The sequence below is a fragment of the Amycolatopsis sp. lyj-90 genome, assembly GCF_046549035.1.
Taxonomy (GTDB): Bacteria; Actinomycetota; Actinomycetes; order Mycobacteriales; family Pseudonocardiaceae; genus Amycolatopsis.
The window spans coordinates 726,935-838,756 of the sequence record NZ_JAJPWP010000003.1; the positions used below are offsets into that span (position 1 = coordinate 726,935).

Sequence of the window (111,822 nt, forward strand, 5' to 3'; positions counted from 1 at the left end):
CAACCCGCTCCAGCTCTACCTGCTGTACCCGCTCACCAGCGAGCAGAACACCGTCTCGACCGTGCAGAACACGCTGCTCGTCGGCGGTCTCGTCCTGCTGCTCCTGCTGGCCGGGATCACGAACCTGGTCACCAGGCAGGTGGTCCGGCCGGTCCGGCAGGCCGCCGCGGCGGCCGAAGGATTCGCTGGCGGTGACCTCGATCAACGGCTCGCCGTGCTCGGCGAGGACGATCTGGCCAAACTCGCCGTGTCCTACAACGAGATGGCCGCGAGCATCCAGCGGCAGATCCGCCAGCTGGAGGATTTCGGCGGGCTGCAGCGCCGGTTCACCTCCGACGTCTCGCACGAACTGCGCACCCCGCTGACCACCGTCCGGATGGCCGCCGACGTGCTGCACGCGTCGCGCGAGCAGTTCCCGGCCGGGCTCGCCCGCTCCACCGAACTGCTCGTCGACGAACTCGACCGCTTCGAGGCACTGCTCGGCGACCTGCTGGAGATCAGCAGGCTCGACGCGGGTGTCGAGGAGCTCTCGGCCGAACTGATCGACGTCCGGCCGATCGCGACCAGGGCCGTCGAACAGGTCAGGGTGATCGCGGGCAACGCGGGCAGTTCGGTCGAGCTGATCCTGCGCAACCTGCTGGCCAACGCGGTCGACCACAGCGAAGGGAACCCGGTGGTGCTGACACTGGCGGTCAACGAGACCGCGGTCGCCATCACCGTGCGCGACCGCGGCGTCGGGCTCCGGCCCGGCGAAGCGGAACTGGTGTTCAACCGGTTCTGGCGGGCCGACCCGTCCCGTAACCGCCGCACCGGCGGCACCGGCCTCGGCCTGGCGATCAGCCAGGAAGACGCCCGGCTGCACGGCGGCGTGCTCGACGCGTGGGGCGAGACCGGTCACGGCGCCTGTTTCCGGCTCGTGCTGCCGCGCCAGCAGGACACGCCGATGGGGGAGAGTCCGCTGGTCCTGCCGCCGCCCGATCACAAACCGACCGATCCGCACGGTTCGTCGTCCGGACTGCTCGAAGTCCGCCCGGCGCCCGACGCGATCCTCGCCGAACCCGAGGAGGTCGGCCGATGAAGCGGCTGCTGACCCTGCTCGCGGTGTTCCTGCTGGTCGCCGGCTGCGCGAACATCCCGCTCGAATCCCAGCCCGTCGTCGTCCCCGGGGACAAACCAGGACAGGCGCCGGTGGACGTCCCCGAGCCCGCGGCCGGGATCGACTCGCTGACCGTCACCCGCCAGTTCATCCGCAACTCCGCGACGCCGGGCACGGCGAACGCCGACGCGCGGGTCTACCTGGACGACGAGGCCCGGCGGAACTGGAAGCCGTCGCCGGGGTTGACGATCATCGACAACACCTTCGGCACCGTTTACGACACCTCGTCGCCGACGGCGAACCCGGACGAGCAGGTGGTGAACGTCCGCGGGTTCAAACTCGGCAACCTGAGCCCCGACAGCGCGTTCATCCCGCTCAAGACCGAGTACTCGCAGCAGTTCAAGCTACGGAAGCAGCAGAACGGCCAGTGGCGGATCGTGGACCCGCCACAGGAGCTCGCCGTCACCGACAAGGATTTCGCGACCAACTACTTCCGGGTGCCGATCAGCTTCTACTCGGCCGACTCCGGCACCTTCGTCCCCGATCTCCGGTACGTCGCGGCGAAACCGCAGGCCGGGCTGCCGGGCCGGGTGATGGACCTGGTGCTGCAGGGCCCGTCGGAAGGGTTGAAGGGCGCTGTCCAGGACCTGCTCGGTGACCAGGTCGCCACCGAGACCAACGTGCGCAGCACGGACGACGGGACCCTGGACATCAACCTGACCGGGGTCGGCGGGGCCAGCCTCGCGGACCGGAACCTGATCGCCGCGCAGATCGTGCTCTCCCTGCAAACGGTGACGCTGAGCCGGATCCGGCTGCTCGCCGACGGCAGCGCGCTGGTGCCGGGCAACGAATACTGGCGGGCCAGCGAACTGCTGCCCTACAACACGGAGATCGCCCCCAACTCGGAGCTGAAGGGGCTGATGACCGTGAACGGGCGGGTCCGGTCGCTCGGCGACGGGGCACCGGTCGGCGGCCCGGCGGGCAACGGTGGGTACAAGGTCGTCAGCGCCGCGCAATCCGTCGACGGGAAACGGCTCGCGGTGGTCGAAGAGCGCGACGGCAGGCAGTGGCTCCGGGTCGGCGAACTGGACCGGGACCTCGCTTCGGTGGATCTGTTCGGCGGCAGCCTGAGCCGCCCCACCTGGCGGCCGGTCGCGCGGGGCGGCGGGGCTTCCGGCGAGGTCTGGACGGTCGTCGACCACAACACCGTCGCCAGGGTCACCCTGGCCGCGGACGGCCGCTGGGTGAAGGCCGGTGTAGACGCGACCCAGCTCACCGGGCTCGGCCAGATCACCGAACTGCGCCTCTCGCGTGACGGATCCCGGCTGGCCGCCGTGGTCAACGGGCAGCTGGTGGTCGCGTCGATCGTGCGGACGGCGGACTCGGTGGCGCTGCGCTCGCCGCGGAAGCTGCAGGAACGCGACCTCAAGGACGTCGTCGACGTCGACTGGGCGACCCAGGACCACCTGATCGCCGCGACGTCGTCGAGCACGCTGCCGGTGGTCAAGGTGCCGCTGGACGGGCAGCGGATGGACGCCTTCAACAGCTCGAACCTGACACCGCCGGTCCACGGCGTCACCGCGGCGCCGAGCAGGCAGAACCTGGTCGCGGACGCGGGCGGGCTGTGGGTCGCGTCCGAACTGGGCGAGGTCTGGCGGCCGCAGGCGCACACGGTGACCGACGCGGATCCGTTCTACCCGGGCTGAGTCTCCTGGTCAGGCCTCGTGAGTGGTAAGGACGGTTCTAACCGTCCTTACCACTCACGAGACCCGCCACGGGCCGGCACCTTTGGTCGTACTCCGCTCGCCCTTGCCCTCTCCGGAGGGGGAGCAAGGGACCTTTAGTATCGCTAGCTTTCCTAGCGACGCTAATCGACCTTCTCCTCGATTGCCCTCATGACAGGTCCCCTTAGGACGGAAAGCGTCCAAAGGGGACCTCTCGCGACACATCGGCCCCCGGAACTGTCGGTCCCCGCCGTCACCCTCGACGCCATGTCCAAACTCCTGGATCTCCTCATCCCCGCCCGCTGCGCGTCCTGCGGTGCACCCGGCGCCCCTTGCTGCGCGACCTGTCAGACCGCTTGGGGTTCGCTCAGCGAGATCACCCGCGCCCCGACGGCCGGTCTCGTGCCCGTCTACGCCTTGGCCCGCTACGCCGACGAGGCCCGCCGCCTGATCCTCGCCTACAAGGAACGCGGCCGCCGCGACCTCGCCCCGTCCTTGGGCCGGGCCCTCGCCGAAGCCCTGGTCCACTTGCCCGGGCCGGAGCCGGAACGCTGCCTCGTCCCGGTCCCGTCGAGACGGCACGCCTCGCGGGTCCGAGGCGGCCCGCACGTCCGGCGCATGGCCGAAGAATGCGTAAAAGTGCTGTCAAGTAAAGGAAAACCGGCGACGGTCGCCCCGGTGCTCGAGCTCCGGGCCGGGGTCCGCGACGCCGCGCGGCTCACTCGTGCCGAGCGGGCGGTGAACCTCGACGGCCGCATCCGTCTCGTTGAGGGCGTTCACCCGCACGAGGTCATTCTTCTCGACGACGTGATCACAACCGGAGCGACGGCCGCCGCTTGTACGCGCCTATTGGACATAAGCGGAATTCACGTTTCCGCGGTGGTCGCACTGGCCGCCGCCGGGTGATCACGGGGTCACCTACAAGAGTGATGAATGATCGGGAACGGGAATGGGTACAAGGACGTTGACGGGATATGAGGCAGCTTCCGGGGAACACTCCAACGGCTCGCCACTCCACCGGGGTGGCGGCGGATTCCCTTGGTGGCGTCACCCTCGGCTTTTTCCTGTCCGAAGGCTTGCGCCGTCCGCGTGAAAACAAATCACCGGGACGACGCCCGACAGGCCGGATTGTCCCGCTGGGCACGGTGCCGTCGTCGCGTGCGGTGACGGGGTCTCACGTCCTGATATCCCCCGGCTCGGGGGCTGTTGCTCGGGGCGTGTTGCAGCTAACGTGCAGCGCTATCAGCAATCCCGGCAGGCAGGGAGGTGACCAGCCCATGTCCCTGGCGCCGGAGCCGCGCTGAGTCCGCGCTCGGACATCCGACACGAGACGTCGTGGCCGCATGCCGAGTTCTCTCATCGCCCGCGATCCGGGCTTCGTCCCCGCTTTACCGGCGCCCTAGTGAACACATCTACAGCTCGCAGTCATTTCAGCGAGGGAGGTCGTGTATGGACATCGTCGTTAAGGGCCGCAACGTGGAGGTGCCCGACCACTATCGGGCACTCGTCAGCGAAAAGCTGGCCCGGCTAGAGCGCTACGACAAGAAGGTCATCCGTTACGACGTGGAGCTCTTCCATGAGCCCAATCGCCGGCAGTCGAAGAACTGCCAGCGCGTCGAAATCACCGGGAAGGGCAGGGGCCCCGCCGTACGCGCCGAAGCGTGTGCGGGCGACTTCTACGCAGCGCTGGATTCCGCACTGAACAAGCTCGAGAACCGGTTGCGGAAGACACACGACCGCCGGCGCGTGCACTACGGCCGCAGCCGCCCGGAATCCGTCGCCGAGGCGACTTCGATGGCGGCCGCCGGTGGCATGACCACCGACACCCGACATCTCGCGGGTACCGCTGTACTCGAAGCGCCCGAGGCCGAACCCATGGCCAACGGTTTCGCTGTCGAGAGCGGTGACGACTTCGAGATGCCCCAGCAGCAGCGCTGGGACGACGGGGTGACCGAACACCAGCCCGGTCGCGTCGTCCGCGAGAAGAAGCATGACGCGGTTCCCATGACGGTCGATCAGGCTCTCTACGAGATGGAACTGGTCGGTCACGACTTCTACCTGTTCAACGACTCCGACGCCGGGTGCCCGAGCGTCGTCTACCGGAGGCGAGGCTTCGACTACGGCGTCATCCGGCTGAGTTAGCCGGCCCTCCGACACCCATAAACGCCTACGACGGCGGCCCGCACGCGTTCGGCGTGCGGGCCGTCTTCGGTGTCCGGATCCGGCGGGACCCACCCCGGTCTCGTCAGGTACCGACCGACGGTGCGTGCGCGAACACCGAGGTGTTCCCTACGATGGGGGTCGGACGGCGGTGCGAAACCCGGCGCCGCCGCATACGAGACTGCCCGGGATCGGCTCGGGTGCGATCACAATCAGCTAGTGAGGTCGACCGGATGGTGCTGAACCGCCTGCTCCGCGCGGGCGAGGGCAAGATGGTGAAGCGGCTGCGCAACATCGCCGATCACATCAACACTCTCGAAGACGACGTCAAGGAACTTTCGGACACCGCTCTGCGGGCCAAGACCGACGAGTTCCGTAAGCGGAACGCGGACGGCGAGTCCCTCGACGACCTCCTGCCGGAGGCGTTCGCGGTGGCGAGGGAGGCGGCCTGGCGTGTGCTCGGCCAGCGGCCCTACGACGTCCAGGTGATGGGCGGCGCCGCGCTGCACCTCGGCCAGGTCTCCGAAATGAAGACCGGTGAGGGCAAGACCCTGACCCAGGTGCTCCCCGCCTATCTGAACGCGCTGTCCGGCAAGGGCGTGCACGTCATCACGGTGAACGACTACCTCGCCAAACGTGACGCCGAGTGGATGGGCCGCATCCACCGCTTCCTCGGCCTCGAGGTCGGCATCATCCTGGCCGACCAGGCCCCCGAGGTCCGCCGCCAGCAGTACGCCGCCGACATCACGCACGGCACGAACAACGAGTTCGGCTTCGACTACCTCCGCGACAACATGGCGTGGAGCCTCGAGGACTGCGTACAGCGCGGCCACAACTTCGCGATCGTCGACGAGGTGGACTCCATCCTCATCGACGAGGCCCGGACGCCGCTGATCATCTCCGGCCCGGCCGACCAGTCCTCGCGCTGGTACGTCGAGTTCGCGCGGCTGACCCCGCTGATGAAGGTGGACATCCACTACGAAGTGGACATCCGCAAGCGCACCGTCGGTGTCAGCGAGAAGGGCGTCGCGTTCGTCGAGGACCAACTCGGCATCGACAACCTCTACGAGGCCGCGAACACGCCGCTGGTCGGCTACCTGAACAACGCGCTGAAGGTCAAGGAGCTCTACAAGCGCGACAAGGACTACATCGTCCGTGACGGCGAAGTCCTCATCGTCGACGAGTTCACCGGCCGCATCCTGCACGGCCGCCGCTACAACGAGGGCATGCACCAGGCGATCGAGGCCAAGGAAGGCGTCGAGATCAAGGCCGAGAACCAGACGCTCGCCACGATCACGCTGCAGAACTACTTCCGGCTGTACGACAAGCTGGCGGGGATGACCGGTACCGCCGAGACCGAGGCGGCCGAGTTCCACCAGACCTACAAGCTGGGTGTGGTGCCGATCCCGACCAACAAGCCGATGGTCCGCGCCGACCAGGCCGACCTGATCTACAAGACCGAGCAGTCGAAGTTCGAGGCCGTCGCCGAGGACATCGCCGAGCGGCACGAGAAGGGCCAACCGGTGCTGGTCGGCACCACGAGTGTCGAGAAGTCCGAGCACCTGTCGAAGCTGCTGCTCAAGCTGGGTGTCCCGCACGAGGTCCTCAACGCCAAGCACCACGACCGGGAGGCGCTGATCGTCGCCCGCGCGGGGCGCAAGGGCGCGGTCACGGTCGCCACCAACATGGCGGGCCGCGGTACCGACATCGTGCTCGGCGGCAACCCGGACCTGATCGCCGACGAGGTGCTGCGCGAGCGCGGCCTCGACCCGGTGGAGCACTCCGAGGAGTACGAGGCCGCGTGGCCGAAGGTGCTCGAGGAGATCCAGGCGGAGACCAAGTCCGAGGCCGAGGAGGTCCGCGAGGCGGGCGGGCTGTACGTGCTCGGCACCGAGCGGCACGAGTCCCGCCGGATCGACAACCAGCTCCGCGGTCGTTCCGGCCGTCAGGGCGACCCGGGTGAGTCCCGGTTCTACCTGTCGCTAGGTGACGAGCTCATGCGCCGCTTCAACGCGACGATGGTCGAGCGGGTCATGACCACCATGCGGCTGCCGGACGACGTGCCGATCGAGCACAAGATGGTCTCCAAGGCGATCAAGAGCGCGCAGACGCAGGTCGAGCAGCAGAACATGGAGATCCGCAAGAACGTCCTCAAGTACGACGAGGTCATGAACGAGCAGCGCAAGGTGATCTACGCCGAGCGTCTGCGCGTCCTCGAGGGCGAGGATCTTCGCGAGCAGATCGAGCACATGCTGGTCGACGTCATCAACGCGTACGTCACCGAGGAGACCTCCTCGGGCTACTCCGAGGACTGGGACCACGAGAAGCTGTGGACGGCGCTCAAGACGCTGTACCCGGTCAAGGTCACCTGGGACGACCTCACCGAGGATGACGACCTCGACGCCGAGAAGCTGCGCGAGTCGCTGCTCGAAGACGCCCACCGCGCGTACGACGAGCGCGAGGTCGAAATCGACGGCAAGGTCGGCGAAGGCGCGATGCGCAGCCTGGAGCGTCAGGTCATGCTCACCGTGCTCGACCGCAAGTGGCGTGAGCACCTCTACGAGATGGACTATCTCAAGGAGGGCATCGGCATGCGGGCCCTGGCCCAGCGCGACCCGGTCATCGAGTACCAGCGCGAGGGCTACGACATGTTCCGCGCGATGCTGGAGTCGTTGAAGGAGGAGGCCGTCGGCTTCCTGTTCAACCTCCAGGTCGAGCAGGCCGAGCCCGCCGCCCCGTCGCCGGAGTCCGCGTCCGCGCTGCCCGCCGGTGTCGGCTCCGGGAACGGCCAGGCCGCCAACGGCGACGGACGGCATGCCCGTCCGACGCCTCCGCAGGGTCCGGCGACCGACACCGAATCCGTGCCGTCCGCCTTGCGGGGCAAGGGTCTCGGGGGCGGTTCGCAGTCCGGGCTGACCATGTCGGGCCCGTCCGAGGACGGCGGCGTCGAGTCGCATTCGGACAGTGCCGACAGCGACGGCGGTGACCAGAGCGGAACCCGCCGGGAGCGTCGTGCCGCGCAGCGCGCCTCCCAGAAGAAGGGCAAGAAGGGCCCGCGCCGCTAGACAGTGAACGAGAAGGGGGCCTTCGCCGCACGAGACAGACGCGGCGAAGGCCCCCTTCGTCATGCGGCGAGCCGTAGCGCGGAAACGCGTCGCGGGGGCTTCAACAGGTGGAAACGGGTGCACACCCAGCCCGCCGGTGTCCGCTCGAAGCGCGCGGCCAGGGCGAGGAAGCGCTCGTTCTGTTCGACGGTCGCGCAGGCCTCGATGACGCCGTCCGCCGGGTGGCACAGATGGATCGACTTCGGCCGGTAGCCGCCCGGCGGACGGCGGCGGCCGCGGTCGAGCAGCGCGCTGTGGAGCGCCGGGTCGAGGATCGGCCGCACCTGGACCGCCGGACGGCGCCCGTCGCAGGCTTCGAGGATGGTGGTCAGCAGCCTGCCCACCTGGCGCCCGTCCAGCGTGTCGGGTCCCTGCCCCGGCGGCGGCGTTTCCTCGAACCGTTCGCCGGACAGCGGCAGGTCCAGCGTGAGCTGGTTGTCCGGCTGCGGTACCCGGTGCAGCCGCCGCTCCGGACGGCCGTCGGGACGGCAGGGCGGTTCATACGGTTTCAGTCGTCTCAGTACGTACGAAGTCATGTGATCGTCCCCCTCCGCGGCCCCCTCGGCCGCGCCCAGCAACTAAGGGACCGGCGGTGGACCGAGGCGCGACACGAACCGCCCGAGAGGATGAACCGGGCGGTGATCGCTTGTGTACGGTGGGCCGGTGCTGAAAGGGCTGGTCATCGACTACGTCGGAGTGCTCACGGACGCCGGCGCGGACGAGCTGTACGCCTTCCTGCGGGCCGCCAGGGAGCGCGGCATCAAAACGGCCTTGCTCTCGAACGCTCCCGGGGCGTCGGACGAGGCCAAACGGACGCTGGACCCGTTCTTCGACGCGCTCGTCTTCTCCGGCGAGGTCGGCGTGGCCAAACCCGAGCGCGAGGTCTACCTGCTCACCGCGGGGCTGCTCGGCCTGCCCGCCGAAAGGTGCGTGTTCGTCGACGACGCCGCCCACAACGTCCGCGCCGCGGTGGCGGCCGGGATGGCGGGTGTGCACCACACGTCGGTCGAGGAGACGTTGACCGAGCTCAGCGCGCTGTTCCCTGCGCCTTAGCGCGGCGTACCAGTTCGAACGAGAGCACCGCGGCGGCGGCGGAGACGTTGAGTGATTCGACTTCGCCGGGCATCGGGATCGAAACCCACTCCGTCACCAGCTCGCCGACCTCGGCACCGACGCCGTTCGTCTCCCCGCCCAGCACGAACGCCGCGCGCTGCGGCAGTTCGACGTCGAACACCGAGGAACGTGCCGAAGCGCCCAGCGCGTAGATGCCGTACCCGGCTTCGGTGAGCATCTCGGCCGCTTCGCGCGCACTGCCGCACCGCAGCACCGGCGCGCGGAACGCGACCCCGGCCGAGGCCTTGACCACCATCGGGTCGAGGGCGGCGACCCCGCGCCGCGGCACGACGACACCCTCCAGCCCGGCGGCGGTCGCCGTGCGCAGGATCATCCCGACGTTCGCCGGAGTGGTGATCCCGTCGAGCAGCAGCACCCGCGACGGCGGCCTGCCACCGGACAGCGCCGCGTGCAGCGACCGCATGCGCGGCGCGACGACGTCGGCCAGGACACCCTGGTCCTGCTTGCCGTTCCCGGCGAGCACCTTCACGCGGTGCGCGCTCGCCCGCTGCACCGGCACCCCGGCGGCCTTGGCGGCGCGCTCGATCTCGGCGGCGTTCTGGCCTCGCACGGTGTCGGCGAGAATCACCTTGTCCACCTCGAGCGCCGCGTCGTCCAATGCCTCGAGCACCGGTTTCCGGCCGTACACCGTCAGGAACCGGTCCTTCGGCGAGATCACCGAGTCATCACCCACACCGGCGAGTGTCCCACTATGTAAGGATCGGCTCATGCCCGACCGCCTCTCCGCGCTGGACGCCTCGTTCCTGTACGTGGAAGACCACTCGACCCCGATGCACGTCGGCGGTGTGGCGATCTTCGAACGACCGCGCGACGGCTTCACCTACGAGCAGCTGCTGGACCTGATCGGGCAGCGCCTGGCGTTCCTGCCGCGCTACCGGCAGCGGGTGCTGGAGGTGCCGGGGCATCTCGCCCGCCCGGTGTGGGTCGACGACGTCGACTTCGACCTCAACTACCACGTCCGGCGGTCGGCACTGCCGCAGCCGGGCTCCGAAGGCCAGCTGTTCGATCTCGTGGCGCGGCTGATGTCGCGGCGGCTCGATCCGGGAAGGCCGCTCTGGGAGGCGTACTTCGTCGAGGGGCTCGCGGGGGATCGCGTCGCGCTGGTGACCAAGACGCATCAGTCCGTTGTGGACGGGATCGGCACGATCGAGCTCGGGCAGCTGATCCTCGACGCCACCCCGCAGGAGCCGGAACCGTTCGACGACAACTGGCATCCGCGTCGGGAACCGAGTCGTACCCAGCTGATCCTCGACGCGGTCGCCGAGACGGTGCAGCGGCCGACGGAACTGGTGGAGAACGTCCGCTCCATCGCCCACGACGCCACCGCGATGGCGGGCAAGGTCACCGAAACGGTCGGGGATGTCGCGTCGGCGTTGAAGACCATGGTGAATCCGGCGCCGTCCGGGCCGCTCAACGTCCGCACCTCCGGCGGCCGCATGTTCGCCGTGGTCCGCACGCGGCTGGAGGACTTCCGCAAGGTCCGCGCCGCGCACGGCGGCACGGTGAACGACGTCGTGCTGGCCGCGATCTCCGGCGCGCTGCGGGAATGGTTGCTCTCCCGCGGTTCGAACCTGACCGCGACGACCACCGTGCGCGCGCTGGTGCCGATGGCCGTCCGCGACGCCGAGACGGCCGAGTATTCGACGCCCGCGCTGGTCGGGAACCAGGTCGACGCCTATCTCGTCGATCTCCCGGTCGGTGAGCCGAACGCGGTCCTGCGCTTGCAGCACATCGGCCACGCCATGGCGGATCACCTCGATTCGGGCCGCTCGGTCGCCGCGCGCGGGCTGCTGACGGTCGGCGGCTTCGCGCCGGCGACGCTGCATTCGCTGGGCGCGCGGGCGGCCGGGTCGATGTCGGGGCGCATCTTCAACGTGCTGATCACGAATTCGCCGGGCCCGCAGGTGCCGCTCTACGCGGGACAGGCGAAGATGGTGGAGATGTACCCGGTCATGCCGCTGGTGCGCAATCAGGCGCTGGCGATCGGGGTCACCTCGTATCACGGCGGTGTCTACTTCGGACTGAACGGCGACCGCAAGGCCGTGTCCGATGTGGACCTGCTCGCCGGGATGATCGAGGAATCGTTGGAAGAGCTGAAGGGTGCGCACTGGTGAGGGTCTATCTACCCGGGACGATCGCGATGCTGCGCGACCTCGAAACCGCCGGTGAGTTCCGGGCGCGGAGCGGCACGGGGTTCGCGCTGACCCCGGCGTTGCGGGAGTCCTACGCCAGCGGATCCGACGAAGAACTCGAGTACGCCGCGCTGCTCGACGCCGCCAGGGCGTCGCTCCGGCTGATCGCGGCCGAGGAGAAGCCCGAGCCGCGGCGGGTGGTGATCTCGGCCGACCTCGACGAGGTCACCCTGCGCCCGGATCTCGACGCCGCCGTCGTCCGGCTGGCCGGGCCGGTGAAGCTCGCCGACGTCGCCGCGATCCACGTCGACGCGGCCGAGGCGGCCGAGTCCGTGCAGGCCGCCGCCGCCGTGATCGACCAGGCCGACCTCGGCGACCCGGACGCGGAGTTCACCCTCGGCGACGCCGAAGACCACGAACTCGCCTGGTACGCGCCCCAAGAACTCCCTTTCCTGCTGGAACTCCTGTAACCCACGCGTTTAGTCCTCTGGTTGCGGTCCTTGCGCGTGCAACTACCGCAACTAGAGGACTGAACGCGGGGTGGTCAGAACCCAGGACGGGTTCGGCCCGGGCGCGAGGCGTTTCCCGCTGTCCTGAAGGCCACCTTCGAGACGTTGATCGTCTCAAAGGTGGCCTTCAGGACGTAACGGGCTGCTGGGAGAGTCGCCAGGACCGCGCGCCCTGCATTTAGTCCTCTGGTTGCGGTCCTTGCGCGTGCAACTACCGCAACTAGAGGACTAAACGCGGGGTGGTCAGAACCAGGACGGGCCGGGGACCGGGCGTTCGGGACGCCAGCCGGTCGCCTCGGTGAGCCGCGTCGAGACGACACGCTGCGAACGCGCCAGCACCGCCATCGGCCCCACCCGGTTCGCCAGCCACTTCGGCAGCGCGCGGGCCCGGCGGACCCCGGCCGCGGCCGCCATCGCCTCGCCGAGTTCCCGCTTCCGCACCGGATCCGCGGCCAGGTTGTAGACGCCGCCCGGTGCCCGCAGCGCCGCGATCGCCCCCGCCGCCGCGTCGTCCGGGTGGATCGCCGCGGTCCAGTCGGTCCGGCGGCCGATGATCAGCGGTGAACCGCGCCGCGCGGCCGTCAGCATCATGGTGGTCATCGGGTCGTCCGAGACGAGCAGCCCGATCCGCAACCCGATCGCGGTGCGTCCCTCGTCCGCCAGCTCCGCGATGTTCGCGTGCGCCACCGTCGAAGACGCGATGTGCCCCGTGGGCGCGAGAGGCGCGTCCTCGTCCAGTTCGCCGTCACCGCCGTCGGCGTAGACGAACGAAATCCCTTCCTGCACCACGATTCCCAGTTCGCCGACCCGGCGCACGGCGGCCGCGAGCGTCCGGGTGCCGTCGGTCCGCAGCCGGTCGTTCTCCGCCCAGCCCGCCGACGTCATCGCGCTACGCCCGCCCGGGATCCGGGTCGCGACGTTCACCACCGCGTCGTGCCCGCGCAGCGCCCCGGTCAGGGAATCGACGTCGAACAGCGAACCCGTCACCGGCTTCGCGCCGGTCGCGCTCACGGCCGCGACGCGGTCTTCACCGCGGGCGAGCCCGCTCACCTCGTGGCCTTCGGCCAGCAGACGCCGCACCAGCGGCCGCCCCAGCACCCCGGTCGCCCCGATCACCATCACGCGCATGTCCGTCCTCCTGTTCGCCTTCCCCCTCTGGACGAGACGGGCGCGAGGAACGTGACAGGGTCAGCCCGCCGGGATTTCGCCGATCTCCTCCGGCGGCGGCGCCTGGATGTCCGCCTGCGTGCCCCACTCGCTGTAGCGCGTGACGATCCGGGCCATCGCGGCGTCCGGGACACCCGAAGCGGCGAGGACGGGGGCGAGGTCGAGCACGACCTGCACCGGCTGACGCGCGTCGTCGAGCCAGATCTCCATCGGGATCTTCCCGAGCTTGCCGTTCAGTTCCCCGAGAGCCTCCGCCGACAGCCCGGCGGGCAGATCACCGCCCAGCGCGGCCATGTCGATGTCCAGCCGGTAGTGCTCGGCGGACATACCGTCGAGTTCGGCCCGCCCGGACTCGGTGAGCGTGCCGGCCCGCCGCGCCTGATCGAGCGCGCGGCCCGGATCGTTCTGCTTCGCCAGCTGGTCGATGCTGCCGCCGGCGACTTGCGAGAACGGGTCCGCGCCGTTGGGAGAGACCTTGACCCAGGGCTTCCCGCCGGGAACGTCCTCGCGGGCGCTCTCGGGGACCTTGGCGAAGACGGTCTTGTCGATCAGCCGGAGTTCGAGCGGTTCGCCGAGGAAGTCCGTGGTCATGGCCAGCGCGGCGATCCGGGCCTGCCCCTGGCTCTTCGAGCGCATCGTGCCCGCGGTGACGTCGGTGGCGAACTTCGCGGCCTTGCCGTCGATGGCGGCGGTGACACCGTCGGCGAGCGCGCGGGCGTCGGTGAACGAGACGGTTTCGCCGTCACACGCGCCGAGCAGCGCACCGAGGACGAGGACGACGGCGGGCAGGGCCGTTCTCCGCATGAGGACCTGCTTTCAAAGTCGGGCACTCAAGCGAAACACAGCCGGGGACCTCGCCCCGAACGGGGGAACGGCTCAGCGGCTGTCGCCGATCGCCTCGGGCGGCGGCGCGATGATCACCACGTCGGACGCCCAGCTGTCGTACCTGACCGTGGTCTTGCCGAGGTTGACCCGCACCGGACGCTGCTCGGCGTCCACCCACACCTCGGCGGGGGAACCGCCGAGGTCGAGGACGTAGTGCGTGGTGGCCGTGCCGTTCAGGTCGGCCTGCTCGGACTTGGTGATCTTGCCGGACTTCGAGATCCGGTCGAACGTGCGCGTCGGATCCAGCGTCTCGACGACGTTCGTCATCAGCTCGCCGTTGGCCGCGGACAGCGCGTCCTTGCCATCGGCGGTGATCTTGACCCATTCCTTGTCGGTCTTGAGCTCCTGGACCTGCGCGTCGGACAGGTGGTAGTAGAGGACGCCGTCGGCGAAGATCAGGTCCCGTTTCTCGCCCGCGACCTCGGCGACCATGGAGAACTTGCTGCTCGGTCCCTCGTAGAGCCCGGAACTGGTCACCACGACCTTGCGGCCGTCCTCGGCGGTGGTCTCCAGCGCGATCTTCGACGAGCGGGCCTTCTGCGTGCCCTCGGCGGCGGCCGAAGCCAGCTGCGCCGCGTCCTTGACCGGTGGCGCCGCCGGTTTCTCTTCGCCGGAACAGCCTCCCAGCAGCAGGAGAGCGGTACAGACGGCGGCGAATCCGGTGGCACGCATAGGACTCCCTCGGGTGAATGGTCTGTACCACCACCGTAGTGCCTGGCGCGTGAATTTCCACCGTCCGATTGTCGGGGAGAGCGTGAAGGCCCCCTTCCCGTGGCCGGGGGAAGGGGGCCTTCACGCGCGAGCGGGTACTAGATTCCCTGCTTCATCATTTCCGTGTAGTCGCCGACCTCGGCGGCCGGAGGCGGAACGACGTTCACCGGCGTTCCCCAGTCGCTGTAGGTGTACGTCGACTTGGCCTCGCCGGTCTGTGGCCCTCCCGCCGACTTCACGAACGACGTCATGTCCATGACCATCTTCAGCGGAAGCTGTTCGGCGTTGAGCCAGATCTCGGCCGGGATCCGCAGGTCCTTGCCTTCGAACCGCTTCTCGATTTCCGCGCGTTTGTCCGCGGGGACGTCGTCGCCGAGGAACAGGGCGAGCTGCTTCTTCGCGTCGAACTCGACGAAGTAGTGGTTCACCGGGACGCCGTCCAGCTGGGTCTGCTCCGACCTGATGATGCGGCCGGTCTTTTCGACCAGCTCCAGCTGCTTCGCCGGGTCGCCCATTTCGAACGACCTCTGGATGGCCTTGCCCATGGCCTTCGCCTGGGGATCCTGGCTGTTGAGGTCGAGCTTCCCCCAGTTCTTGTCCGTCTTGGCCCGGGCCTTCTCGGACGGGGGGAGATTGATGAACAGTGTTTGGTCGACCAGGCGCAGGATGCCGGTTTCACCCTCGACGGTCATGTTCGCCTCGATCTTCGAGGCGGGACCGTCGTAGTACGCGAGCAGAGTGCCCGTGACCTTGGAATCCCCGGACGAGGCGTCGATGGTCGTCTTGGACGACTTGGCCTTCCGCGTCCCCTGCTTCGCGGCCTCGACGAGGCCGAGCGCGTCGGTGAACGGGGTGGCCAGCGCGAGCTCGCCACCCTTGTTCTCGGCCGGCGCGCTGGGGCGGGTGCCGCAGCCCGTGACCACGAGGGTCAGGGCCGCGGCCGCCGCGACGAGCTTGAAAGTCGGGCGCATGCTTACTGGCCGGCCTTCTTCATGATCTCCGCCATGTCGCCGACCTGGTCGGCGGGCGGCGCGGTGATGTTCACCGGGACACCCCAGTCGGTGTACTTGACCGTGGTCTTGGCGACGCCGTCGCCGGGGGCGCCCATGGCCTTCACGAACGCGGTCTGGTCCGAGACGACCTGCACCGGCAGCTGGTCGGCGTTGAGCCACAGCTCGGTGGGAATGGTGACGTTCTTGCCCTTGAGCTTCGCGTCGAGCTGCTTCAACGCCTCGGCGGGCAGCGGGATGCCGATGTCGCCCATGATGAGGGCGATGGCCTTCTCGGCCTCGATCTCGATGACGTAGTGGTTGGTCTGCTCGCCGTTCAGCTCGACCTGGTCCGACTTCGTGATCTTTCCCGCTTTCGAGACCTGCTCGAGGATGCGGGACGGGTCGCTGTCCTTGACGGCCTTCGACATCATCTTGCCGAGCAGCTGCGAGATCGGGTCCTGGCCGTCGGCCGCGATCTTCACGTACGCCTTGTCGGTCTTCAGCTCGGCCTTGTCTTCCGCGTCGAGCTTGAAGAACAGCGCGTTGTCGATGAACAGCATGTCGAGCTTCTTGCCGTCGGCGTCCATGATCATCGAGAGCTTGCTGTTCTCGCCGTCGTACAGGCCCTGCCCGGACGCCGTGTTCTTCTGCGCGCCCGCGACGGTCTCCATCGTCATCTTCGACGACTTGGCCTTCTTGGTGCTCTCGCGGGTCAGCGCCGCGAGCTGGATCGGGTCGCCGAGCGGCGACGAAAGCGAGCTCTTCGCTTCGGAAGGAGCAGGGGCAGCCGTGCCCGGCTGCTTCTCGCCACCGCAGGCGGACAGCGCCAGGACGGCGGCCGTGGTGATGGCGGCGAGCATGGTTACGCGCTTCAAGTGGACCCCTCAGAAAAGTTGATCTAATCCGAACGGGTTATCGCGCGCGGGCGAAATTAGTTACCGATCGTCGTCATGTCCAGCTCGGGAGCCCAAAAGGCGGCGCAAAGACTCCAAACGGTCCATGCTTGCGTGACCCTCGGTGACCACGTCGTCGAGCGCGCAGTCCGGATCCGAGGGCGGCCCGAGGTGACCGCAGCCGGAGGGACACTCCTCGGCCGCCGCGGCGAACTCCTCGAACGCGAGCACGATGTCGTCGGCGGTCACGTGCGCGAGGCCGAACGAGCGGATGCCCGGGGTGTCGACCACCCAGCCGCCGCCGGGCAGCGAGAGCGCGACGGCCGCGACGGACGTGTGCCTGCCCTTGCCGACCGCGCTGACCACGCCGGTCGCCAGCCCGGCGTCCGGCACCAGCCGGTTGACCAGGGTGGACTTCCCGACCCCCGAATGCCCGACCAGCGCGGTGACCCGGTCCTTGAGCCGTCCGACCAGTTCGTCCGGGAACTCGTCGTGCCGGGTGACCACGGCGGGGATGTCGAGGCCTGCGTAACCGGCGAGGAGCTCGTCCGGGCTCGCGAGGTCGGCCTTCGTCAGGCAGAGGACCGGCTCGAGGCCGCCCGCGTAGCAGGCGACGAGGCATCGGTCGATGAAGCCGGTGCGCGGCTGGGGATCGGCCAGCGCGGTCACGATCAGCAGTTGCTCGGCGTTGGCGACGACCACCCGTTCGAACGGATCGGTGTCGTCCGCGGTCCGGCGGAGCACGCTGGAGCGTTCATCCACCCGGATGATCCGGGCGAGGGTGTCGGGCTTGCCGCTCACGTCGCCGACGATGCCGACGGTGTCGCCGACGACCACCGAGACCCGGCCCATCTCCCTGGCGCGCATCGCGGTGACGACGCGTTCCGGATCCGAGTCGATCGCGCAGGTCCAGCGCCCGCGGTCCTTCCCGATGACCATCGCCGTGGAGGCGTCGGCGTGCTCGGGACGACGTTTGCTGCGCGGCCTGGTGCCCTTGCCGGGACGGATCCGCACATCGGATTCGTCCAGCTTGCGCCAGTCCTTGCCAGCCAAACCGCCTCCTGCTCTTCGAACACCGCGGAACAATGATCCCATGCTGCTCGCCATCGTCTGCCCGGCGTGTAACGATGACTGTCGATTAGGGAGGTTTTCGCATGTGCGGGCGTTATGCCGCCACCAAGGACCCCGCGGCGCTGATCGACGAGTTCGCCGCGGTGGACCTGACCGAGGGCCGGATCCGGACCGATCACAACGTGGCGCCGACCAAGGACGTCCCGACGGTGGTGCAGCGCCATCCGCGTGACGCCGACGGCGCGGTGCTCGAAGACGAGCCACCCGTCCGGTCGCTGCGGATGATGCGCTGGGGCCTGGTCCCGTTCTGGGCGAAGGACCCCGGAGTGGGCTCGAAGATGATCAACACGCGTGCCGAGACGGCCAAGGAGAAGCCGTCCTTCAAGAAGGCGGTCTCCGCGCGGCGCTGCCTCGTCCCCGCCGACGGCTGGTACGAGTGGCGGCGCGACGGCAAGGAGAAGCAGCCCTTCTTCATGACCGGCCCCGGTGACGGATCGCTGGCGTTCGCCGGGATCTGGGAGACCTGGCGGCCGAAGGACGACCGGGACGCCGACCCGCTGATCACCTTCTCCGTGATCACCACGGACTCGGTCGGCAGGCTCGCCGACATCCACCACCGCATGCCGCTGCTCATGCCGCGCGAGAAGTGGGATACCTGGCTCGACCCCGACCTGCCCGACGTCACCGACCTGCTCGTCCCGCCCTCGGCGGAGCTGGTCGACACGATCGAGCTGCGGCCGGTGTCCAGCCTGGTCAACAACGTCCGCAACAACGGGCCGGAGCTGCTGGACCGGGTCGAACCCGCCGCCGACAGCGCGCTCTTCGATCTGCCGAGCTCATGACGAAACTGGAGATCGACACCGCCTACGGCCCCGCGCGGGCCGAGTTGCACTGCGCCGAGGAGGGTGTCGCGGTGCTGATGCTCGGCCACGGCGCGGGCGGCGGGATCGGCGCGAAGGACCTGGTCGCGGTCACGCGGGCGGCGCAGGCGGCCGGCGTCCACGTCGCGCTCGTCGAGCAGCCGTACCGGGTGGCGGGCCGCCGGGCTCCCGCGCCCGCCACCCAGCTCGACACCGCCTGGCTCACCGTGGCCGACGAGATCTCCGAGCGGTTCGACGATCTCCCGCTCGTGTTCGGCGGCCGGTCCTCCGGGGCCCGCGTCGCCTGCCGGACCGCCGCCGTGGGGCAGGCGGTGGCGGTGCTCTGCCTGGCCTTCCCCGAACATCCGCCGGGGAAGCCGGAGAAGACCCGTCAGGGTGAATTGGACGCCGTCGAGGTCCCGACCCTGGTCGTGCAGGGCGAGCGGGACCCGTTCGGCTTGCCCAAGGCAGGACCGCATCACGAGATCGTGGTGCTCAAGGGTGACCACAACCTCAGCGCAGACCTCGACGGCGTGTCACGCGCGGCTTCCGAGTGGCTCGAGCGTGTTCTGCGGCCGCTCGCCTGAGAACCGTCGCCGGGCGTAGTGCACGGTGACCGCGGCCAGCAGCGGGCCCCAGAGCAGCAGCGGCGCGTAACAGGCGGCCATGACGACGCCGTAGACCGGCGAGTCCTCCCAGCTGCCCGGCGCCATCGACGACCCGGCCTCGTTCCAGCCGGACAACGCCTGGAGGCTCAGCAAGGTCAGAGCGATCGCGCCCGCGGCGGCCGGGACGATCGCGGCGAGCGGCGGGATCGGACGGCCGCGCAGCCCTGGTACCCAGCGCGGCCACACCTCACCCCACGGCCGGACGAGCCCGAGGGTGAGGAACGCGAGTGCCTCGGCGAGGAGGCTCAGCCCGAAGACGTAGGCCGTGCCCCAGCCGGGGATGCCGAATTCCGTCAGGCCTTGCGCGGTGAACCCGACCGGCACGCCGAGGCCCATCGCGATCCGCCACAGCCCGGACGGCAGGGTCGCCAGCAGCGTGGCGTGGGCGGCGAGGTTCGCCCACCTCGGCACGTCGGGCACGGTCTTGGACATGGTGTCGCTCCCCGGGGATCGTCGTTCGCTTGCTGACAACGATTCCGCAGGTGGAGCTCGTGATCTTCCCGCCAGGGACCGAGGCCCTTCCCCCGCGAGGGTGAATCCCCACCCCGCGTTTCGTCCTCTAGTTGCGGTCCTTGCACACGCAACTACCGCAACTAGAGGACGAAACGCGGGACGTCAGCCTGCGATGGGGGCGACGGTGGCGCCGGTGAGGCGCACCAGATCGCCCGGAGCGAGCTCGACCTCCAGGCCGCGGCGTCCCGCCGAGCAGTGCACGGTCTCGAACTTCTCAGCCGACGCGTCGATCACCACCGGGAGCCGGCTCCGGTGCCCGAGCGGCGAGATCCCGCCGAGCACGTACCCCGTCGCGCGCTGCGCGGCCGCGGGGTCGGCCATCTTCGCCTTCTTCCCGCCCGCGGCGGCGGCGAGGGCCTTCAGATCCAGCTGGCCGGTGACCGGGACCACGCCGACGGTCAGCTTCCCGTCGACGTCGGCGACCAGTGTCTTGAACACCCGCGCGGGGTCGAGCCCCAGCGCCTCGACGGCTTCGAGGCCGTACGACTCGGCCCTCGGATCGTGGTCGTAGGCGTGCAGAACGTGCGGCACTTTCTGCTTCGCCAGCAGTGCCGTCGCCGGGGTTCCCTTGCCTGCCATGGCGGGAGTCTACGAGGGCGCCGGGAATGCCCGACCGGGCAACACTGTTGGAACGCACGTGCCCACCACACTGGAAGCTCCCCGAATCCTGATCCCGCGCACGCCGGGCGGCCAGGTGATCCGTCCGCGCGTAAACTCGACGTCGTCTCATGCGCACAAGCGCATCGACGCCGATCGAGAAGGGAACGGTTTGCCGAGCACGCAGAATCCCGCGCCGGACACGGGCACGGACGCCGAAGAGGCGGCCGCGCGGGCCGAGCGCTTCGAGCGGGACGCGATGCCCCTGCTCGACCAGCTGTACTCGGCCGCCATGCGGATGACCCGGAATCCCGCCGACGCCGAGGACCTCGTCCAGGAGACGTACTTGAAGGCGTACGCGGCCTTCGCGTCCTTCAAGGCGGGCACGAACCTCAAGGCGTGGATGTACCGCATCCTCACGAACACCTACATCAACGGCTATCGCAAGCGTCAGCGCCAGCCGGTGCAGCAGCCCACCGAGGAGATCACCGACTGGCAGATCGCCAAGGCGGAGAGTCACACCTCCAGCGGGCTGCGCTCGGCCGAGGTCGAGGCGATGGACAACCTGCCCGACGCCGACGTCAAGGAAGCGCTGCAGAAGCTGCCCGAGGAGTTCCGCCTGGCGGTCTACCTCGCCGACGTCGAAGGCTTCGCGTACAAGGAGATCGCCGAGATCATGGACACGCCCATCGGCACCGTGATGTCCCGGCTGCACCGCGGCCGCGCCCAGCTCCGTGACCTGCTCGCCGACGTCGCCCGCGAGCGGGGCTTCATCCGCGCGGGCAACCGGCAGGAGGTGGCGGGGCGATGAACGACGACTACTGCAGCGGCGCGGACGACAAGGTCAAGTGCGAGGAAGCCCTCGCCGACATCTACCTGCTGCTGGACAAGGAGTGCAGCGCCGAGCGCGACGAGGCACTGCGCAAGCACATCGAAGACTGCCCGCCGTGCCTCGAGGAATACGGCATCGACGAGCACATCAAGCAGCTGCTCGCCCGCAAGTGCGGGGGTGACCACGCGCCGGACGACCTGAAGTCCCGGCTGCGGGCCTCGATCCGCCAGACCGTGCAGACCAAGGGCGCGATCACCATCGAGCGCACCGAGGTCCGGATCGAGCAGACCTTCGAATAACCCGGCTCAAGACACACGAAGGCCCCCGTACCGGATCGGTGCGGGGGCCTTCGCTGTCTGATCGATGATCAGGAGTTGGGCTTCTTGCCGTGGTTCGCGCCGTTCTTCTTACGGTCGCGACGCTTGCGGGCGCGCTTCGACATGTTTCACTCCTCGTCCGAGTGGCCCTCGCGGGGTGGTACGACACCGCTGGGCCAGGGTCAACCTGTTCAGTGTGTCATGCGGCCCTCACCCTGCTTGGATGGGGACGTGTCCACCCTTTCCGATCTGCTCGCGGAGAACACCGGCATGTCCGGTGAAGCCGCGGACCATCTCCAGACCGTGGTCGCCGAATGGCAGCTGCTGGCCGACCTGTCCTTCGCCGACTTCCTGCTCTGGGTCGCCGTCTCGGAGGAGCTCCAGCCCGACGGCGGCGACTACGTCTGCGTCGCGCACGCGCGCCCGACGACCGCGCCGACGGCCCATCCCGAGGACGTCGTCGGCTCCCGGTTCACCGTGGACGAGCATCCGCAGCTCGCCAAGGCGAGCCGCGAGGTGCGGATCTGCCGCGAAGAGGATCCGCACTGGTACCGCGACCTGCCGATGCGCCGCGAGGCCATCCCGGTGGTGTTCGGCGGCACGGTGATCGCCGTCCTCAGCCGCGAGACCAACCTGGCGGCGTCGCGGGTGCCGAGCCCGCTCGAGATCGCCTATCTCGGCAGCGCCGGTGACCTGTGCCAGATGATCGTCGACGGCACCTTCCCCAGCCCGGGGAACCAGACGGACACGCACACCAGCCCCCGCGTCGGCGACGGCCTGATCCGTCTCGACCCGACCGGCACCGTGGTCTTCGCCAGCCCGAACGGGCTGTCGGCCTATCACCGGATGGGGCACGAATCCGACCTCGTCGGTCAGCGTCTCGCGCCGCTGACCAGGTCGCTCATCCGTGACCCGTTCGACGCGACCGAGGTGTCGCACCGCATCATCGAGGCGCTCGACGGCAAGCCCAGCAGCCGGACGGAGGCGGACTCCCGCCGCGGTGCCGTCGTGCTGTTCCGTGCGCTGCCGCTGCGCCCGGCGGGGCAGCCCGCCGGCGCGCTCGTGCTGGTGCGCGACGTCACCGAGGTGAAGCGCCGTGACCGCGCACTCCTCTCGAAGGACGCGACCATCCGCGAGATCCACCACCGGGTGAAGAACAACCTGCAGACCGTGGCCGCGCTGCTGCGGCTCCAGTCGCGCCGGACCTCCAGCGAGGAGGCGCGGCTCGCGCTCGGCGAGTCCGTGCGCCGGGTCTCGTCGATCGCGATGGTGCACGAGGCGCTGTCCATCTCGGTGGACGAGCGGGTCGATCTCGACAAGCTGCTCGACAACGTGCTCCCGATGGTCGGCGAGGTCGCGACGGCCGAGTCCCAGGTCGGGCTTTCGCGCAAGGGCTCGTTCGGCGTCGTCGTCGCCGAGATAGCGACACCGTTGGTGATGGTGCTGGCCGAACTGGTCCAGAACGCCATCGAGCACGCGTTCCCCGGCGGACGGCCGGGCAAGGTCGAACTCGAGGTGGAGCGCTCGGCCCGCTGGCTCGACGTCGTCATCCGCGACAACGGGCGCGGATTGCCGTCGGGTTTTTCCCTGGAACGCAGCGACGGCCTCGGCCTGCAGATCGTGCGGACGCTGGTGGAATCGGAACTGCGCGGATCGCTGTCCCTTCGCGGACTGCGCGGGGAGGCCGAGGAAACCGGCGGTCGCCGGGCGGGCACCGAAGCGGCTTTGCGGATCCCGCTTTCCCGCCGGCTCTGAGTGGCCGTAGTGGACAGTCCTCTTTGATCGTCCTTTGTGGACTGTCTAACCCGGACACGTTTTAGGGCCGGCGCCCGAAGAGAAGATGGCGCCGGCCCTGTAACGGTTCCGCGGGAGGACTTGGAGAAAGTCCGGTGAAGCCGGACCCCCGTGGGGGCGTGTTGGCCTCGCTTGTTAAGCTCAAGTCGGGTAGGTGTCACCTCACAACGCAGGGCCATACAGCCACTGCGCCGCGGGATTCCCGAAGCTTGGGGTGCTACTCGATTTTGGTTACTTCGATGAAGCGTGCTGAGTCTTCTTAAAAACTCAGGCGGAGGTACGCGTGCCGATGTGCGTACGACGGCGCTTCAGGGCCCGTCGCTCGTCCTCGCTCATCCCGCCCCAGACGCCTGCGTCCTGCCCGCTGGCCAAAGCCCAGGCCAGGCAGTCGGAAGCGACGGTGCAGCGGTGGCACACGGATTTCGCCTGAGTTACCTGCGACAGAGCAGGACCGCTGGTTCCCACCGGGAAGAACAGCTCGGGGTCCTCGTCTCGGCAGGCCGCGTCATGGCGCCAGTCCATGTTTCTGAGCTCCTTCATAACGGCGCGGTACTCCGCGCCATAGTCGTCATGGCGGTCGTTTTTTTGGGTGCTTGTGAATGCTTTCACGAAGCACCCGTTTCGACAAGGGTTTTCTGAAGATCGGTGAGTCAGCTCACCCGGCCGAGCGACGCTTCTGACCTGCGGTTTCGTTCCGAAACAGCCTCCCGAAGGGAAGGCCGATGCGGTGAGCGGAGGTTCTGCGTCGATGAGCGGCAGGTTGCACTTTGCCGCAGGCGATCAGTGGTCCGGTGCTCAGACGGTTACTGTCAGTGCTTCCGGAACGCTGAAGAACTCCACTCGCTTCCGCTGGCCGACGAGGTCGCCGTCCACCTGGAAGTTTACCGGTTCAGCAGCGTCGATGCGGATCATCGGCAGGTCATCGTGACGAAGGAGACGTCGTCCGCGTTGGTCGCTCTTCGTGAGCAATGCCTGCCGTACATGCTTGAACACGGTGGGCAATCGCAGACCGCTCAACGCGAAAAGGCCCAATCCGGTGTCGAATGAGCTGCCCGGGTTCAGGTGGACGGGACGGTCCCCCAGGTAACTCCACGGATCGGTGTTCGACACGAAAGCGGTCAGCACTTCGGTGGGCTCTTCACCCGGGATCCGGACCGTGAGGGCCGGACGGCCGAGCGGAGGCCGCAGATGGGACGCCACCGCGGCCCTCAGGTAGAGCCCCGCCGTGGTCTGTTTGCCCCGTCGCTTGGCCACGCGGCCGACGACGTCGGCGTCCCAGCCCATTCCGGCGTTGAAGGTGAACCAATGGCCGTCCGCGAGTCCCAGCCCGACTTTGCGGCTTCGGTCGTTCTCGATGGCGTTGAGGAGCTGGTGCGTCGCTTCCACCGGATCGTGCGCGATCCCCAGCGCGCGGGCGAAGACGTTCGCCGAACCACCCGGCACGACCCCGAGCATGGGGACGTCGCCGATGGCGCCCGGAGCGCCGTCCGAGTCCGCGAGCAGACCATTGACCACTTCGTTGACGGTGCCGTCGCCGCCGTGGGCGACCACCAGGTCGATCCCGTCACGGGCGGCGGACCGCGCCACGGCCATCGCGTGGCCGCGGTAGTCGGTTTCCACCACGTCGAGTTTGACCTGGCTGGCCAGTGCGTGCGCCAGCACGTCACGGCCACCGGCGGTGGTCGAGGTGGCCTGGGGATTCACGACGAGGATGGCACGCACTTCCGCAGGGTAGGTGACGTCCGCCCGAAGAGGGGAGCGTCAGGTGACGCGAAGCTCAGTGCTCCGGGCATCACTGAACACCCGGAGCAGGCCCCTGCTCGTCGTGACAAGTGCACCCGGGCCGACCGCCCGCTCATCGACGACGCCTTCATTTTTTCCGGTCGGCGGCCGGACGAAAACGGCCGACCGGGTGGCATACGATCGAAAGTGCTCACGTACGGTGACCCGCCCTGGTGGAGTGCCGTGTCCGGAAGCCTGGAAGGCTGTTTCGCCGTGTCCATCGCCGACAAGCTCTCGCCCGCGCCCCGTGAAGTCCGCCTCGCCGGCGTCGTCACCGCGCTGCCGGGGCTCGCCCTGATCGTGTTCGCGGTCCTGCTCCTGGTCAACGGCCAGGCCGGACCGGAGAACCTCCTGGCCGAGGTCGCCTATTACCTCGTCCTCGCAGCCGGAACGCTGGCCTGCGCGGCCGGGCTGGTGCTGGGGAAGACCTGGGCGAGGTCGCCCGGGGTGGTCGTCGCGCTGATCCTGGTCGGCGTCGGCTGGTACGGCGCGGGGCCGTCCGGGCAGCCGCTGTGGGGCGTGCCACTGGGCCTGATCGGCGTCGCCGTCATCGTGCTGCTGTTCCGCCGCCCGTCGCGGGCGTGGGCGCTCGGGCTGCGGGAAGGCGAGACCGAGGAAGAAGCCGCCGAACGCGACGGCGCCGCGGGTCGTGCGGCGCGTCGCGAACGCGAGGAGCGGGACTCCTGATCGAGGGGTGAGTCAAAAGTGGCGTGGTCGTGAGTGGCGTTTCGGGTTAGTGCGGACCGGTATTTGCCTACCTGCGTGTGACCAGGGCGAAGGTGAGGTGCGGGAGTCGAGGGGGCGCTCCGGTCTCGGAGCTCGATCAACGGAGGATCGGGGACACTCAACGTCCCCGATCCTCCGTCGATCAAGACCATGCCACCCCCACACCCCCGCGGACGGCAGCCGAGTGGGGAAGATTTGAGACGGTCAACGTCCCAAATCTTCCCCACTCACCCACATCAGGATCCCGTGGGTAGGCAAATATGGGTCCGCTAGAACCCGAAACGCCGCTCACGACCAACCCGACCCCGCTGCGCCTGGCTATCAGATCCCGGCGGCGAGCGCCTTCAGCGGCTCGTCGGTGAGCCGGTCCACGGTCCATTCGTCCATCGGCACCGCGCCGAGCGACTTGTAGAACCCCTGAGCCGGGTTCCAGTTCAGCACCGACCATTCGAGGCGGGCGTAACCACGCTCGACGCAGACCGCCGCGAGCGTGGCCAGCAGCGCCTTGCCGAGGCCGGAGCCGCGCTGCTCGGGGCGGACGTAGAGGTCCTCGAGGTAGATACCGTGCACGCCGCGCCACGTGGAGAAGTTCAGGAACCACAGCGCGTAGCCGACGATCTCGCCGTCGACCTCGGCGACGTGCCCGAACAGGCCCGGAGCCTCGCCGAACAGCGCGACGCGCAGCTGCTCGGGCGTGAGGTGGCATTCGTCCGGGGCGCGTTCGAATTCGGCGAGGTCGTAGACCAGCCGGACCACGGCGTCGATGTCTTCTTCGCGGATCCGCCGGATGCGGTCGTCGCCCATTTCAGTCCTCGGTGGTGGGGAGCAGGTTGAGGTGTTCGATCTGGGGCTCGCCGCGTTCGTCGCCGAGCACCGCGACGCCGGCCGGGTCGAGTCCGAAGTGGACGCCCGCCGTCGAAGGCAGCCCGACCCAGCGCGCGACCAGGACACGGCTGAAGTGCCCGTGGCCGACCAGGATCACGTCACCCTTGCCGAGCGGCTCGCGGACACGGTCGATCAGCTTGTCCGCGCGGGCATTGACGTCCTCCGCGCTTTCGCCGCCGGGGATCGGATGTGACCAGACCGTCCAACCGGGAACGGTTTCGCGGATCACCGGGGTGGTGATGCCCTCGTAGTCGCCGTAATCCCATTCGGACAGCTCTTCGGTGACCTCGTCGACGCGCAGGCCTGCCAGCTCGGCCGTCCGCAGCGCGCGGGTGCGGGGGCTGGAAAGGACGAGGGCGGGGCTGCCGCCGAGCACCGCGCGCAGGGTGCCGCCCGCGGCGCGCGCCTGCCCTTCGCCCGCGGCCGTGAGCGGGATGTCGGTGCGTCCGGTGTGCCGTCCGTTGACGGACCACTCGGTCTGACCGTGCCGGAGAAGGAAGAGCCGATTAGCCACGGTTGCGAATATAGCCTGCGGTCCGGCTATGCTACTGGTGAGTAACATGATGAGGAGACCGTGATGGCGCAGAATCCGACCTACGCGATGTGGAACCGGCTGGCCGGGAAGCCGGTCGGCAAACAGCTGTTCTCGGCGGCGATGTGCCTGCGTGTGCCGTACTTCCGGACGGTGCTCCCGTCGGTGCGCGAACTGCGGCCCGGCCGGTGCGAGGTGACGTCCCCGAAGTGGTGGGGTGTTTACAACCACATCAAGACCTTTCACGCGATCGCGGCGTGCAACCTCGCCGAGATCGCCATGGGCATGCTCGCCGAGGCGACCGTCCCGACGACGCATCGCTGGCTGCCCAAGGGGATGACGGTCTCCTACGTGGCGAAGGCCGAGACCGGCCTGCGGGCCGTCGCCGAACTACCCGAGTTGCCGGAATTCGGCGACGAAGGATTCGAACTCCCGGTGCCGGTGACGATCACGGACACGAACGGCAAGCCCGTCGTGACCGCGACCATCACCATCTGGGTGACCAAGAAGAAGTAAGCGCCCACCTCGCTTCGCGTTTCGTCCTCTGGTTGCGGTCCTTGCGTGTGCAACTACCGCAACTAGAGGACTAAACGCGGGAGTCAGAGGGGCTTGAACTGGACGTAGGTCACCTGCTTGAAGGTGTTCGACCCGCTCGGCGACGGCAGGCCGAGCAAGTGGTCGGCTACTTGCGTCAAGGGTCCGCAGCCGGTCGTGCGCGGAAGGGCGAGCTGGGTGTCGACGACGCCGAACTTCACCGTCTGCGGGTTCTTCGAGATCACCTCGAAGGGCACCGCGGGATCGTCCTTGACCACCGAGTGGAGCGGCGTGTCGAGCGTGCCGATCGTGCATCCCTTGGGCAGCAACGGATGCCGCAGGGCCGCGTACAGGTCCAGTTCGCCGCGGCGTTCGTCGTTCGAGAGGAAGTCCGAGTAACCGCCGTACTTCAGCTGCATGCTCGCCCCGAAGGTGCCGCTGATCCGTGCGGGGGCGTGACGCAGTTCGCCGAACACCTGCGCGAACTTCCCGCCCACCTTGCCTTCGGAGAACGTCAGCCGCATCTCCCCGAGCGGGATCTCGCGGTCGCCGATGGTCAGGACTCCTTGGGAGACAAAGGCTTCGCAGCGCCAGGTGCCGGGGTCGGCGTTGGCGGGCGGGGCGGGGCAGGCGGAGAAGTCGAACTCGGGCAAGGGGGACGACGCCGCGGAGGCGTGGCCGGGCAGGACGACGAGGGCGGCGGCGGAGAGTGCGACAGCGGCCGCGGCGAGAAGGCGTCTCATGACTCGAAAGAGTGGTCCGTCGCGGTCTGGGTCACATCGGGGAAGACCCCCAGGGGATCCCGGAAATCACCTCGTTCGAGTGAAACTTAACGGTGTTTACCCAGCTGACGCGAATCGATTTCGGATTCGGTCTTGAAGGCGCCGCGAGCAGCGGGTGATCATCGGCCCATGTCCCCACTGTCGCGCCGCAAGTTCCTCGGGTTCACCGCACTCAACTCCGCCGCCGCTCTCGGGCTCACCACGATTTCCACCGCGCGGGCCGAAGAAACGGCCCCGGGCTTCTCGACGGCCGTGGTCGTCGGCACCGGCTACGGCGCCGCGGTCACCGCGCTGCGCCTCGGCGAAGCCGGGATTCCCACCGTCATGCTGGAGATGGGCAAACTGTGGAACGAGCCCGGTCCTGACGGCAACGTCTTCTGCGACATGCTCAAGCCGGACAGGCGGGCCATGTGGTTCAAGGACCGCACGCAAGCGCCGCTCGCGTCGTTCCTTTGGCTGGACCTGGCCAACCGGGACATCAAGCGGTACCCCGGTGTCCTCGACAGGGTGAATCACGGTGACATGTCCGTGTACGTCGGACGAGGCGTCGGCGGCGGTTCGCTGGTCAACGGCGCGATGGCCGTGACGCCGAAGCGGTCGTACTTCGAGGAGATCCTGCCCGCCGTCGACGCGGACGAGATGTACGGGACCTACTTCCCCCGGGCCAACCAGGAGCTCGGGGTGAACCACATCGACCAGGACTGGTTCGAAACCTGCCGTTCCTACCGCTACGCGCGGGTTTCCCGGAAGGCGGCGGCGCGGGCGGGGCTCAAGACGGTGTTCGTGCCCAGCGTCTACGACTTCGAGTACATGAAGCGGGAGGAAGCGGGCACGGTGCCACGGTCGGCGCTCGCCTCGGAAGTCATCTACGGCAACAACCACGGCAAGCGTTCCCTCGACAAGACCTACCTCGCGGCCGCGCTGGGCACCGGGAAGGTGACCATCAAGACGCTGCACCAGGCCCGTGGGATCACCCGGCAGACCGACGGCACGTACGTCCTCACCGTGCACGAAACGTCCGAGGACGGCGCGGTCGTGGCGAGGAAACAACTCGGCGCGAAGTACCTCTTCCTCGGCGCCGGCAGCCTCGGTTCGACGGAATTGCTCGTGCGGGCAAGGGAAACCGGGACGCTGCCCGAACTGAACGACGAGGTCGGCCGCGGCTGGGGCACGAACGGCAACGTGATGCTGGGCCGCGCCAACCACGCGTGGGACCTCGGCGGCTCGCTGCAGTCGGGGATGCCCGCGCTCGGCATCGACGCGTGGGACGACCCGGTGAACCCGGTCTTCGCCGAAGTCGCGCCGGTCCCCGCCGGGATCGAGACGTGGCTGAGCCTGTACCTGGCGATCACGAAGAACCCCGAACGCGGCCACTTCACCTACGACGCCGCCAGCGACTCCGCGCGACTCCGGTGGAGCGCCGCGCAGGGGCAGCCGTCGATCGCCGCGGCGAAGTCCTTGTTCGACAAGATCAACCGGGCGAACCGCACGGTCTACCGGAGCGACCTGTTCGGGGACACGCGGTCGTTCGAGAACCGGTTCACCTACCACCCGCTGGGCGGACTGGTGCTGGGCAAGGCCACCGACCTGTACGGCCGGGTCAAGGGCTATCGGAACCTCTACGTGACCGACGGGTCGCTGATCCCGGGCAGCACCGGGGTGAACCCCTTCGTGACGATCACCGCGCTGGCGGAGCGGAACGTGGATCGGGTGCTGCGTGAGGACCTGTCGCGCTGACTCAGCCCTCGGCCCGCAGCTTTTCGTAGTACGCGACGCATTCGTCGTACTTCGGCAGCAACCCCTGCTCCAAGGCTTCCTTCAGATAGGGCGCCTCGGTGTCCTTTTCGGACACCACCGGCTCGATATCCTGCGGCCACGGCAGCGCGAGATCGGCGTCCATCGGGTTGACGCCGTGCTCGCCCGCCGGGTTGTACGGCTCGGAACAGAGGTAGGCCATCACCGTTTTGTCTTCGAGCGCCATGAAAGCGTGACCGAGGCCTTCGGCGATGTAGACCGCTTTGTACTCGGCGCTGTCGAGCAGCACGGACGTCCATTCGCCGAAGGTGGGCGAACCGACGCGGAGGTCGACGATGACGTCCAGCAGCGAACCGCTCGGGCAGTACACGTATTTCGCCTGCCCGGGCGGGGTGTCCGCGAAGTGCAGGCCGCGGACGGCGCCGCGCCGGGAAACGCTGGTGTTGGTCTGTGCCAGGCGAAGCCGATGTCCGACCGCTTCGGCGAACGCCTCCTCCTGGAACGGCGCCACGAACAGACCGCGGTGATCGGGGAATACGCGAGGGGTGAATTCGAAACAGTCGGGGATGCTGAGGCGCCTGGCTTGCATGGCCTCAATGCTAACGAGCCATTCCCAAGCCGGACGGACGTCTTGGGAAACCTCTCCTGAGCTGCGGAAAGCCCGGCCCCTTTGTGACATCAACCGCACCAGAGGGGCACACTGGTCCGTATGCCTGTCACAATGATCTGACCGCTGCGTCCGCGGCCGTCGCCACACCCACGGCACCGATGGCCGAATGGACGCTTCGCCGACAGGCCGGCGCTACCGCGCTGGGCTGCCGTGTCGGAGGACGAGTTACCCCAGGTGGCTGGGCCATGCCCTGTTCGGCCTGCTCACCGGCCAGTTCCCCCGCTCGCAGTCCCAGGAGAAACCCGATGACCTTCGCTCGAATCGAGACTTCGCCGTCCTTAGACACGGCGGAAGCAATGACGGGAACCACGATGACCACGCCAGTGACCGACGCCGAGATCTTCGAAGGACACGAGGGCGGCAAGCTCTCCGTGGCCGCGACGCGCCCGATCTCCTCGCCCCGTGACCTTTCGGTCGCGTACACGCCCGGTGTGGCGAAGGTGAGCCTGGCCATCGCCGAGGACGCGGCCAAGGCGAAGCGGTACACGTGGGCGGACAGGCTGGTCGTGGTGGTCAGCGACGGTACGGCGGTGCTCGGCCTCGGTGACATCGGCGCGAGCGCGTCGCTGCCGGTCATGGAGGGCAAGTCGGTCCTGTTCAAGACCTTCGGCGGCCTCGACTCCATCCCGCTGGTGCTCGACACCACCGACGTCGACGAGATCATCGAGACCCTGGTCCGGCTGCGCCCGTCGTTCGGCGCGGTGAACCTGGAGGACATCTCGGCGCCGCGCTGCTTCGAGCTGGAGGACCGCCTCAAGGAGGCTCTCGACTGCCCGGTCATGCACGACGACCAGCACGGCACGGCGATCGTCACGCTGGCCGCGCTGCGCGGGGCGAACCAGGTCCTCGGCAAGGACATCTCCGGCCAGCGCGTGGTCGTCTCGGGAGCGGGCGCGGCGGGTGTGGCCTGCGCCAGGATCCTGCAGAACGCCGGCGTCGCGGACGTCACCGTGCTCGACTCGCGCGGCATCATCCACGAAGGCCGCGAGGGCCTGAACCCGATCAAGCAGAAGCTCGCCGAAACGACGAACACGAGCGGCCTGCGCGGCGGCCTCGGTGAGGCGCTGAAGGGCGCAGACGTCTTCCTGGGCCTGTCCGGGGCGACCATCGACGAGACCCTGCTGGCAGGCATGTCCGACGACGCGATCGTGTTCGCGCTGTCGAACCCGGACCCGGAGGTCCACCCGGTGGCGGCGTCGCGGTACGCCAAGATCGTGGCGACCGGGCGCAGCGACTTCCCGAACCAGATCAACAACGTGCTGGCGTTCCCCGGCGTCTTCCGCGGCGCGCTGGACTCCGGCGCGCGGGCGATCACCGAGAACATGAAGCTGGCCGCGGCCGACGCGATCTTCTCCGTCGCGCAGGACGACCTCGGACCGGACCGCATCGTCCCGAGCCCGCTGGACCCGCGCGTCGCGCCCGAGGTGGCCGCCGCGGTCGCGAAGGCCGCCGAGGTCGACGGCGTGGTGTGACGGTCCCTTTCACGCTTTCTCAAGTGCTATGAAAGGCCCGTTACTTGCAAATTTTGCAAGTAACGGGCCTTTCATAGCGTCCGGGGGTCGCACATCTCAGCCGGTCGGCAGGGCCAGATCGGCGCCGGAGGCGAGTACGGAGCCGGTCAGCAGTGAGCCGGGCGAGAAGATCGTGCAGTGCACGGTGCGCACGCCGTGCTCCCAGCCGACGCGATCGGGTCCCGCGTAGCTCAGGTAGGCGTCGACTCCGGCCGCGTCGAGCCGCGGGCGGTCCACGTTCTTGGCCATGATCCGCTCGCACCGGGGCAAGGCCTCCGCCTTCAGTTTCTCGTTTCCGGGCCACGGACCGTCCGGCGCGATGAAGGCCCCGATCGCCTCGGTGCTGTGCGCGCCACCGCACGCGGTGAGTTCGACACTGGTGTAGGTGGCGTTGACCTCGGGCTGCTCGAAGCATTCGCCCGGCTTCAAGGTGCGCACCGTGGCGTAGCCGGGCGAAGGGGTCACGCAGCCCGCGCTCGACGGGTTCGCGGTGTAGCGATCCGGGTCCGCCATGGTGTTCCCGAGCAGGGCGACCCAGCCGACGGTCCAGACCCCGGCGGCCGCGAGGCCACCGATCGCCAGACCGCGGCCCGGCCGCTTCCCCGGACCGGTCTGGGCGAGCGCGACGATGCCCAGGATGATCGCGGGCAGCAACGTCAGCGGCAGGCAACCGGTCAGTCCCAGCACGAGCGCGGCTGTCGCCAGGCCGCTGGTCGTGGGGCGCGGCGGAGGGTAGGGGGACCCGTACGGCGGGGCGGGCACGACACCAGTCAGCGGCAGGCCGCGCGGTTCGTTCATGGAGCCGAACCTAGGTACGGCTCGATGAAGTTCCGATGACAGCCGGGAGCGTCAGGCGAGCAGTTCCGCCAGGCGGTGCCGCGGCAGGTCGATCAGCCGCGCGTCCGTCAGCTCCGGCGGCAGGTCCAGCGACACGTTCGCCAGCCGCGCGTGCGCCCGGGTCAGCAGGTCTTCCTGGTGCTCGACGGCGTCCGCGACGACGATGGCGTGCCGGTTGTCCGGGGTGCTCCGCAGCAGCCGCAGCTTGTACTTCGCCCCGACCAGCCGGTTGAGCGCGCCCTGCGCCTCGGCGTTCGTCAGGTCGGGATGCGAGTTCGGGACCAGCAGCGCCAGCCGCCGCGCGTTGGTGCCCAGCAGGGTCCGCAGCAGCCACGGGCCGGGGTCGGCCGAGAGGTCCATCGCGACCGCGTCGCCTTCCGGCCCGGAAACGGACCAGTCGACCGGCCGCGACTCCAGCGCCAGCCCGCCTTCGGTGGCGATTTCGTGCAGTTTGTCCAGCAGCGACGGCTTGGCCGCGCCCGCGGACTCCACCGACTGCGGTCCGTGCGTGTAGATCGCGGCCTTCCCCTTGCCGCCGCGGTTCTTCTTCGACTTCGCGGTCGGCTGGCAGACGTAGAGGTCCGCCGCGCTCCCGATCGCCTGCGCGCCGAAGTACCGGTTGAAGCCCGGCAGGATCGCTTCGAAGGTCAGCCCGAGCGTCGCCAGCGCCCGCTGCACCTGTGCGCCCAGGGCGGGGTGGCGGGGGCTGTAGCCGTAAGCGAGCAGCAAACGCCCGTCCGAGGGTTCGCTGAGCGCCTGGACCCCACGCGCCGCGAAAAGGCCCATTCCTTCGGGGGTGTAAGGCGGATCACTGAACACGAGATCCATCCGCCCGGTCACCGACGGTGGCAGGCCGACGCGCAGATCCGTGTGCAGGGTGCGGATGGATCGCTCGCTGAGCTCGTCGATGTAGGCCAGCACACGATCGTCGAGATCGACGACGGTGAGGTCCGCGTCGGGCCGCAGCGCGCGGACGGCCAGTGAAGTGAGGTCGTGGTCGCCGAGGAACAGCAGCTTCGCGGTGTCGAGGTCGTAGCGCTCGTCCAGCCACAGCGCGCGGTTCAGCACGGTCTCCGGAGTCGCCTGCACGTGGTCGAGCGCGGCCAGCGGAGCCGGGACGTTCTCGACGTAGCTGGTGATGGTCTTCAGCAGGTCAGGATCGGTTTTCCGGTCCTGTGCCCCGAAGCGCGCGTACTTCTCGCGGGCGGCGGGGGTGAGCCGGAGGCGGGACTCGTTCCGCTCGAGGTCGTCGCCGAGCGCGTTCAGGACGTCTTCGACACTCCGGCGCGGCGCGGTGCTGATCCGGATCAGCTCGCCTAGGTCACGCCAATCCGTCCGGAGCAGGGAAATCACCTGATGGAGCGGTCGCACGTGGACACCGTGCGCCGCGAGGACGTCATCGACGGAAGGACTCACGGCCTGCAGCCTAGTGAACCGGCTCCTGGGACACCGTGCCAACAGGGCCGATCTGGGCTACGGTTTTTCGACCAGACATGGGGAGAGACACGTGACTATCGAGTTCCGTGGCGTGACCAAGCGGTATCCGGACGGGACGGTCGCTGTCGACGACCTGAACCTCACCGTGGAGGACGGCACCATCACCGTCTTCGTCGGGCCGTCCGGTTGCGGCAAGACCACGTCGCTCCGGATGATCAACCGCATGGTCGAGCCGACCTCCGGCACCGTGCTGCTCGACGGCAAGGACGTCAGCGACGGCGACCCGGCGCTGCTGCGCCGCGGCATCGGCTACGTCATCCAGCACGCCGGCCTCTTTCCACACAGGACAGTACTGGACAACGTCGCCACCGTGCCGCTGCTGACCGGCTGGGACAAGGCCAAGGCGCGCAAGCGGGCGGCCGAGCTGCTCGAAACCGTCGGCCTGCCCGCGGAACTCGGCAAGCGGTACCCCGCCCAGCTTTCCGGCGGCCAGCAGCAGCGGGTCGGCGTCGCCAGGGCGCTCGCGGCGGATTCGCCGGTGCTGCTGATGGACGAGCCGTTCTCCGCCGTCGACCCGATCGTCCGCGAGGAACTGCAGGACGAGCTGCTGCGCCTGCAGTCGCAGCTGGGCAAGACGATCGTGTTCGTCACCCACGACATCGACGAGGCCGTGCGGCTCGGCGACAAGATCGCCGTGCTTCGCGTCGGCGGTGTGCTCGCGCAGTACGGCACGCCGTCGGACGTGCTGCGGCATCCCGTCGACGACTTCGTCGCGTCGTTCGTGGGCAAGGACCGCGGCTATCGCGGCCTTTCCTTCCTTTCCGCGGAAGGCATCGTCGTCGAAGAGGTCAAGCGGGTCGAGGTCGGCAAGCCGGTCTCCGGGCCGTCCGACGAGTGGCTGGTCGCGGTCAACGCCGACGGGCAGCCGCGCGGCTGGCTGCGCCCCGGGTCCACTGTGGACGGAGAGCTCGCCGAGACCGATCTCGCCGCGGGTGGCTCGCTGTACGTGCAGGGTTCGCCGATCCGCGGCGCGCTCGACGCGGCGCTTTCGTCGCCCGCGAGCCTCGGTGTCGTGGTCGACGCCGAAAACAAGGTCCTCGGCGTGGTCAGAGCCAAGCAAGTCCTCGACGTGATCGAAGCGCTGCCACTGGGTTCCTGATGGGGGACTTCTTCGCGGAACTCGGCCGCTACCTCGCGAGCGCCAACAACCGCTCGCAGTTCTTCGGCGACCTGCTCGACCACGTCTACCTGTCGCTGGTCCCGCTGGTGCTGGGGCTGGTGATCGCGGTACTGGCCGGCTGGCTCGGCCATCGGTTCGCCGCCGCGCGTTCCGTGCTGCTGGTCGTGTCGAACCTGCTGTACACGATCCCGTCGCTCGCGTTGTTCGTGGTGATCCCGGGCATCATCGGCTCGAAGATCCTCGACAGCGTCAACGTCATCGTCGCGCTCACCGTCTACACCGCCGCCCTGCTGGTGCGCCCGGTGCTCGACGCGCTCGACGCCGTCCCGCCGCATGTCGTCGCCGCGGCCACGGCGATCGGCTACAAACCCGCGCGCCGGTTCCTCAGCGTGGAACTGCCGCTTTCGGTGCCGGTGCTCGCGGCGGGCGTCCGGGTGGCCTCGGTCAGCAACATCAGCCTGGTCAGCGTCGGCGCGCTGATCGGCACCGGCGGGCTCGGCGTGCTGTTCACCGACGGCTTCCAGCGTGAGTACTTCTCGCCGATCGTCGTCGGGATCGTCGCGACACTGCTGCTCGCGCTGATCGTCGATCTGGTGCTGGTCCAGCTCCGCAATCTCCTCACACCCTGGGACCGGGTGGCGACAACGGCGGGGGCGAAATGATCGGCGACGTCCTGAACTGGTTCGGCGACCCTGCCCACTGGCAGGGCGCGGAGGGCATTCTCAACCGGCTGCTGCAGCATCTCGGCTACACCTTGCTGGCACTGGTCTTCGCGCTGATCATCGCGATCCCGCTCGGGCTCTACGTCGGGCACACCGGCCGCGGCGCGGTGCTGCTGGTGAGCGGCGGCAACGCGATCCGCGCGCTGCCGACGCTGGGGCTGGTGACCTTCCTGTTCCTGCTCTTCACCGAAAGCGAGATCTCGACGATCATCGGGCTCGTGGTGCTCGCCGTCCCGCCGATCCTCGCCGGGACCTACGCGGGCCTGCAGGCGACCGATCACGGCGTCGTCGACGCGGCGCAGGGCATCGGAATGACCGGCTGGCAACGGTTGTGGAAGGTCGAGGTGCCGATTTCGCTGCCGCTGGTGCTCGGCGGGGTGCGGAACTCGGTGCTGCAACTGGTGGCGACGGCGGCCGTCGCGGCCTACGTCGGGCTCGGTGGACTCGGCCGGTTCCTCCTCGACGGACTGGCCATTTTGGACTATCCCCAGGTGGTCGCGGGCGCGATCCTGACGACCTTGCTCGCCGTGCTGCTGGATCTCGTCCTGGCGGGTGTCCAGCGAGCGCTGGTGCCCAAGGGAGTCCGGCTGGCGCAGGCCGCGAGCGGGAAGAAGGCGAAGGTATGAAGCGGACGGTGACGGCGCTGTTCGCCGGGATCGCACTGGTGGCGGCGGGCTGTGGCAATCCGCTCGCCGGCGGCGCCGAAGGCGGTACGACCGGTGACATCATCATCGGCGCGTCCGACGTCGGGGAAAGTCTTCTGCTGGCCCAGATCTACGCGGGCGCGCTGCGCAACGCGGGTGCGGAGAACGTGACCGTGCGCCCGCCGGTCGGCAGCCGCGAGGTCGTCGTCAAGGCACTGCAGGACAAGTCGCTTTCGGTGGTGCCGGACTACAGCGGGAACCTGTTGCGCTACTTCGACAAGGAGACGCAGGCGACCACCCCGCAGGACGTCTACGCGCAGTTGAAGCAGAAGGTGCCGTCCGGATTCGAGGTGCTAGACCAGGCGCCCGCCGAGGACAAGGACCTTCTGGTGGTGCGCAAGGAACTCGCCGATTCCGGGATCAAGACCTTCTCCGATCTCGGCAAGCGGTGCAAGGAACTCGTCTTCGGCGGTCCCGGCCAGTGGAGCAGCCGCTGGAAGGACAAGATCAAGGCGCTCTACGGCTGCGAGTTCGCCGAGATCCGCACGACCGACACCGGCGGCCCGGTCACGGTCGCCGCGCTGAAGTCCGGCGACATCCAGGTCGCGGACCTGTTCAGCACGTCGTCGACGATCGCCGCGAACGGGTTCGTCCCGCTGGTGGACGACAAGAACATGTTCCCCGCGCAGAACATCGTCCCTCTTGTCGCGAAGGGGACGCTGTCGCCGAAGGAGGTCGAAGCGCTGAACCGGGTTTCGGCGGCGCTCACGACCGATCAGCTGACCGAATTGAACGTCCAGTTCAGCGAGGAGAAGCGCAACCCGCTCGACGTCGCCGAGGAGTTCCTGCGCCGGAACAACCTCCTCGCGCCCTCCTGACTGCCGCGTTTAGTCCTCTAGTTGCGGTAGTTGCGCGTGCAAGTACCGCAACTAGAGGACGAAACGCGGGAAGGGCTAGAGGCGGTCGAACGCGGGCGAGTAGCGGAACTCGCCCCGGAGCCCGGGGGTGTACGCGCGAAGGGTGCGGACCTGGAAGTGCGGCGCCCATTCCGCGACCGGTGGCGTGATCCCGTGCTGTTCGGCGAGGACGAAGCCGAAGCGGGAGTAGTAGTTCGGGTCGCCGAGCAGGACCACCGCGCCGTAGCCGAGCGCGTCCGCCGCGCCGAGCACCGCGTGCACGAGCGCGGAGCCGATGCCGGAGGCGTGGTACTCGGGCAGGACGCCGAGCGGGCCGAGGCCGACCGTCGACTTCTCGTCGGAGCCGAGGCGGGACGGGCTGCAGCAGACGTGCCCGACGACCTTCCCGTCGCGTTCGGCCACGATGGACAGTGCGCCGATCAGATCGCCGTCCTCCCGGAGTTCGTCGACGAGTTTCGCCTCGACCACCGGGACACTGTGTTTCGCGAACGCGGCCAGGTGGACGGCGTGGATCGCCTCGCGGTCGGCCGGGATTTCCTGTCGGAGCTGCATGGGCCCGAGTGTGCTCCATCCGAAGGTAGGATGGAAATCGATTTCCGCCCGCCGAGGTCGCGACTTTAGTAGGCGGCCATCCGTGTGTACTTTCACTCCGCTGAAACGTCCGGTGGGTGGGAAAGCGACCACAAGGTGTGCGGATTCCCCATTCTTCGTGGGCCGTACGGGCGCAAAACGCGACTAAAGGCGGGGGCTGAACGGTGCCCGACCTGCGCCGGAAGACCGCCCATTACTACCGAGATGTCCGTAATGCAAGGTCTTCCTTGGGGTGAATCCGCGACTTAGTCTCAGCCTGCGCTCCTAAGTGGAACGCGCTTCACCTCTGATTCACCCCAACGATCCGGCGGGCTTATTCATGCCCGTGGGTCGACCCTGCCTGGGAGGAATATCTTGAACAATTCCCTGGGAACCTTGAAGAGACGCCTGCCTGTCTTCGGTGTCACTGCGGCCGTCGCCGTGCTCACGGCGCTCGGCGGTACCACCGCCGCGTCGGCGGCCGAGGGTTCGATCGTCAACGCGGGTAGCGCCAAGGCGATCAAGGACAGCTACATCGTCGTACTGAAGGGCGGCTCCTCGGTCGAAGCCGCGGCCAAGAACCTGACGAACCGTCACGGCGGCACGGTCGAGAAGACCTTCGCGTCGTCGGTCCGCGGTTTTTCCGGCGCGCTGACCGAAAAGCAGGCGAAGCGTGTCGCCGCCGACCCCGCGGTGGCCTACGTGGAGCAGAACCAGACCGTCTCGATCTCGGCGGACCAGCTGAACCCGCCCTCGTGGGGCCTGGACCGGGTCGACCAGCAAAGCCTTCCGCTGGACCAGAAGTACAGCTACAGCACCACCGCGTCGAACGTCACCGCGTACGTCGTCGACACCGGCATCCTCACCACGCACCCCGACTTCGGCGGACGCGCGACCCACGGCCGTGACACCGTCGACAACGACAACGACGCCACGGACTGCCAGGGCCACGGCACCCACGTCGCGGGCACCATCGGCGGCACCGCGCACGGTCTGGCCAAGGGCGTCAAGCTCGTCGCCGTCCGCGTGCTGAACTGCTCCGGTTCCGGGACGACCGCCGGTGTCATCGCCGGTGTCGACTGGGTCACCGCGAACGCCGTCAAGCCCGCCGTCGCGAACATGAGCCTCGGCGGCGGCGCTTCGGCGACCCTCGACCAGGCCGTCCAGCGGTCGATCGCGGCGGGCGTCACCTACGGTGTCGCGGCCGGTAACGACTACGGCGCCAACGCGTGCAACACCTCCCCGGCCCGCACGCCCGAGGCGATCACCGTCGGCTCGACCACGAACACCGACGCCAAGTCCGACTTCTCCAACATCGGCACCTGCCTCGACATCTTCGCGCCGGGCAGCGGCATCACGTCGACGTGGCTGAACAACGGCACCAACACCATCAGCGGCACCTCGATGGCGACCCCGCACGTCGTCGGCGCGGCCGCGCTGTACGCCTCGGCCAACCCGACCGCCACGCCCGCCCAGGTCCGTGACGCGCTCGTCAACGCCGGCACCAAGGGCAAGGTGACCAGCCCGGGCACCGGTTCGCCGAACGTCCTGCTCTACACCGGTACCGGCGGTGGCCCCGGCCCCGAGCCCACGCCCTGTGGCACGCAGACCAGCAGCGGCGCCGTCGCCATCCCCGACGCCGGTGCCGCGGTGACCAGCACGGTCACCGTCGCGAACTGCGCCCGCAACGCCTCGGCCACCACCAAGGTCGCGGTGAACATCACCCACACCTACGTCGGTGACCTGGTCATCGACCTGGTCGCGCCGGACGGCACCTCGTACCGCCTGAAGGGTTCGAGCAACGACTCGTCCGACAACATCAACACCACGTACACCGTCAACGCCGCGGCCGAGGCCGCGAACGGCGCCTGGAAGCTGAAGGTGCAGGACGTGTACCGGGTCGACACCGGCACGCTCAACAGCTGGTCGCTGACCCTCTGATCCACCCCTGGAGTACGTGAAGGCCCCCTTCCTCCTGCTGGGAAGGGGGCCTTCCCGTCTCCGGAGGGTGATTCGGCGCCCAGTTGCGGCGTTCGTCCACTAAGGACCTTCCTGAGGCTTTAATCTCTGCGCATGCAGCCCGGACCGCCCTATCAGCAGGGGCCACAGCAGCCGTATCAGCAGGGTTACCCGCAGCAGGGATATCCCGGATACCCGCAGCCCGGGTACGGACCGCCCCCGCCCAAGAAGTCCAACACCGGCCTCATCGTCGGGATCGCCGTCGGCGCGGTGGTGCTGCTCGGCGGTGGCGGGGTCGCGGCCTTCCTGCTGCTCTCCGGCGACTCCGGTTCGTCTTCATCCTCGGCGCCGACTTCGTCCAAGAAGACCGGGCCGCCGGACAAGTACACCTCGATGCCCGGATGCCAGAAGATCGGCGACAGGGTGAGGAACCTGCCCCCGCTCGAACCGCCGAAGGGCGAGGAGCCGGCGAGCACGTCGGCCCAGGACATCGTCTACACGGCGTCTTCGTGCTCCTGGCGTGAATACGGTGCTCCGTCGGCTTTGGTGACGATGTACCTGTCGAAGTCGAAGGAGCCGGGCACGGGCGCCGGCGAGGCATGGGCCAAGGCGGGGTACGACAACGCCATGGACGACGGCGGGGAAGTGATCCCCGGCATGGCGAACGCGACCAAGGCCGGTTACAACGAGATCCGGTCCGACGGGCAGTGCTCGATCAAGTTCTATCAAGGGAACGTCGAAGCACAGATCATCGTGAGTGGCGCCGAGCCCAGCAAACCGATCGACCAGAAGCTGTGCAAGGAGAACGCCCTGAAGGTCGCGAAGGCGACTTCCGAGGCGATCGGCAGCTGAAGGACGCTTTCCCCGCGTAAGACGCAGCGAAGGGGCCCTTCACCGCATGAGATGCGGTGAAGGGCCCCTTCCGCTCGAATCACTCGAATCAGTCGAAGGCCCGCGCGATGAGCGCCTTCTGCTCGACCTCGTGCACCTTGGACGAACCGGCCGACGGCGCGGCCATCGGACGACGCGACACGACGTCCAGGCTGGAGAACACCTCCGGGAGCTTCCGCGGCAGGTTCAGGCCGAAGAACGGCCACGCACCCTGGTTCTCCGGCTCCTCCTGGACCCAGACCGCGGGAGCGCCGTTGTAGCGCTCGAGCGCCGCCAGCAGCTTCTTCTTCGGCAGCGGGTAGTACTGCTCGACGCGCACGATCGCGATGTCGTTCGCCTCGCGCTTCGTCCGCTCCGCCACCAGCTCCCAGTACAGCTTGCCCGAGGTCAGCAGGACCTTGCGCACCTTCGCCGGGTCGACGACGGCGTCGTCGATGACCGACATGAACTTCGTCTGGCCGGTGAAGTCCTCGACCTGCGAGGTCGCGGCCTTGTTGCGCAGCATCGACTTGGGGGTGAAGACCACCAGCGGCCGGTTGACTCCGTCGAGGGCGTGACGGCGGAGGAGGTGGAAGTAGTTCGCCGGGGTGGACGGGACCGAGACGGTCATCGAGCCTTCGGCGCACAGCGAGAGGAAACGCTCGATGCGGCCGGAGGTGTGGTCCGGTCCCTGGCCCTCGTGGCCGTGCGGCAGCAGCAGCACGACATCGGAGAGCTGGCCCCACTTGGCCTCGCCGGAGGAGATGTACTCGTCGATGACGGTCTGCGCGCCGTTGACGAAGTCACCGAACTGCGCTTCCCACATGACCAGCGCTTCGGAGTTGGCCACGGAGTAGCCGTATTCGAAGCCGACCGCCGCGTACTCGGACAGCGCCGAGTCGTAGATCATGACGCGGCCCTGGCCGTCGGCCAGGCTGGCCAGCGGCGAGTACTCCTGGCCGTTCTTGCGGTCGATCAGCACCGAGTGGCGCTGGGTGAAGGTGCCGCGGCGGGAGTCCTGGCCGGACAGCCGCACCAGGCGGCCTTCCATGGCCAGCGAACCGAAGGCGAGCAGCTCACCGAAGGCCCAGTCGATGCCGCCTTCGCGGGACATCTTGTGACGGCGCTCCATGACCGGCTTGACCCGCGGGTGCGGGGTGAAGCCCTCGGGGACGTTGAGGAACGCGTCGCCGATGTGCTCGATGACCTCGCTGGTGGTCGCGGTGGGCACCTTGGCCGGGACCTGCTGCTCCTCCTCGACCGAGGGGCTGGCCTTCGCCACGTGCTTTTCCAGCTCGCGGACCTCGTTGAACACGTGCTCCAGCTGGCTGGAGAAGTCGCGCAACGCGGCCTCGGCCTCTTCGACGGAGATGTCGCCGCGGCCGATCAGCGATTCGGTGTAGGTCTTCCGGACCGAACGCTTCGTGTCGATGATGTCGTACATCGCCGGCTGGGTCATCGAAGGGTCGTCGCCCTCGTTGTGCCCGCGGCGGCGGTAGCAGATCAGGTCGATCACGACGTCCTTGTGGAACGCCTGGCGGTATTCGACGGCCAGCTTGGCCACCCAGTGCGCGGCTTCGGGGTCGTCACCGTTCACGTGGAAGATCGGCGAACCGATCATCTTCGCGACGTCGGTGGCGTACTCGCTCGAACGCGAGTGCTCGGGCGCGGTGGTGAAGCCGACCTGGTTGTTGACGATGACGTGCACGGTGCCGCCGGTGCGGTAACCGCGCAGCAGCGCCAGGTTCAGCGTCTCGGCCACGACACCCTGGCCCGCGAAGGCCGCGTCGCCGTGCATGAGGACCGGGAGGACGGTGAAGCCCTCTCCACCCTTGTCGAGGATGTCCTGCTTCGCGCGGACGATGCCCTCGAGGACCGGGTCGACGGTCTCCAGGTGCGACGGGTTCGCGGTCAGCGACACCCTGGTCTCGCCGTCGCCGAACATGCGGAAGTACTTGCCCTCGGCGCCGAGGTGGTACTTCACGTCACCGGAGCCGTGCGCCTGGCCCGGGTCGAGGTTGCCCTCGAACTCCTGGAAGATCTGCGCGATCGGCTTGCCGACGATGTTGGCGAGCACGTTCAGGCGGCCGCGGTGCGGCATGCCGATGACGACCTCGTCGAGCTCGTGCTCGGCGGCCTTGTCCAGCAGCGTGTCGAGCAGCGGGATCGCCGTCTCGCCGCCCTCGAGGGAGAAGCGCTTCTGGCCGACGTACTTGGTCTGCAGGAAGGTCTCGAACGCCTCGGCGGCGTTGAGCTTCGAGAGCACGTACTTCTGGACCGCGGGGTCCGGCTTCTCGTGCGGGACCTCGACGCGGTCCTGGATCCAGCGGCGCTCCTCGGGGTCGAGGATGTGCGTGTACTCGATGCCGACGGTGCGGCAGTAGGAGTTGCGCAGGACGCCGAGGATGTCGCGCAGCTTCATCCGCTCCTGGCCGGCGAAACCGCCGACCGGGAACTCGCGGTCCAGGTCCCACAGGGTCAGGCCGTGGGAGAGGACGTCGAGGTCGGCGTGGCTGCGCTGCCGGTAGTTCAGCGGGTCGGTGTCGGCCATCAGGTGACCGCGCATGCGGAAGGCGTCGATCAGCTCGATCACGCGCGCGGTCTTGTCGACCGGGCCGTCCGGGATGTCGGCGACCCAGCGGATCGGCTCGTACGGCAGGCGCAGGCTGGTGAAGACGTCGTCGTAGAAGCCGTCTTCGCCGAGCAGCAGCTCGTGGATCCGCTTGAGGAACTCGCCGGACTCCGCGCCCTGGATGATGCGGTGGTCGTAGGTCGAGGTCAGCGTCATGATCTTGGACACGCCGAGGTCGACCAGGGCCTTCTCGCTGGTGCCCTCGAAGTGCGCCGGGTACTGCATGGCGCCGACGCCGATGATCGCGCCCTGGCCCGCCTGCAGCCGCGGCACCGAGTGGTTGGTGCCGATGCCGCCGGGGTTGGTCAGCGAGATCGTGGTGCCGGCGAAGTCGTCGGCCGTCAGCTTGCCGTTGCGGGCCTTCTTGACGATCTCCTCGTAGGCCTGCCAGAACTGCATGAAGGTCATGTTCTCGGTGGCCTTGATGGAGGCCACGACGAGCGTGCGGGAGCCTTCCTTGCCCTTCATGTCGATCGCGAGACCGAAGTTCACGTGCTCCGGCGTGATCGCGAACGGCTTCCCGTCGATCAGCTGGTAGTGCCGGTTCAGGTTCGGGAAGTTCTTCAGCGCACGGACCATCGCGTAGCCGATGAGGTGCGTGAAGGAGATCTTGCCGCCGCGCGTGCGCTTGAGGTGGTTGTTGATGACGATGCGGTTGTCCGCCATCAGCTTCGCCGGGACGGCGCGCACACTCGTCGCCGTCGGCACGGACAGCGAGGCGTCCATGTTCTTCGCGATGGCCGCCGCGGCGCCGCGGAGCTGCTTCGACTCCGGCTCGGCGTCCTTCTCGGCGGGCTTGGCGGGCGCCTTCGCGGCGGCCTTGGGGGCCGCGGCCTTCGGAGCGGGCTTCGCGGCCGGCTTCGCCTCGGTCTTCGGAGCCGCCTTCGCCGGGGCGGTCTGCTTCGCGGTGGACTCGGCGTTGCGGACCGTCTGCGGCGACGGCGCGGAGGCCTGGCCGTTGGTGCCCGAGCCGTCCTTGGCGGTCTCCGCGGAGGTCTGACGGACGTCGTCAGCCTTCGTCTGCGCGGCCTGCGTTGGCTTGAAGTCCGCGAAGAAGTCGTGCCAGGCGGCATCGACTGAGGTGGGGTCGGCGAGGAACTGGTCGTACATTTCCTCGACAACCCACTCGTTGGGGCCGAATTGTGACGCAGGGCTGCTGCTGGACACGGCTTGGACTCGCCTCTATCCGTCTCGAGATCTTGAACACCGCTGATGCGCCTACCAGGCTAACCCCCTCGGTGGCGGTCGTGTGATGGAACTGGCCTGTGTGAGGCGTGGCGCACTAGGCGATGGGTCACTGTCTCGATCAAGAGATCGAAACCGAAGCACTCGGCCGACCGGGTCGCGGCCGTTCGGGGGAGCGGGGGACCTTTGGTGTCGCTTCACCGTCTGTGCAGGTCAGGTCACTGTTTGGTCGGTAAAGGTTGGTGAGGTGGTCGTGCCGGGACAGCCTGGAGTTCACGTCGGCGGGTTTTGCTGGGCGGAGGATGCGGCCGGTGTCGTGCCGGCCGCCGATCGCCCACGAGGGTGGTGGCAGGCGATGTGGCTGGACGAGTGTCCGTCGTTCTGGGACGAGGGACGTGTGCGCCCGTTGGTCACCGAGTCCGGCAAGGTCGTGCTGATGTGCGACTCGTGCTCCGCGGTGTGGCCGACGCTCTCCGACTTCAAGGAGATGGAGCACGTCGAACCCGACGAGCCGGACTGGGCGGTGACGGCCGGGGTGCACGTCCGGCCCGGGACCTTCCGGTGGGCCTCGGAACGGGACCTGGAGGTCGCCGGGATGAGCGGCCTCGCCTGGCACGCCTAGGCGGGGTACGGGCGCTCCGCCGGTAGCAGCGCTTCGGCGTCGTCGATGCGATTCGCCGCGACGAGGGCGCCGATCTCGCGCATGGTCGAGGTGACGTCGGTGACCGCGGTGATCCATTTGTCGACATAGCGATCGACGGCCTCGCCGCTCAACCCCATCTGGAGCGAACGGTGCTTCAGCGGGTCGAGGCGGATGCCGCGTTCCGGGTCCCACTGGACGCGGACCGGGCTGGTCTTGACTTCGCGCCGCCACGTCTCCCGATCGGGATGGAGGTCCCAGTCGTAGTGGCTGAGCGCCGCGTGCCCGAGCGCCCAGGCGAAGCCCTCGCGAGTGAGGTCGAGGGCGAGCACGCGTTCCTGGCCGGGCTTGGCCGCCCAGCCGCAGCGGTACGCCATCCACAGGAAGGACGGCTTGATCCAGGTCATCCGTTCGCGTTTGAACGGCGGCACGAAGGTGCCCGCCTCGAGGGCGGCGTCCGCGATGGCCGGTGAATACGCCTGATAGACGCGGATCGTGGTTTCGGTGTGGACGGCGCGGATCTGCCGCGCCGGGATTTCTTCGTTCATTTGCCGTGATGGTGACAGACGTCGCTGTTCGCGCGCGACCGAAATTCCTTTGCCGTCGGGGATGCGTGCGGCATTGCTGCGCAAGGGATCGCGACGGATCGTGGTCGACGAGACCGCCTATCGGTGGAACATCCGGCGGAAGCCGACCTTTTCGCAAGAAGACGGTTGTTTCCTGTCGTACGCGGTGGAACTCGAAGACGCCCGGAGCGCAGTTCCAGCTGGATCTCGCTGCCGCTTAAGGCTCGTGAGTGGTAAGGACGGTTAGAACCGTCCTTACCACTCACGAGAACTCAGCCCAGGGCCCACAGGCGCGCGTAGTGGCCGCCCGCCGCGACGAGTTCCGGATGCGTGCCCTGTTCGACGATCCGGCCGTGGTCCAGGACGACGATCCGGTCCGCCTTGGCGGCGGTGGCGAGGCGGTGCGCGACCACGAACGTCGTGCGGCGGCGCGCGAGTTGTTCGGTCGCGCGCAGGACGGCGGCTTCGGTGGACGGGTCGAGAGCCGCGGTCGCCTCGTCGAGCAGGAGGACGTCCGGGTCCACGAGTTCGGCGCGGGCGAGAGCGACGAGTTGCCGTTGTCCGGCCGAAAGCGACCGTCCGCGTTCACCGACGGGCTGGTGGAAACCGGCGGGGAGCGCGGCGACACCGTCGAGCGCGCCGACGGACCGGACCGCTTCCTCGACCTCCGCGTCCGTCGCGGAAGGCCTGCCGTAGCGCACATTGTCCGCGACGGTTCCCGAGAACAGATGCGCTTCCTGGGGTACCACGCCCATTCGCGTGCGCAGCGCGGCCAGGTCGTACTCGCGGATGTCGGTGCCGTCGATCCTGACCACGCCGCCCGTCGCGTCGTAGAACCGCGCGACGAGCTTCACGGCCGTCGACTTCCCGGCACCCGTCGCCCCGACCAGTGCGACGGTCTCGCCGGGCGCGACCTCCAGTGAAAGCTGCGTCAGGGCGGGCTCATCCGTTGCCGTGTAAGCGAAATCGACGTCCTTGAACGAGACTTCGCCCCGCAGCCGCTCCGGGACCGCGACCGGTTTCTCCGCCTCCGGAACGGAAGTCGGCGTGCGCAGCAGATCGCCGATGCGCGACAGCCCGACCCGCGCCTGCTGATAGCCGTCGAACACCGAAGAAAGTTGCTGGATCGGCGAGAAGAACTGGCCCAGGTACAAGAGGAACGCCACCAGCACACCGGCCGACAGCGTGCCCGCCGCGACCCGGTTCGCGCCGACGATCAGCACGACCACCTCCGCCAGCCCGGAAAGCATCGCGGCGAAAGGGAAGTAGGTCGCGACGAGGCGCTGGGCGCGCAGCCGCGAACGCCGGTACTCGTCGCTGCGGGAAGCGAACTTCTCCGCCGTCCGCTCCTCACGCGTGTACGCCTGCGCGACCCGCAGCCCGTTCACGTTCTCCTGCATGTCCGCGTTGACGACGCTGACGCGTTCCCGCGCTTCGGTGTACGCCTTGGACGAGGCGCGGCGGAAGAACACCGTCGCCACGACGAGGATCGGCAGCACCGCGAGCGCGTACGCCGCCAGCCCGATGTCGGTGATCATCAGCGCCGCCGCGATCCCGACCAGCGTCAGCGCGCTCACCACGGCCTGTGCGACACCGGTTTGCAGGAACGTCGAGAGCGCGTCGACGTCGGTCGTCATCCGGGTCATGATCTTCCCGGACAGCTCGCGTTCGTAGAAGTCGAGCCCGAGTCGTTGGAGATGGGCGTAACTGCGCACGCGCAGCGAGTACAGCACCGTTTCGCCGACCCGCGCGGTCATCTTGGTCTGGAGGTAGATCACCAGCCAGTCCGCGAGGATCACCAGCGCGCCGATCCCGGCGGTCAGCCAGATCACCGCCTCCGCTCCGGCGCGCACCCCGTTGTCGATGCCCTGCTGGTACAGCGCGGGCATCGCGATGGTGGCCAGCGCGTCCGCCGCGACCAGCCCGATCACCACGGCGAGCGGACCGCGTACCGGTTTCAGCAGGCGGCCGAGGCGGAACTTCGGCTCGGGCGCGGTGACGTCGGTGCCCGGCAGCCGGGGGACGTCCGTGGCGGGCGGCAGTTTCCGGACGCCTTCGAGGAGCTCGCCGGTCGGCGGCAGGTCGACGTCCCACTCGCCGCCGGTGCCCTTGCGCTCGCCCGCCAGTTCGTCGGACTTGTCCTGCTCCGGCCACAGGGCGGGGGTGATTCCCGAGGGGCCGCAGTCGAGGCCCTCGCAGCGATGCGGTTCCTCGACGTCGTCACCCGGCCCCGCGACGAGCTCGCGGAACAGCGGGCAGCGCGCCAGCAGTTCTTCCTCGGTGCCGATGTCGACGACGTGGCCCTTGTCCAGCACGGCGATCCGGTCGGCGAGGGCGAGGGTGGAGCGGCGGTGCGCGATCAGCAGGGTCGTGCGGCTCGCGGTGACCGAGCGCAGGGTGTCGTGGATCGCCGCTTCGGTGACCGTGTCGATGGCGGAGGTCGCGTCGTCGAGGACCAGCACACGCGGATCGGTCATAAGCGCCCTGGCCAGGCCGAGCCGTTGACGCTGCCCGCCCGACAACGTGAGGCCGCGCTCGCCGACGAGCGTTTCGTAGCCCTCGGGGAGGCGCTGGATGAACTCGTCCGCTTCCGCCGCCCGCGCGGCCGCGCGGATCTCCTCGTCGCTCGCGTCCGGCCTGCCGTAGGCGATGTTGTCGCGCACCGACGAGGAGAAGAGGAACGCCTCCTCGAAGACCACGCCGATCGTGCTGCGCAGGTCGTGCTGCCGGACGTCGCGGACGTCGAGGCCGCCGACCTGGACCGAACCGCTGTGCACGTCGTAGAACCGGGGCAGCAGCAGGGAGATCGTCGACTTGCCCGAACCGGCGGTGCCGACCAGTGCGAGTGTTTCGCCGGGAAGGGCTTCCAGAGTGAGACCGTCGAGCACGGGATCCGACCGCGTGTAGCCGAAGGAGACGTCCTCCAGCCGGACGCCGAGCGGGCCTTCGGGCAGCGGCCGCGCGTCCGGGCTGTCGACGACGTCCGGCTGCGCGTCGATCAGTTCGTTGACCCGTTCCGCGCCCGCCCTGGTCAGCTGGGCCTGGACGACGAGGCTCGAGATCATCCTCGCCGGGCCGATCAGGATGGAGAGGTAGGTCGCGAACGCCAGGAACGTGCCCAGGCTGACCTCGCCCTTCAACGCGAGGGCGCCGCCGACAGCCAGCACCGCGACCTGACCCGCCGCGGGCAGCGCCGCCGTCGTGGCCGTCGGCAAAGAGGAAAGCCGCGCGGCGCGCATGCGTTCGGCGAAGAGCTTTTTCGCCGTCTTCTCCAGCTTCGCGACTTCGCGCGCCTCCTGGCCGAAGCCCTTCACGACGCGCACGCCGGTGACGGTCTCCTCGACCTGCTGCGCGACGTCGGCCGCGCGCTGCTGGGCCGCCCAGGTCGCGGGGAAGAGCCGCTTCCGGCTCACCGCCATGATGATCGCGATCGCCGGGGCGACCACCATCGCGATGAGGGTCAGCGTCGGCGACATCCACAGCATCGCGCCGAGGGACAGCAGCGCGAAGATCACCGAACCCGCCGAGAGCGGCACCTGCATCAGGACCGACGTGACCAGCTGCAGATCCGAGATCGCGCGCGAGGCGACCTGCCCGGTGCGCAACGCGTCCTGCTTGCCGCCGTCGAGCCGGGAGACCGCGTTGAACACCTGGCGGCGCAGATCGTGCTGGACGTCGAGCGCCAGCCGTCCGCCGACGTACCGGCGGGCGAAGGCGTTGCCGAAGGTCAGCACCTGCAACACCGCCATGACGGCGGCGAGCACGCCGAGACGGGAGGTGTCACCCGCGACGGCGCCGTCGAGCGCCTCCCGGATCAGCAGCGGACCGGCGGCCTGCAGCCCGACGCCGATGATCGCCGCGCCCAGCGACAGGACGACGAGCCACGGGTGTTTCCAGCACGAAGCGGCCAGGCGTCGGATCCAGCCCCCGGTGGACACCGGGGCCGTCTCACGTACCGGACTGGCTTGACGCGGGCGAGGTGGAGCAGTAGTCACCCCGCCAGCCTATGCGGCGCGACCGACAGGATCGGCCGGTTCTGGGGAGAGCCTGGTGACATGAAAGGCCCGTTACTTGCAAATTTTGCAAGTAACGGGCCTTTCATGTCGTGCTTTGGCGAAGACCTACGTGATGTCCTTCTTCTGGTTCACGGCCCAGCCGGCGAGGAAGAAGACCATCGTCCAGCCGAAGAAGATGAGCGCCGAGGCCCACCACGAGAAGGCACCGGGGGCGCCGGCCGCGTACTGCAGCGCCCACGCCGTCTCGTCCTGCAGGCCGGGCACCTTCACACCGGCGGCGCCGAAGGCCTCCGCGCCGATGGCGCCCACGATGCCGTTGACCGTGCCGTTCGGCAGGACCCCGCCGAGCCACGTGATGTCCCAGGCACCGAAGGACACGAACACCAGGACGTTCTCGACCACGAGCATCCAGATGGTCAGCGTGATGATGCTGCCGATCACGCTGCGCCAGACCGCGCCGACCCCGATGCCGAACAGGGTCGCCAGGATCGTCGCGAGGACACCGGCGCCGAGCACGCCCAGCCACTGGCCCGCCGTCGGCAGGCGCGCGCTGTCGACCGTGATCACGGTGCCGAGGCTCGCCGCGCCCACGATGATCACGCCGTAGATCGCGCCCCAGGCGACGTAGGTGATCATCTTCGCGCTCAACGCCGAAACCCGGTTCGGGGCGGTGAGGAACGTCGTGGTGATCGTCTTCTTCGTGTACTCGCCGGCGAGGGCGAAGACACCGAAGATGATCGGGATCATCGTGCCGATGTTGATGCCGTGCCCGAGGGCGAGCAGGCCGACGGGCAGTTCGCCGGTCGAGATGCCGAGCGCTTCGGTCAGTTCACGAGTGTCCGAGCGGCCGAGGAAGTCGCTGAAGTCGTTCGTGACCATGCCCCAGAACAGGGCGAACGCGAAAGCGAAGACCACCGCGGGGATCATCAGCGCCCACCACGCCTTGAGCGTGAGCGTCTTGCGGAACTCCGCCTTGATCAGGTTGCCCATCAGCCCTGGCCTCCCCAGCCCTCGTTCTGGCCCTGCTGCTGCGCCTGCTGCTGAGGCGGCGCCTGCTGGTACTGCTGTTGCTGCGGCGGCTGACCCTGCTGCTGGAACTGCTGCTGCGGCGGTGCGAATCCGGGAGCCGGGGTGTTCGGCGGCGCGAAACCGGGCGGCGGCGTGTTCTGTGGCGCGTAGCCGGGCGGCGGCCCCTGATACCCGGGCGGCGGGCCCTGGTAACCCGGAGGCGGACCCTGGTAGCCCGGCGGCGGGCCCTGCTGGAAACCGGGCTGCGGCGCCGCGTACTGGCCCTGGGTCAGCTGGAAGAACATCCGCTCGAGATCCGCGGTCTCCTCCTGCATGCCGTAGACCGCGATGCTCGCCTTGGCGGAGATGTCACCGATCTGCTGCACCGTCGCACCGGAGACCGCGACCCGGCCGTCCGGCATCGGCGAGACCTGCGTGATGCCCGCTTCCTGCAGCGCGGCGACGAGACCGTTCGCGTCGGCGGACTGCACCAGCACGCGGGACTGGTTGCTCTTGCGCAACTGGTCCAGCGAGCCGTTGTAGCGCGTCATGCCCTGGCTGATGATCACGACCTGGTCGATCGTCTGCTCCACCTCGTTCAGGAGGTGACTCGAGACCAGCACCGTGCGCCCCTCACGCGCGTACGCGCGCAGGAAGTTCCGGAGCCACAGGATGCCTTCGGGGTCGAGGCCGTTCGTCGGCTCGTCCAGTACCAGCACCTGCGGGTTCCCCAGCAACGCCGTCGCCAGCGCCAGCCGCTGCCGCATGCCGAGCGAGAACCCGCCCGCCTTGCGGTCGGCCGCCGACGACAGGCCGACCAGGCCCAGCACCTCGTCCACCCGCTGATCCGGCATCCCGATCGCCGCCGAGTACACGCGCAGGTGATTCCGCGCCGTGCGTCCCGGGTGGAAGCCCTCGTTCTCCAGCACCGAACCGACGACCCGTGCCGGATTGCCCAGCTGGTCGTGCGGGCGCCCGTTGATGGTCGCCGTGCCGTTCGTGGGCGTCACCAGCCCGAGCAGCATCCGGAGCGTCGTGGTCTTCCCGGCCCCGTTGGGTCCCAGGAACCCGGTCACCGAACCCGGCTCCACCGTGAAGCTTAGATTCTGGACCGCGTTGACCGCACCGAACTGCTTGCTCAAATTCTGCACCGCGATGCGGCCACTGCCGTCGTGCATACCGTCCCCTTTTGTTGACGAAGGCCGATCACGCGACATCCTGCCTCACCCGGTGAGTCCGCACCCGCGGAAGGGGTCAATCCGCCGAAAGCGACCTTCGTCACGTTCGGCGCGGTGACGACTCCGTCCCTCAGCGCACCCGTCGCTGGGCCGAATGGCCGCTGACTACCGGTTATGCGGTCCAGAGCGCGGAAATTCACCGACCGTTGAGGCGGTTCGTGAAGAAATATTTCCGAAGACATGGCAACCCCATGCAGCGCGACGGCGACTTATTACCTACGATGTAGGAGGCGGCCCGCTCCCAATGACCCCCAGGTTGGTTGAGCGGGCCGCCGTTATGTCTGGGTCCCGAGGTTCTCCGAAGTACATGAAGGCCCCCTTCCTGTCGCTAGGCGCAAGGAAGGGGGCCTTCATGTACTTCGAAAAGGAGCGAGGGACCTTTGCACTGGGGTGACAAAGGTCCCTCGCGTGGGAGTGTGGCTTGGGGGTCAGGCCAGGACGGCGGCCAGATCCGTGGCGGGCAGGCCGTGTGCGGCCGCGACCGGGGCGTTCGTCAGGGCGCCCGCGTGCGTGTTGAGGCCCTTCGCGAGCGAAGCGTCCGCCTGCAGCGCCTTCTGCCAGCCGAACTCCGCCAGCTGGACGGCGTACGGCAGCGTCACATTGGTCAGCCCGTAGGTCGACGTGCGCGGGACGGCGCCCGGCATGTTCGCGACGCAGTAGAACACCGACTCGTGGACCTTGTAGGTCGGCTCGTCGTGCGTGGTCGGCCGCGAGTCGGCGAAGCAGCCGCCCTGGTCGATCGCGATGTCCACCAGCACACTGCCCGGGCGCATCCGCGAAACGAGGTCGTTCGAGACCAGCTTCGGCGCCTTCGCGCCGGGCACGAGCACCGCGCCGATGACCATGTCGGCCTCCAGCACGGACTGCTCGACCGACAGCGCGTTCGAGGTCACCGTGCGGATGCGGCCGCCGAAGTCGTTGTCGATCTGGCGGAGGCGGTCGACGTTGGTGTCGAGGATCTCGACGTCCGAGCCGAGGCCGAGCGCGACCCGCGCCGCGTTGATCCCGGCGACACCGCCGCCGATCACGACCACGCGCGCCGGGTGGACACCGGGGATGCCGCCGGGCAGCACGCCGCGGCCACCGCTCGGCTTCATCAGGGAGAACGCGCCCACCTGCGGCGCCAGCCGACCGGCGACCTCGGACATCGGCGCGAGCAGCGGCAGCGCGCGGTTCGGGGTCTGCACCGTCTCGTACGCGATCGCGGTGGTGCCCGCGGCCAGCAGCGCGTCGGTCAGCGGCCGGTCCGCGGCGATGTGCAGGTAGGTGAACAGCACCTGGTCGGCGCGCAGCCGCGGGTACTCCTCGGCGATCGGCTCCTTGACCTTGAGCACGAGCTCGCCCTCGGACCAGGTCTCCTCCGCCGTCGCGAGGATCTTCGCGCCCGCGGCGAGGTACTCCTCGTCGGTGATGGACGAGCCGAGGCCGGCGCCGGTCTCGACGAAGACGTCGTGGCCGCGCCCGGTCAGTTCGTGCACGCCCGCCGGGGTGAGCGCCACGCGGTACTCATGCCTCTTGATTTCACGGGGGACGGCGATACGCACGGGACTGCCTCCTGCGGCGGGTTGAGAACAAAGGTGCTGCCACTCACGGTGAGCCACCCGGACGGCGGTGTCATCGTGCGCACAGGACAATGTTGAGCACCGATCATGGTTTTTCGGGCACAACCACTTGACCTCCAGTCAACTGGAGCTTGCACCTTGGGTCACATGAGAGCCGTGTGGTTGAAAGAGTTCGGCGGGCCCGAAGTGCTCGTCGCGGGTGACGCCCCCGATCCGGTGCCCGCAGCGGGCCAGGCCCTGGTCGAGGTGGCGTTCGCCAACATCACGTTCGTCGAGACCCAGTTCCGCGCCGGCGGAGGCGGGCCGTTCCGCGCCGAGCTGCCGATGATCCCGGGCAACGGCGTCGGCGGTGTGATCAGCGCGGTCGGCGAAGGGGTCGACCTCGGTCTGGTCGGCAAGCGGGTCGTGACCTCGACCGGGGGCTCCGGGGCGTACGCGCAGCGGGTCGCGGTCGCCGCCGATTCCGTCTTCGAGGTGCCGGACGGGCTGGCCCTCGACGCCGCGGTGGCGATCCTCGCCGACGGCCGCACGGCGACGGCGCTGGTGACCGCCGCGCGCGTCCGGCCGGGGGAGCGCGTGCTGGTCGAAGCCGCGGCGGGCGGAGTCGGCGGACTGGTCGTGCAGCTCGCGAAGGCCGCGGGGGCGGTGGTCGTCGGCGCGGCCGGTGGCCCGGCGAAGACCGAGCACGTCCGGGAACGCGGCGCCGACCTGGCGGTCGACTACCTCGAGCCGGACTGGGCGGCGAAGGCAGGCGAGGTCGACGTCGTGTTCGACGGTGTCGGCGGCGAGGTCGGGAAGACGTCGTTCGGGCTGCTGAAGCCCGGCGGCCGGATGCTGATCTACGGGCTCTCGAGTGGCTCGTGGACCGAGGTGTCCGAAGAGGACGCGGCCGCGCGCGGGGTCACGGTGATCCGGGACATCGGCGGCCAGGCGGAGATGCGGGCGTTCACCGGGTCCGCGCTCGCCGAGGCCGCCGCCGGGCGGCTGGAACCCCTGATCGGTCAACGGTTCCCGCTCGAACGGGCGGCGGACGCGCACGCGGTGATGCAGTCGCGTGGCGCTCTCGGCAAGACGTTGCTCGAGGTCTGACGTTCGACGTCCCACGTGGACGGCGGCCGCTGAGCCGGTATCTCGGGGCCGACGAGTGCAAATGGGATGCGCGATTTCGTTCTTACCTGCACGATGATCCCGAGGTGAAAGGGACCGTCTGGGTCCGGACGGTGCCGAAGCGATTCGCCGCCGAAGACCTCGGTTATCGGGTATGACGTACGGCCGCGTTCGCTGGGGGTGAGCGCGGCCGTGCAACCTGCGAAACGGTAAATGCAGCACGATCGAGTCAAGATGTTGATCTTACTGGCCGGTAAGCTGCCATTCTGTTGCGCATGACAAATCAGGACTGGCGGCGGGAGCGGCGTGTCCGCACCGTCGACACCGAAGGCAATCCGGCTGATGTCATCGTGGGTCTGGTCGAAACTCCCGGGCATGGCTACGAAGCCGCCCTGCGGGTCGACGGTGGCCCCGGTGTGCTTCTGCCGCTTTACCCCGGTGCGGATCTGCTCGCCGCGGTGCGGCAGACCATTGAGGACGGATATCGCGCCAGCGCGCACTAGCCGTCCGGATGTCAGGAAAGGGTCTTTCAAGACGACAGCGCTGATCAAAGCGCGTCCTGAAAGACCCTTTCATGACGTCTGCTCAAGATTTTGTCGCACTACAAAGTGTTCGTTAGTGAACATTCTTCAGTCGAATGCCGATCAGCTCCAGCGCAGGGAAACGAGCTGCGTGATCAACGCCAGCCGGACGTCGGGATCGTCGAGATCCAACGGGACGAGGTCGAGCAGCCGCCGCAGGCGATACCGCAGGGTGTTCGGATGGATTCGAAGTTCCTTCGCGGCCGCGCGCGGGTCGCCGGGATGCCTGAGCCACTGGTAGAGCGTGTCGACGTAGCCGCTCTCGTGGGCTTCGTCGTGCGCGCGCAACAAGCCGAGCGGGCCCAGTTCGGCGACCTTCGCCGTGCTGGCCGCGGTCGCTCCCCGGTGCAGCGAAAGCTCCGTCCACGCCTCGTCGAAGACCACGACGCGACCGGGTACGAGCTTCGCGCGCAGCAGGCCCAATGCCTCGTCGGCCTGGACGCGGGACGTCGCGAGCTCGCCGATTTCGCAGGCGGATCCCGCGGCCGCCCGGGGTGTCCCGCCCTTCCTCGACGCGGGCAGGGCTTCCAGTGCGGCCCGGAGTTCGCTCCAGCCGTCGCCGTCCGGGACGACGGCGTAGAGCACGCCGCCGAGTTCGGTGGCCACCGGCCGCCTGCCGACACCCTGTGAGATCCGTTCGAGCAGGGCGAGCCGCAGCCCCTCGTCGTCGCGGCCGTCGCCGCCGGAAACCTCGATGACGACGACGCGGTGCGGCTCCTCGGACAGGTCGAGTTCCGCGATCGCCTTGCGCGGGCTGGCCTTCCCTTCGAGCACGGCGCGCAGGAGTTCGGCCGAGACCCGGCGTTGGGAATCGGTGTGCGCGCGACGGCGCAGCAGGTGCAGGGCGACGACGGGCGCCGCGTCGGCGAAGGCGGCCGCGCGTTCGTCGGAGACCGGGCCCGCGACGACCGCCCACATCGACCCCAGCAGTTCGCCGCCCATCCGGATCGGCACGATGAGCCGGGGCAGCGTGCCGTCGCGTTGCGCGGGCACGAAGATCGTTTGCCGCCCACGGGAAAGCTCGCGGAACACCCCTCGTGACCGGAATCGCGCGAGCACGTCGTCGGGGATGCGGCGGCCCATGATCGTGGACACGCGCGCCGAGTCGGTCAGATCCTGCCTCGCCGAGTAGGCGAGCACCCGCGAGTTGGTGTCCTCGATGGTCACGGGCGCGTCGACCACCGAAGCGACGGCGTCCGCGAGGCGGAACAGGTCACCGGACCCGGGTCCGCCACCGTCCTCCAGGGCGTCGGACTCGTCGGCCAGCGCGTCGAGGACGGTCCTGAGCAGCCAGACGAGCTGAGCCCACGACGTCGCCGGGCGCACTTCGATCAACGCGATGTCCGCCGTTTTCGCCGCCCGCTTGACCGAGGGTTTCGCCGCGAGCGGCGGTTTCAGCAGGACGGCGGCCGCACCTTTGGCCGCGCTGTGCTTGACGAGTTCCGCGGCTTCGGAGGTTTCGGTGATCGCGACGCCGAGGACGAGGTCCCCCGCGGCGAGGGTGTTGCCGGGTTCGGCGATGACGACGTCGCCGACGGCGGGGGATTCATCGGGGACCTGGAGCGCGTGCAGCAGTGTCGGCCCGACCCGGTCGACAACGCTACGCACAGAAACCATGGTGTGATTGTCCAGTAGGTGGGAGCCGAATACACCTCAGACCTCGGGTGGGGTCCTGGCGTCGATGTCCTCGGGAGTGAACCGCTCCCGTTTGGTCGTCAGCGCCCAGCGGTGCCCGTCGGGATCGACGATCCGGCCGTAGCGTTCGCCGAAGAACATTTCCTCGACCGGCGCCTCCACCCGGGCACCCGCGAACACCGCGCGCCGGACGAGGTCGTCGGGATCGTCGGTCTCCAAGGTCAGCAGCATCGGCGTGCCGCCGAGGGTCGACGGCGCGAGGGCGTCCAGCGCCGGGATCTCCTGGCTCACCAGCAGCCGCGCGTCACCGACGGCGAGTTCCACGAACAGCACGACCCCGTCCGGCAGCACGTTGCGGAACAGCTCCACGGCGCCGAACACCTTGCCGTAGAAGGAGATCGACGTGTCGACGTGCTTGACGAACAGATGCGGCACCAGGCCGAGCGCCCGGCTCACGCCGACTCCGCGCGCTTCAACAGCCCAGCCTGGCCCGCCACTGCGACGAGCCTGCTCAGGAACTCCGCCTCCCGGGCGGCGACTTCCCGGCCGGCGCGGGTCAGCCGGTAGTAGCGGCGGCGCGAGTCGTGCGGCTGGTCCTCGCTCGCGTCCGGAGCCTCCTCGACCAGGCCGTCGGCGACGAGCCGGGCCAGCGTCCGGTACAGCGTGCCGGGCCCGAGTTGAGCGGTCCCGCCGCTCAACTCGTCGACGAAACCCATGATCGCGTAGCCGTGCGCGCGGCCGCCTTTGCCGTTCGCGAGTGCCAGCAGGGTCTGGAACGCCGCGGGGGTGAGCTGCGGGTTGCCGTCGGCCATCGGGGAAGCATACACTCCGATATCGTTATATCCATGATGGATACAAAGGGAGCCGGGCATGCCGATTCAAGGTGTCCACAAGATCGTCGTCGGGGTACGGGACCAGGAACGGGCGAAGAAGTTCTGGTCCGAGGTCGTCGGCTTCGAGATCACCACCGATGTGCCGTACGACGACAAGGGGAACAGGTGGGTCGAGGTCACTTCCCCCGATCGTGTGACGGCACTTGTCCTGAGCACCGCCCCGGAGGACCTCGAACGCTTCGCGGTGCGGGACGAACTCCCGACGGCCAACTTCTTCTTTTATGCCGACGACATCGAAAAGACCTGCGAGGAGCTCACGGCGAAGGGCGTCGAGTTCCCGGCGCGTCCGGAGAAGCAGCCCTGGGGCTGGTGGGCGATGTTCACCGATTCGGAGGGCAACAGGTTCGCTCTTCAGGAGCGGAATCCCACCTCCTGAGAGTGGTTGGGTGCTCCGTTCGGCGGAGCTAGCTTCGGTGACCACAGCCGAAACCCTTGAACCGCTAGGAGAATCGCGATGAGCGCGGACGGATGGTCGTTCGAGACCAAGCAGATCCACGCGGGCGCGGCGCCGGACACCGCCACCGGCGCGCGGGCGACCCCGATCTACCAGACCACCTCGTACGTGTTCCGTGACAGCCAGCACGGCGCCGATCTCTTCAGTCTCGCCGAGCCCGGCAACATCTACACGCGGATCAACAACCCCACGCAGGACGTCCTGGAGCAGCGGCTCGCCGCGCTCGAGGGCGGTGTCGCGGCGCTGGCGTTCGCCTCCGGGACCGCGGCGACGACGGCGGCCATCCTCAACCTCGCGAACGCGGGCGACCACTTCGTCTCCAGCCCGTCGCTCTACGGCGGTACCTACAACCTCTTCCACTACACGCTGCCGAAGCTGGGCATCGAGGTTTCGTTCGTCGAGGACCAGGACGACATCGAGCAGTGGAAGGCGGCTGTCCGGCCCAACACCAAGCTGTTCTTCGCCGAGACGCTGGCCAACCCCGGCAGCAACGTCCTCGACATCCGGAAGGTCGCCGACGCCGCGCACGACGCCGGTGTCCCGCTGGTCGTGGACAACACCGTGCCGACCCCGTACCTCGTCCGCCCGATCGAACACGGCGCCGACATCGTGGTCCACTCGGCGACCAAGTACCTCGGCGGTCACGGCACCACGGTCGCCGGTGTGCTGGTCGACGGCGGCACCTTCGACTTCGGCAAGGACCCGGCGCGGTTCCCCGGTTTCAACGAGGCCGACCCGAGCTATCACGGTCTCAAGTACTGGGAGGCGCTCGGCCCCGGCGCGTACGCCGCCAAGGCCCGCGTCCAGATCCTGCGCGACACCGGTGCCGCGATCGCGCCGCTGAACAGCTTCCTGATCCTGCAAGGGATCGAGACGCTGTCGCTGCGGCTGGAGCGGCACGTCTCCAACGCGCAGGCGCTGGCCGAATGGCTGGAACAGCGCGACGAGGTCGAAAAGGTGTACTACGCGGGCCTGCCGTCGAGCCCGTTCCACGAGGCCGCGAAGAAGTACCTGCCGAAGGGCGCCGGCGCGGTGCTTTCGTTCGACCTGCGGGGCGGTGTCGACGCCGGACGGGCCTTTGTGGACGGTACGGAACTGCACAGCCAGCTGGTCAACATCGGCGACGTGCGCAGCCTGATCGTGCACCCCGCTTCGACGACGCACAGCCAGCTCACGCCCGAGGAGCAGGTCTCCAGCGGGGTGACGCCGGGCCTCGTGCGGCTCGCCGTCGGCCTGGAAGGGATCGAGGACCTCAAGGCCGACCTCGAGGCCGGATTCCGGGCGGCCAAGGCGGCCCTGTGACCCAGGCTCCGGATCTCCCTCCCGCCACCGGTGCGTGGCGGGAGGGGGATCCACCCGGCCGCCGCCGGTTCGTCACCGGCGTCCAGTCGCTCGAAACCGGGCCGGAGATCCCGTTCACCCTCGCCTACGAGACTTGGGGGACGCTGAATTCCGGCGCCTCCAACGCGATCCTGGTCGAGCACGCGCTCACCGGGGACAGTCACGCCGTCGGCCCGGCGGAGGACGGCCACGTCAGCCCGGGCTGGTGGGACGGCTTGATCGGCCCCGGCAAGGCCGTCGACACGGACGCTTTCTTCGTCGTGGCCCCGAACGTGCTCGGCGGCTGCCAGGGCTCGACCGGTCCGTCTTCGCCGCATCCGGACGGAAGTCCTTGGGGCAGCAGGTTTCCCGCCGTGACCGTCCGGGACCAGGTGGCCGCCGAGGCCGTCCTCGCCGACGCGCTGGGCATCGGCCGGTGGGCCGCGGTGCTCGGCGGTTCCATGGGCGGGATGCGCGCGCTGGAATGGGCGGTGAGCGAGCCGGACAGGGTCGCGTCGCTGCTCGTCCTCGCGTCGACGGCGCGGGCTTCGGCGGACCAGATCGCCTGGGCCGCGCCGCAACTGCACGCCATCCGGTCCGATCCGGGCTGGCACGGCGGCGACTACCACGACGTCCCCGGTGGCGGCCCCCACGCGGGCCTCGGCATCGCCCGCCGGATCGCGCACGTCACCTATCGCAGCGAAGGTGAACTGTCGCAACGGTTCGGCCGCCGCCATCAGGACGACGAGGACCCGTTGCGCGGCGGCCGGTTCGCCGTCGAGTCCTATTTGGATCATCACGCGGGGAAACTGTCCCGCCGGTTCGACGCCGGCAGCTACGTCGTGCTCACCGAATCGATGAACACCCACGACGTCGGCCGCGGGCGGGGCGGCGTCGAGAACGCGCTCGGCCGGATCACCGCGCGCACGGTCGCCGCGGGGGTGGACAGCGACCGGCTTTACCCGTTGTACCAGTCGCAGGCGATCGCGGACGGGGTCGCCGGGGCGGAGTTCGCCGTCATCGGCTCGCCCTACGGGCACGACTCGTTCCTGATCGAAACCGAGCAGATCGCCCGGCTGGTGAAGCTGCTTCTCGGCTAGGCCAGGTGTCTTTCGCCGCGTCCGGTGCTGAGCGGCCGTGTCGGGAGTGGACAGTCGGAGCCCGGATCCGGCGTCGACCGACCTGGCCGACGTCTAGTCCGCCACGGCGTCGGAGATCCAGGGCGCGACCGGCAGATCCCGGTCCAGGCATTCCGCCGACAGCCGGATCGTCCAGCGCAGCGCCTGCAACACCAGGCTGTCGACCTCGTCCGGCGCGGCGTTGGCGAGCGCGATCTCGACCTGTTCCTGTGCGGCCTCGCTGTTGCCGTGCACCTCGGCCAGCAGGGTGCGCACGGCGGTCCGCACGGGAGGATCCGCCTGATCGATCGAGACCTCTTCACCGTCCTCGTCGAACACCTGCACCTTGACCGGCGCACTGCCGCCGTCGCCGAGCGTCGACACCATGGCGCTGCATTCGCCGAAGAGCATCATCACGAGCTCTTTGGTCTCTTCGGACCGGGCTTGCGGCTCGACGGCCGTCGGCGTGAGCTCGTCGAGCGCCTCGGCGTCCTCCCCGAGGCTGATCGCCACGAGCGCACGCTGCGCCTTTTCGACGAGCCTCCGCTCGTACTCGCTCCTGTCCGGCTCCACGTGCCTATCAAACACCAGAGGACGGAAAAGTGGGGATAGACCGAAACCCGGACGTGGTCACTTCGCGGCGTGCAGTGCACCCAGCGCGAGACGGCAGAGCATTTCGGCCAGTTCGCTGTCACCGAGATGGCGGTTGTACGGCGTCGAGTTGATCAACCCGAAGACCGCGTGCGCCGCCGAGCGCGCCTGGCGCTCGCCGATCCCGGGGACGGCGTCGCTGATCGCGCGCACCCAGACCTCGACGTACTGACGCTGCATCGCGCGGACCTGTTTGCGGTCACTGTCGGTGAGATTGGCGAGGTTCCGCTCCTGGACGGTGATCAACGCGGGATGCGCGAGCGCGAAGTCCACGTGAAAATTCACCAGTGCTTCGAGAACCTCACCCGGCTCGTCCCGCTGGCTCGCCCTGGCCGTCCCACCGTCGAGGAGGTAGCGGCTGATCGAGTTCAGCATCTCGCCGAGAATGGCGTCCTTACTGCGGAAATGCCGGTACAGGGCCGGGCCGGAGATGCCGACCGCGGCGCCGATGTCATCGATGCCGACACCGTGGAAACCGTGGTGGGCGAAGAGTTCGGCGGCGGCGGCCATGATCTGTTCGCGCCTGTTCGCCTTCTCGCCGTTCACGAGTGGGGTGGGGTTCGCCGGCATCTGGCCATATTAGGGCCGTGTGTTAGCGAGCGCTAACACGCGGCCGTACTTCCAGCCTGGGCCAAGCGGGTTACCTGGGGAAATGACCCTTTTGTGTCGAGCTACCACCTGGTAATGCTGTGTCTCGTTAACTTGTCACGAAGGAGTGACCATGGCCGTCCCTGCTCGGATCAAAGCGCTTTCCTTCACTCGATCGGTTGCGGCCCTGGGGGTCGCTGTCCTTGCCACGTTCGGGCTCGCCGGTACCGCTCAAGCGGCGACCAACTACGTGGCGCTCGGTGACTCGTACTCGTCCGGCGTCGGTGCCGGCAGTTACGGGAACTCGGGCGACTGCATGCGCAGTGCCAACTCCTATCCCCAGCTGTGGGCCAACGCCCACGCCGGGACCTCGTTCAAGTTCGTCGCGTGCTCGGGGGCGCGCACCGGCGACGTGCTGAGCCAGGCCGCGAACGTCACCTCCAGCACCACGCTGGTCACCGTGTCGGTCGGCGGCAACGACGCCGGGTTCGCCGACGTCATGACCACCTGCACCACCGGCAGCGACCAGACCTGCATCAACCGGGTCAACACCGCGAAGAACTACGTCAACAACACGCTGCCGGGGCTGTTGAACAACGTCTACAGCACGATCAAGTCGAAGGCGCCCGGCGCGAAGCTGGTCGTCCTCGGGTACCCGCGCTTCTACACGGTGCCGGGTTCGTGCTCGGTGGGGCTGAGCGACACCAAGCGCTCCGCGATCAACTCGGGCTCCGACGCGCTGGCGTCGGTGCTCTCGGCCCGTGCCTCCGCGCACGGTGCGAAGTTCGTCGACGTGCGGGGTGCCTTCACCGGGCACAACATCTGCTCGTCGGCCAACGACTACCTGCACAGTCTCACCTGGCCGATCGTGAACTCGTACCACCCGACGGCCACCGGCCAGCGCGGTGGCTACTACAACCCGCTGGTCTCCGCGATCGGCTGACGTTTTGCGCGTGAAGGCCCCCTTCCCTCGGCTGGTCATCTAAAACCAGGGCCGAGGGAAGGGGGCCTTCACGCGCATACGGGGTGCGGTGGACAAGTGAGGTTAGTGGCCGTTAACCTACGGGGGCGAGTTAACGACGGCTAACTTGGCGACGAGGAGCCATGGACACACCCGTACTGAGCACTTCCGCCGACCCCGGCAGCGACGAATACGCCCGCAGCGTCACCTCCCACGCCGAACTGGTCGAGGACCTGCACAAGCGTCTCGACGCGGCCCGGCTCGGAGGCCCGGAGAAGTCCCGCACCCGGCACGTCGAACGGGGGAAACTCCTGCCGCGCGACCGGGTCGACACCCTCCTCGACCCGGGGTCGCCGTTCCTGGAACTGTCCCCGCTGGCCGCCACCGGACTGTACGACGACGAGGCGCCGTCGGCCGGGATCATCACCGGGATCGGGCGGGTCTCGGGCCGCGAATGCGTGATCGTCGCCAACGACGCCACGGTCAAGGGCGGCACCTACTACCCGATGACCGTCAAGAAGCACCTGCGCGCCCAAGAGGTCGCGCTGCACAACAACCTGCCGTGCGTCTACCTGGTGGACTCCGGCGGCGCTTTCCTGCCGAGGCAGGACGAGGTCTTCCCGGATCGTGAACACTTCGGCCGGATCTTCTTCAACCAGGCGACCATGTCCGCGCGCGGCATCCCGCAGATCGCGGCGGTGCTCGGCTCCTGCACCGCGGGTGGCGCGTACGTCCCGGCGATGAGCGACGAAGCGGTCATCGTGCGGAACCAGGGCACGATCTTCCTCGGCGGCCCGCCGCTGGTGAAGGCCGCGACCGGCGAGGTCGTCACGGCCGAGGAACTCGGCGGCGGCGACGTCCACTCGCGTCAGTCCGGCGTCACCGACCATCTGGCCGAGGACGACGCGGACGCCCTGCGCATCGTTCGCTCGATCGTGTCTACTTTGGGGCCGCGCGCGCCGCGCCCGTGGGACGTCCTCCCGACCGAGGCCCCGGTCGCCGACCCGAACGAGCTGTACGGCGTCGTCCCGACCGACCCGCGCGTGCCCTACGACGTCCGCGAGGTCATCGCGCGGATCGTCGACGGCAGCCGGTTCGGCGAGTTCAAGAAGGAGTACGGCTCGACGCTGGTCACCGGGTTCGCCCGGATCCACGGCCACCCCGTCGGCATCATCGCGAACAACGGCGTGCTGTTCGCCGAGTCCGCGATGAAGGGCGCGCACTTCATCGAGCTGTGCGACAAACGCTCGATCCCGCTGCTGTTCCTGCAGAACATCACCGGTTTCATGGTCGGCAAGGCCTACGAGGCCGGCGGCATCGCCAAGCACGGCGCGAAGATGGTCACCGCGGTGGCCTGCGCGCGGGTGCCGAAGCTGACCGTCGTCATCGGCGGCTCGTTCGGCGCGGGCAACTATTCGATGTGCGGCCGCGCGTACTCGCCCCGGTTCTTGTGGATGTGGCCGAACGCGCGGATCTCGGTGATGGGCGGTGAGCAGGCGGCGTCGGTGCTTTCGACCGTCCGCCGTGACGCCATCGAGTCCCGCGGCGGCGAATGGTCCACGGAGGACGAAGAGGCCTTCAAGGACCCGATCCGCGAGCAGTACGAGGCGCAGGGCAGCCCGTACTACTCGACGGCGCGGCTGTGGGACGACGGCGTGATCGACCCGGCGGACACCCGCACGGTGCTCGGCCTCGCGCTGTCCGCGACGGCCAACGCGCCACTTTCCGATGTCAACTACGGCGTTTTCCGGATGTGAGCATGTTCGACACGGTTCTGGTCGCCAACCGCGGGGAGATCGCCGTCCGCGTGATCCGTTCGCTGCGGGGTCTCGGCATCCGCTCGGTCGCGGTGTACAGCGACGCCGACGCCGATGCCAAGCACGTCCGCGAGGCGCACACCGCGGTCCGCATCGGCCCCGCCGAGGCGGCGAAAAGCTATCTGTCCATCCCGGCGATCGTCCAGGCGGCGCTCGACACGGGCGCGCAGGCGGTGCACCCCGGCTACGGTTTCCTCGCGGAAAACGCGGAGTTCGCCCGTGCCTGCGCGAAAGCCGGGCTGGTCTTCATCGGCCCGCCGGTCGAGGCGATCGACGCCATGGGCGACAAGATCCGCGCCAAGGCGACGGTGTCCAAGGCAGGCGTCCCGGTGGTACCCGGCGCGTCCGATGTGGACATTCCCGAGGGCGGTTTCACCGCCGCCGCGGAGAAGGTCGGCTACCCCCTGCTGATCAAGCCGTCCGCCGGTGGTGGCGGCAAGGGCATGCGGCTGGTGAACGCGACGGCCGAACTGGACGCCGCCGTGGAGTCCGCTCGCCGTGAGGCCAAGGGTTCCTTCGGTGACGACACCCTGCTGATCGAGCGGTTCGTCACCACGCCGCGCCACATCGAGATCCAGGTGCTCGCCGACACCCACGGCAACGTGATCCACCTCGGCGAACGCGAGTGCAGCCTGCAGCGGCGGCACCAGAAGATCATCGAAGAAGCCCCGTCGGTCCTGCTGGACGAGGCGACGCGCGCGAAGATGGGCGCGTCCGCGGTCGAGGCCGCCCGGTCTGTCGGCTACGTGGGCGCGGGAACGGTCGAGTTCATCGTGTCGGCCAAGGCACCCGACGAGTTCTTCTTCATGGAGATGAACACGCGGCTGCAGGTCGAGCATCCGGTGACCGAACTGGTGACCGGGCTCGATCTCGTCGAGTGGCAGGTCAAGATCGCCGCGGGCGACGTGCTCACCGTGTCGCAGGACGACGTCCGGCTGGACGGCCACGCTGTCGAAGCCCGTGTCTACGCCGAGGATCCCGCTCGGGGCTTCATTCCCACCGGCGGGACCGTGCTCGCGGTCCACGAACCGTCCGGCGAGGGCGTGCGCGTCGACTCGTGGATGAGCGAGGGCGCGGTCATCGGCTCGAACTACGACCCGATGCTGGCCAAGGTCATCGCCTGGGGACCGGACCGCGCGGCCGCGCTGCACCGGCTCGATCTGGCGCTCGCCGACACCGCGCTGCTCGGCCTCGGCACGAACGTCGCGTTCCTGCGCGGGCTCCTCGCCGACGGCGACGTCCGCGACGGCAAGCTCGACACCGGCCTCGTCGACCGGCAACTGTCCACTTTGGTCTCCGAAGAGGTACCGCCGGAGTTCTTCGTGGCCGCCGCGCTCGACAGGCTGCTTTCCTTGCAGCCGCAGGGATCGGTCATCGATCCCTGGGACGCTCCCGACGGCTGGCGGCTCGGCGCGTCCGGCGGGATCGACTTCGCTTTGAAGTCGGGAAGTTCCGAAGCCGTCGTCCGGGTGCAGGGCACTCCGGCGAACGCGCTCGTCAGCGTCGACGGCGCCGAGGCCGTGCGGGTCTCCGCACGGCGCGAGGGCGACCTGCTGGAAGTCCGGCACCCCACCGGTTTCCATCGTTACCGGCACGCCGCCGGCCGCGGGAAGACCGTCTGGCTTGCGCGGGACGGCCACAGCTTCGCGATCGGTGAGCGGGAAAGGCTGCGGTCGGCCGCCGGTGCCGCGGGCGGCGCCGGACCGGTCACCAGCCCGATGCCCGGCACCGTGCTCGTGGTCAAGGTCGCCGCGGGCGACGTCGTGAGCGCGGGAACGCCGCTCGTGGTCGTCGAGGCGATGAAGATGGAGCACACGATCACCGCGCCGATCGACGGCGTGGTCAGCGAACTCCCCGTCCGGGCGGGCCAACAGGTCGCGCTGGACGAAACCGTAGCCGTTGTGACACCCCAAAAGGATGGCCAATGATCGACTTTCGGCTGGATGACGAGTACGAGGCGCTGCGCAAGACGGTCGAGGAATTCGCGCGCTCCGAGGTCGCCCCGGTCATCGGCGACCTGTACGAACGGGAGGAGTTCCCGTACGAGATCGTCGCGAAGATGGCCGAGATGGGCCTGTTCGGGCTGCCCTTCCCCGAGGAGTACGGCGGCATGGGCGGCGACTACTTCGCGCTGTGCCTGACGCTGGAAGAACTGGCGCGCGTCGACTCGTCGGTCGCGATCACCGTCGAGGCCGGGGTTTCCCTGGGCGCTATGCCGATCTACCGGTTCGGCACCCAGGAACAGAAGGAAAAGTGGCTCCCCGAGCTGTGCGCCGGCACCGCGCTCGGCGCTTTCGGGCTCACCGAACCCGGTGGCGGCTCGGACGCGGGCGCCACCCGCACGCGGGCGAAACTCGACGGCGACACCTGGGTGATCAACGGCAGCAAGTCGTTCATCACCAACTCCGGTACCGACATCACGAAGCTGGTCACGGTCACCGCCGTCACCGATGTGAAGGAGAACGGGCGCAAGGAGATCTCGGCGATCATCGTCCCGTCCGGCACCCCGGGCTTCGCGGTGGCGCCGAAGTACTCCAAGGTCGGCTGGAACTGCTCGGACACCCACGAGCTCTCGTTCGACGACGTCCGCGTCCCGGCCGAGAACCTCGTCGGCGAACGCGGCCGCGGGTACGCCCAGTTCCTGTCCATTTTGGACGAAGGCCGGGTCGCGATCGCCGCGCTGAGCGTCGGGCTCGCGCAGGGCTGTGTCGACGAATGCCTGCGGTACGTCAAGGAGCGCGAGGCGTTCGGGCACAAGATCGGCGAGTACCAGGCGATCCAGTTCAAGGTCGCCGACATGGAGGTGCGCACGCACACCGCGCGGCTGGCGTACTACGCGGCGGCGTCGAAGATGCTGCGCGGTGAGCCGTTCAAGAAGGAGGCGTCGATCGCGAAGCTCGTCGCGTCGAACGCCGCCATGGACAACGCGCGTGAGGCGACGCAGATCTTCGGCGGGTACGGCTTCATGAACGAGTTCCCGGTGAGCCGGTTCTACCGGGACGCGAAGATCCTGGAGATCGGTGAAGGGACCTCGGAGGTGCAGCGGATGCTGATCGCGCGGCACCTCGGCGTCGCCTGACGATCCCTGACGCCAGAACCGCGCGTCCTCACGATGTTGTAGAACGGAAGGATGAACGATTTCATCATCCGGCAGGGTGGTTCTGGGGACTTTCCAGCGTTGCTGAACATGTTCGACGAGGCTGTCGCGTGGCTGGTCGAACGGGGCAGCGAGTGCCAGTGGGGGACCGAGCCGTGGTCCACGATCCCGAAGCGGATCGAACGGGTGCGCGGGATCGCGGACGGGCCGGGCCTGTACGTCGCCGAGGTCGGCGGCGAGGCGGCGGGGGCGATCGTCCTCGGTGACCGGTTCCCGCACGTCCCGCCGGTCGACGAACCCGAGATCTACGTCGGCCTGCTGCTGACCTCGCGCCGGTTCGCCGGTCACCGGGTCGGCTCGCGGCTCGTCGAGTTCGCGCTGGCCGAGGCGCGGGAGCGCGGGATCGGCCTGGTGCGGGTCGACTGCTGGGCCGGTGGCGACGGTGACCTGCAGCGTTACTACGAGAGCCAAGGTTTCAAGCCGACCGAGCGCTTCGACGTCAACGGCTGGATCGGCCAGGTCTTCGAGCAGCGGCCGCCGATTTAGGCTCGGGAGCGCAGCTCCTCCGTTGAGGGTGGTGGCGGGGGCATGGATGGATGGCTTTTTCGCGGCTTCGGGTGCACCATAGTTGACACATTGCCAACAGTGCCCCGGACAGCGGAGTCGCAGAGGAGCCCCCATGGCCAAGCGTGAACGTTCCCTCGCAGGCAAGGTCGTCGTGATCACCGGAGCGGCGCAGGGCATCGGGGCGAGTACCGCGAAGGCGCTGGCCGGGCTCGGCGCCAAGGTGGTCATCGGCGACCTCGACCAGGTCCTCGCGGAGAAGACCGCGGCCGCACTGGGCGCGGAGGCGCTGCCGCTCGACGTCACCGACACGAAGGGCTTCACCGAGTTCCTCGACGAGGTCGAGCGGCGCGTCGGCCCGATCGACGTGCTGATCAACAACGCGGGCATCATGCCGCTCGCGCCGCTCGACGAAGAGGACGACGCGGCCACGCGGCGGCTGCTCGAGATCAACCTGCACGCCGTCATCCACGGCACCCGGGAGGCGGTCAAGCGCATGCGCCCGCGTGGCACCGGCCACATCGTCAACATCGCTTCGATGGCCGGTAAGGCCGGATTCCCCGGTGCCGCCACCTACTGCGCCACGAAACACGCCGTCGTCGGTTTGTCGGAATCGGTGCATCTGGAATTGCACGGAACGGGCGTGCTGGTCTCGTGCGTGATGCCCGCCGTGGTGCGCACGGAGCTGGCCAGCGGGCTCGGCGAGGCGAAGTTCTTCAAATCGGTCCAGCCGGAAGATGTGGCGTACGCCATTGTCGATGCCTTGCGACGTCCCAAATTCGACGTCTTCGTTCCCGCATCGCTGGACGCCATGGGCAGGATCACACGACTGCTTCCGCGCCGCTTCGGAGAAGGACTCCTTCGCGCCCTGGGCGGCGACAAGATTTTGTCCTCCGCAACGCATTCCAGTGCTCGCGCGGAGTACGAATCGCGTGCCGCGAGGAGTGCCCCGGCGGCCGAAAAGGGGGCCGGTTCTTAGCTCGGACGGCCTAACAACCGTCCGAAGTGGACGGCCTGGGGCGGCGACGGTGTTGAGTAGTGCGCCCGTACGCGGCAAGATTGCCCATTACCGCGTTCATCCCTCCAGGAGGCACCTCATGGCAACACCCCCGGCACGGCTCGCCGCCGCCGCGTCGAACGTCGTCGGGAAGGTGCTGAACGGTGGTGTCGCCGATCTCCGCCCGGTGCCGCGGGTCCTGATCGACCAGGGCCCCAACCGTTCGGTGTACCGGCTGACGAACGGCAAGGCCCCGGCGTCCGGCCCGCCCGTGCTGCTGGTGCCGCCGCTCGCCGCGCCCGCGCTGTGCTTCGACCTGCGCCGCGGCTGCAGCCTCGCCGAGCACTTGGTCGACGAAGGCCGCAACACCTACCTGGTCGATTACGGCAACGTCGCGTTCTCCGACCGGCGCCTGGGCATCGAGCACTGGATCGACGAGGTCCTCCCGCGCGCGATCCGCAAGGTCAGCGAGGACGCGGGCGGCCAGCCCGTCCACGTCATCGCCTGGTGCCTCGGCGGGATCTTCTCCTTGCTGACCGCGGCCGACCAGCCCGACCTGCCGATCGAGTCGATCGCGACCATCGCGTCGCCGTTCGACTTCACCGCGATCCCGCTGATCGCCCCGTTCCGCCCGCTGGTGGACCTCACCGGCGGTCACCTGCTGACCCCGATCTACCGCGTGCTCGGCGGCGCACCGTCCTATTTGGTCAGCCGGGTCTTCCGCGCGACCGGGATCAGCAAGGAGATCACCAAACCGCTGGCCATCCTGAAGAATCTCGATGACCGGGACTACCTCGCGCAGATCGAGGCCGTCGACCATTTCATGGACAACATGATCGCCTACCCCGGGCGCACGTTCGGCCAGATCTACCACCGGTTCTTCCGCGCCAACGACCTCGCCGAGGGCACCGTCGACCTCAACGGCCGCATCATCGCGCTTTCCGGCGTCAAGGTGCCGACCCTGGTCATCGCCGGGCAGAACGACACGATCGCCCCGCGCGCGGCCGTCGAACGGCTCACCGGCCTCCTGGACAACTCGCCTTCGGTGACCTTCAAGACCGCGCCAGGCGGGCACCTGGGCGTCCTCACCGGCCGGAAGGCCCGCGGGACCACGTGGCGCTATCTCGACCGCTTCCTCGACGAACAGGCCGGCTGAGCCTCAGTCGGCGAGGTCGTCGCTCCTGCGCTGGTTCATGGCGCTGCGCAACGACTGGCGTGGCGCGATCATGTCGACCATTTCGGTGATCTGGAGCCAGGCTTCGGTGATCTCGGCGGTCGCGCGGTCGCGTTGCAGGACGATCGTGGACAGCACCAGCGCCGTCATCCCGACAGTGGCGTCGAAGGCCTGTACGTGCAGCATGCGGGGGACGAGCGCGTACGAACCGTAGGGGCCTAGCCCGCGCACGGCGGCGAAGATCGTGAGAGTGCAGACGCACAAGGAGCACAGCATCGCCCCTGCCTGCCGGAAACGCAGCGCGGCCCAGACGAGCACCGGGAAGACCAGGAACAGCTTGGCCGGGGTGGTGGACGAGAGGAGCGCCGTGCCGGTGCCCACGATCGCCAACGCGATCGCTTCGCCCCAGCGCGCCGGGGAGACTCGCGTCGGCAGCCGGAACCTCGGCACCAGGAGCAACAGGGGAGTGACCGTCAGGACGCCCATCGCGTCGCCGGTCCACCACACGAGCGCCGTGGACCAGAAGTCCCCGGCGACCAGCGCGCCGTCGAGGACCAGGACGCCGGTGCCCAGCACGGCGCTGACGGCCGTGCCTCCGATCGCCCCGATCGTCACCAGGAGGACGGCGTCGGGAAGCCGGTCGAGCTGGGTGCGGAAACCCAGCCGCCGCATCACCGCGTAGGCCAGCATCGGGCCGATCGTGTTGCCCGCGGAGATCGCGATGACGGTGGCGAGTGAAGGCCCGATGGCGATGTTCGTCAGGAGGGCGCCGAGGAAGATCCCCGGCCAGAACCGCGGCCCCAGCAACATCGGCACCGCCAGCGCGACCCCGGCCGCCGGCCACAGCGGTGAGATCTGTTCCCGCACGATCGCCCACTGGATGCCGATCTGGCCGGTCGCGAAGTAGCAGATCGTGACGCCGAGGACGATGAGGCACCACTGTGCGGCAGGGGGGAACTGTCGAGCGGCGAGTCTCATCGCGACTCCGGCCTTGGCGGGCGGGGAAGGTACGAGAGTACCTCCGCCCGGACGTCGGGGCGGTTCACTTGATGGTGTTGTCGTGATGATGGAGTTTGTTGGGAATAAACAGGAAAGGGGCCCGTGCAGCTGCACGGGCCCCTTCACGGCACTTCGGGCGCTACTTGAGCTCGGAGCTCGTCTTGCCCAGGATCCGGCGAGCCACGATCAGCTGCTGGATCTGCTGTGTCCCCTCGAAAATGTCGAGGATCTTCGCGTCCCGGCTCCACTTCTCCAGCAACGATTCCTCGGTGTAGCCCAAGGTTCCGGCGAGCTCGACACACTTCAGCGTGATCTCGACGACCGAGCGGCCCGCCTTCGCCTTGGCCATCGAGGCCTGCAGCGAGTTCGGCTTGCGGTTGTCGGCCATCCACGCCGATTCCATGGTCAGCAGGTACGCCGCTTCGTAGTCGGCTTCCAGCTGCAGGAACGTGGCCGCAGCCGCGTGCTGGCTGTGGACGGGCTTGTCGTAGTCGATGGTCACCCCGGCGTCCGTGAGGATCTTCCGGGTCTCCTCCAGCGCGGCGCGGGCGACGCCGATGGCCATGGCGGCGACCAGCGGACGGGTGTTGTCGAAGGTCTGCATGACCCCGGCGAAACCCTTGGCGGTGTCGATCTCCGGCGTGCCGAGGAGGTTTTCCACGGGCACACGGACGTTCTCGAAGCGCAGCACGGCGGTGTCGGAGGCGCGGATGCCGAGTTTGTGCTCGACGCGCACCACCTCGAAACCGGGCGTGCCCTTCTCGACGACGAACGACTTGATCGCCGCGCGGCCCTTCGTCTTGTCCAGAGTGGCCCAGACGACGACGGCGTCGGCGCGCTCGCCCGCGGTCACGAAGATCTTCTCTCCGTTGATCACGTACTCGTCGCCGTCGAGGCGCGCGGTGGCGGTGATCGCGGCCGAGTCCGAGCCGCAGTCCGGTTCGGTGATCGCCATCGCGGCCCACAGCCCGGAGAACTTCTTGAGCTGTTCGTCCGTGGCGACCGAGCCGATCGCGGCGTTCCCGAGGCCCTGACGCGGCATCGACAGGAGCAGACCGACGTCGCCCCAGCACATCTCGATCGTGCCGAGCACGATGTTCAGGTTGGACCCGTTGCGGTTGCCCGGCTTCTCGTTCTTTTCGGACCGGCGGACACCCGCCGCGCCCGCGCCGCCCTCGCCGGAGGAGTTCAGCCCGTCCAGCAGCGCGGCGAACATGTCGAGCTCGGCGGGATAGGTGTGCTCGGCGCGGTCGTACTTGCGCGAGATCGGCCGGAACACCTCGGCCGCGGCCTGGTACGCCTGGTTGATCAGGGTGCCGGCCTTCTTCGGAACCTCAAGGTTGATCATGATTGCCTTTCGAAAGTCCTAGAGGAGGACGGCGCCTTCCATCACGCCGATCGCGCGGAGATCGCGGTACCAGCGTTCGACCGGGTGTTCCTTGACGAAGCCGTGCCCGCCGAGCAGCTGCACCCCGGCGCTGCCGATCTGCATTCCCTTGTCGGCGGCCAGTTTCCGGGCCAGCGCGACCTCGCGGGCGTACGGCTTGCCCTGTTCGGCGCGAGCGGCGGCGCGGAGCGCGACCAGCCGTAGTCCTTCCAGCTCGATGGCGATGTCGGCCACCGAGAACGCGACGGCCTGCCGGTGACTCACCGGTTCGCCGAACGCCTTGCGCTCGTTGACGTAAGGCACCACGTAGTCGAGGACTGCCTTCGCGGTACCGGCGGCCAGCGCGGCCCAGCCGAGGCGCGAGAGCCGGACGACCTCGGTGAAGACCTCGGCCTTGCCGCCGCCGAGCAGTGCTCCGGCGGGCAGGGCGACCTTCTCCAGGTGCAGCTTCCCGGTCGCCGCGCCGCGCAGGCCCATTGCCGGTTCGGTCTCGATGGTGACGCCCGCATTGGACGACTCGACGAGGAACAGCGCCGGGCCGCGACCTTCGAGGTCGGCCGAGACGATGAACAGCTCGGCGTCCGCGGCACGCGGGACCAGCGACTTCACGCCGTCGAGCTGGTAGCCCTTCGGAGTGCGGCGGGCCTTGGTGGCGGGCTTGAACGGGTCGAACAAGGCCGTCCGCTCCTGCAGCGCGAGCGCCGCGGCCGGGACGTTCTCGCCGACGAACGCGGGCAGGTAGTCCGCCTGCTGCTGCTCGTCGCCGTAGGACACCAGCGCGGTGCTGACCGCGGACGGCGCGAGTACCGCGACCGCCAGCCCGAGGTCGCCGTGCGCGAGGGCCTCGGCGACCAGCGCGTTCGTGACGACCGACCGTTCGGTGCCGATGCCGCCCAGCTCCTCGGGGATGCCGACGAGCGAAATGCCGAGTTCTGCGGCGCGGCTCAGCAGGCCTTCGGGGGCCTGGAGCTTCGCGTCGGCGTCGGCCGCGGCGGGCCGCAGCTGTTCGGCCGCGAACTCCGTCACGGTCTCGACGATGAGCTGCTGGTCCTCACTCGGGGTGAGGTCGAACAGTCCCGTGTCCTCGGCCGGCGCGAGCCGCGCGGGCTTGCCGAGCTTCTGGGCGGACTTGAACGTCCGTCCCGCCGCGCCCGCGACCCGGAAGCCGTTGCGCGTCCCGGCACTGACCAGGTTCTGCACGGGCTTCCGAAGTCCGGCCCGTTCAATGACCTTGCTCCCGGCCAGCCGGGTGAGCGCGGACAGGCCGAAGCCCATCGCGTCTCGTTTCCTAGGCGCACCCACGGTGAGTCTCCCTGCCTCGCTTACCTACTCGTGAGTAGGTTAACTCCCTCGGGGCGGATGCGCTACTACGGGGGAGGCGAACGTCACGCTCGTGAGTGATTTGGGTGGTGAGGGCGCCCGGATTGCTCACGAGGGGAAGGGGTGGGGCGGCTGTGGCGATCACGAAGGTAGTGAAGGCCTCCATCGCTACTCTCAAGGTAGGCAAGGGGTCCTTCACGGCCTGGCCCCTTCAGCCCCGGTCCGGCGTCTCAGCCATCAGCCGCACCCGGGCCGCGCCCGCCCGCTCGAACAGGACCAGCCCCACCGCCGCCGCGGCCACGACACCCACGAGCGCGATCGCCGGCACCAGTTCCAGCAACGGCGTCGCCGCCAGCAGGACGACCGCGAGCACCAGCCGCCGCACGTTCCACGAGCCGAGGTTCCGCCGCCGCAGCCCGCTCAGCGCGATCAGGTACAGCGCCAGCCCGCCGGTGAGCGCCCAGATCGGCGTCCCGTGCAGGCCGTCGGAAAGGCTGTGGTGTTCGGTGTCGGACACGTACAGCAGCGACTTCTTCAGTCCCAGCGCCACGAGCACGATCCCGGCGATGAGCGGGAGGTGCAGGAACGTGTAGGTGTCCGTTCCGATCCGCACCCGCTCCACGCCTTCCGCGCGTTTGAGGTTGTGCTCGGATACGTGCGCGACGACGGCGAAGTACATCCACCACATCGCCGATGCCAGCGTCAGCCCGAAAACGGCGGCCAGCGTGATCGGCCACGACATCGGGTACGAGCTGATCCCGATGCCGATCGCCACGATCGACTCGCCGAGCGCGATGATCACGATCAGCCCGAACCGCTCGGCGAAGTGGCCCGGCTGGTGCAGCCGCCAGTCCGAGGAGCGCGTCCGGAAGACGTTGACGTAGTCCGCCAGCATCGCGACGCCCCAGATGCCGAGCTGCACCCAGCCGGAGAAGAACGCCGCGACGGTCAGCAACGCCACGCTCGGCAGCAGTCCGACGAACATCTTCAGGACCACCTTGCGCAGGCCCGGATCCGTCCGCGCGGCGCCGAAGTACGCGACCAGGTGCAGCAGCCGCACGACGAAGTAGCAGCCGACGAACATCAGAGGCGCGTACAGGCCGCCGGGCAGATCGGTGAACGCCTCCGGGATGGTCAGCGAGACGAGGAACATCGTCCCCATCGCGGCGAACATCGCCAGCTGGGCGATGCCCCGGTCGACGTGCAGGGTGTTGGCCAGCCAGGCGTAGGCGCACCAGCACCACCACAGGACGGCGATCATGGCCACCCCCTGCCCGATGCCGAGCGGGCTGAGGTGATCGGCCATCAGCTGCGTGGTCTGGGTGATGGCGTAGACGAAGACCAGATCGAAGAAGAGCTCCAGCGGGGAGACCTTGTGGTCTTCGTCCCGGGTCACCAGATGCAAGGGCACGCGCACATCGTGCCCTTCACTCCTTTGCAGTACACGCGAGTTTGCTCAGAGCTGACTTTCAGACGCCGAGAACCGCGTGCATCAGCGTCGTCAGCTCGGCCTCGATGTTCGGGCGGCCGTTGACCCGGCGGGTGCGCGCGAGGTCGTTCGCGATGGTCAGCGCCGCGTGAACGGTGATCTTCACTTCACGCAGGCTCAGTTCCGGGCGGACTTCCGAAGCCAGCGCGATCCAGCGCGCGACGTAGTCCCGCTGGACCCGGAGCAGGTCCGCCTTGTCGCGTTCCGGCAACTCCATGGGACTGCCGGAGAACGACACCAGCAGCTCGGGAGTGTGCAGCAGGGTGTGCACATAGGACGCCGCCAGCCTGCGCAGCGCGTCGCGTTCGTCGTCGGTCCGCAGCGCGCGTTCCGCGGCAAGCGCCAGTCTGTCGGCCGCGCGGTGCCCGATCGCCACCATCAGCGCGGCCTTGCTGGGGAAATGCCGGTACACGCTGGGCCCGGCGATACCGGCGGCCGCGCCGATCTCCTCCATGCTGACCGCGCGGAAGCCGCGTTGCCCGAACAGCTCGGTCGCGGCCGCGAGGATCTGCTCGCGCCGGGACGGCTCGCCGAGCGCGATCGACGGCGTCTCGGGGGACGGCTCGGCGGGCTCGGGCAGTGTGACATGCAGCACCGACTCCGCCAGCTGCACCAGGATCTGCGCGAAGCGTTTCTTCGCCACGGACGTGTGATGGACGGACACGCTGCCGAAGATGCTCAGCCCCGCCCAGCACAGCAGCTCGGCGTCGTCGGCGGTCAGTTCGGGACGCAGCGCGAGCAGCGCCTTGGACCACGCGGCGAGCACCGCGCCCGACCGGCGGCGGATCTCACGGCGTCCCTCTTTCGGCAGATGCCTGCCCTCCCAGCGCCACAGCGCGGCGACCTCGCGCCGCTCCACGGCCTGTGCGGCGAGGGTGCTCAAAAGGGCGTTGACCTGGGCGGGGACCGGTGTGTCGAGGTCGGCGAGCGTGTCGAGAGTGGCCGTCTCCATGTCGTCGATGCCGGACAGCACGACGTAGGACAGCACCGCCTGCTTGTCCGCGAAATGGCGGTACAGCGCGGGCCCGGTGATCCCGGCCGCGGCGGCGATGTCGTTGATGCCGACGCCGTGGAACCCGCGGGCGCGAAACAGCTCCGCGGCGAGGCCGGCCAGCTGGGCCTTGCGGTCGCGCGGTCGGGCTGAACGCTCGGTCGGGTGATCCATAGGTGAACCCACGATAGCGTGGGTTGCGTGCATCGCAACCCATTGACACCATGGGGTTATCGCGGTTTATGTTAATGACGATTAGCATGGCTACTGGCCGGTACGATCCGGCTGTGTTCATCCTTGATACAGCGCCGTACGCGGAGGAGTTTTTCTGTGAGTGAGGCCTACATCTACGAGGCGATCCGTACGCCTCGCGGCAAGAACAAGGGCGGTGCCCTCCACGGCACCAAGCCGGTCGATCTCGTGGTCGGCCTCATCGAGGAACTGAAGGTCCGGCACCCGAACCTCGACCCCGCCGTGATCGACGACATCGTCCTCGGTGTGGTGTCCCCGGTCGGCGAGCAGGGCGCCGTGATCGCGCGCACCGCCGCGCTGAACGCGGGCCTTCCCGAAACGGTCGCGGGCGTACAGCTGAACCGCTTCTGCGCCTCCGGCCTCGAAGCCACCAACACCGCCGCGCAGAAGGTGCGCTCCGGCTGGGACCAGCTGATCATCGCCGGTGGCGTCGAGTCGATGTCGCGCGTGCCGATGGGCTCCGACGGCGGCGCGCTGTTCATGGACCCCGCCACCGCGTACGACAACTACATCGTCCCGCAGGGCACCGGCGCAGACCTGATCGCGACCATCGAGGGCTTCTCCCGCGAGGACGTCGACGCGTGGGCCGTGCGTTCGCAGGAGAAGGCCGAAGCGGCCTGGTCCGGCGGCTACTTCGCGAAGTCCGTCGTCCCGGTGAAGGACATCAACGGCGTCACGATCCTCGACCACGACGAGCACCGTCGCCCGGGCACCACCGTCGAGGGCCTCGGCAAGCTCAAGCCCGCCTTCGCCGGAATCGGTGAGCTGGGCGGCTTCGACGCCGTCGCGCTGCAGAAGTACCACTCGGTCGAGCGCATCAACCATGTCCACACCGGCGGCAACTCGTCCGGCATCGTGGACGGCGCCGCGGTGGTGCTGGTCGGCAACGAGCAGATCGGCAAGGACTTCGGCCTGACCCCGCGCGCCCGCATCGTGGCGACCGCGACCGTCGGCTCCGAGCCCACGATCATGCTCACCGGCCCGACCCCGGCCACCGAGAAGGTCCTCAAGATCGCCGGCCTCACCCCGGACGACATCGACCTGTGGGAGCTGAACGAGGCCTTCGCCTCGGTCGTCCTCAAGTGGATCAAGGACCTGCACCTCGACGAGGAGAAGGTCAACGTCAATGGCGGCGCCATCGCGATGGGGCACCCGCTGGGCGCCACCGGCGCGATGCTGGTCGGCACCGTCGTGGACGAGCTGGAGCGTCGTCAGGCGCGCCGCGCCCTGGTCACCCTGTGCATCGGCGGCGGCATGGGCGTCGCGACCATCATCGAGCGGGTCTGAGGAAGAGACAATGACTGAAGCGAAGACCATCCGCTGGGAGCAGGACGCCGACGGCATCGTCGTGCTCACCCTGGACGACCCGAAGCAGTCCGCCAACACGATGAACGCCGACTTCCGCGAGTCGCTCGGCGTAGTCGTCGATCGCCTTGAGGCGGAGAAGGACACCATCACCGGTGTCGTCCTCACCTCGGCCAAGAAGACCTTCTTCGCCGGTGGCGACCTCAACGACCTGATCAAGGCCAAGCCGGAGAACGCGGCCGAGATCACCGAGAGCAGCGCCCTGATGAAGGGCCAGATGCGACGGCTCGAGCAGCTGGGCAAGCCGGTCGTGGCCGCCATCAACGGCGCCGCGCTCGGCGGTGGCCTCGAAATCGCGCTCGCGACGCACCACCGCATCGCGGCCGACGTCAAGGGCAGCCAGATCGGTCTCCCCGAGGTCACCCTCGGCCTGCTCCCCGGCGGCGGTGGCGTGGTCCGCACCGTGCGCCTGCTGGGCATCCAGAGCGCGTTGCTGAACGTCCTGCTGCAGGGCCAGCGGCACCGCCCGGCCAAGGCCAAGGAACTCGGCCTCGTGCACGAGCTCGTCGGCACCGTCGAGGAACTGGTCCCGGCCGCGAAGGCGTGGATCAAGGCCAACCCCGAGGGCGGCGTGCAGCCGTGGGACGTCAAGGGCTACAAGATCCCGGGCGGCACCCCGTCGAACCCGGGCTTCGCGGCGAACCTGCCCGCGTTCCCGGCGAACCTGCGCAAGCAGATCAAGGGCGCGAACATGCCCGCCCCGCGGGCGATCCTGGCCGCGGCCATCGAGGGTTCGACGGTCGACTTCGACACCGCGATCACCGTCGAGACCCGCTACTTCATCAGCCTCGCCACCGGCCAGGTCTCGAAGAACATGACGAAGGCGTTCTTCTTCGACCTCCAGAGCATCAACTCCGGCGGTTCGCGGCCGGACGGCTTCGAGAAGTACACGGCCAAGAAGGTCGGCGTCGTCGGCGCGGGCATGATGGGCGCCGCGATCGCGTACGTCTCGGCGAAGGCCGGTATCGACGTCGTGCTCAAGGACGTCACCCTCGAAGGCGCCGAAAAGGGCAAGGGCTACGCGGTCAAGCTCGAGGAGAAGGCTCTCTCCCGCGGCAAGACCACGCAGGAGAAGTCCGACGCGCTGCTCGCCAAGATCAAGCCGACCGACAAGGCGGAGGACTTCGCCGGCGTCGACTTCGTGATCGAGGCCGTCTTCGAGAGCGTCGAGCTGAAGCACAAGGTCTTCAAGGAGATCGAGGGCTTCGTCAACCCGGACGCCGTACTGGGCTCGAACACCTCCACGCTGCCGATCACCTCGCTCGCCGAGGGCGTCCAGCGGACCGAGGACTTCATCGGGATCCACTTCTTCTCGCCGGTGGACAAGATGCCGCTGGTCGAGATCATCTGCGGTGAGAAGACCTCGCCCGCCACGCTGGCGAAGGTCTTCGACTACACGCTGCAGATCAAGAAGACCCCGATCGTCGTCAACGACAGCCGCGGCTTCTTCACCTCGCGCGTCATCGGCACGTTCATCAACGAGGCCGTCGCCGCGCTGGGCGAGGGTGTCGAGCCCGCGTCGATCGAGCAGGCCGGTTCGCAGGCCGGTTACCCGGCCCCGCCGCTGCAGCTGATGGACGAACTGACCCTGACGCTGCCGCGCAAGATCCGCAAGGAGACGCGCGAAGCGATCGAGGCCGCCGGCGGCACCTGGAACGGGCACGCGTCCGAGGGTGTCATCGACCGGATGGTGGAGGAATTCGACCGCAAGGGCCGCTCCACCGGCTCGGGCTTCTACGACTACGACGAGGCGGGCAAGCGGACCGGTCTCTGGCCGGGCCTGCGCGACGCGTTCAAGTCGGGCAGCGCCGAGGTTCCCTTCGAGGACCTCAAGGAGCGCATGCTGTTCGCCGAGGCGCTCGAGACCGTGAAGTGCTTCGACGAGGGTGTGCTCACCACCATCGCCGACGCCAACATCGGTTCGATCTTCGGCATCGGCTTCCCGGCGTGGACCGGCGGTGTCATCCAGTACATCAACCAGTACGAGGGTGGCCTGCAGGGCTTCGTCGACCGCTCGCGCCAGCTGGCCGAGCGCTACGGCGACCACTTCACCCCGCCCGCTTCGCTGGTCGAGAAGGCCGCGAAGGGCGAGATCTACGAGTAGGCCCCTTCTCCGTCTCGGCTGAGTGACATGAAAGGCCCGTTACTTGCAAATTTTGCAAGTAACGGGCCTTTCCTAGCGTCCCTGGGGGTCAGCGTGACGAAGGCTCGAGCGCCACGTGAGGCAGTCGCCGGTCCAGCCACCGCGGCAGCCACCAGGCGCGCTCCCCGAGCAGCCGCATCACCGCGGGCACCACGAGACAACGGATCACGAACGCGTCCACCAGCACCGCCACCGCCAGCCCGAGGCCGAACTGCGCCAGCATCCGGTCGGGGTTGAGCAGGAACGCGCCGAACACCAGGATCATGATCACCGCCGCCGCCGTGATCACCCCGCCGGTGGAGGCGAGCCCTTCGCGGACGGCGTGCCGCGCGTCGCCGGTGCGCCGCCATTCCTCGTGCATCCGGGACACCAGGAACACCTCGTAGTCCATGGAAAGCCCGAACACGATCGCGAAGATCAGCACGGGCACGAACGCCTCGATCGGCCCCGGTTGCGCTCCGAACAAGCCGTCGCCGAACACCGCCGTCATCACACCGAGCGCGGCGCCGATGCTCAACAGGTTCAGCACGGCCGCCTTGAGCGGGATCAGGATCGACCGGAAGACCACCATCAGCAGCAGTGCCGACAATCCGACGACCACCAGCACGAACAGCGGCAACCGGTCGCCGACGGCGTCCGCGAAGTCCACCGCCGCCGCGACCGAGCCGCCGACGAGGTACTTGCCGGGCAGGCTCGGCAGCACCTCGGTCCGCAGCCGCTCGACCAGGTCACCGGTCGCCTCGTCCTGCGGCGACGATGTGGGAAAGGCGAGGACCGTCGTGACACCCTGCCCCATCGGCGGCGTCGCCTTGGCGATACCTGGGGTGGCCTCGAGTTTCCGTTGCAGCGCGACGCCGTCGCCGTTCTCCGTGACGATGATCAGCGGTTCGCTGAAGCCCGGGCCGAAACCTTCCGACATCAGGTCGTAGGCCTTGCGCGTGGTCGAAGTCTCGGGATTCGTGCCCGCGTCGGCGAATCCGAGGCGCATGCCGAGTGCCGGCAGCGAAAGTCCGACGAGGACGAGCAGGCCGATCGCGAGCGGGACCATCGGCCGCCGCTGGACCGCGTCGCCGAGTTTGCCCCAGGCCTTGCCGTGTTCCCGTTTCGCGGCGTGCTTGCGGATGCCCTTTTCCAGTCGACGGCCGAAAAGTGAGAGCAGCGCGGGCAACAGGGTGACCGACGCGAGCATCGTCACCAGGACGGTCAGCGCCACCGCGAGAGCGACTCCCCGCAGGGAACCGAGACCGAGCGCGAGCAGGCCGAGCAGGGCGATGATCACCGTTCCGCCGGCGAACAGCACCGACCGGCCGGCGGTGTCGAGTGCGCGCCGCGCCGCTTGTTCGCGGTCGAGGCCGCCGAGTATTTCGCTGCGGTAGCGGGAAAAGATCAGCAGCGCGTAGTCGACGCCGACACCGAACCCGACCAGCATCATCAGCGGCGCCGTGTAGCCGGCGATGTCGACGAACCGGCTGACCAGCACGATCACGCCGAGCGTGCTGCCGACGGCGAAGATCGCCGTGATCACCGGGAGCCCGGCGGCGAGGATCGAGCGGAACAGGAAGACGAGGACCACCAGCGCGGCCAGCAGCCCGACGCCCTCGGACGGCCCTCCGCTCTCATCGGTCCGTTCGATCGGCTCACCGCCGAGTTCGACCTGGAGCCCGGCCGATTCCGCCTTCTTCGCGGTGTCGGCGACGCGCACGATGTCGTCGTACGGCAGGTCGTTCGACTCCAGGTCGAAAGCGATGGCGGCGTAACCGATCGTTCCCTCGCGCGAGATCGCGGACGGGTCGTCGAACGGACTCGTCACCGATTTGACGTGGGGCTGGTTCCGGACTTCGGCGAGCATCGAGTCGATCGGGCCGCGGGCGGTGGCCAGTCCGGTGCCGGTCTTGAAGACGATTTCGGCCGTCGCGCCGGTCCGGGCGGGAGCCTGTGCCTTGAACAGGTCCATGATCTGCTGGGATTCGGTGCCCGGCAGGGAATGGTCGTCGTGGTAGGCGCTGCCCGCCACCTGTGAGCTCAGGGTGACGCCGAGAAGGGTGAGCAGCCAGAGCGAAACGGCGAGCCAGCGATGGCGCTGTGACCAGCCCGCCAGCCTCGAAAGGCCGCCCCCAGGCCGCCTTTCGGAAAGCGTAATGGTGTCCATGGCGGAAAGCATCGGCTTTTCCGCGCCGCAGGGCGTCGGGCTCCGGCGGGCACTCCGGCCACAACTTCTGGGTACCCCTAAGGCGCTTCCCGTACTACCGGAGTTGTGTTCACGGGGTCAACCAGCGAGGGGTGACCATGCCCGATTCGTAGGCGAGCACGACGAGTTGCGCGCGATCGCGGACGTCCACCTTGGTCATGATCCGGCTGACATGCGTTTTCGCCGTGGCAGGGCTGAGCACGAGTTCCTTCGCGATCTCGTCATTGGACAGACCGGCCGCGACCAGGCTCATCACCTCGCGTTCGCGTTCGGTGAGCCGGTTCAGCACCGGCGACGGCCCCGGCCGCGCCACCCGTCCCGCGAACTCGGAGATCAGGCGGCGGGTGATCGACGGCGCGAGCAGCGCGTCGCCCCTCGCGACCACCCGGACGCCGTGGATCAGTTCCTCCGGTTCGGTGTCCTTGACCAGGAATCCGCTGGCCCCGGCGCGCAGGGCGCCGTACACGTCCTCGTCGAGGTCGAAGGTGGTGAGGATGACGACCTTGACCCCGGCCAGCGCCGGATCTTCGAGCAGATGCCGGGTCGCGGTGAGCCCGTCCATCACCGGCATGCGGATGTCCATCAGGACCACGTCCGGCTTGTGCTCGCGCGCGGCTTCGAGGGACTCCCGCCCGTCGGCGGCTTCCGCGACGACCGTGATGTCGGCCTCGCCGTCCAAAATGGACTTGAACCCGGCGCGGACCAGCCGTTGGTCGTCGACGAGCAGGACCCGGATCATCGCGCCGCCCGCAGGGGGAGCCGGGCACGGACGCGGAAGCCGCCGTCCTCGCGCGCGGCCGCGGCGAATTCGCCCCCGAGCGCTTCGGCTCGTTCGGCCATCCCGCGGATCCCGTTGCCGGGCCTCGCGGCACCGCCCCGGCCGTCGTCGTCGATCTGCACGGACACATCATGGTCGGTGTACCCGATCCGGACCACGACGGTGTCCGCCGCGGCGTGCCGAGCGACGTTGGTCAGCGCCTCCTGGACGACGCGGAAGGCGGCGTGCTCGACGTCGGGCGGCAGATCCCTTGCCGTGCCGTCGATCTCGGTCCGGACGGTCAGCCCGTGCGCGCCCGCCGACTCGGCCAGTTCGGCGACCCTCGCCAGACTCGGCGTGTCCGCCTGCCTCAGCATGCCGAGGGTGGCGCGGAGTTCGCGCAACGCGTCCTTGCTGGTCTGTTTGATCGTGACCAGCGCTTCCTCGGATTTCACCGGATCCTTGCCGTGCAGCGCGGCACCCGCCTGGACGTTGATGAGCGCGAGGTTGTGGCCGAGGACGTCGTGCAGTTCGCGCGCGATCCGGAGGCGTTCGTCGGTGGCCCTTCGCCGTGCTTCGGACTCCTTGGTGCGCTCGGCTTCGCGGCGGTAGTACGTCACCGCTCCGACCGCTACCAGCGCGATGAACCAGCCCGCCATCAGCAGGAAGGCGAAGTTGTCCACCTGACGCGATGCGCCTGCCCTCGCCTCGCCGAACGCGACGCCGCCCATCGAAGCCGCCGCGACGACCGCCGCGCTGCGGATCCGCCCGGTCGAGGCGTTGTTGTAGAGCGCGAAGGCGAACGCGAGCAGCACGAATCCGTCGGGATCGGTGTACGGGTAGTAGATCGCGCAGCACACCGCGGTGAAGATCGCGACGGGGAGCGGGTGGCGGCGGCGCAGGAACAGCGCGGCGCAGGCGAGTATCACGCAGGCCCAGCCGATCACGGCGTTGCGCGGCTGTTCCGCGCTCGCGCCGAGCGAGACCGCGACGGAACTCGCGAGCACCGCGACGGTGATCGCGAGTTCTGCCATGTACCGCCGCAGGATCGCCACACCACGAGAGTAGCGCGCACCGACCCGATTGACAAAATGGATTTTTACGTTCAAGATGATTTTCGTGATGAAGGATGTGGCGTACCTGGAGCGGCTGGATCAGGCGGAGGCGTTGCTGAAGCCCCAGCGCGTGGACGTCCTGCGGCAACTGGCGGAGCCGCGATCCTGCACCGAGGTGGCGACGGTGCTGGGCCAGACTCCGCAACGGGTCTACTACCACGTGAAAAAGCTGGTGGAAGCCGATCTCGTCACGCAGGTGTCGGAGCGCAGGGTGCGCGGCATCAGCGAGGGCGTGTATCAGGCGAGCGCGCGTTCGTACTGGTTGTCACCGGGCCTGGTCGGCCGGATCGGCCCGCGAGCGGTGCGTGACGAACTGAGCCTCGGCTATCTGCTGGACCTCATGGAGGAGGTCCAGGCGGACGTCGCCGCGCTCGACAGGACCGCGCCGGAACTGCCGTCGATCGGCGTCTCCGGCGAGATCCGGGTGGAGCCGGAGCGCCGCCAGGAGTTCCTCGACGAACTGAAGACGACTTTGCAGGATCTGTTCACCCGCTACGGCGGAGCGGAAGGCGACGCCTTCAAGCTCGCCGTGGCCTGTTACCCGAAAGGAGAGGCCCATGACTGAACCGGCGAGCTTCCAGGTGCGCGTGCGCGCGCCGATCGACGAGGTCTGGCACGCACTGACCGACCCCGGGGCACTGCGCGCGTGGTTTTCCGAACACGCGGAAGTCGACCTGCCGTCCCGCTACGAGTTCTGGGGTCGCTACACACCGGACGGCGAGGTCCCGCGTCAGAGGCTGTTGCTGGCCGAGGACAACGTTCTGCGGTTCGCCTGGACCGTCGACGGTACGGAGACCGTCGTCGAACTCAAGCTGGCGGAAGACGGAGACGGAACCTCTTTGTCGTACAGCCAGACCGGCCTGCCGGACTTCGCCGAGCTGATGGCGGACTCGGACTCGCCGCTCGGCATGATGCACACGTTCTGGGCGCTGGCGGTCGCGAACCTGGTCGACCACGTCGAAGGACGTCCGATCACCGCCCGCTGCGATCTCACCTCACCGGTGATGCGGGAAGAAGTGCGCATCGGCGCGTCGCGGCCGGAGGTCTACCGCTCGATCACCGATCCCACCGAGTTCACACGTTGGTTCGGCGCGCGGATCGAAGCCGAGATGCGCGTCGGCGGACGCTGGGCGATGGGCTCGCTGGAGCAGGACCCGGATCCGGCGAAGATCGTCGATCTGGTGCCCGACGGGAGGATGACGCTCGCGTACGAGGAAGGCATCGTGACGTCCTGGGAACTCGAGGACTCCGGCGGTGGTACCAAGCTGACGTTCGTCCAAAGTGGATTCTCCGGCGAGAAGCCGCCGTATGGCTCCTGGATGGGCTGGCTCAGCGGCTTGGCCGAGCTCCGCCGGTTCCACGAGGTCGACATGTGGCTCCCGATCTGGGTCGACGTCCACCTGGACGGAATGCCCGAAGGGCTCATCGCGCTGGACGGGAAGTAGGAGGATCCGATGTTGCTCGAAGGCCGGAACGCGATCGTCTACGGGGCGGCCGGCGGAATCCGGTCGGCGGGCGGGAAAGCCGGGACCGCGCAGTTCGACGCGCTCGGCGAAGCGGCCATCGACGAACACGCCACTGGTCGAGATGTCGTTGGCGGACTTCGAAAGCCCGGTCCGGGCGGCGTCCTTGGAGGATGTCGCCCGGGGTCGCCGCCTTCGCCGACTCGGAGCACGCGCGCAGCATGACGGCGACGGCACTGAACATCAGTTGCGGCACGATGGTCGACTGACCTCTCTTCGGCGGTAACACCGGCGAACGATCTCCCGACTACGCGGCACCACCACGTGCCAGGGAGGCCGTTATGCCGAAGAGAACGACGAAACTGGGCATGGCACTGGCGATCGGGCTTCTGGTCGCCGGGGGCTGTGGGGTGGAGACCGTGCCCGCCGGGCGGGTCACGCCGAAGACCGGCTCGGTGTCGACATCCTCGACGTTCTCGATGCCGCCGACGCCGACCAGCAGCTGGGCCCCGCCCACGAGCACGGCTGTGCCGACACCGACACCGACACCGACGCCGGCGCCCCAGCAGTTCGTCCCGCCGACCACGGCCGCGGTCGAGGTGCCGAAGCAGGTCGAGCCGCCGCCGTCGAAGGCGCGCCCGAAGACGACACCCACGGCGAAGGCGCCGAACCTGGCGGAGTGCGGAAGCGACTACTACCGCAACACCGACGGCGTCTGCGTCCACCGGCCGGCGACCGGACCGGGAGCGGCCGACGGCGCGACGGCCCTGTGCAAGGACGGTTCCTATAGCTACAGCCAGAATCGCCGCGGAACCTGTTCCGGGCACGGTGGGGTCCGCACCTGGTTGTGATCCCGTCGGTCAACCATTCACGACAGAGGGAGGTGCTGTGTAAGGTCGGATCATGGGATGCGAATGGTGAAACCGGCCGGCCGGGCACCTTCGCCCCGGGTCTTCGTCGTCGTGCTCGCCACCTGCGGGCTGGTGGCCTCGTTCATGCAGACGCTCGTCGTCCCGCTGATCCCGTCGTTTCCCCGGCTGCTCAACGCGACCCCGTCCGACGCGTCGTGGGTGGTGACGGTGACCCTGGTCGCCGGTGCCGTGGTGATGCCGGTGAGCGGAAGGCTCGGCGATCTGTACGGCAAACGCCGGTTGCTGCTGATCAGCCTGGGCTTCCTGGTCGCCGGTTCGGTGGTCTCCGCGCTGACCAGCTCGCTCGCGCTGATGGTCGTCGGCCGTGGCCTGCAGGGCTGCGCGATGGGCGCGATCCCGCTGGGGATCAGCATCATGCGCGACGAACTCGCGCCCGAACGCGTCGGCTCGGCGATCTCGGTGATGAGTTCGACGCTGGGCGTCGGCGGCGCCATCGGGCTTCCCGTATCGGCGCTGGTCGCGCAGAACGCGGACTGGCACGTCCTCTTCTGGGCGTCGGCGGGGCTCGGGCTCGTCTGTGGCCTGCTGATCCTGTTCGTGGTGCCGGAGTCGCCGGTGAAGACACCCGCGCCGTTCGACTACCTCGGCGCACTGGGGCTGACAGCCGGGCTGGTCTGCCTGCTGTTGCCGATCGTCAAGGGCGGCGAATGGGGCTGGGGCAGTGGCCGCACGCTCGGCTTCGCCGGAACCGCGGTCGCGATCCTGCTGGTCTGGGGCGCCTATCAGCTGCGGCGCCGCGATCCGCTGGTGGACCTGCGGGTCTCCGCGCGGCGCCCGGTGCTGTTCACCAACCTCGCGTCGATCATGATCGGGTTCGCGCTGTACTCGATGGCGTTGTCGTTCCCGCAGTTGCTGCAGGCGCCCGCCTCGACCGGCTACGGCCTCGGCTTGACGATGGTGCAGGCCGGGCTCTGCCTGGCGCCGAACGGGCTGGTCATGTTCATGCTGTCGCCGGTTTCGGCCCGGCTCATCGAGCGCTACGGCCCGCGGACGACACTGATGACCGGCGCCGTCACCATCGCGATCGGGTACATCTTCGCGACCGTGTTGATGGACAACGCTTTCGAGCTGATCACGGCGTCGATCATCATCGGTGGCGGCGTCGGCATCGCCTACGCGGCCATGCCCGCGCTGATCATGGGCTCGGTCCCGGTCACCGAAACCGCGTCCGCGAACGGCTTGAACTCGCTGATGCGCTCCGTCGGCACGTCGACGTCCAGCGCGGTGATGGCGACCATGCTCGCGTCGCTGGCGATCACCGTCGGCGGGGTTTCCGTTCCGTCCGCGACCGGGTTCCGGCTGAGCTTCGCGGTCGCCGCCGGTGCGGCACTCCTGGGTCTCGCCTTGACCGCCTTCGTCCCGAAACAACGCCAACCCGAACCGCTGGTCGCCTCGGTCCACTAGCCCCATGTGCAAGGAAAGTCCCCTTCATGGCGAAATTCGCCATGAAGGGGACTTTCCTCGCACACCCTCAGAACAGGGTCGGAACGATCGCGTCGATCAGGTGCGGACCCGGCTCGGCGAGCGCGCGCTGGAACTGCTCGGCCAGCTCCTCCGCGGTCGTCGCCCGGGTCGCCGGGACACCCAGGCCCTCGGCGATCTTGACGAAGTCCATGTCCGGCCGCGAAAGGTCGAGCAGTTCGTTCGCCTTGGGACCGCTGGCGTCCGCGCCGACGCGCTGCAACTCCAGCCGCAGGATCGCGTACGCGCGGTTGTTCAGCAGGACCGTCGTGACGTTGAGGTTCTCCCGCGCCTGCGTCCACAACGCCGAAATCGTGTACAGCGCGCTGCCGTCGGACTGCAGGTTGATCACCGGACGGTCCGGCGCGGCGACGGCCGCCCCGGTCGCGACGGGCATGCCGTAGCCGATCGCGCCACCGGTCAGGGTCAGCACGTCGTGCCGCGGCGCACCCGCGGTGGCGGCGGGCAGCAGCAGACCGGAGGTGTTCGCCTCGTCCGCGATGATCGCGCGCTCCGGCAGCAGCGCGCCGATCACCTCGACCCAGTTCTGCGGCGTCAGCGGGCCGGACGGCAGTGCGGGCCGGGCGGCTTCCTGCAGCACCGGCTCCGTCTCGGCGGCGACCAAGGCCGCGACGTCGTTCAACGCGCGCGGGACGTCCTGCCCGACTTCGGCCAGCACATGGACCTGCGCGCCTTCGGGCACCAGGTTGCTCGCCTTGCCGGGATAGGCGAAGAACGACACCGGAGCCTTCGTCCCGGCGACGATCACGTGCTTGATCCCGTCGAGCTGGTACGCGACCTGCTCGGCGAGGTAGCCCAGCCGTTCGATCGTCGGCAGGCCTTCGCCGCGCTCGAGCCGGGAGGGGAACGTCTCGACGAACGCCTTCACCCCGGTCGCGGTGGCGATCCTGCTGGTCGCCAGCAGCCCGGCCTCGCGGCAGCCGCTGCCGCCGACGAGCAGCGCGACCGGTTCACCGCTCGCCAGGATCTCGGCGATGTTCTTCACCGTCGTCGCGTCGACGGCCTGCGGGATCCGCGGCGGGATGGGCGCGCACGTCTCGCCGCCCTCGCCCCAGGACGCGTCGGCCGGGAGGATCAGGGTCGCGATCTGCCCGGGCGCGTCCTGCGACGCCGCGACGGCCGCCGCGGCGTCGGCGCCGACGTCCTTCGTGTGCTCGGAGCGGCGGACCCAGCCTTCGAGGGAACCGGCGACGGCTTCGATGTCCGATTCGAGCGGGGCGTCGTACTGCTTGTGGTAGGTCGCGTGATCGCCGATCACGTTGACGATCGGGGTGTGCGCGCGGCGCGCGTTGTGCAGGTTCGCCAGCCCGTTGCCGAGGCCGGGGCCGAGGTGCAGCAGCGTCGCGGCCGGCTTGTCGGCGATGCGCGCGTACCCGTCCGCGGCGCCGGTGACGACGCCTTCGAACAGGCCGAGCACGCCGCGCATCTCGGGCACGGTGTCGAGCGCGGCCACGAAGTGCATCTCCGAGGTGCCCGGATTCGAAAAGCACACATCGACGCCACTGTCGACGAGCGTGCGGATCAGGGACTGGGCGCCGTTCATCTCACTCACTTTCAAGCCCTCTCAGCAAAAAGAACACCGGGGTTGAGGATCCCGGCCGGGTCGAAGCTTTCCTTGATCCGGCGCATCAGCGCGATCTTCGCCGGGTCCTCCAGGTCGAGGAAGTAGCCGGATTTGGCCTGCCCGAGGCCGTGTTCGCCGGAGATCGCGCCGCCGAGTTCCATGCCGAGCGCGAAGATGTCGGTCAGCAGTTGCTTCCGCTTCTCCAGGTCCTTGCAGAAGATGGCGAGGTGGACGTTGCCGTCGCCGGCGTGCCCGCAGCCGAGTGCGCCCGCCTCGCGCGACAGCGCCATTTCCCTGGCCCTGCGCAGGAACTCGGGCATCGCGGACCTCGGGACCACCACGTCGATGACGTCGTCGGCCCCGGCCGCCTTGGCCGTCCAGAACGCCTTCTCACGGGCCTCGATGAGCTTGCGCGCCGAATTGCCCTCGAGCACGTAGACGTCCATCGCCCCGACGTCGGCCAGCAGTCCGCCGAGCTCTTCGATGTCGGCGTGCAGCCGATCGTTGTCGCGGTTTTCCAGCGCCACCACGAGATACGCCTGCGCGGAGTCGCGGATGGCGTCCGGAACGCCGAGGCTGAGCTTCTCGTTGTAGCTGATCGCGGCGAGCGTCAGGTTGTCGATGTATTCGAGGATGTGCGGCGCGAGCCCGCTGGAGATGATCTTCGGGACGACGGTCATCACCTCGTCGAAGGTCTCGAACGGGGCGAACACCGTGGCGCCGTGCGGCAGGCGCGGGTACAGCTTCACGATGACCTCGGTCGCGATCGCGAGGGTGCCTTCCGAGCCGATGATCAGCTGGGTCAGGTCGTACCCGGTCGACACCTTCGAGGTCTTGCCGCCGGTCCGGATGATCTCGCCGGTCGGCAGCACGGCCTGCAGGCCCACGACGTTGTGCCGCGTGACGCCGTACTTGACCGCGCGCATCCCGCCCGCGTTCGTGCCGACGTTGCCGCCGACGCTCGCGCTCAGTTCGCCAGGGTAAACGGTGTAGCCGAGTCCGGCCGCCGTGGTCTTTTCGTCCAAATCGGACAACGTGACACCCGGCTGGACGACGGCGACGTGGTTCTCCGTGTCGATCTCCAGTACCGCGTTCATGCGTTCGAAAGAGATCACCAGACTGTCTTCGCGCGGTGTGGCACCGCCCGAAAGCCCGGTGCCCGATCCTCTCGCGGTGACCGGCACACCGTGTTCACCCGCCGCCTTGAGCAGCTCCGCGACCTCCTCGGCGGTTTCCGGTTTCGCCAGGAAGGCGGGCCGCCGCGGAGAGGTGGTCAATGCCTCGTCGTGTGCGTAGTCCTCGGGGATCGCTTCGCCTGCCAGCAAATTCGTGTCCCCGACGATCTCGGCGAACCGTGCCGCAACATCGCCCATCGACTGCCCTTCCTCACGCGTCTTTGCCTGGTTACCGAAGCGTAGTACGTCGTGGGCGACGATGGCCATGAATCATTTTCATGTTTGCTGTCCGGCTGTCACAACCTCACGACAACCTCACTCGGTTACCCATGTCGCAACGGGCCGCGGCGGCCCGCCGGAAGGGGTGGACGCTCGATGGGACCAAGGATGAAACGGATCGCGACGCTGGGGGCGGCGTTCGCGATCACGTTCGGGTTCGCGGCACCGGTGGCCGAAGGCGGGGAAGCGGGCTGCACGGCACCCGTGGTGAACGTCAGCGGGGTCAGCCAGGCCGAGGGAACGAGCGCCGGGTACACCACCCTTCTCTTCACCGTTTCCCTCGACGACGGCGGCTGCGCGCCGCAAGGCTCGGTCGACTACCGGACGATCGAGGGCAACGGCTCGCCGGTCGATCCGGCGTTCACCGCCAAGGAGGGCGTCGACTACCAGCCGGTCACCGGCACGCTGACCTGGTCCGGGAGGACGGATCCGCAGACCGTCGCGGTCAAGGTCCGCGCCGATTCACTCGTCGAGAACGACGAAATGTTCTCCCTCCGGCTCTACGGCGAGAAGGGCCTGCGGATCGGGCACAGCGTCGGCGTCGCCTGGGTGGCCGACGACGACGCGGCCAAGACGTCGCCGGTGGGGACGACCCAGGAAGGTGAGATCTGCTGGTCGATCCCGCCCAACTTCTCGCAGGGAACCACCTGCAAGGTCCCGCTCGTGCTCTCCCGGCCGTGGGCCGGACCGCTCACGGTCCGCTATCGCACCGAGGGCTCCGGCCACGTCCCGGTGAAGGACGGTGTCGTCACCTTCCAGCGCGGCGAGACGAGGGGATACGCCGAATTCACGCTCCTGCCCGGTCAACCGGGGAAGGCGCGGGTCGAGTTCTTCGAGCCGTCGCAGGGCAGGCTCGTGTACGCGACCTCGACCGTGGTGATCACCCCCGCCCGGTGACGAGGTCGGCGTCGGCCGTCGCGTTCGCCCGCCGGTACAGCTCGATCGCTCGAGCCCAGTGGGCGGCCGCGGCGGCCGTGTCGCCGCACCTCGCTTCGAGGTCACCGAGGTCGCGGTGCAGGTGAGCCTCCTCGTACGGATCCGGGACCCCCGCCCGGACCGCGAGGCCGCGCTCGAGGTTCTCCCGCGCCGCGACCAGGTCGCCGAGCCCCAGGTGGGCCCGGCCGAGCCGGTCGAGTGCCGCCGCCTCACTGTGCCGGTTCCCGACGTCCCGGCTGATCAGCAGCGCCTGGTCGAAATCGTCGCGGGCGGCCGGGTAGTCGCGGCGGGCGAGATGGACCTGGCCGGCGTGCAGCAGCGATTCCCACTCCTGCCATCGGTCGCCGATCGCCCGTGACGCCGCCAGCGCCTTGCCGAGATGTTCCAGCGCGACTTCGTGATCGCCGAGTTCCTCGTAGGCCTCACCGAGCGTGTCCAGCGTGGCGGCTTCCAGCCGGGCGTTGCCCAGCTCACGGAACGTCTCCAACGCGGCCGTCAGTGGGCTGAGACCGTCCATCGGCTGGCCGCGGCGGATGTAGGCGTGGCCGAGGTTGCGCTGCGACAGCGCGCGCCCGAGCCGATTGCCCGCCGACGTGCACCGCTCCACCGCCAGCTGATACGCGGTGATCGCCTCGTCGAACCGGCGCAAGGCGGCGTAGGCGTTCGCGGTGTTGTTGTAGATATGGCCTTCGCCTTCGAGATCACCCGCCGCACGGGCGGCCTTCAACGCGCGGGCGTTGGTTTCGAGCGCGTCGGTGAGCCTGCGGGTCATGAAGTAGGCCGCGCCCAGCGCGCGCAGCATTTCCGCCTCGGCCAAGGGATCGTCGAGTTCGGCGGCCGCGGCCGCTCCTTCACGGCAGAGCCCGATCCGCTCGTTCCAGCCACCGGTGGTGTCGTAGAAGCTGGTGAGCAGGTAGGTGAGCTGCCAGGCGGCGGTGTTGCGGCCGTGTTCACGCGCGAACCGCACCACCGGCAGCAGATTCGCTCGTTCGGCGCCCAGGAAGGCGAGCGCCGCACGTCTTTCGGCCGGGAACGGCCGCTCCGGGGGAGGGTGACGCAGTGCCGGGGTGACCAGATCGCGGTTCGGGTCGATGATCCTGTTCGCCTCCGCGGCGACGTGCAGGTACCAGTCGATCAGCCGGTCCGCCGCCTCGGCGCGGCTCGCCGTCGTCTCGTCGGCGCGGGCGCACGCGACGGCGAATTCGCGGATCAGGTCGTGGAGGCGATAGCGGTCCGGGCCCGCCGGGGTGATCAGGTGCGCGGCGGACAACGCGGCGACCGCGGTCCGGCCCGCTTCGGCGGGCACCCCGCACAGCGCGCTCCCGAGCGCCGAGCTGAACGACGTCCCCGGGGTCGTTCCCGACAGCCGGAACAGTTGTGCCGCGGCGTGGTCCAACGGCAGGTAGGCGCTCGCGAGGACGGTTTTGACGGTCCGGGAATCTCCTTGCACCGCAAGGGTTTCCAGTCGTCCGACGCCGGTCAGCTCGCGGGTGAGCTCCGCGATCGGCCGGTTCGGTTCACCGGTCAGGCGCGCGGCGGCGATCCGCAGCGCCAGCGGCATCCCGTCGCAGAGCCGCGCCAGCCGCGCCGCCTGCCCGGGCTCGCGGCTTACCCGATCGGCGCCCAGCACCTGGGTGAGCAGGGCCATCGATTCCGGGTCGGCCAGCGCGTCGAGGGCGAACACGCGGACGGCGTGCCTGCTGCCGAGCGCGGCCAGGGTCTGCCTGCTGGTCACGATCAGCATCGCCTTCGTCGTCCCCGGGACGAGCGGAAGGATCTGGTCGACGCTGCCCGCGTTGTCGGCGACGATCAGGCAACGCCTGCCGTGCAGCAGCGAGCGGTAGAGCGCCGCGCGTTCGGCCGTCGCGTCGGGCAGCCGGTCGTCGGGGAGGCCGAGCCCGCGCGACAGATGGGCGAGCGCGTCGCCCGGTGACACCGCTTCGTGCGGGTCGTGCCCGGCGAGGTCGAGGAAGAGCTGACCGTCGGGGAAGCGGTCCGCGATGCGGTGCGCCCATTGCACGGCGAGCGCGGACTTGCCCATCCCGGCCGCGCCGGAGATGACCACGACCGGCGGCTCGGCTTCTTCGAGGAGCAGGTCCAAGGAGGCGAGTTCCTGCTGCCGTCCGGTGAAGTGCCCGACACGGGCGGGGAGTTGCGCGGGTGCCGTGCCCCGCGCGGGCGCGTCGAGTTCGGGCGCGCGGCGCAGGATCGCGGTATGCAGTTCGACCAGTTCCGGTCCGGGGTCGACACCGAACTCGTCGGCCAACCCCCGGCGTACGGCCTGGAACGTCTCCAAGGCTTCGGCGTGCCTTCCGCAGCGGTGCAAGGCGAGCATGTGCAGCGCGGCGAGCCGTTCGCGGTACGGCTGCCCCGCCCGCAGCCGCGGAAGTTCCCGGAGGACCTCCTCGTGTTCCCCGAGTTCGAGCTCGGCGTCCCAGAGTTCTTCCCAAGCGGACAGCCGCAATTCCTGGAGCCGCTCGACCTCGCGCGGCCCCCAGCCGTCGAGTTCGGCGTCCGCGAAGGCTTCGCCGCGCCAGAGCCGCAACGCCTCGCGCAAGGCCGCCACCGCCTGGCCGGGATTGCTCCGTTTGGCGGCACGGAGCTCTTCTTCGAAGCGGAGAGCGTCGACTGAGGACGGTGCGACCGTCAGGACGTACCCGGGTTTGCGGGTCAGCAGGACCGGCGGGAAGCCGCAGTCCTCCAGCGCCTGCCGGATCCTGGCGACGTGGCTGTGCAGGGTCTTCACCGCGGTGCGGGGCGGATCCTCACCCCAGAGCACGTCGACCAGCCGGGGGATCGGGACGACCGAGCCCGCGTGCAGCGCGAGCACGCCGAGCACGGCTCGCTGGCGGGCGCCGTGCAACTCCGCCCGCCCGGTGGGGCCGATCGCTTCGACCGCGCCCAGCACCCGTAATTCCCCTGGCCCGGGCACGCTGCTCCCTCCGGCATGTGATCTCGGTGAGCGTATCCGGGCGAAGACTCACCGAAATCGGCCAATTAGGGCACACGATCTCTACAACCCCGCCACAACCGGCCTGACCGACGGTCAATGGGTCGAATGTTTCGCCCAAGGAGGGAAACATGATCAGCAGGAACCCGCGACGCCGTCGAACCTTGATCGCCGCGGCCGCAGTGGCCGTCGCGACCTTGTTCGCAGGTGTGGCACCGGCGGTGCAGGCCGCACCGGAGGCACGCAGTGACGTCTTCATCCGGGACAACGGATCCGATTACGGTTACGAGGACTCGTCCGGCTCGCTCTACTCCAGCCCCGACATCCGGGTGTGTTTCTCGGCGACGGTCCTCTGCGCCACCGATGACCCGATCGTCCAGGGTGGCAACGCCTACATCCACGTCACGCTGAACCGCCCCGGCCCGTACGGTGACGCATACGAGAAGGGAAACCTGCAGGTCTGGTACACCAAGCAGGGCACCGTGGCCCAGTGGCCGAACCAGTGGAACTACATCGGCTCGAAGCTCGACGTGGACGTGCCCTACGGCACCAAGACGGTCGTCATCCCGTGGAAGGTCCCGATCGGCTCGCACTTCTGCCTGCTGGCCCGGTGGCTCTCGCCGACCGACCTGCCGACGGAAGGTGTCAGCACTTCCCTCAACACACGGAAGAACAACAACATCGCCTGGCACAACGTGAACGCGGTCCCGTTCAAGATCAAGGTGCCGGTGATCCGGCCGATCGTGTTCGGCTGGCACGGTCCTGACCCCACGGCGGTCGGTGACATCGTCTTCACCCAGCCGGGCAAGCCGTTCACCGGCCCGGGACGGATCACCATCGACCTCGGCCCCGACCTCGCCGCGCGGTGGCGGGCAGGCGGCGCGAAGGGTGAGGGCATCGAACGGGTCGGCGAGACCGAACTGGCCATCGTGAACCCGCAGCGGGCCCGGATCAGCGGGCTGGCGTTCAAGGCGGGCGAACAGATCGACGCACGGCTGAACTTCACCGCCGGCGCCGAGGCGGCCGGTGGGCAGTACACCGTGCACGTGACCCAGGTCGACCAGCGCGGCGAAGAGGTCGGTGGCGTCGAATACCGGCTCGCGGCCGAACGGCAGTAAGCCAGGGAGGGGTGCCGGCCCGTGGGCGGCGAGGGTGGGGAACCCTCGTCGCCCACGGGTTTTCACGCGCGTGCGAACGAAAGCGTCTCGCCCTCGACACCTCGCAGCCAGAGGTCTTGCGCCGCTTCGGCCATTTCGGCCAGTCCCTCTTCGATCGTCGCGAACACGTTGCCGGGCACCCAGCCCGCGTCGCCGTTGATCAGCAGGTTGTTGCGGCCGTAGAAGATCGCGAGGTCCGTCGCGCCCTGGTCGCTGTGGGCCTCACTGTCTTCGTCGTAGCCGTACGCCGGGTTGCCGATCTCCCACGCCTCGAACCCGAAGTACACGACATCCCCCGGAATCGGGGTCACCGTGGGGTTTTCGCGGCCCGGCTTCGGTTCGGCGAAAGGCGGCACGAGGGTGTAGACCTCGTTGCGCGCGTACTTCGCGTGGTAGGCCGAACCGCTCTGCGGCAACGCGTCCCACACCGCGCGGCAGGTCCGCGGGGCTTCGGCGTCGAGCAGCCGGGCGCGGCAGGACACCCCGCGCTTGTCGAGGGTGATCGTGATGTAGCGGGCCATCACTCGACCCCCGCCACGACGTCACCCCAGATCCGCAGCGCCTCGTCGACCTGTTCGGTGTCGACGACCAACGGCGGGACCATCCGGACGACGTTCATGTACGCCCCACAGGTCAGCAGCAGCAACCCGTTGGCGGAAGCGGCTTTCTGGGCCGCCTGTGCCTTCGCGGTGTCCGGCTCGCCGTCCGGCGTGGTGAACTCGGAACCGACCAGCAGCCCCAGCCCGCGGACGTCGCCGATCGACGGCGACTTGTCCGCTATCACCCGCACGCCTTCGAGCAGCTGGCGTCCGCGTTCGGCGGCGTTCTCGACCAGGCCCTCCCGCTCGATCACTTCGAGCGTGGCGACAGCCGCCGCGCAGGCCACCGCGTTTCCGCCGTACGTCCCGCCTTGCGAACCGGGGAGCGCCTTCGCCATCAACTCTTCCGACGCGGCGATGCCCGAGATCGGGAACCCGCTCGCGAGTCCCTTCGCGATGAGCACGATGTCCGGGCTCACCCCGAAGTGGTCGTGCCCCCAGAACTTGCCCGTCCGCCCGAAGCCGGTCTGGATCTCGTCCATCACCAGCAGGATCCCGTGCCTGTCGGCGCGCTCCCGCAGCCCGGCCAGGAACTCGGGGTTCGCCGGGACGTAGCCGCCTTCACCGAGCACCGGCTCGATGAAGAACGCGGCCGTCTCGTTCGGCGCGCAGACCGTCGCGAACAGGTAGTCGAGCTCGCGGAGGGCGAACTTCGTCGCGGTCTCCTCGTCCCAGCCGTAGTGGAAGGCGTAGGGGAAGGGCGCGACGTGCACACCGGACATGAGCGGCGAGATCCCGGCGCTGAACCGGGTCCCCGACGTCGTCATGGTCGCCGCCGCGACGGTCCGGCCGTGGAAACCACCCTGGAAGACGATGACGTTGGGCCGCTTGGTCGCCTGCCGCGACAGCCGGAGTGCCGCTTCGACCGCCTCACTGCCCGAGTTCGAGTAGAAGAGGGAATTCAGTCCTTCCGGGAGGACACCGCCCAGCTTCTCGGTCAGTTCCAGCATCGGCTTGTGCATGACCGTCGTGTACTGCCCGTGGATGAGTTTGCCGATCTGCTCCCGCGCGGCGCTCACCACGTGCGGGTGACAGTGGCCGGTGCTGGTCACGCCGATACCGGCGGTGAAGTCCAGGTGACGTTTGCCATCGGTGTCGTAGAGGTACACCCCTTCACCGTGGTCGACCACGACCGGCGTTGCCTGCTTGAGCAGCGGTGATAGCTGGGCCATGGGCTGCGCTCCTAGGTCGGCTGAGCTGTTGTCGATTGTTGACAATATCCATAGCATGGCGTTCGGGACAACATGGAGGAGCGTTGGGATGAGCTCGATCAGTGAGGCCGGCGTAGTCAAGGCGGTCGACAAGGAACTGTTCATCGGCGGCAAGTGGGTGCCCGCCGCGGGTGGGAAGACCTTCCCCGTTCTCGACCCCTCGACAGGCGAAGCCCTGTGCGAGGTGGCCGACGCGTCACCGGCGGACGGTGTCAGCGCACTCGACGCCGCCGTCGCCGCGCAGGCCGACTGGGCGACCGTCGCCCCGCGCGAACGCGGCGAGATCCTGCGCCGCGCGTACGACCTGCTCATCAAGCGCGCCGACGAACTCGCGCTGCTGATGACCCTCGAGATGGGCAAGCCGCTCGCGGAGTCCAAGGGCGAGATCACCTACGCGGCCGAGTTCTTCCGCTGGTTCGCGGAGGAGGCCGTCCGGATCGACGGTGGCTACGCCGTCGCGCCCAACGGGGCGGGCCGGTTCCTGGTGACGAAGCAGCCCGTCGGGCCGTGCCTGCTGATCACGCCGTGGAACTTCCCCATGGCGATGGGCACCCGCAAGATCGGGCCCGCGGTCGCGGCAGGCTGCACGATGATCATCAAGCCCGCTGCTCAAACCCCCCTTTCGATGCTGGCCCTCGCGGCGATCCTCGCCGAGGCGGGATTGCCGGAAGGCGTGCTGAACGTGCTCACGACGTCGGACTCCGGCGGCGTGATGGAGCCGCTGATCCGGGACGGCCGTGCCCGGAAGCTGTCCTTCACCGGCTCGACCGGTGTCGGGCGGAAGCTGCTGGAACAGTGCGCGGACAAGGTGCTCCGCACCTCGATGGAACTCGGCGGCAACGCCCCCTTCCTGGTCTTCGAAGACGCCGACCTCGACGCGGCGATCGACGGCGCGATGACCGCGAAGATGCGCAACATCGGTGAGGCCTGCACGGCCGCCAACCGCTTCTACGTCCAGCGAGGCATCGTCGACGAGTTCTCCCGGCGCCTGACCGAGCGCATGGAGGCCCTGCCCATGGGACGCGGCACCGAGGAAGGTGTCGTCGTCGGCCCGCTCATCGACAAGGCCGCCGTCGAGAAGGTGAGCAGCCTGGTCTCCGACGCCACCGGGCGAGGGGCGCGCGTCCTCACCGGTGGGTCTACTGTGGACGGTCCGGGAAACTTCTACCAGGCCACGGTGCTCACCGACGTGCCCAAGGACGCCAGGCTCGCCGCGGAAGAGATCTTCGGTCCGGTCGCCCCGATCACCGCGTTCGACAGTGAGGACGAGGCCATCGCGGCGGCGAACGACACCGAATTCGGTCTGGTTTCCTATGTGTACACCTCCGATCTCAAGCGGGCGTTGCGGGTTTCGGAACGATTGGAAGCCGGCATGATCGGCCTCAACCAGGGCTTGGTCTCGAACCCGGCGGCGCCGTTCGGCGGGATCAAGCAGTCCGGACTCGGCCGTGAAGGCGGCACCGTCGGTATCGACGAGTTCCTCGAGACCAAGTACATCGCGGTGGCTCTGTGACCTCTCAAGCAGCGACATCTCAAACGGGGAACTCTTACCGGATCGCCAGCATCCCCGGCGACGGGATCGGCGTCGACGTCACGATCGAGGCCCGCAAGGTGCTCGACCGTGCGGCAGAGTCACACGGTTTCTCCTTGTCCTGGAAGGAATTCGACTGGAGCTGTGAGCGGTACACCAAAACCGGCGCGATGATGCCGGACGACGGTATCGAGCAGCTTTCCCGGTTCGACGGGATCTTCCTCGGCGCTGTCGGTTTCCCGGGTGTCCCGGATCATGTGTCGTTGTGGGGCCTCCTCATTCCGGTGCGGCGCGCGTTCACCCAGTACGTCAACCTCCGGCCGGTCCGGTTGCTGCCGGGGACGACGTCGGCACTGGCGGGCCGGAGCGCCGAAGAACTGGAGATGGTGATCGTCCGGGAGAACTCCGAGGGTGAATACTCGGAGATCGGCGGCAGGCACAACCGTGGCCTGCCGAACGAGTTCGTCTTACAGGAATCCGTGTTCACGCGGGTCGGGGTGGAGCGGATCATCCGCTACGCCTTCGAACTGGCGAAGACGCGGACGGGCCGGGTCTGCTCGGCCACGAAATCCAACGGGCTCATTCACTCGATGCCGTTCTGGGACGAGATCTTCTTCGAAATCGCTTCGGACTATCCGGACGTCCGAGCCGAACAGTGCCACGTCGACGCGCTCGCCGCGCGGATGGTCCAAGCACCGGACCGGCTCGACGTCGTGGTCGCTTCCAATCTCTTCGGCGACATCCTGAGCGACCTGGCGGCGGCCGTGACGGGCGGGCTCGGAATGGCGCCTTCGGGCAACATCAATCCCACCGGCGAGTTCCCTTCCATGTTCGAAGCGGTGCACGGCAGCGCTCCCGACATCGCCGGACAGGGCATCGCGAATCCGGTGGCGCAGATCCTGGCGGGTGCGATGCTGCTCGACCATCTCGGGGAAACCGCCGCGGCACAAGACATTCACGCTGCGGTGGAGAAGGTTCTCGAGGAAGGGACCGTGCAGACCCCTGACCTCGGCGGGAAGTCCACCACCGCCGAACTCGGGTCCGCGGTGGTCGCCGCTCTATCTTGAACCATCCGCATAGAGGCGTGTCAAGTCCGGGATGTCATGAACGGTCCGTTCATGACATTCCGGAGTGATTCGGTCGCCTGAGCGACGCGATGTGAAGTACGTGAAGGCCCCCTTCCTTGCGCTAGGCGCAGTGAAGGGGGCCTTCACGTACTTATCGGGAGGTAAGGCAAAGGTGCCGTGATGGCAGCCCGGGCTCAGGTCGGTCGAGACGTTGCTCCACGCTGCGGGCAGTGGCCGCGGTGCGCTTCCCGTGTCCTGAAGGCCACCTTTGGGGCGATCAATGTCTCAAAGGTGGCCTTCAGGGCAGCTCGGCGGCGGGTAGTGGGTACGTGCCGGTCGACGGATCAAAGCCAGGTGAAGATGCGGGCCTGGCGTCGCATGGGGGTGTGTGGAAATAGGGACAGCCGTGCGGGACCGTGTGGATTTTGGGACATCTGACGTCCCAAAATCCACACAGCGAGGAGGCGCGGTCCGGTAGCGGGACCGGTGACGGCACCGCGCTCGAACACGACACCTTTGCCTGGGGAATTCAAGTCGGCAAACACGTCGAAATTCGCGAAGTTCCCTGTCTCGCAACGGAAAACCAGGACGGAAAGGCCTCCGTATCGTACGGGCGATCACCCAGGTCGCGAGTTTTTGTCGGTGCCCCGGTGCACGGTGTCGATCATCGGATTCGACGACTGGAGGAGTGCCGATGTGCTGGCATTGCGACAACCCCGGGAAGACCCGCGACGACTACCTCACCGAGGAGGTCCGCCCGCTGATCCGGAAGTACGGCTGGATGGTGCAGACCGTCGAGCGGGGAGCCGCTCAACCCGGCTTCGCGTATACGGTCGGGCTCACCGACGCCGGGCTGCCGGAGCTCGTCGTCACCGGCTTGCGGGAGCGAAGATCGGGGCAGCTGCTGAACTATTTCGCCCAGCAGGTGGTCCGGTCGGGTCCGCCGGATTCCGGCGAGGTGCTGCCCGCGGCGGTGGGATGGCCCGCGCTCGAGGTCGTTCCGCTGAGCTCGCCGTCGGCGCACCTGCTCACCGCCGTCCTCTTGTACGGCGCCGATTTCCGTGCCCTGCAACTGGTCTACGAGGACGAGCACGGCAATTGGCCATGGGACAGGGAGTTTCGCGGCGGGACGGGCGGGCAGCCGGTGCTGGGGGCGCGTGGCCGTGGCTGAATCCCTAAGGCACCGCGGGAGCTTCGCCCTCTCGCAGGCTGGTCCCCGGGGCCAGCCGTTGCACCGCGTCCTCCATGTGGGCTTCCAACAGGGACAGCGCTGTCTCTTCGTCGCCCGCGCGCAGGGCCTCGATGATCCGCGTGTGCTCGGTGACCCGCTCTTCGACTCGCTGATAGGTCCCCTGCAGTGCGGTGAGGCACATCCGGGTCTCGATCAGCAAGGTCCGCGCCATGCGCACGAGCCGCTTGCTGCCGGAAGCGGCGATCAGCGCCTCGTGGAAACGGAGGTCCGCCCAGGAGAGCGCGGTCGGATCGTCGTCGTCGGCGGCGACGGCCATGGCGCCCACGGCCTGTTCGAGTTCGGTGGCGACCTTCTCCCGGTCACCGCGCAGGGCTCGCAGCATCGCGGCGCGCTCGATGGCCGAGCGCGCCGAGTAGATGTCGTAGACGTCGCCGGGTTCGAGGTCGATCACGAACAGGCCGCGGTGGCGCTCGCTGCGCAGGAGCCCCTCGGAGACGAGATGCTGCATCGCCTCTCGCAGCGGCCCCCGCGAGACTTGGAACCGGGAGGCCAGATCGGTTTCGCCGAGCTGGGTGCCGGGAGGGAGGGCGCCGGTCATGATCGCGTCCCGCAGCTGGCGCGCGATGATCCCGGCGGTCGATTCCCGGCTGACCGGCTCGATATCCGGCAAGGACATGGTTCAGTTGCCTCTCTTGCCGAACAGCGCGCCCAGTGTGCGGACGAGCGGGGACTTCCCGGTGAGCCGCAGGCCCTCCCAGACGGTGACCTGGTTGGCGGTCAGCACCGGCTTGCGGAGCCTGATCTCGAGTGTGTTGATCTCGCCGAGCGTCCGCATGGCGGTGTCGGGGACCAGCAGTGCGTCAGCGGCCGGATGGTCGCGGCTCACCGCGAGTTCGACGACGGCTTCCGGGCTGAGTTCCCCGACCTCGGCGGCGGTGTCGATGTCGGCGCTGCCCATCGAGACCACTTCGATCCCGCCGGCGTCGAGGAACTCGACGAACAGCCGGGCGACGTCGTCCGGATAGCTGGCGGCGACAGCGACCCGCCGGACGCCGAGGGCCCGGGCGGCGTGGACGAAGGCGAAGGAGGTGCTCGACGCCGGGACGCCGGCGACGGCGGCCAGCCGGTCGGCCTGGTCACGGGCGCCTTCCCAGCCGTAGACGAAGCTGCCGCTGGTGCACGCCCACACCACCGCGTCCGGTTCGTGTTTGGCCAGCAGCGCGGCACCGTCGGCGAGCCGGCTCTCGCTGCCGAGGTCCAGCAGCTCGGGTACGGCGTGCAGATCGGTCCCGTAGATGTGCTCGACCGGCAGTTTGATCCCGGCCATGTCCCCGCCGAGGAGCTGTTCCGCGAGCGGGTAGTCGTCCTCGGCCGCGTGATCGGGGTAGATGAATCCGATCGTGGTCGTCTCGGACGGCGGCTCAGGTGGGGTGAGCGGCGAGATGGACACGGGACCTCCGGAGGCAGATTGTCGACAATCGTAGGGGAAGAGGTCAATCGACCTCGCGGAGCCACTTGCCGGGGCCGACGATCGGCAGGTTCATCCGCCGGAGGCAGGCCCACATCGTGAGCTGGTTCGCGGTGAGGACGGGTTTGCCGAGCGCGCTTTCGAGCGGCTCGATCAGATCGTAGGTGGGGAGGTTGGTGCAGCTGACGAAGATGGCGTCCGCGTCGGCGTGGTCGGCGGCGAGGATGCGCTCGGCGATGGTCCGGTAGCTGACCTTCCAGATGCCGCCGCCCAGGCCGAGGTGGTCGCTCGAGACGGTGCGCACGTGGAGTTCGGCCAGGAAGTCGTGCAGCTTCCCGGTCAGGTCGCCGTCGTAGGGCGTCAGCACCGAGACCCGGTGGAGGTCGAGCTGGTGCAGGACCTCGGCCAGTGCCCCGGAGGTGGTGACGGCGTCCGGCGCGCCCGCGTCGCAGATGGCCTTGGTCAAGGAGCGTTCGTAGTCCACACCGTTGACGAAACTTCCGGAGGTGCACAGATAGGCGACGACTTCGGGCTCCACGTGGAGCACGTCTCTCGTGGCGGCGGCGAGATGCCTGCTGTCGCTGACGAGCTGGGCCATCTCCATGCTGACGGGCACGGGTTCGTACGGCGTCCGCGCCAGATGGAGGGAGACCTCCATGGGCACCCAGCGCCACAGCTCGCGTTCCAGGGCGAGGTCGAAGGGAGCGATCACGCCGATGCCGCGCTGCGCCAACGGGCCTTCGAACTCCAACAAGTCGAAATCCAAGTTTCAGCCTCCGGAGAACTTCTGCTGCCACAGGTCCGGTGCTCCGGGGGTCGTTCCTCGGATTGTTGACAATCATACGAGCCACTTTTACGGTGTCAACGTGAAACCCTCGGAGACCCCTGTGCTGGCGGTGCTCTGCGGAGACGCACGCCCACCGGACATGCGCGCTATCGAAGCCGAAGCGGTGGTTCGTTACACCGACGAGGCAGGGCTGGCCGATGCGTTGTCCGGAGCCGACGCGCTCTTCGTCTACGACTTCCTTTCGACCGCCGTCCCCGGTGCCTGGCACGCGGCCGACGGACTGCGCTGGCTGCACATCGCCAGCGCGGGAGTCGACCCGGTGCTCTTCCCCGGGCTGCAGGCGAGCGACGTCGTGCTCACCAACTCGCGCGGGGTGTTCGACGGGGCGATAGCCGAGTACGTCCTCGGGGTCGTCCTCGCGTTCGCCAAGGACTTCGTCCGGTCGTGGGACCTGCAGCGGCGGAAGCAGTGGAAGCATCGTGAGAGTGAGCGGATCTCCGGACGCCGGGTCCTGGTGGTCGGCACCGGGCCGATCGGCCGGTCGATCGCGCGGTCGCTGCGGGCGGCCGGGATGTCGGTGGCCGGCGTCGGCCGTCGCCCCCGGGAAGACGATCCCGATTTCGGCGACGTGTACTCCTCCTCGGACCTGGCCCGTCATCTCCCCGAGGCGGACTACGTCGTCGCGGTCGCCCCGCTGACCGAGCAGACGAAGGGCATGTTCGACGCCGAGGCCTTCGCCGCGATGAAGCCCGGCGCGCGGTTCGTCAACGTCGGCCGCGGGGAGCTGGTCGTCACCTCCGACCTGGTCGGCGCGCTGCGGGACGGCCCGCTCGGCGGTGCGGCTCTCGACGTCTTCGACACCGAGCCGCTGCCCGCCGAAAGTCCTTTGTGGAGTATGGAGAACGTGCTGATCTCGCCGCATATGTCGGGCGACTTCGTCGGCTGGCGCACTACTCTGGTAGAGGTGTTCGCGGACAACTTCCGTCGCTGGCGGGCGGGGGAGCCACTGCGCAATGTCGTGGACAAGCAGCTCGGATACGTGCCGTCGGAGACGCTTCGTCAAGGGTTAGGGGCCGGATGAACGACACCAAGTTGACCGCGAGCGAGCTCGTCGCCGCTTATGCCACCGGAGAGCTTTCACCGGTCGAAGCCACCCAGAACGCGTTGCGCATCATCGAAGAACGCGACGGCGAGACCAACGCCTACTGCCTCGTCGACGCCGATGGCGCGCTCGAACAGGCGAAAGCCTCCGAGATCCGCTGGCGGGACGGTAACCCGATCGGCTGGCTCGACGGTGTCCCGGCCTCGATCAAGGACATGTTCCTGACGCAGGGCTGGCCGACGTTGCGCGGTTCGCGGTGCATCGACCCGGACCAGCCGTGGGACGTCGACAGCCCGGTCACCGCGCGACTGCGTGAGAACGGCTTGGTGCTGCTGGGAAAGACCACGACGCCGGAACTCGCTTGGAAGGGCGTCACCGACAACACGCTGACCGGGATCACCCGCAACCCGCACGATCCGTCGACGACGGCGGGCGGATCCAGCGGCGGGAGTGCCGCGGCCGTCGCGGCCGGAATGGGCGAACTTTCCGTCGGTACCGACGGCGGTGGCTCGATCCGGATTCCGGCTTCGTTCTGCGGAATCGTCGGCCTCAAGCCGACACACGGCCGGATCCCGCTGTTCCCGGCGAGCCCGTTCGGCCCGCTGTCGCACGCGGGCCCGATGGCGCGTTCGGTCGACGACACCGCGCTGCTCCTCGATGTCCTCGCCTTGCCCGACCACCGCGACCCGGCCGCGCTCGCCCCGCCCGTCTCGACCTTCCGTGAAGCGGTGCGCCGGGACGTGCGCGGGCTGAACGCCGCCTATTCGCCGACGCTCGGCTATGTCGACGTCGATCCGGAGATCGCGGAGATCGTCAAGTCGGCGGTTCAGTCGCTGAGCGACGCGGGCTTGCACATCGAGGAGACAGACCCCGGCTTCAGCGACCCCAAGCCCGCCTTCGACATCCTGTGGTCGACGGGCGCGGCCAAGTGGCTGGACACCTTCCCCGCCGGTTCGGACGCGATGGTCGATCCCGGGCTGCGGAAGGTGTGGGAACTCGGCAAGACCTTCTCGGCGAGCGACTACCTCGGCGCCAACGCCGAGCGGGCCGCGCTGGGCATCCTGATGGGCGAGTTCCACACGCGGCACGACGTGCTCATCACGCCGACCCTCCCGATCGCCGCCTTCGAGGCCGGGCACGAGGTTCCTCCGGGCAGCGGGCTGAGCGGCTGGCCGGACTGGACGCCGTTCACCTACCCGTTCAACATGACCCAGCAGCCCGCCATCAGCGTGCCGGCCGGTCGCACCTCGCGCGGCCTCCCGGTCGGCCTGCAGATCATCGGCCCGCGGCACTCCGACGACCTGGTGCTCGCGGTCGCGAAACTCCTCGAAGAGGTCCGTCCCTGGCCGTGACCAGCGGAAAGAGAGCAAGGGACCTTTGCTATCGCCGGTGAGGGTCAGGGTTGCGCGGCGTGGGTCTTACGCACCAGGCCGCGCACCTGGCCACTGCACAGCGCGAGGCAGGTGGCGGCCACGACCAGCGCGGCGCAGGCGATCAGGGTCGTGCTGACCCCGAAGTGCTGCGCCGCAGGTCCCGCGGCCATCTGGCCGAGCGGCAAGGCGATGAAGGAACCGAGCATGTCGTAGGAGTAGACGCGCGCGAGTTTGTCCTCGGGCACGTTCTCCTGCAGCGAGACGTCCCAGGCCACCACGAACTGCTCGATCGCCATGCCGGAGACGAACATGGCCGCCAGCAACAGCGGCAACCACGGTGCCTGGCCGAGAAGGATCAACGGCGGCGCTTCGAAAAGGATCACCGCGACACCGACGAACAGCGCGCGCCGCGGTTGCCATCGGGCCACGAGGATCCCGCCGACGAGCGAGCCGATCGTCTGCGCCGCGATGGCGAATCCCCAGCCGGAGCGCCCGAAGGTGCCGTCGGCGACGAGGGGGCCGAGCACCGCGATCCCGCCGGCGATGACGGCGTTCACCACCATGAACTGCACGACCACGACCCACACCCAGGTCCGTGACCGGAACTCGCGCCAGCCTTCGGCGAGTTCCGCCAGCGGACGGCTGCCGGGGATCCGTTCCCGGCGGTTGAGGCGGATCCGCCGATAGGACAGGGCGGAGCCCAGGAACAGCAGCGCGTTCCCGCCGAGCGCCCAGCCGGGGCCGACCGCGGTGACCAGGACACCGCCGAGTCCGGCGCCGGCGATCCGGCCGGAGTTCGAAAGCAGCCTGCCCAGCGCGTTGGCCGGCGCCAGCAGGGTGGCGGGCACGGTCAACGGGGTGAGCGACGCCGAGGCGGGCGCGGAGATCGCGGCCACCGCGCCGTTGACCAAGCTCAGCCCGACCAGCAGCGGGATCGAAGCGAATCCACAAAGGATACTCGCGGCGATCGTCGCCTGGGTCAGCGTGGCGGCGAGTTCGGTGCCCTGCAGGATCACCGATCGCGGCAACCGGTCGGCCAGCACCCCGCCGAACAGCAGCAACACGACACTGGCCACCGACCGCGCGCCCACGACGATGCCGATGTCGACGGCCGAACCGGTCAGGTCGATCACCGCGAACGCCAGTGCGAGCGGGGCGACGGCGTTGCCGAACTCCCCGAACGTGCGGCCGCCGATCAGCCAGCGGAAGTTGTGATGGCGCAGGGGCTCGCGCAGCGAAGTCACGATCGCGTCATTTCGAACAGCGAAACCGTCGCGCTGACCGGGATCGTGCCCTGGGTACGAGGCGGTCGCGCGGCCGAGTGGAGGAGTTTGCTCAGCTCGTGAGCGTGTTCGACCGCCTTTTCCCAGGTCTCGCGGTCGACCCAGATCTCCGCGTCGGTCGTCGAACCCCGTTGACCGGCGGCGCGGAATTCGCCGCGCCGCTTGAGTTCTTCGGCCATCGCCGCGATGAGGATCTGGTCCTCCTGCGGATTCGTCGACGCGAACCGACCGCCGGACTCCGGATCGTGCCGGTAGCGTTTCGCCAGCCCGCCCCGGATCCGGACCTCCTCGGCGACGTCGAGCAGGCCGGCCTCGTGCAGCCGCCGCAGGTGATAGCTGATATTCGCTTGTGTCTCACCGAGTTCGCGCGCGGCTTCGGCCGCACTCATCGCGACACCGGTCAAAAGCGACAGAATGCGCAGCCGCACGGGATGGGCCAGCACGCGCAGCCCGTCGAGGCTGGGGGACTCGGACATGAGGGTGAGTATCGACTGCCGGGACGCCAACCGTCAAACAGTTATTTGGGGGTTTCGTTGGCCGGGAGATCCGGTGCGATGGTCCGATGTCTGTGCTCTGCTGGAGGTATGCGTACGACGACATTGGGCAGGAGCGGCCTCGAGGTTTCGAGGATCGCCTTCGGCACCTGGCAGCTCGGCGGGGACTGGGGATCGTTCGACGAGGACGCGGCGATCGCCGCGATCCACCACGCCCGCGAACTCGGTGTCGATTTCTTCGACACCGCTCAGGCCTACGGTTTCGGGAAGTCCGAGGCCATGCTCGGGAACGCGTTGCGCGAGGAACTCAAGCGCGACCGCGACAGCCTCGTCATCGCCACGAAAGGCGGCATCAAGCCGCGTTCCGACCGTCCGCGCGACTCCCGGCGCGAGTGGCTGACACAGGGGATCGAGGACAGTCTCCGCTTCCTCGATGTCGACCACATCGATCTCTACCAGATCCACTGGCCCGATTCCGACGCTCCGGCGGAGGAGACCGCGGGGATCCTGCAGGAGTTCGTCGACGCCGGGAAGATCCGGCACATCGGTGTCTCGAACTACGACGCCGCCGGTCTGGCCGACTTCGACAAGACCCGCCCGATCGAAACCCTCCAGTCGCCGTACCACCTGTTCCGCCGCGACATCGAGACCGATCCTCTGCCGTACGCGCGGGAGAACGACATCGGCGTGCTCGTGTACAGCCCGCTGGGCAGCGGCCTGCTGACCGGGGCCTTCACGCCGGAGACGACGTTCGAGAAGACCGACTGGCGCTCGCGCTCGTCGGCGTTCACCGGGGAGACCTTCCGTCGCAACCTCGCCATCGTCGACAAGCTCGAGGAATTCGCCGCGGACAAGGGGATCTCTGTCAGTCAGCTCGCGATCGCGTGGACGCTCGCCCAGCCGGGCGTGCACGTCGCGATCGTCGGCGCGCGCAAGGCGGCCAACATCGAAGCCAGTCTCGCCGCGGCCGACATCGACCTGACCGCGGACGAGCTCGTGGAGATCGATCGCCTCACCGCCGACGCAGTTCCCGTTTCGGGCGCCAGTCCCGAGGGCGTCGCTTAGAGCTTGAACTCAGTGCCGTCCAAGGGAAGCGAGGCGCCGCCGTCCAGGACGGCGGCGTGCTCCGGCGAGGACGGGTCGACGACGGGGTTCGTGTTGTTCAGATGGGTGTACGCCCACCGGGGACCGGGCCGGAGCTTCGCGAGACTGCCGGTGATCGGCAGATGCCCCATCGCCAGCTGGGCGCCGTCGCCGATCTCGGCCGCCGTGGCGCCCGACATCTCGTCCGGCGCGTAGAAGGTCCCGTCCAGGAGAACCAGGCTCGCGCCCTCGGTGAAGGCGTCGAACCCGTCCGGCCAGCTCTTCAGGCAAGGCGCGTACACGAACACCCCGCCGGTCTGGACGTCTTCGATCCGGTACGCCACCACCCACGGACCGTCCTCAGTGGATGAACGCGCGTACTTCGGCTTCTTGTCACTGACGGGAAGCGCGCTCACGCGGAGTCCGTCGATGGCGATCTCCGAGTTCGGCAGCCAGTCCCAGCCGCCGTAGCCGTCGATGATCGACCGCGCGGGGAACTGCTCCGACAGCGCGCCGAGCACCGCCTCCGGCGCCCACACCGGCAGCCCGCCGGCCTCCCGCAGCAGGAGCAGACCGAGCGAATGATCGAGCTCGGCATCGGTGAGCAGCACGCCGCGCAGCGGGATCTCCCTCGGCCCGGGACCGGCACGAAGCGGTGGCGTGGTGAGGATCTGCGCGCGGATGTCCGGAGACGCGTTGAGCAGGTACCAGCCTTCGCCGTCCGCGCTCACCGCGACACAGTCCTGGGTCCGGGGCGGTGCGTCCGAAGTGCACAGTGCGCAGGCGCAGTTCCATTGCGGGAAGCCGCCTCCCGCCGCGGTGCCGAGCAGGATCACCCTCATCGCGGCGCCCTCATCACGAGCTCGTCCGTTTTCGGGGGCGTGGCGAGGATGAGATCGACGACGTCGCGACGCGGCGAACGCGAGCACACCGGGTCCGTCGCGGCCGCGTCGCCGGTGAGCTGGAACGCTTGACACCGGCAGCCGCCGAAGTCGATCGAGCGCCTGTCGCAGGTGCCGCAGGTGTCCGGCATCCAGTCCTCGCCGCGATAGGCGTTGAAGGAACCGGATTCGTACCAGATCCACGCCAGCGGCTTGTCTCGCACGTTGTCGAACGTCAGGGTCTCGATCGCGGTCGACGCGGGGCACGGCAGCACGTTCCCGTCGGGCGCCACGGTCAGCTGCCGCGCGCCCCAGCCGTACATGCACGGCTTCGGGTACTGCTCGTAGTAGTCGGCGACGACGTAGATGATCTCCATGCTGCCGCGCAGCCGTTCGGTGGCCGCGCGCACGATCGGCTCGGCCTCGTCGAGTTGCCGCCTGGTCGGCATCAGGGCGTCGCGGTTCCGCAGGGCCCAGCCGTAGTACTGCGTGTTGGCCAGTTCGAGCCGGTCCGCGCCCATCTGCTCGGCC

Annotated in this window: 101 protein-coding genes (2 of these 101 only partly in view); 50 read left to right on the top strand and 51 right to left on the bottom strand. The window is 68.6% G+C overall.

Annotated elements, in window-relative coordinates:
* The 5 genes from mtrB to secA all read left to right on the top strand — a co-directional run.
* Nucleotides 1-1,078, top strand: the 3' portion of a protein-coding gene (gene mtrB / locus ACLJPX_RS14980; RefSeq protein ID WP_410600757.1) for an MtrAB system histidine kinase MtrB. 551 nt of this gene lie to the left of the window's left edge; 1,078 of the gene's 1,629 nt are visible here — the last part of the coding sequence; the start codon falls outside the window, past its left edge; it ends in the stop codon at nt 1,076-1,078.
* Nucleotides 1,075-2,802: an LpqB family beta-propeller domain-containing protein gene (locus ACLJPX_RS14985; protein WP_410600593.1), complete on the top strand. Its 1,728-nt coding sequence runs from the start codon at nt 1,075-1,077 to the stop codon at nt 2,800-2,802. Before mtrB ends, ACLJPX_RS14985 begins: the two co-directional genes overlap by 4 nt.
* 285 nt (nt 2,803-3,087) lie before the next feature.
* Nucleotides 3,088-3,726 carry a ComF family protein gene (locus ACLJPX_RS14990; RefSeq protein ID WP_410600594.1) on the top strand — a complete coding sequence of 213 codons (639 nt, stop codon included), beginning with the start codon at nt 3,088-3,090 and terminating at the stop codon, nt 3,724-3,726.
* Between the two features lie 543 nt (nt 3,727-4,269).
* Nucleotides 4,270-4,962, top strand: coding sequence for a ribosome hibernation-promoting factor, HPF/YfiA family (gene hpf, locus ACLJPX_RS14995; RefSeq protein WP_101610435.1), 693 nt, complete (start codon nt 4,270-4,272; stop codon nt 4,960-4,962).
* Nucleotides 4,963-5,213: 251 nt separating this feature from the next.
* The gene (gene secA, locus ACLJPX_RS15000; protein ID WP_410600595.1) at nt 5,214-8,045 is read left to right on the top strand and encodes a preprotein translocase subunit SecA; all 2,832 of its coding nucleotides are present in this window, start codon (nt 5,214-5,216) and stop codon (nt 8,043-8,045) included.
* 59 nt (nt 8,046-8,104) lie between these two features.
* Here the strand turns inward: secA and ACLJPX_RS15005 are convergent, their stop codons facing one another.
* Nucleotides 8,105-8,620, bottom strand: a complete 516-nt coding sequence (locus ACLJPX_RS15005) for an Rv3235 family protein (RefSeq protein ID WP_101610432.1) — start codon at nt 8,618-8,620, stop codon at nt 8,105-8,107.
* Between the two features lie 112 nt (nt 8,621-8,732).
* Between ACLJPX_RS15005 and ACLJPX_RS15010 the strand changes: the two genes are divergently transcribed.
* Nucleotides 8,733-9,137: an HAD family hydrolase gene (locus ACLJPX_RS15010; RefSeq protein ID WP_410600596.1), complete on the top strand. Its 405-nt coding sequence runs from the start codon at nt 8,733-8,735 to the stop codon at nt 9,135-9,137.
* On the opposite strand, the gene ACLJPX_RS15015 is transcribed toward ACLJPX_RS15010, so the two are convergent.
* Nucleotides 9,112-9,891, bottom strand: coding sequence for a TrmH family RNA methyltransferase (locus ACLJPX_RS15015; RefSeq protein ID WP_410600597.1), 780 nt, complete (start codon nt 9,889-9,891; stop codon nt 9,112-9,114). The two genes, ACLJPX_RS15010 and ACLJPX_RS15015, sit on opposite strands and share 26 nt — an antisense overlap.
* Before the next feature lie 34 nt (nt 9,892-9,925).
* Between ACLJPX_RS15015 and ACLJPX_RS15020 the strand changes: the two genes are divergently transcribed.
* Together ACLJPX_RS15020 and ACLJPX_RS15025 are read left to right on the top strand one after the other, a co-directional pair.
* The gene (locus ACLJPX_RS15020; protein WP_410600598.1) at nt 9,926-11,332 is read left to right on the top strand and encodes a WS/DGAT/MGAT family O-acyltransferase; all 1,407 of its coding nucleotides are present in this window, start codon (nt 9,926-9,928) and stop codon (nt 11,330-11,332) included.
* A complete protein-coding gene (locus ACLJPX_RS15025) occupies nt 11,329-11,820 on the top strand; it encodes a DUF6912 family protein (protein ID WP_101610425.1) in 492 nt (163 codons plus the stop codon). Before ACLJPX_RS15020 ends, ACLJPX_RS15025 begins: the two co-directional genes overlap by 4 nt.
* A gap of 282 nt (nt 11,821-12,102) precedes the next feature.
* Here the strand turns inward: ACLJPX_RS15025 and ACLJPX_RS15030 are convergent, their stop codons facing one another.
* From ACLJPX_RS15030 to rsgA, 6 genes are all read right to left on the bottom strand, one after another.
* Nucleotides 12,103-12,987, bottom strand: coding sequence for an NAD-dependent epimerase/dehydratase family protein (locus tag ACLJPX_RS15030; RefSeq protein ID WP_410600599.1), 885 nt, complete (start codon nt 12,985-12,987; stop codon nt 12,103-12,105).
* Nucleotides 12,988-13,047: 60 nt separating this feature from the next.
* Nucleotides 13,048-13,830 (bottom strand): hypothetical protein, encoded by a 783-nt coding sequence (locus tag ACLJPX_RS15035; protein ID WP_410600600.1) that lies wholly within the window; start codon nt 13,828-13,830, stop codon nt 13,048-13,050.
* A gap of 72 nt (nt 13,831-13,902) precedes the next feature.
* Nucleotides 13,903-14,583 (bottom strand): hypothetical protein, encoded by a 681-nt coding sequence (locus ACLJPX_RS15040; protein WP_410600601.1) that lies wholly within the window; start codon nt 14,581-14,583, stop codon nt 13,903-13,905.
* A gap of 137 nt (nt 14,584-14,720) precedes the next feature.
* Complete coding sequence (locus tag ACLJPX_RS15045) at nt 14,721-15,593, bottom strand: hypothetical protein (protein WP_410600602.1); 873 nt, start codon at nt 15,591-15,593, stop codon at nt 14,721-14,723.
* Nucleotides 15,594-15,595: 2 nt separating this feature from the next.
* Nucleotides 15,596-16,489, bottom strand: coding sequence for a hypothetical protein (locus tag ACLJPX_RS15050; RefSeq protein ID WP_410600603.1), 894 nt, complete (start codon nt 16,487-16,489; stop codon nt 15,596-15,598).
* Between the two features lie 60 nt (nt 16,490-16,549).
* Nucleotides 16,550-17,560, bottom strand: a complete 1,011-nt coding sequence (gene rsgA / locus ACLJPX_RS15055; RefSeq protein WP_410600604.1) for a ribosome small subunit-dependent GTPase A — start codon at nt 17,558-17,560, stop codon at nt 16,550-16,552.
* Nucleotides 17,561-17,661: 101 nt separating this feature from the next.
* Here rsgA and ACLJPX_RS15060 point away from each other — a divergent pair, with 101 nt between their 5' ends.
* Nucleotides 17,662-18,420, top strand: a complete 759-nt coding sequence (locus tag ACLJPX_RS15060) for an SOS response-associated peptidase (RefSeq protein WP_101610413.1) — start codon at nt 17,662-17,664, stop codon at nt 18,418-18,420.
* On the top strand, nt 18,417-19,025 hold the full coding sequence (locus tag ACLJPX_RS15065) for an alpha/beta family hydrolase (protein WP_101610412.1): 609 nt from the start codon (nt 18,417-18,419) through the stop codon (nt 19,023-19,025). Before ACLJPX_RS15060 ends, ACLJPX_RS15065 begins: the two co-directional genes overlap by 4 nt.
* Here the strand turns inward: ACLJPX_RS15065 and ACLJPX_RS15070 are convergent.
* Both ACLJPX_RS15070 and ybaK read right to left on the bottom strand, forming a co-directional pair.
* The gene (locus ACLJPX_RS15070; RefSeq protein ID WP_410600605.1) at nt 18,975-19,538 is read right to left on the bottom strand and encodes a hypothetical protein; all 564 of its coding nucleotides are present in this window, start codon (nt 19,536-19,538) and stop codon (nt 18,975-18,977) included. The two genes, ACLJPX_RS15065 and ACLJPX_RS15070, sit on opposite strands and share 51 nt — an antisense overlap.
* Nucleotides 19,539-19,721: 183 nt before the next feature.
* Nucleotides 19,722-20,198 (bottom strand): Cys-tRNA(Pro) deacylase, encoded by a 477-nt coding sequence (ybaK, locus tag ACLJPX_RS15075; RefSeq protein WP_410600606.1) that lies wholly within the window; start codon nt 20,196-20,198, stop codon nt 19,722-19,724.
* A gap of 190 nt (nt 20,199-20,388) precedes the next feature.
* Here ybaK and ACLJPX_RS15080 point away from each other — a divergent pair, with 190 nt between their 5' ends.
* Together ACLJPX_RS15080 and rsrA are read left to right on the top strand one after the other, a co-directional pair.
* On the top strand, nt 20,389-21,027 hold the full coding sequence (locus tag ACLJPX_RS15080; RefSeq protein ID WP_101613491.1) for a sigma-70 family RNA polymerase sigma factor: 639 nt from the start codon (nt 20,389-20,391) through the stop codon (nt 21,025-21,027).
* Nucleotides 21,024-21,347, top strand: coding sequence for a mycothiol system anti-sigma-R factor (gene rsrA, locus ACLJPX_RS15085; protein WP_101610408.1), 324 nt, complete (start codon nt 21,024-21,026; stop codon nt 21,345-21,347). Before ACLJPX_RS15080 ends, rsrA begins: the two co-directional genes overlap by 4 nt.
* Before the next feature lie 68 nt (nt 21,348-21,415).
* Here rsrA and ACLJPX_RS15090 read toward each other — a convergent pair whose 3' ends face one another.
* Nucleotides 21,416-21,490 carry a 50S ribosomal protein bL37 gene (locus tag ACLJPX_RS15090; RefSeq protein WP_369299112.1) on the bottom strand — a complete coding sequence of 25 codons (75 nt, stop codon included), beginning with the start codon at nt 21,488-21,490 and terminating at the stop codon, nt 21,416-21,418.
* A gap of 106 nt (nt 21,491-21,596) precedes the next feature.
* Here ACLJPX_RS15090 and ACLJPX_RS15095 point away from each other — a divergent pair, with 106 nt between their 5' ends.
* Nucleotides 21,597-23,120 (top strand): sensor histidine kinase, encoded by a 1,524-nt coding sequence (locus ACLJPX_RS15095; protein ID WP_410600607.1) that lies wholly within the window; start codon nt 21,597-21,599, stop codon nt 23,118-23,120.
* Nucleotides 23,121-23,426: 306 nt separating this feature from the next.
* Here the strand turns inward: ACLJPX_RS15095 and ACLJPX_RS15100 are convergent, their stop codons facing one another.
* Nucleotides 23,427-23,681: a WhiB family transcriptional regulator gene (locus ACLJPX_RS15100; RefSeq protein ID WP_026466945.1), complete on the bottom strand. Its 255-nt coding sequence runs from the start codon at nt 23,679-23,681 to the stop codon at nt 23,427-23,429.
* 273 nt (nt 23,682-23,954) lie between these two features.
* Nucleotides 23,955-24,881, bottom strand: coding sequence for a diacylglycerol/lipid kinase family protein (locus ACLJPX_RS15105; RefSeq protein ID WP_410600608.1), 927 nt, complete (start codon nt 24,879-24,881; stop codon nt 23,955-23,957).
* A gap of 243 nt (nt 24,882-25,124) precedes the next feature.
* Between ACLJPX_RS15105 and ACLJPX_RS15110 the strand changes: the two genes are divergently transcribed.
* Entirely contained in the window at nt 25,125-25,628 is a 504-nt protein-coding gene (locus tag ACLJPX_RS15110) for a hypothetical protein (protein ID WP_410600609.1), read from the top strand.
* Nucleotides 25,629-25,988: 360 nt separating this feature from the next.
* Here ACLJPX_RS15110 and ACLJPX_RS15115 read toward each other — a convergent pair whose 3' ends face one another.
* Nucleotides 25,989-26,471 carry a GNAT family N-acetyltransferase gene (locus ACLJPX_RS15115; protein WP_410600610.1) on the bottom strand — a complete coding sequence of 161 codons (483 nt, stop codon included), beginning with the start codon at nt 26,469-26,471 and terminating at the stop codon, nt 25,989-25,991.
* Nucleotide 26,472: 1 nt separating this feature from the next.
* Complete coding sequence (locus ACLJPX_RS15120) at nt 26,473-27,066, bottom strand: acid phosphatase (protein ID WP_410600611.1); 594 nt, start codon at nt 27,064-27,066, stop codon at nt 26,473-26,475.
* A gap of 63 nt (nt 27,067-27,129) precedes the next feature.
* Here ACLJPX_RS15120 and ACLJPX_RS15125 point away from each other — a divergent pair, with 63 nt between their 5' ends.
* Nucleotides 27,130-27,600, top strand: a complete 471-nt coding sequence (locus ACLJPX_RS15125; RefSeq protein WP_101610400.1) for a hotdog fold domain-containing protein — start codon at nt 27,130-27,132, stop codon at nt 27,598-27,600.
* A gap of 83 nt (nt 27,601-27,683) precedes the next feature.
* Here ACLJPX_RS15125 and ACLJPX_RS15130 read toward each other — a convergent pair whose 3' ends face one another.
* Nucleotides 27,684-28,361 (bottom strand): hypothetical protein, encoded by a 678-nt coding sequence (locus ACLJPX_RS15130; protein WP_410600612.1) that lies wholly within the window; start codon nt 28,359-28,361, stop codon nt 27,684-27,686.
* A 168-nt stretch (nt 28,362-28,529) separates the two neighbouring features.
* Between ACLJPX_RS15130 and ACLJPX_RS15135 the strand changes: the two genes are divergently transcribed.
* The gene (locus ACLJPX_RS15135) at nt 28,530-30,137 is read left to right on the top strand and encodes a GMC oxidoreductase (RefSeq protein ID WP_410600613.1); all 1,608 of its coding nucleotides are present in this window, start codon (nt 28,530-28,532) and stop codon (nt 30,135-30,137) included.
* 1 nt (nt 30,138) lies between these two features.
* Here the strand turns inward: ACLJPX_RS15135 and rfbC are convergent, their stop codons facing one another.
* Nucleotides 30,139-30,744, bottom strand: coding sequence for a dTDP-4-dehydrorhamnose 3,5-epimerase (gene rfbC / locus ACLJPX_RS15140; RefSeq protein ID WP_410600614.1), 606 nt, complete (start codon nt 30,742-30,744; stop codon nt 30,139-30,141).
* Nucleotides 30,745-31,121: 377 nt separating this feature from the next.
* Here rfbC and ACLJPX_RS15145 point away from each other — a divergent pair, with 377 nt between their 5' ends.
* On the top strand, nt 31,122-32,297 hold the full coding sequence (locus tag ACLJPX_RS15145; protein WP_410600615.1) for an NADP-dependent malic enzyme: 1,176 nt from the start codon (nt 31,122-31,124) through the stop codon (nt 32,295-32,297).
* Between the two features lie 96 nt (nt 32,298-32,393).
* On the opposite strand, the gene ACLJPX_RS15150 is transcribed toward ACLJPX_RS15145, so the two are convergent.
* Together ACLJPX_RS15150 and ACLJPX_RS15155 are read right to left on the bottom strand one after the other, a co-directional pair.
* Nucleotides 32,394-33,134: a septum formation family protein gene (locus tag ACLJPX_RS15150; RefSeq protein WP_410600616.1), complete on the bottom strand. Its 741-nt coding sequence runs from the start codon at nt 33,132-33,134 to the stop codon at nt 32,394-32,396.
* A gap of 51 nt (nt 33,135-33,185) precedes the next feature.
* Nucleotides 33,186-34,589 (bottom strand): bis-aminopropyl spermidine synthase family protein, encoded by a 1,404-nt coding sequence (locus ACLJPX_RS15155; RefSeq protein ID WP_101610394.1) that lies wholly within the window; start codon nt 34,587-34,589, stop codon nt 33,186-33,188.
* A 91-nt stretch (nt 34,590-34,680) separates the two neighbouring features.
* On the opposite strand from ACLJPX_RS15155, the gene ACLJPX_RS15160 reads away from it, so the two are divergent.
* From ACLJPX_RS15160 to ACLJPX_RS15175, 4 genes are read left to right on the top strand one after another with little or no spacing between them, the layout of a single operon-like run.
* Complete coding sequence (locus tag ACLJPX_RS15160; protein WP_410600617.1) at nt 34,681-35,769, top strand: ABC transporter ATP-binding protein; 1,089 nt, start codon at nt 34,681-34,683, stop codon at nt 35,767-35,769.
* Entirely contained in the window at nt 35,769-36,452 is a 684-nt protein-coding gene (locus ACLJPX_RS15165; RefSeq protein WP_410600618.1) for an ABC transporter permease, read from the top strand. The genes ACLJPX_RS15160 and ACLJPX_RS15165 overlap by 1 nt, the downstream gene beginning before the upstream one ends.
* Nucleotides 36,449-37,138: an ABC transporter permease gene (locus tag ACLJPX_RS15170; RefSeq protein ID WP_410600619.1), complete on the top strand. Its 690-nt coding sequence runs from the start codon at nt 36,449-36,451 to the stop codon at nt 37,136-37,138. The genes ACLJPX_RS15165 and ACLJPX_RS15170 overlap by 4 nt, the downstream gene beginning before the upstream one ends.
* On the top strand, nt 37,135-38,034 hold the full coding sequence (locus ACLJPX_RS15175; RefSeq protein WP_410600620.1) for an ABC transporter substrate-binding protein: 900 nt from the start codon (nt 37,135-37,137) through the stop codon (nt 38,032-38,034). The genes ACLJPX_RS15170 and ACLJPX_RS15175 overlap by 4 nt, the downstream gene beginning before the upstream one ends.
* A gap of 75 nt (nt 38,035-38,109) precedes the next feature.
* Here the strand turns inward: ACLJPX_RS15175 and ACLJPX_RS15180 are convergent, their stop codons facing one another.
* On the bottom strand, nt 38,110-38,625 hold the full coding sequence (locus ACLJPX_RS15180; RefSeq protein ID WP_410600621.1) for a GNAT family N-acetyltransferase: 516 nt from the start codon (nt 38,623-38,625) through the stop codon (nt 38,110-38,112).
* Nucleotides 38,626-39,018: 393 nt separating this feature from the next.
* Between ACLJPX_RS15180 and ACLJPX_RS15185 the strand changes: the two genes are divergently transcribed.
* Nucleotides 39,019-40,584 carry a S8 family peptidase gene (locus ACLJPX_RS15185; protein ID WP_410600622.1) on the top strand — a complete coding sequence of 522 codons (1,566 nt, stop codon included), beginning with the start codon at nt 39,019-39,021 and terminating at the stop codon, nt 40,582-40,584.
* Between the two features lie 132 nt (nt 40,585-40,716).
* Nucleotides 40,717-41,454: a hypothetical protein gene (locus ACLJPX_RS15190; RefSeq protein ID WP_410600623.1), complete on the top strand. Its 738-nt coding sequence runs from the start codon at nt 40,717-40,719 to the stop codon at nt 41,452-41,454.
* Between the two features lie 88 nt (nt 41,455-41,542).
* Here the strand turns inward: ACLJPX_RS15190 and ACLJPX_RS15195 are convergent, their stop codons facing one another.
* Nucleotides 41,543-45,271: a multifunctional oxoglutarate decarboxylase/oxoglutarate dehydrogenase thiamine pyrophosphate-binding subunit/dihydrolipoyllysine-residue succinyltransferase subunit gene (locus ACLJPX_RS15195; protein ID WP_410600624.1), complete on the bottom strand. Its 3,729-nt coding sequence runs from the start codon at nt 45,269-45,271 to the stop codon at nt 41,543-41,545.
* Between the two features lie 373 nt (nt 45,272-45,644).
* Here ACLJPX_RS15195 and ACLJPX_RS15200 point away from each other — a divergent pair, with 373 nt between their 5' ends.
* Complete coding sequence (locus tag ACLJPX_RS15200; RefSeq protein ID WP_101610384.1) at nt 45,645-45,911, top strand: hypothetical protein; 267 nt, start codon at nt 45,645-45,647, stop codon at nt 45,909-45,911.
* Here ACLJPX_RS15200 and ACLJPX_RS15205 read toward each other — a convergent pair.
* The 5 genes from ACLJPX_RS15205 to ald form a co-directional block, all read right to left on the bottom strand.
* Complete coding sequence (locus ACLJPX_RS15205; RefSeq protein WP_410600625.1) at nt 45,908-46,477, bottom strand: DUF4291 domain-containing protein; 570 nt, start codon at nt 46,475-46,477, stop codon at nt 45,908-45,910. The two genes, ACLJPX_RS15200 and ACLJPX_RS15205, sit on opposite strands and share 4 nt — an antisense overlap.
* A gap of 290 nt (nt 46,478-46,767) precedes the next feature.
* Nucleotides 46,768-50,433: an ABC transporter ATP-binding protein gene (locus ACLJPX_RS15210; protein ID WP_410600626.1), complete on the bottom strand. Its 3,666-nt coding sequence runs from the start codon at nt 50,431-50,433 to the stop codon at nt 46,768-46,770.
* A gap of 183 nt (nt 50,434-50,616) precedes the next feature.
* A complete protein-coding gene (locus ACLJPX_RS15215; protein ID WP_101610381.1) occupies nt 50,617-51,501 on the bottom strand; it encodes an ABC transporter permease subunit in 885 nt (294 codons plus the stop codon).
* Entirely contained in the window at nt 51,501-52,697 is a 1,197-nt protein-coding gene (locus tag ACLJPX_RS15220; RefSeq protein ID WP_101610380.1) for an ABC transporter ATP-binding protein, read from the bottom strand. Before ACLJPX_RS15220 ends, ACLJPX_RS15215 begins: the two co-directional genes overlap by 1 nt.
* 488 nt (nt 52,698-53,185) lie before the next feature.
* Complete coding sequence (gene ald, locus ACLJPX_RS15225; RefSeq protein ID WP_101610379.1) at nt 53,186-54,301, bottom strand: alanine dehydrogenase; 1,116 nt, start codon at nt 54,299-54,301, stop codon at nt 53,186-53,188.
* A gap of 165 nt (nt 54,302-54,466) precedes the next feature.
* On the opposite strand from ald, the gene ACLJPX_RS15230 reads away from it, so the two are divergent.
* Nucleotides 54,467-55,408 carry a zinc-binding dehydrogenase gene (locus ACLJPX_RS15230; RefSeq protein WP_410600627.1) on the top strand — a complete coding sequence of 314 codons (942 nt, stop codon included), beginning with the start codon at nt 54,467-54,469 and terminating at the stop codon, nt 55,406-55,408.
* A gap of 293 nt (nt 55,409-55,701) precedes the next feature.
* Entirely contained in the window at nt 55,702-55,929 is a 228-nt protein-coding gene (locus tag ACLJPX_RS15235) for a hypothetical protein (RefSeq protein ID WP_007033850.1), read from the top strand.
* Between the two features lie 141 nt (nt 55,930-56,070).
* Here ACLJPX_RS15235 and ACLJPX_RS15240 read toward each other — a convergent pair whose 3' ends face one another.
* The 3 genes from ACLJPX_RS15240 to ACLJPX_RS15250 are packed head-to-tail and all read right to left on the bottom strand — an operon-like array spanning nt 56,071 to nt 58,454.
* Entirely contained in the window at nt 56,071-57,624 is a 1,554-nt protein-coding gene (locus ACLJPX_RS15240; protein WP_410600628.1) for a PucR family transcriptional regulator, read from the bottom strand.
* A 36-nt stretch (nt 57,625-57,660) separates the two neighbouring features.
* On the bottom strand, nt 57,661-58,098 hold the full coding sequence (locus ACLJPX_RS15245; RefSeq protein WP_101610375.1) for a VOC family protein: 438 nt from the start codon (nt 58,096-58,098) through the stop codon (nt 57,661-57,663).
* Nucleotides 58,095-58,454: a PadR family transcriptional regulator gene (locus tag ACLJPX_RS15250; protein WP_101610374.1), complete on the bottom strand. Its 360-nt coding sequence runs from the start codon at nt 58,452-58,454 to the stop codon at nt 58,095-58,097. Before ACLJPX_RS15250 ends, ACLJPX_RS15245 begins: the two co-directional genes overlap by 4 nt.
* 58 nt (nt 58,455-58,512) lie before the next feature.
* Between ACLJPX_RS15250 and ACLJPX_RS15255 the strand changes: the two genes are divergently transcribed.
* The 3 genes from ACLJPX_RS15255 (at nt 58,513) to ACLJPX_RS15265 (ending at nt 61,409) form a co-directional block, all read left to right on the top strand.
* Complete coding sequence (locus ACLJPX_RS15255) at nt 58,513-58,911, top strand: VOC family protein (protein ID WP_410600629.1); 399 nt, start codon at nt 58,513-58,515, stop codon at nt 58,909-58,911.
* A gap of 78 nt (nt 58,912-58,989) precedes the next feature.
* Nucleotides 58,990-60,291, top strand: a complete 1,302-nt coding sequence (locus ACLJPX_RS15260) for a bifunctional o-acetylhomoserine/o-acetylserine sulfhydrylase (RefSeq protein WP_101610372.1) — start codon at nt 58,990-58,992, stop codon at nt 60,289-60,291.
* Nucleotides 60,288-61,409 (top strand): homoserine O-acetyltransferase, encoded by a 1,122-nt coding sequence (locus ACLJPX_RS15265; RefSeq protein ID WP_410600630.1) that lies wholly within the window; start codon nt 60,288-60,290, stop codon nt 61,407-61,409. Before ACLJPX_RS15260 ends, ACLJPX_RS15265 begins: the two co-directional genes overlap by 4 nt.
* Before the next feature lie 93 nt (nt 61,410-61,502).
* Here ACLJPX_RS15265 and ACLJPX_RS15270 read toward each other — a convergent pair whose 3' ends face one another.
* Nucleotides 61,503-62,000, bottom strand: coding sequence for a hypothetical protein (locus tag ACLJPX_RS15270; protein WP_034309225.1), 498 nt, complete (start codon nt 61,998-62,000; stop codon nt 61,503-61,505).
* 57 nt (nt 62,001-62,057) lie between these two features.
* Entirely contained in the window at nt 62,058-62,648 is a 591-nt protein-coding gene (locus ACLJPX_RS15275; protein WP_167406015.1) for a TetR/AcrR family transcriptional regulator, read from the bottom strand.
* 151 nt (nt 62,649-62,799) lie between these two features.
* Here ACLJPX_RS15275 and ACLJPX_RS15280 point away from each other — a divergent pair, with 151 nt between their 5' ends.
* The 7 genes from ACLJPX_RS15280 to ACLJPX_RS15310 all read left to right on the top strand — a co-directional run bounded on the left by ACLJPX_RS15280 (nt 62,800) and on the right by ACLJPX_RS15310 (nt 71,258).
* Nucleotides 62,800-63,609 (top strand): SGNH/GDSL hydrolase family protein, encoded by an 810-nt coding sequence (locus tag ACLJPX_RS15280; RefSeq protein ID WP_101610369.1) that lies wholly within the window; start codon nt 62,800-62,802, stop codon nt 63,607-63,609.
* Nucleotides 63,610-63,770: 161 nt separating this feature from the next.
* Entirely contained in the window at nt 63,771-65,384 is a 1,614-nt protein-coding gene (locus ACLJPX_RS15285; RefSeq protein ID WP_410600631.1) for a carboxyl transferase domain-containing protein, read from the top strand.
* A 2-nt stretch (nt 65,385-65,386) separates the two neighbouring features.
* Nucleotides 65,387-67,372, top strand: a complete 1,986-nt coding sequence (locus tag ACLJPX_RS15290) for a biotin carboxylase N-terminal domain-containing protein (protein ID WP_410600632.1) — start codon at nt 65,387-65,389, stop codon at nt 67,370-67,372.
* Nucleotides 67,369-68,523: an acyl-CoA dehydrogenase family protein gene (locus ACLJPX_RS15295; RefSeq protein ID WP_410600633.1), complete on the top strand. Its 1,155-nt coding sequence runs from the start codon at nt 67,369-67,371 to the stop codon at nt 68,521-68,523. The genes ACLJPX_RS15290 and ACLJPX_RS15295 overlap by 4 nt, the downstream gene beginning before the upstream one ends.
* Nucleotides 68,524-68,574: 51 nt before the next feature.
* Nucleotides 68,575-69,087 (top strand): GNAT family N-acetyltransferase, encoded by a 513-nt coding sequence (locus ACLJPX_RS15300; protein WP_410600634.1) that lies wholly within the window; start codon nt 68,575-68,577, stop codon nt 69,085-69,087.
* A gap of 133 nt (nt 69,088-69,220) precedes the next feature.
* Nucleotides 69,221-70,084: an SDR family oxidoreductase gene (locus ACLJPX_RS15305; RefSeq protein ID WP_410600635.1), complete on the top strand. Its 864-nt coding sequence runs from the start codon at nt 69,221-69,223 to the stop codon at nt 70,082-70,084.
* 118 nt (nt 70,085-70,202) lie between these two features.
* Complete coding sequence (locus tag ACLJPX_RS15310; protein ID WP_410600636.1) at nt 70,203-71,258, top strand: alpha/beta fold hydrolase; 1,056 nt, start codon at nt 70,203-70,205, stop codon at nt 71,256-71,258.
* 3 nt (nt 71,259-71,261) lie between these two features.
* Here ACLJPX_RS15310 and ACLJPX_RS15315 read toward each other — a convergent pair whose 3' ends face one another.
* From ACLJPX_RS15315 to ACLJPX_RS15335, 5 genes are all read right to left on the bottom strand, one after another.
* Complete coding sequence (locus ACLJPX_RS15315; RefSeq protein WP_410600637.1) at nt 71,262-72,254, bottom strand: MASE1 domain-containing protein; 993 nt, start codon at nt 72,252-72,254, stop codon at nt 71,262-71,264.
* A 160-nt stretch (nt 72,255-72,414) separates the two neighbouring features.
* Nucleotides 72,415-73,623 (bottom strand): acyl-CoA dehydrogenase family protein, encoded by a 1,209-nt coding sequence (locus tag ACLJPX_RS15320; protein ID WP_101610361.1) that lies wholly within the window; start codon nt 73,621-73,623, stop codon nt 72,415-72,417.
* An 18-nt stretch (nt 73,624-73,641) separates the two neighbouring features.
* The gene (locus ACLJPX_RS15325) at nt 73,642-74,937 is read right to left on the bottom strand and encodes an acyl-CoA dehydrogenase family protein (protein WP_101610360.1); all 1,296 of its coding nucleotides are present in this window, start codon (nt 74,935-74,937) and stop codon (nt 73,642-73,644) included.
* 256 nt (nt 74,938-75,193) lie between these two features.
* A complete protein-coding gene (locus tag ACLJPX_RS15330; protein WP_410600638.1) occupies nt 75,194-76,399 on the bottom strand; it encodes a low temperature requirement protein A in 1,206 nt (401 codons plus the stop codon).
* 52 nt (nt 76,400-76,451) lie between these two features.
* Entirely contained in the window at nt 76,452-77,636 is a 1,185-nt protein-coding gene (locus ACLJPX_RS15335; RefSeq protein WP_410600639.1) for a TetR/AcrR family transcriptional regulator, read from the bottom strand.
* Nucleotides 77,637-77,792: 156 nt separating this feature from the next.
* Between ACLJPX_RS15335 and ACLJPX_RS15340 the strand changes: the two genes are divergently transcribed.
* A complete protein-coding gene (locus tag ACLJPX_RS15340) occupies nt 77,793-79,001 on the top strand; it encodes an acetyl-CoA C-acetyltransferase (protein ID WP_410600640.1) in 1,209 nt (402 codons plus the stop codon).
* 10 nt (nt 79,002-79,011) lie between these two features.
* A complete protein-coding gene (locus ACLJPX_RS15345) occupies nt 79,012-81,183 on the top strand; it encodes a 3-hydroxyacyl-CoA dehydrogenase NAD-binding domain-containing protein (protein ID WP_410600641.1) in 2,172 nt (723 codons plus the stop codon).
* An 88-nt stretch (nt 81,184-81,271) separates the two neighbouring features.
* Here ACLJPX_RS15345 and ACLJPX_RS15350 read toward each other — a convergent pair whose 3' ends face one another.
* The 3 genes from ACLJPX_RS15350 to ACLJPX_RS15360 form a co-directional block, all read right to left on the bottom strand.
* Nucleotides 81,272-83,371, bottom strand: a complete 2,100-nt coding sequence (locus tag ACLJPX_RS15350) for an MMPL family transporter (protein ID WP_410600642.1) — start codon at nt 83,369-83,371, stop codon at nt 81,272-81,274.
* A gap of 109 nt (nt 83,372-83,480) precedes the next feature.
* Nucleotides 83,481-84,149: a response regulator gene (locus ACLJPX_RS15355; RefSeq protein WP_410600643.1), complete on the bottom strand. Its 669-nt coding sequence runs from the start codon at nt 84,147-84,149 to the stop codon at nt 83,481-83,483.
* Nucleotides 84,146-85,222 carry a sensor histidine kinase gene (locus tag ACLJPX_RS15360; protein WP_410600644.1) on the bottom strand — a complete coding sequence of 359 codons (1,077 nt, stop codon included), beginning with the start codon at nt 85,220-85,222 and terminating at the stop codon, nt 84,146-84,148. Before ACLJPX_RS15360 ends, ACLJPX_RS15355 begins: the two co-directional genes overlap by 4 nt.
* 67 nt (nt 85,223-85,289) lie before the next feature.
* Here ACLJPX_RS15360 and ACLJPX_RS15365 point away from each other — a divergent pair, with 67 nt between their 5' ends.
* The 4 genes from ACLJPX_RS15365 (at nt 85,290) to ACLJPX_RS15380 (ending at nt 89,081) form a co-directional block, all read left to right on the top strand.
* Nucleotides 85,290-85,847 carry a helix-turn-helix domain-containing protein gene (locus tag ACLJPX_RS15365; protein ID WP_410600645.1) on the top strand — a complete coding sequence of 186 codons (558 nt, stop codon included), beginning with the start codon at nt 85,290-85,292 and terminating at the stop codon, nt 85,845-85,847.
* Nucleotides 85,840-86,727 (top strand): SRPBCC domain-containing protein, encoded by an 888-nt coding sequence (locus ACLJPX_RS15370; RefSeq protein ID WP_410600646.1) that lies wholly within the window; start codon nt 85,840-85,842, stop codon nt 86,725-86,727. Before ACLJPX_RS15365 ends, ACLJPX_RS15370 begins: the two co-directional genes overlap by 8 nt.
* A gap of 359 nt (nt 86,728-87,086) precedes the next feature.
* Complete coding sequence (locus tag ACLJPX_RS15375) at nt 87,087-87,596, top strand: DUF3761 domain-containing protein (protein WP_410600647.1); 510 nt, start codon at nt 87,087-87,089, stop codon at nt 87,594-87,596.
* A 57-nt stretch (nt 87,597-87,653) separates the two neighbouring features.
* Nucleotides 87,654-89,081 carry an MFS transporter gene (locus tag ACLJPX_RS15380; protein WP_410600648.1) on the top strand — a complete coding sequence of 476 codons (1,428 nt, stop codon included), beginning with the start codon at nt 87,654-87,656 and terminating at the stop codon, nt 89,079-89,081.
* Nucleotides 89,082-89,148: 67 nt separating this feature from the next.
* Here ACLJPX_RS15380 and ACLJPX_RS15385 read toward each other — a convergent pair whose 3' ends face one another.
* A complete protein-coding gene (locus ACLJPX_RS15385; protein WP_410600649.1) occupies nt 89,149-90,702 on the bottom strand; it encodes an acetolactate synthase large subunit in 1,554 nt (517 codons plus the stop codon).
* 11 nt (nt 90,703-90,713) lie between these two features.
* Nucleotides 90,714-92,096: an FAD-binding oxidoreductase gene (locus ACLJPX_RS15390; protein ID WP_410600650.1), complete on the bottom strand. Its 1,383-nt coding sequence runs from the start codon at nt 92,094-92,096 to the stop codon at nt 90,714-90,716.
* A gap of 189 nt (nt 92,097-92,285) precedes the next feature.
* On the opposite strand from ACLJPX_RS15390, the gene ACLJPX_RS15395 reads away from it, so the two are divergent.
* The gene (locus ACLJPX_RS15395; protein ID WP_101610347.1) at nt 92,286-93,074 is read left to right on the top strand and encodes a Calx-beta domain-containing protein; all 789 of its coding nucleotides are present in this window, start codon (nt 92,286-92,288) and stop codon (nt 93,072-93,074) included.
* Here the strand turns inward: ACLJPX_RS15395 and ACLJPX_RS15400 are convergent.
* A complete protein-coding gene (locus tag ACLJPX_RS15400) occupies nt 93,058-96,021 on the bottom strand; it encodes a BTAD domain-containing putative transcriptional regulator (RefSeq protein WP_410600758.1) in 2,964 nt (987 codons plus the stop codon). The genes ACLJPX_RS15395 and ACLJPX_RS15400 overlap by 17 nt on opposite strands.
* Nucleotides 96,022-96,194: 173 nt before the next feature.
* Between ACLJPX_RS15400 and ACLJPX_RS15405 the strand changes: the two genes are divergently transcribed.
* Nucleotides 96,195-97,181 (top strand): hypothetical protein, encoded by a 987-nt coding sequence (locus ACLJPX_RS15405; protein WP_410600651.1) that lies wholly within the window; start codon nt 96,195-96,197, stop codon nt 97,179-97,181.
* 62 nt (nt 97,182-97,243) lie between these two features.
* Here the strand turns inward: ACLJPX_RS15405 and ACLJPX_RS15410 are convergent, their stop codons facing one another.
* Both ACLJPX_RS15410 and ACLJPX_RS15415 read right to left on the bottom strand, forming a co-directional pair.
* Nucleotides 97,244-97,741 (bottom strand): DUF3830 family protein, encoded by a 498-nt coding sequence (locus ACLJPX_RS15410; RefSeq protein WP_038508763.1) that lies wholly within the window; start codon nt 97,739-97,741, stop codon nt 97,244-97,246.
* The gene (locus ACLJPX_RS15415; RefSeq protein WP_101610344.1) at nt 97,741-98,991 is read right to left on the bottom strand and encodes an aspartate aminotransferase family protein; all 1,251 of its coding nucleotides are present in this window, start codon (nt 98,989-98,991) and stop codon (nt 97,741-97,743) included. Before ACLJPX_RS15415 ends, ACLJPX_RS15410 begins: the two co-directional genes overlap by 1 nt.
* Before the next feature lie 88 nt (nt 98,992-99,079).
* On the opposite strand from ACLJPX_RS15415, the gene ACLJPX_RS15420 reads away from it, so the two are divergent.
* From ACLJPX_RS15420 to ACLJPX_RS15430, 3 genes are all read left to right on the top strand, one after another.
* A complete protein-coding gene (locus ACLJPX_RS15420) occupies nt 99,080-100,543 on the top strand; it encodes an NAD-dependent succinate-semialdehyde dehydrogenase (RefSeq protein WP_410600652.1) in 1,464 nt (487 codons plus the stop codon).
* Nucleotides 100,540-101,628 (top strand): tartrate dehydrogenase, encoded by a 1,089-nt coding sequence (locus ACLJPX_RS15425; protein WP_410600653.1) that lies wholly within the window; start codon nt 100,540-100,542, stop codon nt 101,626-101,628. The genes ACLJPX_RS15420 and ACLJPX_RS15425 overlap by 4 nt, the downstream gene beginning before the upstream one ends.
* Nucleotides 101,629-102,322: 694 nt before the next feature.
* Nucleotides 102,323-102,799 (top strand): DUF4262 domain-containing protein, encoded by a 477-nt coding sequence (locus ACLJPX_RS15430; RefSeq protein WP_410600654.1) that lies wholly within the window; start codon nt 102,323-102,325, stop codon nt 102,797-102,799.
* Nucleotides 102,800-102,803: 4 nt separating this feature from the next.
* On the opposite strand, the gene ACLJPX_RS15435 is transcribed toward ACLJPX_RS15430, so the two are convergent.
* Genes ACLJPX_RS15435 through ACLJPX_RS15445 form a run of 3 tightly spaced genes read right to left on the bottom strand, consistent with a single transcriptional unit; the run spans nt 102,804 to nt 105,054 of the window.
* The gene (locus tag ACLJPX_RS15435) at nt 102,804-103,496 is read right to left on the bottom strand and encodes a GntR family transcriptional regulator (RefSeq protein WP_101610340.1); all 693 of its coding nucleotides are present in this window, start codon (nt 103,494-103,496) and stop codon (nt 102,804-102,806) included.
* A gap of 3 nt (nt 103,497-103,499) precedes the next feature.
* Complete coding sequence (locus tag ACLJPX_RS15440) at nt 103,500-104,270, bottom strand: maleate cis-trans isomerase (RefSeq protein WP_410600655.1); 771 nt, start codon at nt 104,268-104,270, stop codon at nt 103,500-103,502.
* 43 nt (nt 104,271-104,313) lie between these two features.
* Complete coding sequence (locus tag ACLJPX_RS15445) at nt 104,314-105,054, bottom strand: Asp/Glu/hydantoin racemase (RefSeq protein ID WP_101610338.1); 741 nt, start codon at nt 105,052-105,054, stop codon at nt 104,314-104,316.
* Between the two features lie 160 nt (nt 105,055-105,214).
* On the opposite strand from ACLJPX_RS15445, the gene ACLJPX_RS15450 reads away from it, so the two are divergent.
* Together ACLJPX_RS15450 and ACLJPX_RS15455 are read left to right on the top strand one after the other, a co-directional pair.
* Nucleotides 105,215-106,156, top strand: coding sequence for a D-2-hydroxyacid dehydrogenase (locus ACLJPX_RS15450; RefSeq protein ID WP_410600759.1), 942 nt, complete (start codon nt 105,215-105,217; stop codon nt 106,154-106,156).
* A complete protein-coding gene (locus tag ACLJPX_RS15455; protein WP_410600656.1) occupies nt 106,153-107,529 on the top strand; it encodes an amidase in 1,377 nt (458 codons plus the stop codon). Before ACLJPX_RS15450 ends, ACLJPX_RS15455 begins: the two co-directional genes overlap by 4 nt.
* Nucleotides 107,530-107,573: 44 nt before the next feature.
* Here ACLJPX_RS15455 and ACLJPX_RS15460 read toward each other — a convergent pair whose 3' ends face one another.
* Together ACLJPX_RS15460 and ACLJPX_RS15465 are read right to left on the bottom strand one after the other, a co-directional pair.
* Nucleotides 107,574-108,794 carry an MFS transporter gene (locus ACLJPX_RS15460; protein ID WP_410600657.1) on the bottom strand — a complete coding sequence of 407 codons (1,221 nt, stop codon included), beginning with the start codon at nt 108,792-108,794 and terminating at the stop codon, nt 107,574-107,576.
* Nucleotides 108,791-109,309 (bottom strand): ArsR/SmtB family transcription factor, encoded by a 519-nt coding sequence (locus ACLJPX_RS15465; protein ID WP_410600658.1) that lies wholly within the window; start codon nt 109,307-109,309, stop codon nt 108,791-108,793. The genes ACLJPX_RS15460 and ACLJPX_RS15465 overlap by 4 nt, the downstream gene beginning before the upstream one ends.
* 108 nt (nt 109,310-109,417) lie before the next feature.
* On the opposite strand from ACLJPX_RS15465, the gene ACLJPX_RS15470 reads away from it, so the two are divergent.
* Nucleotides 109,418-110,392, top strand: coding sequence for an aldo/keto reductase (locus ACLJPX_RS15470; protein ID WP_410600659.1), 975 nt, complete (start codon nt 109,418-109,420; stop codon nt 110,390-110,392).
* Here ACLJPX_RS15470 and pqqB read toward each other — a convergent pair.
* Complete coding sequence (gene pqqB, locus ACLJPX_RS15475) at nt 110,389-111,252, bottom strand: pyrroloquinoline quinone biosynthesis protein PqqB (protein WP_410600660.1); 864 nt, start codon at nt 111,250-111,252, stop codon at nt 110,389-110,391. The genes ACLJPX_RS15470 and pqqB overlap by 4 nt on opposite strands.
* Nucleotides 111,249-111,822, bottom strand: the 3' portion of a protein-coding gene (pqqE, locus tag ACLJPX_RS15480) for a pyrroloquinoline quinone biosynthesis protein PqqE (RefSeq protein WP_410600661.1). Its footprint extends 515 nt past the window's final position; the window shows 574 of its 1,089 coding nt (coding positions 516-1,089); the start codon falls outside the window, past its right edge — the gene reads right to left on this strand; the stop codon is at nt 111,249-111,251. The genes pqqB and pqqE overlap by 4 nt, the downstream gene beginning before the upstream one ends.

What these genes read in the sequence shown, in the direction of transcription:
- ACLJPX_RS15320 (WP_101610361.1), bottom strand. Translation starts at nt 73,623, where the DNA reads ATGATCAACCTTGAGGTTCCGAAGAAGGCCGGCACCCTGATCAACCAG.
- ACLJPX_RS15375 (WP_410600647.1), top strand. Translation starts at nt 87,087, where the DNA reads ATGCCGAAGAGAACGACGAAACTGGGCATGGCACTGGCGATCGGGCTT.
- ACLJPX_RS15315 (WP_410600637.1), bottom strand. Translation starts at nt 72,254, where the DNA reads ATGAGACTCGCCGCTCGACAGTTCCCCCCTGCCGCACAGTGGTGCCTC.
- ACLJPX_RS15150 (WP_410600616.1), bottom strand. Translation starts at nt 33,134, where the DNA reads ATGAACGAACCGCGCGGCCTGCCGCTGACTGGTGTCGTGCCCGCCCCG.
- ACLJPX_RS15205 (WP_410600625.1), bottom strand. Translation starts at nt 46,477, where the DNA reads ATGAACGAAGAAATCCCGGCGCGGCAGATCCGCGCCGTCCACACCGAA.
- ACLJPX_RS15255 (WP_410600629.1), top strand. Translation starts at nt 58,513, where the DNA reads ATGCCGATTCAAGGTGTCCACAAGATCGTCGTCGGGGTACGGGACCAG.
- ACLJPX_RS15380 (WP_410600648.1), top strand. Translation starts at nt 87,654, where the DNA reads ATGCGAATGGTGAAACCGGCCGGCCGGGCACCTTCGCCCCGGGTCTTC.
- ACLJPX_RS15465 (WP_410600658.1), bottom strand. Translation starts at nt 109,309, where the DNA reads ATGTCCGAGTCCCCCAGCCTCGACGGGCTGCGCGTGCTGGCCCATCCC.
- ACLJPX_RS15220 (WP_101610380.1), bottom strand. Translation starts at nt 52,697, where the DNA reads ATGCACGACGGCAGTGGCCGCATCGCGGTGCAGAATTTGAGCAAGCAG.
- ACLJPX_RS15020 (WP_410600598.1), top strand. Translation starts at nt 9,926, where the DNA reads ATGCCCGACCGCCTCTCCGCGCTGGACGCCTCGTTCCTGTACGTGGAA.
- ACLJPX_RS15295 (WP_410600633.1), top strand. Translation starts at nt 67,369, where the DNA reads ATGATCGACTTTCGGCTGGATGACGAGTACGAGGCGCTGCGCAAGACG.
- ACLJPX_RS15170 (WP_410600619.1), top strand. Translation starts at nt 36,449, where the DNA reads ATGATCGGCGACGTCCTGAACTGGTTCGGCGACCCTGCCCACTGGCAG.
- ACLJPX_RS15365 (WP_410600645.1), top strand. Translation starts at nt 85,290, where the DNA reads ATGAAGGATGTGGCGTACCTGGAGCGGCTGGATCAGGCGGAGGCGTTG.
- ACLJPX_RS15115 (WP_410600610.1), bottom strand. Translation starts at nt 26,471, where the DNA reads ATGGGCGACGACCGCATCCGGCGGATCCGCGAAGAAGACATCGACGCC.
- ACLJPX_RS15145 (WP_410600615.1), top strand. Translation starts at nt 31,122, where the DNA reads ATGACGGGAACCACGATGACCACGCCAGTGACCGACGCCGAGATCTTC.
- ACLJPX_RS15180 (WP_410600621.1), bottom strand. Translation starts at nt 38,625, where the DNA reads ATGCAGCTCCGACAGGAAATCCCGGCCGACCGCGAGGCGATCCACGCC.
- ACLJPX_RS15250 (WP_101610374.1), bottom strand. Translation starts at nt 58,454, where the DNA reads ATGGCCGACGGCAACCCGCAGCTCACCCCCGCGGCGTTCCAGACCCTG.
- ACLJPX_RS15065 (WP_101610412.1), top strand. Translation starts at nt 18,417, where the DNA reads ATGACGAAACTGGAGATCGACACCGCCTACGGCCCCGCGCGGGCCGAG.
- ACLJPX_RS15165 (WP_410600618.1), top strand. Translation starts at nt 35,769, where the DNA reads ATGGGGGACTTCTTCGCGGAACTCGGCCGCTACCTCGCGAGCGCCAAC.
- ACLJPX_RS15390 (WP_410600650.1), bottom strand. Translation starts at nt 92,096, where the DNA reads ATGGGCGATGTTGCGGCACGGTTCGCCGAGATCGTCGGGGACACGAAT.
- ACLJPX_RS15215 (WP_101610381.1), bottom strand. Translation starts at nt 51,501, where the DNA reads ATGGGCAACCTGATCAAGGCGGAGTTCCGCAAGACGCTCACGCTCAAG.
- ACLJPX_RS14985 (WP_410600593.1), top strand. Translation starts at nt 1,075, where the DNA reads ATGAAGCGGCTGCTGACCCTGCTCGCGGTGTTCCTGCTGGTCGCCGGC.
- ACLJPX_RS15070 (WP_410600605.1), bottom strand. Translation starts at nt 19,538, where the DNA reads ATGTCCAAGACCGTGCCCGACGTGCCGAGGTGGGCGAACCTCGCCGCC.
- ACLJPX_RS15135 (WP_410600613.1), top strand. Translation starts at nt 28,530, where the DNA reads ATGTCCCCACTGTCGCGCCGCAAGTTCCTCGGGTTCACCGCACTCAAC.
- ACLJPX_RS15345 (WP_410600641.1), top strand. Translation starts at nt 79,012, where the DNA reads ATGACTGAAGCGAAGACCATCCGCTGGGAGCAGGACGCCGACGGCATC.
- ACLJPX_RS15435 (WP_101610340.1), bottom strand. Translation starts at nt 103,496, where the DNA reads ATGTCCTTGCCGGATATCGAGCCGGTCAGCCGGGAATCGACCGCCGGG.
- ACLJPX_RS15350 (WP_410600642.1), bottom strand. Translation starts at nt 83,371, where the DNA reads ATGGACACCATTACGCTTTCCGAAAGGCGGCCTGGGGGCGGCCTTTCG.
- ACLJPX_RS15335 (WP_410600639.1), bottom strand. Translation starts at nt 77,636, where the DNA reads ATGGATCACCCGACCGAGCGTTCAGCCCGACCGCGCGACCGCAAGGCC.
- rsrA (WP_101610408.1), top strand. Translation starts at nt 21,024, where the DNA reads ATGAACGACGACTACTGCAGCGGCGCGGACGACAAGGTCAAGTGCGAG.
- hpf (WP_101610435.1), top strand. Translation starts at nt 4,270, where the DNA reads ATGGACATCGTCGTTAAGGGCCGCAACGTGGAGGTGCCCGACCACTAT.
- ACLJPX_RS14990 (WP_410600594.1), top strand. Translation starts at nt 3,088, where the DNA reads ATGTCCAAACTCCTGGATCTCCTCATCCCCGCCCGCTGCGCGTCCTGC.
- ACLJPX_RS15305 (WP_410600635.1), top strand. Translation starts at nt 69,221, where the DNA reads ATGGCCAAGCGTGAACGTTCCCTCGCAGGCAAGGTCGTCGTGATCACC.
- ACLJPX_RS15285 (WP_410600631.1), top strand. Translation starts at nt 63,771, where the DNA reads ATGGACACACCCGTACTGAGCACTTCCGCCGACCCCGGCAGCGACGAA.
- ACLJPX_RS15230 (WP_410600627.1), top strand. Translation starts at nt 54,467, where the DNA reads ATGAGAGCCGTGTGGTTGAAAGAGTTCGGCGGGCCCGAAGTGCTCGTC.
- ACLJPX_RS15370 (WP_410600646.1), top strand. Translation starts at nt 85,840, where the DNA reads ATGACTGAACCGGCGAGCTTCCAGGTGCGCGTGCGCGCGCCGATCGAC.
- ACLJPX_RS15240 (WP_410600628.1), bottom strand. Translation starts at nt 57,624, where the DNA reads ATGGTTTCTGTGCGTAGCGTTGTCGACCGGGTCGGGCCGACACTGCTG.
- rfbC (WP_410600614.1), bottom strand. Translation starts at nt 30,744, where the DNA reads ATGCAAGCCAGGCGCCTCAGCATCCCCGACTGTTTCGAATTCACCCCT.
- secA (WP_410600595.1), top strand. Translation starts at nt 5,214, where the DNA reads ATGGTGCTGAACCGCCTGCTCCGCGCGGGCGAGGGCAAGATGGTGAAG.
- ACLJPX_RS15200 (WP_101610384.1), top strand. Translation starts at nt 45,645, where the DNA reads ATGTGGCTGGACGAGTGTCCGTCGTTCTGGGACGAGGGACGTGTGCGC.
- ACLJPX_RS15260 (WP_101610372.1), top strand. Translation starts at nt 58,990, where the DNA reads ATGAGCGCGGACGGATGGTCGTTCGAGACCAAGCAGATCCACGCGGGC.
- ACLJPX_RS15280 (WP_101610369.1), top strand. Translation starts at nt 62,800, where the DNA reads ATGGCCGTCCCTGCTCGGATCAAAGCGCTTTCCTTCACTCGATCGGTT.
- ACLJPX_RS15035 (WP_410600600.1), bottom strand. Translation starts at nt 13,830, where the DNA reads ATGCGGAGAACGGCCCTGCCCGCCGTCGTCCTCGTCCTCGGTGCGCTG.
- ACLJPX_RS15060 (WP_101610413.1), top strand. Translation starts at nt 17,662, where the DNA reads ATGTGCGGGCGTTATGCCGCCACCAAGGACCCCGCGGCGCTGATCGAC.
- ACLJPX_RS15175 (WP_410600620.1), top strand. Translation starts at nt 37,135, where the DNA reads ATGAAGCGGACGGTGACGGCGCTGTTCGCCGGGATCGCACTGGTGGCG.
- ACLJPX_RS15410 (WP_038508763.1), bottom strand. Translation starts at nt 97,741, where the DNA reads ATGGCCCGCTACATCACGATCACCCTCGACAAGCGCGGGGTGTCCTGC.
- ACLJPX_RS15470 (WP_410600659.1), top strand. Translation starts at nt 109,418, where the DNA reads ATGCGTACGACGACATTGGGCAGGAGCGGCCTCGAGGTTTCGAGGATC.
- ACLJPX_RS15325 (WP_101610360.1), bottom strand. Translation starts at nt 74,937, where the DNA reads ATGGGCTTCGGCCTGTCCGCGCTCACCCGGCTGGCCGGGAGCAAGGTC.
- ACLJPX_RS15405 (WP_410600651.1), top strand. Translation starts at nt 96,195, where the DNA reads ATGATCAGCAGGAACCCGCGACGCCGTCGAACCTTGATCGCCGCGGCC.
- ACLJPX_RS15100 (WP_026466945.1), bottom strand. Translation starts at nt 23,681, where the DNA reads ATGGACTGGCGCCATGACGCGGCCTGCCGAGACGAGGACCCCGAGCTG.
- ACLJPX_RS15455 (WP_410600656.1), top strand. Translation starts at nt 106,153, where the DNA reads ATGAACGACACCAAGTTGACCGCGAGCGAGCTCGTCGCCGCTTATGCC.
- ACLJPX_RS15420 (WP_410600652.1), top strand. Translation starts at nt 99,080, where the DNA reads ATGAGCTCGATCAGTGAGGCCGGCGTAGTCAAGGCGGTCGACAAGGAA.
- ACLJPX_RS15395 (WP_101610347.1), top strand. Translation starts at nt 92,286, where the DNA reads ATGAAACGGATCGCGACGCTGGGGGCGGCGTTCGCGATCACGTTCGGG.
- ACLJPX_RS15385 (WP_410600649.1), bottom strand. Translation starts at nt 90,702, where the DNA reads ATGAACGGCGCCCAGTCCCTGATCCGCACGCTCGTCGACAGTGGCGTC.
- ACLJPX_RS15355 (WP_410600643.1), bottom strand. Translation starts at nt 84,149, where the DNA reads ATGATCCGGGTCCTGCTCGTCGACGACCAACGGCTGGTCCGCGCCGGG.
- ACLJPX_RS15005 (WP_101610432.1), bottom strand. Translation starts at nt 8,620, where the DNA reads ATGACTTCGTACGTACTGAGACGACTGAAACCGTATGAACCGCCCTGC.
- ACLJPX_RS15040 (WP_410600601.1), bottom strand. Translation starts at nt 14,583, where the DNA reads ATGCGTGCCACCGGATTCGCCGCCGTCTGTACCGCTCTCCTGCTGCTG.
- ACLJPX_RS15045 (WP_410600602.1), bottom strand. Translation starts at nt 15,593, where the DNA reads ATGCGCCCGACTTTCAAGCTCGTCGCGGCGGCCGCGGCCCTGACCCTC.
- ACLJPX_RS15450 (WP_410600759.1), top strand. Translation starts at nt 105,215, where the DNA reads ATGCGCGCTATCGAAGCCGAAGCGGTGGTTCGTTACACCGACGAGGCA.
- ACLJPX_RS15310 (WP_410600636.1), top strand. Translation starts at nt 70,203, where the DNA reads ATGGCAACACCCCCGGCACGGCTCGCCGCCGCCGCGTCGAACGTCGTC.
- ACLJPX_RS15430 (WP_410600654.1), top strand. Translation starts at nt 102,323, where the DNA reads ATGTGCTGGCATTGCGACAACCCCGGGAAGACCCGCGACGACTACCTC.
- ACLJPX_RS15290 (WP_410600632.1), top strand. Translation starts at nt 65,387, where the DNA reads ATGTTCGACACGGTTCTGGTCGCCAACCGCGGGGAGATCGCCGTCCGC.
- ACLJPX_RS15415 (WP_101610344.1), bottom strand. Translation starts at nt 98,991, where the DNA reads ATGGCCCAGCTATCACCGCTGCTCAAGCAGGCAACGCCGGTCGTGGTC.
- ACLJPX_RS15235 (WP_007033850.1), top strand. Translation starts at nt 55,702, where the DNA reads ATGACAAATCAGGACTGGCGGCGGGAGCGGCGTGTCCGCACCGTCGAC.
- pqqB (WP_410600660.1), bottom strand. Translation starts at nt 111,252, where the DNA reads ATGAGGGTGATCCTGCTCGGCACCGCGGCGGGAGGCGGCTTCCCGCAA.
- ACLJPX_RS15125 (WP_101610400.1), top strand. Translation starts at nt 27,130, where the DNA reads ATGGCGCAGAATCCGACCTACGCGATGTGGAACCGGCTGGCCGGGAAG.
- ACLJPX_RS15030 (WP_410600599.1), bottom strand. Translation starts at nt 12,987, where the DNA reads ATGCGCGTGATGGTGATCGGGGCGACCGGGGTGCTGGGGCGGCCGCTG.
- ACLJPX_RS15130 (WP_410600612.1), bottom strand. Translation starts at nt 28,361, where the DNA reads ATGAGACGCCTTCTCGCCGCGGCCGCTGTCGCACTCTCCGCCGCCGCC.
- ybaK (WP_410600606.1), bottom strand. Translation starts at nt 20,198, where the DNA reads ATGGCAGGCAAGGGAACCCCGGCGACGGCACTGCTGGCGAAGCAGAAA.
- ACLJPX_RS15190 (WP_410600623.1), top strand. Translation starts at nt 40,717, where the DNA reads ATGCAGCCCGGACCGCCCTATCAGCAGGGGCCACAGCAGCCGTATCAG.
- ACLJPX_RS15275 (WP_167406015.1), bottom strand. Translation starts at nt 62,648, where the DNA reads ATGCCGGCGAACCCCACCCCACTCGTGAACGGCGAGAAGGCGAACAGG.
- ACLJPX_RS15300 (WP_410600634.1), top strand. Translation starts at nt 68,575, where the DNA reads ATGAACGATTTCATCATCCGGCAGGGTGGTTCTGGGGACTTTCCAGCG.